Here is a 113822-nt window from a genome sequence, read left to right as displayed (position 1 = left end):
ATACCGACGCCGTATGCTGGCCCAGCGACGGACCTTGCCAGTTGACCTGCCCCGGCGTCTCCGACAGCTTGGGCACGATACCCGGCATCTTCACCTGCACGCCGCCGGGCAGCTCGGCCTGCAGCACCATGTCGCGCGCCAGGTAGTGCGGGTCGGCGACGATGTCGGCGGCGGAATAGATGCGTCCCGCCGGCACGCCGGCCTGCTCCAGCTGCGCCAGCGCTTCGGCGATCGCCAGCGACGAGGTCCAGCCCGCGATGGCCGCGTCCAGCAGGGCCACGCGCGCCACGCGGCCGTCGTTGTGGGCGAACCCGGGATCGTCGGCCAAGTCGGCGCGGCCGATGGCCTGCATCAGGCGGCGGAAAATCGGATTGCTGTTGCCGGCGATGACGATGTAGGCGCCGTCGCGGGTCGGGTAGGTGTTCGATGGCGCGATGCCCGGCAAGGCGCCGCCGCTGCGTTCGCGCACATGGCCCAGCAGGTCGTATTCCGGCACCAGGCTTTCCATCAGGTTGAACACGCTTTCCACCAGCGACACGTCCACCATCTGGCCGCCGCCCTGCCCGCTCTTGACGCGCAACAGCGACATCAGCGCGCCCATCACCGCATGCAGCGAGGCCAGCGAATCGCCAAGGCTGATGCCGGCGCGGGCCGGCGCGCCATCGGGCTCGCCGGTGGTGTAGCGGATGCCGCCCATCGCCTCGCCGATGGCGCCGAAGCCGGGACGCTCCTTGTACGGGCCGGTCTGGCCGTAGCCGGAGATGCGCACCATCGTCAGCTTGGGGTTCAGTTCGTGCAGCACGTCCCAGCCCAGTCCGAGCTTTTCCATCGCGCCCGGCTTCAGGTTCTCGATCAGCACGTCGGCATTGCAGGCCAGCTGGCGGATGATGTCCACGCCCTCGGCCGACTTCAGGTTGACGGCGATGGATTTCTTGTTGCGCGACTGCAGATACCACCACAGCGAGGTGCCTTCGTGCAGCTTGCGCCATTTGCGTATCGGGTCGCCGTCGCCCGGCGCCTCGATCTTGATCACTTCGGCGCCGAATTCGGCCATCAGCCGCGCGGCGAACGGCGCGGCGATCAGGGTGCCGATTTCAATGACGCGAATTCCGGTGAGCGGTCCGCTCATGGTTGTCTCCTGTCGTTTTAACTAATGAATGACAGGATAGGAAATGGCGGCGCCGGCGTCCAACCGCAAATCCGCAAGCAGCGTTCGCGAAACGCGAACGCTCGGCGTTACGCGGCGGCGCGCGCCTCGGCGCTGCGCAAATGCTGGAACAGCGCCTGCGTCGCCGGCGACAGCCCGGCCGGATCGCGCACCACGATCCTCAGTTCGCGCTCGGCCCATTGGTCGTCCAGCGCCACGGCGGCCAGCCCCAGCGGACGGCCGATGGCGTTGAACACGTCGCGCGGGATCAGGCCGACGCCCATGCCCACCTGGGCCATGCGGCAGACGGCATCGAAGCCCGGCACGTGGATGCGCACCTTCAGCAGCTTGCCCGCCGCGCGCGAGGCCAGGTGGCTGCGGGCGTTGATGGAACTGTCGGTATGCAGGCCGACATGGTCGTAGTCCAGCGACTCCTCGAACGCGACGCTGGCGCGCGCGGCCAGCGGATGATCGGCGCGCGCCACCAGCACCAGCTGGTCGCGGCGGTACAGCTCCGTATGCAGGTCGCGCGTGTCGACGTCGCCGGAACAGATGCCGATATCGGCCCAGCTGTCCTCCACGCCCTTGACCACGCTGCCGCTGGGACGCTCTTCCAGGTCGAGCTTGACCTGCTCGTGCTGTTGCAGGAAGCCGCGCAGATCCTCGGGCAGGAACTCGACGATGGCCGACAGGTTGGCCACCATGCGCACGTAGCCCCGCACGCCCTGCGCGTGCTCGGCCAGTTCCAGGCCGATCTTCTCGACGCTGAGCAGCATGCGGCGCGCGTGGGTCAGCAGCGTCTCGCCGGCCGGCGTCAGGTCCATGCCGCGCGCCTTGCGCACGAACAGCGCCACGCCGATGGCCTGCTCCAGCTCCAGCAGGCGTTTGCTGGCGGCCGATACGGCGATGGCCTCGCGCTCGGCGGCCTTGGTCAGCGTGCCTTCCTCGTGGATGGCCAGGAACAGCTGCAAGGTCGTCAGGTCCAGGCGCCGCAGCAGGTTATTCAGCGCCACCTTATTTCGCCTTCAGCGCGGCGATCAGACCGTCGGAAGCGTCCTCGATATAGTCGAGCACCAGGTCGAAGCCCTTGCCGCCGCCATAGTACGGATCGGGCACCACGTCGGATCCGCTGCGGCTGGCATGCGCCATGAACAGGCCGAGCTTGTGGCGATGCTGCGGCGGACAGGCCGCCTCCAGCAGGCGCAGATTGTCGTGGTCCATCGCCAGCACATGGTCGAATTGCTCGAAGTCGCTGGCGGCCACCTTGCGCGAGCGCTGCGCCGACAAGTCGTAGCCGCGTTTGGCGGCGAACTCCATCGAACGCGTGTCCGGCGGCTCGCCCACGTGATAGCCGTGCGTGCCGGCCGAATCGATGACGAAGTGCCCGGCCAGGCCGGCCGCCTCCACCCGGTGGCGAAACACGCCTTCCGCCGTCGGCGAACGGCAGATGTTCCCCATGCATACGAAGAGAACCGAAATTGGCTTGCCCATGAAAACACTCTGTCAATCTGGCGAAGCAGCTACTGTACGCCAGATGGAAGCACATTGCTATAATTGAAAAATGACCAACACTGACACAAACCTGTCCTGCGGCTGCCGTCTGCTCAGCGTCGACGACGCTGTCCAGGGCGCCGTGATTCCCCTGGCCCTGCTGTATCCAGCCATCGGCACGGAGAGCGAGGAGCGCTTCGGCCCGTACCCATTGGAGGTGGCGAAGGACGCGCCGCCGGCTGCGGGGAGCTGGCCGCTGGTCGTTATCTCGCACGGCAATTCGGGCACGCCGTGGGCGTACCGCCAGATGGCCAAGCACCTTGTGCAGGCAGGCTACGTGGTCGCGCTGCCGGCCCATACCGGCAATACGCGGCTGGACAATACGCTGGCCGGCACCGCCGCCAATTTGGAAAACCGGCCGCGCCACATCTCGCTGAGCATCGATGCTGCGCTGGGAGACGCCGTGCTCGGCGCGCATATCGCCGACGCACGCGTGGCGGTGATCGGCCATTCCATCGGCGCCTACACTGCGCTGGCCGTTGCCGGTGCTCAGCCCTGGACCGGCCCGCACGAAAGCAAGGGCGCGCCGCCCAGTCCCGTCAAGGTCCGCGCGGACAGCCGCGTGCGCGCGCTGGTGCTGCTCAATCCAGCGACGCCCTGGTACGTGGCCGGATCATTCAGCGAGGTGCGGGTTCCCATCCTGATCCGCACCGGAGAGCAGGACAAACTCACGCCGCTCGAGCATGCATACAGGGTCATAGACGGCGTCCCGGACGCGTCGCTGGTGGAGCACAAGGATATCCCCGGCGCCAACCACTTCGCCTTCATGAGCAAGTTCCCGCCCGAGATGACACGGCCGAACTTCCAGCCTTCGCAGGACCTGCCCGGCTTCGACCGCGAGGCGATCCAGCCCGAACTGTTCGCCGACATCACCGCTTTTCTGACGCGGACACTGTGCGCCGTTTAGTCCTGCTTGTCGTTATACTAAGTTGTAGCTTTTAAAAAAAGGAATCACCATGTCCCAAGAACTGGTATTGGATGGCCGCCTCGAGTCGGCAAAAAGCACCGCGTGGTGGCTGTACGTCATCCACGCGGTGAGCTTCGTGTTTTCGCTGGGTGCGTTTTCCTTCATTCCGCTGGTGCTCAACTACGTGCAGCGGCCGGGCACCGAGGGCACTTTCGTCCACAGCCACCACACCTGGATGATCCGCTCCTTCTGGTGGTACGTCGTGTGGATCGTGGTCGGCGCGGCGCTGTTCGTGACCATCATCGGCATTCCGCTGGCTTGGGTGGTGTGGGTAGGCGCCTGGCTGTGGAAGGCCTACCGCCTGATCAGCGGCATCGTTCGGCTGAACCGCAACGAGGCTGCCGCCGTCTAGTCCCTTAGTCCTTCAGCAGGCGCAGCGCCTGCCGCAGGCCGTCCACGATCACCTCGTACGCCTGCTGGCGGCTGGCCTCGTCCGGCGCGCGCAGGACGTAGGATGGATGGTATACCGCGATCACCCAGCGCCCTTCGTGCTGGAACGGCGCGTCCATCACGGACTTCATCGTCGCGCTGCCGTCTTGCAGCACCGACTTCAGCGCGGTGCCGCCCAGCGCGACGATCACCTCCGGCCTTACGCGCTCCAGCTCCTCTTCCAGCCACAGATGGCAGGCGCTGATTTCCTTTTGCGCCGGCGTCTTGTGCAGGCGCCGCTTACCGCGCAGCTCCCACTTGAAATGCTTGACGGCGTTGGTCAGGTAGATGCTGCCGCGGTCCAGGCCCGCTTCGTCCATCGCCTTGTCCAGCAGCGCGCCGGCGGGTCCGACAAACGGCAGGCCCTGCAGATCTTCCTGGTCGCCCGGCTGTTCGCCCACCAGCATGATGCGCGCCTTTTTCGGCCCGACGCCGGGCACGGCCTGCGTGGCGTTCTGCCACAGGTCGCAGCGGCGGCACTGGTCCAGCGAACTGGGACGCTCGCGCTGCGGCTGGGCGCGTTCGGCGCTGATCGGTATCGTGGTGGCGCCGGCACGGCGCCCTACCGTTTCGGTCTGGCCGGTGCGGCGCTCGCCGTTGGCGGCGGCGCTGATCATCTGCGGCACGATGGCGCCTTCCGGCAAGTTCTTCCAGAAGCGCGACGGGATATGGCTGCGCAGCAGGTCCGCATTCAGCCGCGCCGGATTGAAGATGTTGCGGTAGTAGGTCAGCCACATCGATTCGCCGGCATCGTCGATGTCCGCCGGGCCGCGCATCACAGCCGGGCCGGCGTGCAGCTTGGCTCCGTCCCACATCATCGTTGCCGACGGCGTGGCGATCATCCAGGTGATGCCGCCCATGCGGCGCGCGAAATGACCTGCCACCTGCGGCAACACTTCATGCGTCGGCTCGAACCACGCCACAAAGCGCGGCGCGCCGTCAGCCTCGGAGCGTTCGCGAAAACGGACATAGGCGTGCATATCATGCTCCTCGCGGTGAACAGCCTTGACCATGGCGTGCAAACGGGCGCCGTCCGGATCTGCCGGCGAGATGACATCATGCTCGCCCAACTGCCAGCGCCAGACCACCTTGTACAGAAAGGCCCAGCGGTCGCACGCGCTGAAACAGGCTGCGCTGTCCAGCAAGTCCATCAGCTCACGCGACACGCGCAGCGACGTCGACGTCGCCGTTGGCGGCGCGGCGGGCAGGTCATCGGCAGCGGACGAGAACAAATCGCCGCCGCCAAGCCCGGACGTCCATTCTACGGATTCAGGCGCGACACGGCGCGCAATTAGTTCCCGAACCGCCGCCCGCCACTCGTCGAAGGACTGCACGACCATGCGCATCATGCCGTCTGCAGCTCCGGCCACAGGTTCATCTGCTGCGGCGTGTCGGCCATGGCGCGCCGCAGATGTTCGGACGGACTGGCGTCGCTGGCCGGAAAATAGTCGGCCGTGATGATGAACGGCGAGATCTTCTTCATGCTGCAACGCAGCCGCGACAGATCGGCATAGCGCACCTTCCGCAGCCGGCGCAGGTCGACGATGCGCTGCGCGTTGCGCAAGCCGATGCCGGGCACGCGCGCGATCATGTGCAGCTCGGCGCAGTTCAGGTCCAGCGGAAAATGCTCGCGATGCGCCAGCGCCCAAGCCAGCTTGGGGTCGATATCCAGCGCCAGGTTGCCGCCGCTGGCCGGCAGCAACTCATTGGCCTGGAAGCCGTAGCTGCGCAGCAGGAAGTCGGCCTGGTACAGCCGGTGCTCGCGCAGCATCGGCGGCGGCGCCAGCGGCACGCTCTTCGGGCTTTGCGGAATCGGGCTGAACGCCGAGTAGTACACGCGTTTGAGCTTGTAGCTGCCGTACAGCGTTTCGGCGGTCGACAGGATCTGCTGGTCGTCGCTGGCGTCGGCGCCGACGATCATCTGCGTGCTTTGTCCGGCCGGCGCGAAGCGCGGCGACTTCGGCTCCTCCGCCTTTTCGTCCAGCTTGCGGCGGATCGAACCCATCGCCAGCTTGATGGTGTGGACGCTTTTTTCCGGCGCCAGCCTCTGCACGCTGTCCTGCGTCGGCAGCTCGATGTTCACGCTGAGGCGGTCGGCATAGCGGCCGGCGGCGGCGATCAGCGCCGGATCGGCGTCCGGTATCGTCTTCAGATGGATATAGCCGCGGAACTGGTGCACCTCGCGCAACTCGCGCGCCACCTGCACCAGCTGCTCCATCGTGTAGTCGGCCGAGCGGATGATGCCGGAACTGAGGAACAGCCCGTCGATGTAATTGCGGAGATAGAAATCGGTGGTCAGCTTGACCACCTCCGCGACCGTGAAACGCGCGCGCGGCACGTTGGACGTGCGGCGGTTGACGCAGTACTGGCAATCGTACAGGCAGTAATTGGTCAGCAGGACCTTCAGCAGCGAGACGCAGCGCCCGTCCGGCGTGTAGCTGTGGCAGATACCCATGCCGGTGGTGGCGCCGAAGCCATCCTTGCCGATGGAGTTGCGCTTCGGCGCCGCGCTGCTGGCGCAGGAGGCGTCGTACTTTGCCGCATCGGCGAGAATTTCCAGCTTGTCCGTCAATTCCATCATCGCCCCGATATACTGTGTTTATATACAGTATATCAGAACGATTTAAGGAAGTACCGCTTTCAGTGCATCGACCAGTTTCGCGCACTCCTCGTCGGTGCCGATGGAGATGCGCAGGAACTGATCGATGCGCGCCTGCTTGAAGTGCCGCACCAGGATGGCCCGCTCGCGCAGGCTTGCCGCCAGCTGGGCACCGTCGTGCCGCGGGTGGCGGGCGAAGATGAAGTTGGCGTGCGACGGCAGCACTTCGAAGCCCAGCACCTGCATCTGCGCCGTCAGCCATGCGCGCGTGGCGATGATCGCTTGCGAGGTCTGCTCCATGTGGGCCACGTCGTCCAGCGCGGCCACCGCGCCGGCTTGCGCGACCTGCCCCAGCGGATAGCAATTGAAGCTGTTCTTCACGCGCTCCAGGCCGGCGATCAGGTCAGGATGGCCGACGGCGAAGCCGACCCGCAGGCCGGCCAGCGAACGCGATTTGGACAGCGTCTGGATCACCAGCAGATTGTCGTAACGGCCGAGCAGCGCGATCGCGCTTTGCGCGCCGAAGTCGACATACGCCTCGTCGATCACCACCACCTGATCCGGATGCGCGGCCAGCAGCGCCTCGATCCGCTCCAGCGGCAGCGCGATGCCGGTCGGCGCGTTGGGGTTGGCGATGATGATGGCGCCGCAAGGCTGCTGGTAGTCCGCCACGTCGATCTCGAAGCGTTCGTTCAGCGGCACCTGCACCGCATCGATGCCATACAGGCTGCAGTAGGTCGGATAAAAACTGTAGCTGATGTCCGGGCAAAGCAGCGGCAACTCGTGCTTGAGCAGCGCGTGGAAGGTGTGCGCCAGCACTTCGTCCGAGCTGTTGCCGACGAAGACCTGCCCGCTCGTCAGCCCGAAGCGGCGGGCGACGGCATCCTTGACCGCCGCGTTGCCGGGATCGGAGTACTTGCGCAGCTGGTCGCCGACGGCGGCCTGCATCGCGGCGACCGCCTTGGGCGACGGGCCGTACGGGTTCTCGTTGGTGTTCAGCTTGACCAGGCCGGGCATCTGCACCTGCTCGCCCGGCGTGTACGGCGTCAGGCCGTGGACGACGTTGCTCCAGAAGCGGCTCATTGCATTTCTCCCAGCGCGCGCTCGATATCGGCGATCAGGTCGTTGACGTCTTCCAGGCCGACGTTGAAGCGCACCAGGACACCCTTGTCCTGCCAGTCCTTGCGCATGTTCTGGATACGGTATGGCATGACCAGGCTGTTGGCGCCGCCCCAGCTGTAGCCGATCTTGAAGAACTTGAGCGAGTCGACAAAGCGGTCGGTCTGCGCCTCGGTGAAGCGTTCGTCGAACAGCACGGAGAACAGGCCGCCGGCGCCGCTGAAGTCGCGCTTCCAGATTTCGTGGCCGGGACAATCAGTGAAGGCTGGGTGCAGCACCTTGGTGATTTCCGGCCGCGCCTGCAGCCACGCCGCCAGCTTGCGCGCCGCCGCGTCGTGCGCGTCGAAGCGCATGCGCATCGTCGGCAGGCCGCGCGAGACGAGATAGGCATCGTCCGCGCCCACGCCCATGCCGAGGCGCATATGCGACAGGCTGATGCGGTCGTGCAGCGCCTGGTCGCGCGTGATGACGGCGCCCATCAGCACATCCGAGCCGCCGGACTGGTACTTGGTCAGCGCCTGCATGATGATGTCGACGCCAAGGTCGAAGCCGCGCAGCGCCAGGCCGGCCGACCAGGTATTGTCCAGCGCGACGACCACGCCGCGCTCGTGCGCCGCCTTGCAGATGGCCGGCAGGTCCGGCACTTCCATCGACACCGAACCGGGCGCCTCGGTCCAGATCAGTTTGGTGTTCGGCTGGATCAGCGCGGCGATGCCCTCGCCGATCAGCGGATCGTAGTAGCGCGCGGTGATGCCGTAGTCGGCCGTCAGCCAGCGGCCCAGCTCGCGGTTGGGGTTGTAGACGTTATCGGGCAGCAGCACGTCGTCCCCGGTTTTCAGCATCGCGAAATCGATCATCGCGATGGCGGCCAGGCCGCTTGGCGCCAGCAGGCAGTATTTGCCATCCTCGATCTCGGCCAGGCGCGCTTCCAGCGTGAAGGTGGTCGGCGTGCCGTGCAGGCCGTAGGTATAGGCGTTTTTCTCTTTCCAGTCGCCCGAGCGCATGGCGGCGACGTTCTTGAACAGCACCGTCGAGGCGTGGTGGATCGCGCTGGGGAATGCGGCAAAGCCTTCCGGCGCCTGGTAGTCGGTGTGAACGAGTGCGGTCTGCGGGGATTTTTTGATGGTCATGGTAATTTCAGGCGAAAAAAAAGGCGGACATGCCGTCCGCCTTCATTTTACAGTGCATCGCCCTACAGCGCCTCGCCCCACAGGTCGTGGGCGTCGGACGTGGTGATTTTCACGTCGACGAACTGGCCGACCGCCAGCTTCTTGTGCGGCTCGTATGGCGGCTTGACATACACCACGCCGTCGATTTCCGGCGCGTCCGCGCTGGAGCGGCCGACACCGCCGCTGCGGTTGACTTCATCGATCAGCACGCGCACGGTCTTGCCGACCTTGGCTTTCAGGCGTGCCTTGGAGATCTCTTCCTGCAGCAGCATCACGCGGCCGCGGCGCTCTTCGCGCACTTCTTCCGGCACCGGATTGGCCAGCTCGTTGGCGGTGGCGCCTTCGACCGGCGAATAGGCGAAGCAGCCCAGGCGGTCGATCTGCGCTTCCTTCAGGAAGTCCAGCAGGTATTCGAATTCGGCCTCGGTCTCGCCCGGGAAGCCGGCGATGAAGGTCGAACGGATGGTCAGGTCCGGATTCATGGCGCGCCAGGCCAGGATGCGGTCCAGGTTTTTCTCGCCGCTGGCGGGACGCTTCATGCGCTTCAGCACATCGGGATGCGCGTGCTGCATCGGGATGTCCAGGTAAGGCAGGATGTGCTCGCCCATCATCGGAATGACCTGGTCGACGTGCGGGTATGGATACACGTAGTGCATGCGCACCCAGGCGCCGTAGGACTTGGCCAGCTCGCCCAGCGCTTCCATCAGTTGCGTCATGTGGGTCTTGATCGGACGGCCGTTCCAGAAACCGGTGCGGAACTTGACGTCGACGCCGTAGGCCGAGGTGTCCTGCGAGATCACCAGCAGTTCCTTGACGCCGGACTTGAACAGGTTTTCCGCTTCCAGCATCAGGTCCGCGATCGGGCGCGAGACCAGGTCGCCGCGCATCGACGGGATGATGCAGAACGAGCAGCGGTGGTTGCAGCCTTCGGAGATCTTCAGGTAGGCATAGTGCTTGGGCGTGAGCTTGACGCCCTGCGCCGGTATCAGGTCGAGGAAAGGCTCGTGCGGTTTCGGCAGGTGCAGGTGGACCGAGTCCATCACCTCGGCCAGCGCGTGCGGGCCGGTCACGGCCAGCACCTTCGGGTGCACCTTCATGATGATGTCGTCGCCGGCGGCGTCTTTTTTCGCGCCCAGGCAGCCGGTGACGATCACGCGGCCGTTTTCGGCCAGCGCTTCGCCGATGGCGTCCAGCGATTCCTGCACGGCGGCGTCGATGAAGCCGCAGGTGTTGACGATGACCAGGTCGGCGCCGTCGTAGGACTTGGCGGTCTCGTAACCTTCAGCGCGCAGCTGGGTCAGGATCTGTTCGGAGTCGACCAGCGCTTTGGGGCAGCCGAGCGAGACGAAGCCCACTTTGGGTGCTGGCGCACCGGCGGCTGGCTTGGGGAGACGAGTGAGTGGTTGCGATTGCATGATAGGTTGCTTTAGGTTGCTAAATGCGCCATGAAAATTGCGGGCAATCGAGCATTATACCCCATTGGCCATAGGGAGATCATGATAGGATAGCGTTTGACCCGGCGGCCCGCCTCGAGAGGCCGCATCATTCAATTCAGGAGAGTTTGTGGCAACGCTGAAAGACGTCGCAGTGCTCGCCGGTGTAGGCATGTCGACAGCATCGCGCGCCATTTCCGGCGCCGGTCCGGTATCCCCCGAGTCGATGAAAAAAGTCCAGGCGGCGATAGAACAGCTCAACTTCCGTCCCTCCTCCATCGGCCGCTCGCTGTCCGCGCAGTCGCTGGGGATGATCGGGATTTTTGCGCCCTCGTTCTTCGGCGCCTACTACGGCACCATCCTCAAGCAGACCGACATCGAGCTGCGCGCCATGCGCCGGCACGTGGTCGTGGCCACCGGCTGCGGCGACGGCACGCCGCGCGACGAGGCCATCGAGGCGGTCAAGTTCCTGATCGGCCGCGATTGCGACGGCATCGTCGTTCTGGGCCACGATCTATACGACGAGGACCTGATCTCGCTGCAGAAGATGCATCCGAAAATGGCCTTCCTCAACCGCCGCAGCCCGGAGCTGCCGGAAGCGTCGTTCTGCCCGGACCACTACCACGGCGGCGAACTGGCGGCGCAAACCTTGCTGGAAGCGGGCCACCGCGAGCTGGCGGTGATCTCCGGCCCGTCCGGCACGTCGGACAACAAGCAGCGGCTGGACGGTTTTTTCGACGAGCTGGCGCGCAACGGCATCGCCCGCGACAGCGTGCCGCTGATCGCCTCGGACTTCTCGCGCGAAGGCGGCTTCGGCGCCACGCAGCAGCTGATCACTGAAGGCCGCAGGTTCACCGGCCTGTTTTGCGCGAACGACGAGATGGCGGTCGGCGCCCTGTCCTGCTTCCACCGCGCCGGCATCAGCGTGCCGAACGACGTCTCCATCGTCGGTTATGACGACGACTACTCGGCTGAGTTCTCGTCGCCGGGTCTGACGTCGGTGCACATCCCGATGCAGCAACTGACGCAGAACGCCGTGCGCTGGCTGCTCAACCTGTGCTACGGCACCCAGCACGAAATCGCCCGCGACTTCCCCGTCACGGTGAGCAAGCGCGGCTCGGTCGCCCGCCGTTAAAAAAGGGCCGGCATCGCTGCCGGCCCAAAGACCACTTACTCCCTGGTTCTATCAGAACTTCATCGACACGCGCCCGCCGAAGGTGCGCGGGTTGTTGTAGTACGCGGCCCATATCTGCTGCGTCGGCTGGCATGGCGCGCCGACCTGGGTGCAGACCTCGATCGCGTCGTACTTCACCGCCTTGTCGGTCGCGTTGTTGACGAACAGTTCCGCCGTGTAGGCCTTGTTCAGCGGCTCGTAGCGCACGCTCAGGTCCAGCGTGGTGTAGGCCTTCTGCTGCTTGACGCCCGGATGGCCCGGCACGTCGGTGTTGAACGCGCCCGAACCGACGAACGATTCCGACTCGTAGTGCGCCGAGGCGCGCGGCGTGATGCGGCCCTTGCCGGTGTCGAAGTCATGCTCGTACATCAGCGTGGCGGCGAAGGTCGGCGCGTGCTTCAACACGGCGCCGCCGACATTGACTGCGGGCGCGGTGGTGCCGCAGGACTGGTTGTTTGCGCGCGCCGCATCGACGTCGCAGGACAGGAAGTCGTCATACCGCGCCTTCAGCCAGGTGGCGTTGCCGCTGAAGCGGTCGATGCTGGTCGGACGATAGATCCACTCGGCCTCGACTCCCTTCACCGAGGCGCCGGCCGCGTTGAAGTTCTGCAGCGTGTTGTTCACCACTTGCGATTCCAGCTTGTCCTTGTACTTCATCCAGAACGCGTCCAGGTTCAGCGACAGCTGGCGGTTGAGCAGGTCCGACTTGAAGCCCACTTCATAGCTGGTCAGGCGCTCCGGCTTGGTGGTCGCGCCGCCGTCGCCGATGGCCGGCGAGTGGAATCCGGTGGTCACCGAGGCGAAGGTCAGGATGTCCTTGGCCGGCTTGTATTCCACGCGGCCCAGCCACGTCGACTGGCCGTATTGCAAGTCGGCCGTGTTGTCGCCATACGTATTACCGCAGGTCTGCTGGTTCACCACGCCGCCGGGGCCGATGTTGTGGGTGTTGATGGTGCCCACGCCCGGCGTGACCAGTTGCGCGATCTGGTTAGGCGTCAGCGTGACGGTACCGCGCGGCGCGTTGTCCGGCCAGTTCGGGCAGGCCCAGTTCTGGCCGCCCACGTCGAACTTGTGGTCCTTGGTGTAGCGCGCGCCGCCGGTGACCTTCCACAGCGGATCGATGTCATAGCTGGCCTGCGCGAACACGGCTTTCGAATGCAGCTCGCGGTCGCCCTGGATGAAGGACATCGCCGATGCATATTGGCCGACGGTCGGCTGCACGAAGATCACGCTGCCGCTGGCGATATCCTGGTCCAGCATGGCCTGCGAGATCTGGCTGCGGTCGATGTCGAAGCGGATCTTGTTCTTCTCGCGGAAGAAGAACAGGCCGCCCACCCATTGCAGCGGCGCTTCGGTATCCGAGCGCACCTGCAGTTCGTTGGAGACGCTGTCGAACTGGCTCCACTCGGTGCGGTTCTCTGCCTTGAAGCCTGGGTAGAAACCGGCGTCCGCATCGCTGCCGTTGGTGCGCTTCAAGCGGCTCCACGCGGCCAGGTACTGAGTCTCGATGCCTTCCACCGGACGCCATTGCACCTTGGTCTTGGCGGTGATGATGGACTGGTCCAGCGTACCCGGCGTGTCGATCAGCGCCGAGCGCAGGTCCTGGCCCGGCTTCGGCTCGGCGGCCAGGTAGATGTTGCCGGCGCCGGTGTCGCTGTAGTAGTCGGCGATGAAAGTGGCCTTCAGGTCGGGCGTGAACTTCCACAGCAGCGAGGCGCGCGCGCCCTGCTGGTCGCCTGCGCCGTACTTCTTCGTCCCCGGCTGCACGTTCGAGCCCTTGCGGAAGTCGACGTAGCCGTCGTGCTGGTCCTTGATGGCGGCGATGCGCAGCGCGATGTCGTCGCTCAGCGGGATGTTCATCATCGCCTGCGTCTGGATGTGATGGTAGTCGCCCAGCGTGACGCTGGCCGAACCGAAGGTCTTGGCGGTGCTCGGCGCGCCGGACACCAGGTTGACCGCGCCGGCGGTGGAGTTGCGGCCGTTCAGCGTGCCCTGCGGACCGCGCGCGACTTCGACGTGGTTCAGGTCATACATCAGCGCCGTCGCGCCCTGCGGACGCGGCACATAGATGCCGTCGACGTAGAACGCCACCGCCGGATCGCCCAGCTCCGTGTGATTGGCCGAGCCTACGCCGCGCATGTAGACGTGCACGCCGCCCGAGTCGCTGTGCGGTTCCACCACCAGGCTGGGCACCATGGCGGTCATGGTCGCCAGATCCTTGACCTGGTTGTTGGCCAGCGTGTCCTGCGTGTAGGCGGTGATCGCCAGCGGCGTGTCCTGCACCAGCGTGTCGCGGCGGGTGGCCGTGACGATGATCTTTTCCACGTCGCCGCCTGCTGCCTGCTGCGCGTATGCCGCACCGGCGGTCAGCGCAATTTGCGCAATGCTCAGGGCTAAAATCGTTTTCTTCATTTGTCTGTCCTCGCTTCGTCCATCGTTCAAGTTGGCGTGCATGCCCGCTCTGAGTGGCTTGCTATACACAAGTGGAACCGGTTCCACCGCAGGATGCACTGATCCAACGGGCAGCCATGCGGCGGCGCCCGGTTTTTACAGCACTGCTAGCTATGAATCAGAGCCGCTGTTCGCTGGCCCCGTCAAACAGGGAGATACGTTTGGTGCGCACCGAGAAGCTGATGTCCTTCTCGGTTTCGATAGTCTGCTGGTCCTGCACGATGCCAGCGACCTGGGTACCGTGGAAGTCCAGCCACAACACGCGATGCGCGCCCATCGCCTCGACCAGCGAGACCGATGCGCACAACACGCTGTCGACGCCGTCGCAATTGCCGACGTCGATGTCCTCGGGCCGCACGCCCAGCACGCATTCGTGCCTGCCGGACGGCTGCTGCTTGAACGGGTAGTCCGTCACGTCGACGGCCATGTGCTCGTTGCCGAACATGGTGCGGCCATCCTTCTGCTCCAGCCAGCCCTTGAACAGGTTCATGCCCGGCGAACCGAGGAAGGTGGCGACGAACAGGTTGGCCGGTTCGTTGTAGATATTGGCCGGCGTGTCGAACTGCTGCACCACCCCGCCCTTCATCACGGCCATGCGCTGCGCCAGCGTCATCGCCTCGACCTGGTCGTGGGTCACGTAGATCATGGTCGCGCCGAGCTGCTTGTGCAGCTGCTTCAACTCGCGCCGCAGTTCGGTGCGCAGCTTGGCGTCGAGGTTGGAAAGCGGTTCGTCGAACAGCATCACGTCCGCCTCGCGCACAATGGCGCGGCCGATCGCCACGCGCTGGCGCTGACCACCGGACAGGTTGGCCGGCTTGCGCTTCAACAGCGGGCCAAGTTGCAGCATGTCGGAAGCGCGCGAGACGCGGCGCGCGATCTCCGCTTTCGGCGTGCCGTTGATGCGCAGGCCGAAGGACATATTGGCTTCCACGTTCATGGTCGGGTACAGCGCGTACGACTGGAACACCAGCGCGATGCCGCGGTCCTTCGGATCGGCCCAGGTCATGTCCTTGCCGCCGATTTCGATCTGGCCGGAGGTGGTGTCGATCAGGCCAGCGATGGAATGCAGCAGTGTGGACTTGCCGCAGCCCGACGGCCCCAGCAACACCACGAACTCCCCTGCCTTCACATCAAGGTTCAAGGATTCGATGACCTTGTTGCCGCCCAACTGGATCTGCAGATTACGAATAGCTACGTTAGACATGGATTAACCCTTCACAGCGCCAGAGGCGATACCGCGCACGAACCAGCGGCCGGAGATGAAATAGAGAGCCAGCGGCACGACCGACGTCAGGATGGTCGCTGCCATGTTGACGTTGTACAGGCGCTCGCCGGTGGTGGTGTTGATGATGTTGTTCAGCTGGACCGTCATCGGCAGGTGCTCGGAGCCGGCAAACACCAGGCCAAGCAGGAAGTCGTTCCAGATGCCGGTGACCTGCATGATGACGGCGACCACGATGACCGGCGTCGACATCGGCAGCATCAGCTGCAGGAAGATGCGCCAAAAACCGCCGCCGTCGATGCGCGCGGCCTTGAACAACTCCATCGGCAGCGCCGCGTAGTAGTTGCGGAACAGGAGCGTCATCACCGGCATGCCGAAGATGGTGTGGATCAGCACTATGCCCGGCAAGGAACTGAACAGGTTGACGGCGGCCAGCACACGCACCAGCGGATAGACCATCACCTGCACCGGAATGAAGGCGCCCATCATCAGGATGGCGAACAACAGGCCGGCGCCGCGCGGACGCCAGAACGACAGCGCATAGCCGTTCACCGCGCCGATGGCGATCGACAGGATGGTGCTCGGCACGACGATGGCGACCGAGTTCCAGAAGCCGCCGCGGATGCCATTGCATTCCAGGCCCGTGCAAGCCGATTGCCAGGCCTGCAGCCACGGTTCCAGCGTCGCATGCACCGGCAGCGCGAACAGCGTGCCGAGGCGGATCTCTTCCATCGGCTTGACCGACGTCACCAGCATCACGTACAGCGGCAGCAGGAAGAACAGCGCGGCCACGATCAGGAAACCGTAGACGCCGATGCGGGCCGGCGTCCATGCCAGCTTGCGGCGCGGCTTGATGGCCGGCGGCGCTGGATTGATATTGCTGTCGTTCGCTGCGCGGGCTTGCGCAGCGCTTGCTGCCTTTTCCATTGCGGCCTTGTCGAGTTTGACGACTTGTCCCATCACGCCCCCTTCGCCACGCGGCGGTTGCGCACAAAGTACAGCGGCGCGACGATGGCCAGTACGGTGGACAGCAGCACGATCGATGCGGCGGAAGCCAGGCCGATATTGGCGCGGCCGAACAGGTAATCCATGATGAACTTGGCCGGCACTTCGCTGGCCGTGCCGGGCCCGCCCTGCGTCATCGCGACGACGGAGTCGAATACCTTGACCACCATCACGAACAGTAGCACGAACGCGGTCGACACCGACGCGCCCAGCATCGGCAGCACGATGCTGACGTAGACGCGCCAGCGCGGAATGCCGTCGATGCGGGCGGCCTTCCACAATTCCTCGTCGACGCCGCGCAGGCCGGACAGCATCAGCGCCATCACCAGGCCGGAAGCCTGCCACACGGTGGCGATGACGACGGTGTAGATCGCCATGTCCTGGTCGACGATCCAGTCGAACTTGGCGTCGGCGAAGCCCAGCTTGTGCAGCACTTCCTGGATGCCCAGTTCGGGATTGAGGATCCATTGCCAGATCAGGCCCGTCGCCACGAACGACATCGCGTACGGATACAGGAAGATGGTGCGCAGCGCGCCTTCGGCCATCACCTTCTGGTCGATGAACACGGCCAGCAGGAAGCCGATGACCAGGCAGGCGGTGATGAACAACACGCCGTAGACCACCACATTCTGCAGCGAGAGCAGCCAGCGCTCGTTGTTAAACAGGCGGATGTACTGCGAGGCGCCGACAAAATCGCTGGCCGGGAAGGTGCGCGAGCTGCTGACCGATACGCGGGCCGTCCACAGCATCGTGCCGAGGTAGGCCAGCAGCACCGTCAACGCCATCGGTATCATGGCGATGTAGGCCGCGAAGGAAACGCTTTGACGCTTCTTGGCCATGGCTTATTGATCCTTCAGCGCGCGGGCAAAGGCTTTTTGCGCGTCGTCCGGCGACTGGTTCTTGTTCCAGTAGCTGGTCAGCACGTCCTGCAGCGCGCCAGTAGTATCCGGCGTTGCCAGCATTTCGGTGTTCGGCAGCTGGCGCGACTTGTCCTTCATGATGGCCAGTCCCTGGCGCGCACAGATGTCGAGTTGCGATTCGTCGACGTCGCCGCGGATAGGAATGGAGCCCTTGCGGATATTGAAGGCCACCTGCGCGGCCGGCGAAGTGACCGTGGTCGCCAGCAGCTTCTGCGCCTTGATGGCGTTGGCGTCCGTGGTTTTCGGGAAGACGAAAGCGTCGCCGGCGACGATGTACGGCGCCTTGGGGCCGAAGCCGGGGAAGCAGCCGTACTCCTTGCCCGCGGTCTGCTTGGCGGCGGCGAATTCGCCCTTGGCCCAGTCGCCCATGATCTGCACGCCGGCCTTGCCGCTGACGACCATCGCCGTCGCGTCGTTCCAGTTGCGCCCCGGAGAGCCGGCATCGACGAAGGCCTTCAGCTTTTTGAAGTCGACCAGCACCTGCTTGAAGGCCGGCGACATCACGGCTTTCTGGTCGCGGTCGCGGTAGACCTTCAGATACAGGTCGGCGCCGCCGACCATGGCGAAGATGGCGTCGAAGGTGATCTTCTCCTGCCACACCTGGCCGCCAAAGGCCAGCGGCACCACGCCGGCTGCCTTCAGCTTGGCCAGTTGCGTCAGGAACTCGTCCCAGGTCTGCGGTTCGCTGGCGATGCCCGCCTTTTTATAGGCCGCCTTCGAGTAGAAGAACCACGCCGGCATATGGATGTCCACCGGAGCTGCGTAGAAGTGGCCGTTGATCTTGATCGACTGGATGATGGCCGGCGGCAGGATCTGGTCCCACTTGCCGGCTGCGGCCACGTCGTCGATGTTATTGAGCAGGCCCTGTTCGACGAAGTCGCGGAACTGCTTGGAGGTGTTGAACTGCGCGGCCGTCGGCGCGTTGCCGCCGACGATGCGGTTGATGGTGGTGGCGCGCGACTGGTCGGCGCCGGCGATGGCGTTGTCGATCCACTGGCCGCCGGCCTTGTTGTATGCATCCGCAAACTGCTTGACCGCCTGCGATTCGCCGCCCGACGTCCACCAATGGATAACGGTCGCTTTCAACGGTGTTTGGGCTTGCGCTGCGCTGCATGCCGCCAGGGTGAGCGCGACCGCGCTCCCCATTTTTGAGGCCTTGAACATTCTGTCTCCCTGTGGGCGTCGAGCGCCCATTTTATTCGGATAACTTTGCTGGATGTTTAACTTTTTGCGGATCTCTCGGCCAAAAATTGGGTTACCAGTTTTGCGCTGCGTTTCAGCGTGCGCTTTTGCGTTGCATAGTCGACATGGATAATACCGAAACGGCGCTCATAACCGAAGGCCCATTCGAAATTGTCCATCAACGACCAGATAAAGTAGCCCCGTATGTCCACACCGGCCTTGACTGCTTGATCCACCGCCGCAAGGTGGCGGTTCAGGAACGAGATGCGCTGGCGGTCGTCGACTTCGCCGTCCACCACTTCGTCGTCGGTGGCCATGCCGTTTTCGGTGATGTAGATCGGCGGCAGATTCGGATAGTCGCGGTGGAAGCCGACCAGCAGGTGGCGCAGGCCGTCCGGGTACACTTCCCAGCCCATTTGCGTGCGCTCCACGCCTTCCAGGTCCACTTCGATGTAGCCGTTCTTGCCGTCGCTGACGACGTTGGTGCGGAAGTAGTAATTAATGCCCAGGAAGTCCAGCGGCGTGCCGATGATGTCCATGTCGCCGTCGAGGGCCATCGGTTCGGCGCCCGGCCACAGTTCCCACAGCGCCGACGGATAGGACTTCTTCAGCAGCGGATCGAGGATCCAGTTATTGTGCTGCAGTTCGAACAGCCAGGCGGCGCGCTGGCCGGCGGCGCTGCTGTCGGTGCTGGTGCCGCGCCCCACGTTGGCGACGATGCCCACTTGCGCCGCCGGATCGTTGGTGCGCAGATGCTTGACGGCCAGGCCGTGGCCCAGCAGCAGGTGGTGCATGGCCTGTGTGGCGAAGACCACATCCTGCTTGCCCGGCGCGTGATGGCCGGTGCCGTAGCCGTGCATGGCCGAGCACCATGGCTCGTTCAGCGTGGCCCAGGCGTCGACCAGGCCGGCCAGCTCACGGCTGATCATGTCGGCGTATTCGGCGAAGCGGTAGGCGGTGTCGCGGTTGACCCAACCGCCCTTGTCTTCCAGGTGCTGCGGCAGGTCCCAGTGGTACAGCGTGACGTAGGTCTTCAAGCCCTTGGCGCGCAGCGCTGTCAGCAGCTTGCGGTAGAACGCGATACCCTTCTGGTTCGGCTGGCCGTCCTGCGTCATCACGCGCGGCCAGGAAATCGACAGGCGGTAGGCGCCGACGTTCAGGGCCGCCAGCAGCTCGACGTCGTCTTGCCAGCGATGATAGTGGTCGCAGGCGACGGCGCCGGTGTCGCCGGCCAGTGTCTTGCCCGGCGTGGCCGAGAAAGTGTCCCAGATCGATGGTATGCGGCCATCTTCGGCGACCGCGCCTTCGATCTGATAAGCCGCGGTGGCGGCGCCCAGCAGGAAATCCTTACTCCACAACACCGAGTCGGCCGGCGGGGAAAACGTCTCTTCCAGTGAAACTGATGCATCGACAACCACGGAAACTCCTTCGTTCAGACCGCATTTTGAAATTGTGTGGAAGCGCTTCCACAACTGTTGTCGATAGTACTACTGAAGAAATTCTGGTGTCAACGTAAATTGCGGATTTTTGTAATTTAGCTACAAACAAATCCGGGGTCAGATCTAAAAATTGGACACGGGCTCTGCCGTAATGACCATTACGGCAGAGCCCGTGTCCAATTTTTAGATCTGACCCCGGGTTTAAAGCGTAGGGAAATTACTTTTTGTCGGTCGGTGCTGGTGGCACGCCGGGAACGAACGGGAAGGTACCGAAGATGTTCTTGCTCTGGCTTTGCATCTGTTCCTGCATCTGCACGAACAGGCTCTTGCTCTGGTCGATGTAGTTATTCATCATGCCCTGCATCATCGGGCCCTGGACGTTCATGAACTGGGTCCACATTTCCGGGCTGAATGGCTTGCCTTCGATGCCGCCCACCGCGCTGCCGGTGAACTTGCGCTGGATGTCGGTGAACGCCTGCACGTTCTTTTCCAGGTAGGAGCCCATCATGCCCTGCATGGCGTGGCCGTAGAAACGGATGATCTGCGCCAGCACGTCGCTGGAGAACATCGGCGCCCCGCTCGCCTCTTCCTCCAGGATGATCTGGAGCAGGATGCTGCGGCTCAGGTCTTCATTGGTCTTGGCGTCGACCACGGTGAATTCTTCGTTGTCCAGCACCAGCTGCTTGACGTCCGTCAGCGTGATGTAGGAACTGGTCTGCGTGTCGTACAGACGGCGGTTCGGGTATTTTTTAATCAGGCGGTCAGCATTTTTTTTCGCACTACTCATCACAAGTCCGTTTATTGCGCCGCAGCGCGTACTCTAACAATTCGAAAAAAAAGCGAACTTCGGTCCGCTTTCCCACTTGCCTACTACTTCCATTATAGAGGGGAAAATGAATATCTTGCACCATCTGTTATAACTTTTAGGTTTTATTGCAACGCAACCAATTTTACAGACGAACAATCACAACATTTTCCCCGGTGCATCTAGTCTGCACGTACCTTCACATAACGGCCCGGTGCCGGCTCGATCGCCTTGTAGGTGGCGTTGCCTGGCTTGGCCTTGGCCTTGACATCCTTGCCGCCGTGATCGGCCAGGAATTTGGCCCATTCGGGCCACCAGCTGCCCTTGTTTTCAGTCGCGCCAGCGATCCATGCTTCGGCGTCCTGCGGCTTGGAGGCGGCGCGGCCCAGCGGCTTGTCGTTGGTCCAGTAGCTGCGCTTGTTCTTGACCGGCGAGTTGATCACGCCGGCGATGTGACCGGAGGCGCCGAGGATGTAACGGTTGGCCTTGGGCTTGCCTGGATTAAGAATATTCATGGAGCCGAAGGCCGACATCCACGGCACGATATGGTCTTCGCGCGAGCCGTAGATGAAGGCCGGCGCGTCGATCTTGCTCAGGTCGACCTTCTGGCCGGAGACGGTCAGCTGGCCGGTCTTCAGCTTGTTTTCCAGATAGGTGTTGCGCAGATACCAGCAGAACATCGGGCCCGGCAGGTTGGTGCTGTCGGAATTCCAGTACAGCAGGTCGAACGGCGGCGGCTCATTGCCCTTCAGGTAGTTCGACTGCACGTAGTTCCACACCAGGTCGTTCGGACGCAGGCTGGAGAAGGTGCTGGCCAGGTCGCGGCCCGGCATCAGGCCGCCATCCTTCAGCTGTTGCTCGCGCATAGCCACCTGCGCCTCGTCGACAAACACGTCCAGCACGCCGGTATCGCTGAAATCGAGGAAGGTGGTCAGCAAGGTCAGGCTGGAAGCCGGATTCTCGCCGCGCGCCGCCAGCACCGCCAGCGCGGTCGACACGATGGTGCCGCCGACGCAGAAGCCGAACAGGTTCATCTTGTCCTGGCCGGTGATGTCGCGCACCACGCCCACCGCCTCGATCACGCCCTTCTCGACGTAATCGTCCCAGGTGGTGCCGGCCAGCGACTTGTCCGGATTGCTCCACGAAATCATGAACACGGTATTACCCTGCTCCACCGCGTAACGCACCAGCGAGTTTTCCGGCTGCAGGTCGAGGATGTAGAATTTGTTGATGCAAGGCGGCACCATCAGCAGCGGGCGCTGGTGCACCATCTCCGTCGCCGGCTTGTACTGGATCAGCTGGAACAGCGGATTCTCGTAGACCACCGTGCCCTCGGTCGTGGCCAGGTTGCGGCCGACCTCGAACGCCGATTCGTCCGACAGCGAGATGTGGCCCTTGTTCATGTCGGCCAGCATATTGGCCATGCCCTTGGTCAGGCTCTCGCCCTTGGTTTCGATCAGCTTTTGCTGCGCTTCCGGATTGGTGGCGAGGAAGTTGGCCGGCGACATGGCATCGACGATTTGCTGCACGGCAAAGCGGATTTTCTGCTTTTGCTGCGGCGTGGTTTCCACCGTGTCGACCATGGCCGTCAGGAATTTGGCGTTCAGCAGGTATGATGCGGCATTGAAAGACGACATCGGATTGCCCTGCCAGGCCGACGAGGTGAAGCGGCGGTCGCCCACTTCCGGCGTTTTACCGGCGAGAAAGTCTTGCCACAAACCGCCGAAATCCTGCAGGTACTGGTTCTTCAACTGCTCCATGGCCTCCGGTTTCACGGCGGCGCCTACGTCCTGCATCATGGCGGCCAGCGGGTTGGCCTCCGTGGTCGGCGCCATGTTGAACCAGGATTGCCACTGTCCGGGGTCGCTCATCTGCGACATCCAGGCGTTGGCAATGGCTTGAGGATCGGGCAAATTCATGTTTGTTTCCCTAAAAATAGTTAAATATCTTTACGTGGACTTCTCTATGCTGGGTTTTTTATGCTGATCGTTGCTGTAGCGTGGATTTACGTGGTCGGGCTGATGGCCCTGACGGAAACCAGTGTCGTTGCGGGAATTGTAACGTTTTTGTTCTACTGCGTGCTTCCGCTTGGCACATTGATTTATATTTCCGGCACCAAAGCCCGCCGCCGCAAAAGGGAACTGGCCGCGCACGCGGCACGCCAGGCGGCAAAACCGGCCGAAGGCGAAGACTAAGCCCGCGGCGGTGCGAGTCATTTGATCCAGATCAACGCAGCTTGACGGCCCGTGACGCCGTCCCGGCGGTAGGAATAGAAACGGCCGGAGTTGGAGACGGTGCAGAATTCGCCGCCGTACACTTTCGCCACGCCGGCCCGGTGCAGCAGGTGGCGCGCCAGCGCGTACATGTCGGCCAGGTACTTGCCCGGCTTGCCTTCGATGGGCGAAAACGCCGCCTCCACGTGGCGCACGCTCGATTCGTCGAACGCGCCGCCAAGGAAGGCCTGCCTGACGTCCGGCCCCACCTCGAACTGATAGGCGCCGATTGCCGGCCCCATCCAGGCCATCAGCTCGCCGGCGCCGGCCGCGCGCATCGATTCCACGGTATTTTCCAGCACGCCGGACGCCAGGCCGCGCCAGCCCGCATGGGCGGCCGCCACGGTCTTGCCTTCTGCATCGCAGAACAGCACCGGCAGGCAATCGGCCGTCATGACGACACACACCTTGCCCGACGTGGTGGACAGGCTGGCGTCGGCCTCCGGCACCTCCTGCATCCGCACCTTGGCCACATCGACCACCGTCGTGCCATGCACCTGCGACAGCCAGACCGGATCGCCCGGCAGCAAGGCGCGCAGGATCTCGCGATTGTGGGCCACGTTGTGCGGCTGATCGCCGACGTGGGTGCCCAAGTTCAGGCCGCCACCGCCCATGCCGTCGCCGTACGGCGCCGGGCTGACGCCGCCGCGCCGCGTGGTGGACAGCGCCCCCACATGGTCCGGCAAGCCCGGCCAGTGCGGGATCAGCCATTGCTGCTGGATCGTAGTCATCAAATCTGTTCCGGCTCCTCTATGCCCGCCCTCACCAGCAGCGCGGCGAAGTCTTCGGCCAGCGGCACTTGCCACTCGCGCTGCTCGCCGGTGGCGGGATGCACCAGACCCAGGCGGCGCGCCTGCAGCGCCTGGCGCGGGAAATAATCGGCCAGGTGCTGCTTGCCGTACGTCGTGTCGCCCACCAGCGGGAAGCCGATCGACATCATGTGCACGCGGATCTGGTGGGTGCGGCCCGTCTCCAGGCGGCACTGCACCAGCGTCACGGGACGGCCCTCGCCCAGCTTGCCGCCGCCCAGCACCTGGTAGTGCGTGATGGCAGGCTTCGAGCCCATGCCGGTCGAGACCGCCATTTTGATGCGGTCCTTCGGATGGCGCCCCATCGACGAATCGATCGTACCGCTGATGCGCGGCATGCCCCACACGACCGCGTAGTATTCGCGCTTGACGGTGCGCGCGGCCAACTGGCGCACCAGGTCGGTCTGGGCCGGCAGCGTCTTGCCGACCACCATCAGGCCGCTGGTGTCCTTGTCCAGCCGGTGCACGATGCCGGCGCGCGGCACACCCGACAGCTGCGGGCAATGGTGCAGCAGGCCGTTGAGCATGGTGCCGGACCAGTTGCCGGCGCCCGGATGGACCACCATCCCGGCAGGTTTGTTGATGATGATCAGGTGCTCATCTTCATAAACGATGTTGAGTTCCATCGCTTCCGGCTTAAAAGCCTCGTCTTCCGGCGCCGGTTGGGGCAGAATGACGATCTTCTCGTCGCCGTAGACGGTTTCCTTGGTGCTTTTGGCCGGTTTGCCGTCGACCGTGACGAAGCCGTCGGTGATCCACATTTGCAGCCGGCCGCGCGAAAATTGCGGGACCAGGCCGGAAATGACTTTATCGAGGCGCTGGCCGCAGAATTCCGGGGTCAGTTCCAGTTCGATCGGAGCCAGGCCGTCTTCATCGTCGCCGAAATCGCCGTCTTGCTCAACCAGCAGGACAGCATCGGATTCGTGTTCGGAGGAAGATTCAGCCAAATTCGGCTTTGGAGTTAATATCACAGCATTCCTATCGGCTATAATCAGCCTTTGTAAAACTTTGGTTAAACAGCTTCTTGCAAAACATATGCAAAAAAAATTGAAAGTAGTCGCAGCAACGTTGGTTCTGCTCAGTTTGTCCGCTTGCGGTTTGTTCTCGGAGAAAATCGACGAGACTAAAGGTTGGAGCGCTACGAAATTATACTCGGAGGCGACCGAGGAATTGAACGGTCAGCACTACGAGCGCGCAATTCAGTTGTTCGAGAAGCTGGAATCGAGCTATCCGTTTGGTACCTACGCCCAGCAGGCGCAGATGGAAATCGCCTATGCCTACTACAAATCCCAGGACCAGGCCCAGGCGCTGGCGGCCGTGGAGCGCTTCATCAAGCTGCACCCGAACCATGCCAACGTGGACTATATGTACTACCTGCGCGGCCTGATCAACTTCAACGACCAGATCGGCTTCCTGAACTTCATCTACGAGCAGGACGCGACGGAACGCGACCCGAAAGCCACGCGCGAAGCCTACGCGGCCTTCAAGCAACTGGTGGACAAGTTCCCGAACAGCAAGTATACCCCGGATTCGCTGGACCGCATGCGTTATCTGCTCAACGCGATGGCGTCGTACGAAGTGCACGTGGCGCGCTACTACTACCGTCGCGGCGCCTACCTGGCCGCGGCCAACCGCGCCATGGGCATCATGAACGACTACCGCGACTCGCCGGCGATCGAGGAAGCGCTGTTCATCATGATACGCAGCTACGACAAGCTGGGCATGACCGAACTGCGCGACGACACGATGCGCGTGTTCAAGCTGAACTACCCGAGCAGCAAGTTCCTCGACGAAGGCAAGAAAGCCGAACGTCACTGGTGGAAACTCTGGAATTGATGTGAAAACCGGGACCCAGGTCCCGGTTTTTTATTATTTACACAGTTTTACGCAGTAGTTTATTCCGCTACTTTTCGGCGGAAAATCCAGGTGCTGTCGTCCGAATCCTTCTTGACATAGGCATAGCCGTCGACGTTGAACTTCTTCAGCTTTTGCGGATCGGTGATGCCCTTGACCGCCGCGAAGCGCGCCATCAGGCCGCGCGCCCGCTTGGCGTAGAAGGAAATGATCTTGTACTTGCCGTTTTTCCAGTCCTCGAACTGCGGCGTGATCACCGGCACGTCCAGCAGCTTGGGCTTGACCGACTTGAAATACTCCTCGGACGCCAGGTTGACCAGCGTTTCCGCGCCCTGCTCCGCCGCCGTCTGGTTCAGCGCGCGGGTGATGGTCTCGCCCCAGAACGCGTACAGGTCCTTGCCGCGCGGGTTGCTCAGCCGGGTGCCCATTTCCAGCCGGTGCGGATGGATCAGGTCCAGCGGACGCAGCATGCCATACAGGCCGGACAGGATGCGGATGCGCGATTGCGCGTAAGCCAGCTGAGCCGGCTTGAGCGAGCGGGCGTCGAGGCCGCCGTAGACGTCGCCGTTGAAGGCCATCACGGCCTGGCGGCCTTCGGCGGTATCGTGGGTCCACGACGCGTAGCGGGCAACGTTGAGCGCCGACAGGTTGTCGGACAGGTCCATCAGTTCGCCGATCTGCGCCGGCGAAAACTCGCGCAGGCGGGTGATCAGCTGGGCGGAATGGTCGAGAAAGTCGGGTTCGGTGTGCAGCTTGGTAGTCGGAGGCGTCTCCAGGTCGAGACTTTTTGCAGGCGAAAGCACTATCAGCATAAGATTCCAGATAAACATATTTACAGAACTGCCCACATGATACCTGTTCCACCAAAAGTCATCGTCATCGACACCAATGTCTGCCTCGACCTGTTCGTCTTCAAGGACCCGCGCTGGGCCGGCCTGCTGGCGGCGCTGGAAAGCGGTGCGGTCGAGGCCGTCACCCGCTCGGACTGCCGCGACGAATACAACATCGTGCTGCACTACAAGCACCTGCCGCTGGACGACGATACCCGTCCGCTGGCGGCCGCCCGCTTCGACCAGCTGATCAAGGTGGTCGCGCCGGCCGAGTCCGGCGTACGGCTGCCGGTCTGCACCGACAAGGACGACCAGAAGTTCCTCGAAGTGGCGCGCGACGCCCAGGCCGCCATCCTCATCACCAAGGACAAGGCGCTGCTGAAACTGGCGCGGCGGCTGGCCAAGGCCGGCATGTTCAAGGTCATGGTGCCGGAAGCGTGGAGCCTCGAAGCTTAAGGTTTTTTTCGCAACACCAAACCCGGCGCGCTGAGCTAGAATAGGCTATCTGTCCACTACACAGCCGCCATGAACAGCCGCAACAATCTGCCGATTACACCCATCTTGACCAGCCGCCTGCCGGCTGTCGGGACCACTGTCTTCACCCGCATGTCCACCTTGGCCGCGCAAGCGAACGCCGTCAACCTGGGCCAGGGCTTCCCTGATTTTTCCTGCGAGCGCAGCCTGCTGCAAGCCGTCAACGACGCCATGCAGGCCGACTTCAACCAGTATCCGATGATGACCGGCGCGCCGGTGCTGCGCAACGCCATCGTCGCCAAGGTTGCCGCCATCTACGGCCACCAGTACGACGCCAACACCGACATCACCGTCACCGCCGGCGCCACGCAGGCGCTGACCACCGCCATCCTGTGCTGCGTGCACCCGGGCGACGAGGTGGTCGTCATCGAGCCGGTCTACGACAGCTACGTGCCGGCGATCACGCTGGCCGGCGGCGTGCCGGTGCCGGTCGAGATGGAGGTAAGCGAGCGCGGCTATGCCGTGCCGTGGACCAAGGTCGCCGCCGCCGTCAACGGCAAGACGCGGCTGATCATCATCAACACCCCGCACAATCCGACCGGCAGCGTGCTGCGCGAGGCCGACATGCAGGCGCTGGCCGACATCGTGCGCGGCACCGGCGTGCTGATCCTGTCGGACGAAGTGTACGAGCACATGGTCTACGACGGCCAGCGGCACGAATCGGTGTGCCGCCATCCCGAACTGGCGGCGCGCGCGTTTGTCGTCTCGAGCTTCGGCAAGACCTACCACGTCACCGGCTGGAAGATCGGCTACGTGGCGGCGCCGGCCGGCATGACGGCCGAGTTCCGCAAGGTGCACCAGTACAACGTCTTCAGCGTCAACACGCCCATGCAGCACGGCGTCGCCAGCTACATGGCCGATCCCAGGCCCTACCTGGAACTGCCGGCGTTTTACCAGCGCAAGCGCGACCTGTTCCGCGACGGCCTGGCCAACACGCGCTTCGAATTGCTGCCGGCCGACGGCACCTATTTCCAGTGCGTGCGCTACGACAAAATTTCATCGCAAACGGAAGCGGAGTTTGCAGAGTGGCTGACCACTGAAATCAAGGTGGCGGCCATCCCGGTATCGGCGTTTTACCAGCAAGGCAAGGAGTCCGGCATCGTGCGCTTCTGCTTTGCGAAGAAAGACGAGACCCTGGCGCTCGCATTGGAGCGGCTGGGCAAAGTTTAATTGTGGGGATAGTAATGATGGCCGATACCAACCAGGTCGATGCACCGCCATCGGTGCTGCACTTGCTCAACCAGTCGAACCGAAGGCTTGAGCGCTTGCTGCAAAACCTGCGCAATGAACACAACGCCGAGAGCGAACTGCGCGACATCGCCCGCGACGTGATCCAGGCGGTGGAGATCAATCCGGACATCGCGCTGGCCTGCATCTTCCTGTGCCAGATCGCCGGCAGCTACGCGGTGCGCCACTGCATCGAAACGGCGGTGGTGGTGGTGGTGCTGTCGCGCAGTCTGAACAAGAACCCGGCCGACACGCTGACCGTGACGGCGGCGGCGCTGACGATGAACGTCGGCATGCTGCGCCACAACGAAACCTTCCAGAACAAAAACACGCCCCTGAGCAGCGAGGAAATGGCGATCGTGCGCCGCCATCCGGAGGAAAGCGCGGACATGCTCAAGTGCGCGGGCATCGAGGATGCCGAGTGGATATCCTGCGTACTGCTGCACCATGAAAACGACGAAGGCAGCGGCTATCCGGCCGGCATCGCCAGTCCGGAAGTGACGCTGAACGCCAAGCTGCTGAGTCTGGCGGACCGTTACTGCGCGCAGGTATCGGCGCGCAACTACCGGCGCTCGATACTGCCGAACCTGGCGCTGCGCAACCTGATCGACGACAAGGCCGCGCCGGCCGATCCGACGTTGATCGAGCATTTCCAGCGCGAGCTGGGCGATTTCCCGCCGGGCAGTCTGGTGCGCTTGCAGAATGGCGAGATCGGCGTGGTCAGCCGGCGCGCGGGCGACTGCCTGCAAGTGCACTGCCTGCGCACGCCGTCGGGCGCCGCGCTGTCGCCGGCCGAGCTGCGCCGCACCGGCGACGAATCCTGCGCCATCGCCGAAGCGCTGAGCGAAGACCAGGCCTCGATCCGCTTCAGCATGAAGCAAATCTGGGGCCTCCAGGCCAGCCTCTAAAACCCGGTAGATCCGGGGTCAGATCCGACATTTGGACACGAGCTCTGCCGTAGCTTCCGTTACGGCAGAGCTCGTGTCCAAATGTCGGATCTGACCCCGGATCTATCTTGAAAGTTGTTCCAGCTTGCGGTCGATGAAGGCTTGCAGTTCGGGCGTCAGGCCGGCGGTGGCGCGGGCACGCTTGAAGGCTTCGCGCGCTTCAGGCAGATGCTGGTCGGCCTGCAGCGAGATGCCCAGCCCCATCCACCACACGCCGTTTTGCGGCGACAGCTTCAGCGCTTCCCGATAGTGATCCGCCGCCTCGGTATGGCGCTGTTCGCGTTGCAGCACACCCGCCAGGAAGGCCTGGTATTCGGCGCTGCCGCCGGCGTATGGCAGGGTCTTCATCAGCGTGTCCAGCGCCGGGCCGCCTTTTTCCAGTTGCAGTCGTGCCAGCACCATCGCCAGTCCAGGCTGGCGCGGATCGATGCCCAGTGCCAGCCTCAGCTGACGTACGGCGTCGTCGCTGCGCCGGTTTTCCAGCAACAGGCTGATGTAGGTCTGGCGGGCGGCCTCGTTGCGCGGGTCGATGTCCAGCGCGCGCTCGAGGTCGGCCAGCGCGGCGTTGACGCGCCCTTCCTGCAGCGCCACCAGCGCGCGGCGGTAGGTGTTTTCCGCCATCTGCTGTGGGCTGATGTCGTGCGTGATGGTGCCTTCGTTGGCCGGCGCCGCGGCGGATTTGGCGGCGGCCTGGCGTGCGGCCTTGCGTTCCTTGACCATGGCCGGCATCGCCTGCTCGGCCGCCACTTCGGCTTCGGCCGCCGCATTGCGCTTGGCCGGCGCGGCGGGTGCCGGCGCATCGCCGGCAAGCTCGGTTCGCGGCGCAACGGCTGCAGGGGTCGAGTCGGCCGCCGCCGGTCTGACGGCGTCGGGCTGCATGGTGGATGGCGCGGCAGGCTGCGGTTGCGGCTGCACCGGCGTCCGCTCGATGCGCGCACCGGGCGGCACTGAATTATCGACCACCTTGGGCACCGGCCCCACCGGTATGCGATGGCTGACCCAGTACTGCCAGCCAAACCAGCCGCCGACCGCCAGCACCACCAGCGCCGCTCCACCGCCGGCCAGCATCAGCGGCTTGCGGTCGCGCTCGGCCAGCGGCACGGCCTTCAATTCCTGCTGCTGCAATGCGCTGTCCGCACCGCCGCCGCGCGCGTCCAGGTCCTGCAGCATTTTATTGATCAGGCTCATTTGGTCAGCGCCCAGGTCAGGCCGCAGGCGGCAATCAGCAAGCTCAGGCCCCCGGCCAGCCAAGGCCAGCGCACACGTCTGCCGGCTGCACCTATGGTGTCATTGGCCGCCAGGCTCACATGTCGGCTGGACACTTGCTGCTTGCCTTCGCCGAAGCACAGCATCAACGCCTTGTTCGCCATGATGTTGACCAACCGCGGTATGCCGCCGCTGGCCTTGTACAAGCGCGCGATCGCGCCGCGGCTGAACAAACGGCTACCGGTGTAGCCGGCCACGCGCAGGCGGTGCGCCAGGTAATAGTCCATGTCGTCGCGCGACAGCGGACCAAGGTGGTAATGGAAGGTGATGCGCTGCGCCAGCTGGCGGATCGAATTGGCTTGCAGGTGCTGGTTCAGTTCCGGCTGGCCGAACAGGATGATCTGCAGCAGCTTGCGTTTTTCGGTTTCCAGATTGGTCAGCAGACGCAACGCTTCCAGGCTTTCCACCGGAATCGCCTGCGCCTCGTCCAGGCACAGCAGCACCTGCTTGCCGTCGCGCGCCAGCTCCATCAGCCGGTGCGTGATCGACTTCAGCAACTGGTGCTGGTCGACATCGCGCTCCAGCGGCACTTCCAGCTCGTCGGCCAGAGCCAGCATCAGCGTGCGCGGCTCGAGGTAGGGATTGGGGATGTAGGCCGTGACGAAATCCGGTCCCACCGTGGCGATGAATTTGCGGCACAGCAGCGTCTTGCCGGTGCCGACCTCGCCGGTGATCTTGATGAAGCCCTCGCCGCTCTTGGCCGCCACCAGCAGGGTATTCAACGCCTCCTGCGAATGCGGGCTGGTGAAGAAGAAGCTTGTGTCGGGCGTGATGCTGAACGGCGCCTCGCGCAAGCCGAAGTGTTTGCTGTACATATCAGTTGCGCTCCTTGGCACGGCGCGGGTCCAGGTCCTTGATGCGGCGGCTGCTGTCGAGCAAGTCCTGGTTCCAGTCCGAGGAAGTTTCAACGATGGTCGGCTTGATCAGCACCACCAGCTCGCGCTTCTGGACCACGTCGCCGGTGCTGCGGAACAGCGCGCCGATCACGGGGATATCGCTGGCGCCCGGCACGCCGGAACGGTCGGACGTCGTGGCCTGGCGCATCAGGCCGCCGATCGCCACCACCTGACCATCCTGGCCGCGCACCATGCTGTCCATTTCCGACGTCGACGACGCCGCCAGCGGCAGGCTGAAGTTGCCCAGCGAGCCGAGATTCAGTCCCTTGTTGACGGTCGACACCTGGCTCACCGACGGATGCACGTGCAGGATGATATTGCCCTGGTCGTCGATCTGCGGCGTCACGTCCAGCACCACGCCGGAGAAGAACGGCTGCAGGGTCACGGTCGGCGTGGTGACGCCGCCGCCGTTGCCGCTGGTGGTCGTGGTGGTGCTGACGCCGGTGACATAGAATTCATCGGTGCCGATCTTGAGCAGCGCCTTCTGGTTGTTCAAGGTCGCGATGCGCGGGCTCGACAGCACATGCACCGTGCCCTGCCCTTCGAGGAAGGAAATCAGCGCGGCGAAATTGCTGGTCTGGAAGGCCAGGCCGAACAGGGAACCAACCGCGTCGGCCGAGGCGCCCAGCGACGAACCGGTGGTGCCGTTGACGCCGGCCTTGCCGACGCTGCTCAAGGCGCCGTGGCCCAGCGGCGTCAGCGTGGTGTCCGGCTGCAGCATGCCGGCCGAGAAGCGGTTGTTGCCGCCGGCGGCGAACTTGCCGAACGCCGCCCAGTTGACGCCGCTCTGGTAATTGCTGTTCAGCTCCACTTCCAGGATCTTCGCTTCCAGGATCACCTGGCGGTCCACCGACAGCTGGGTCGCCTTCAGGTACATGTCCACGTTGCGCAGCTCGTCCGGCATGGCGCGGATCAGGATCACGCCAGACTGCGGGCTGATGGTCACGCTGCGGCCATCCTTGCCGGTCTCGATGATCGCGTCCAGCGCCGTCTTCAGCTCCAGCCAGAAATCGCTGGCCGATGTGGTGGAGACATTGGCGGCATCGCGCTGCGACTGGTTGCCGCCCTGGCCGGGCGTGCCGCCATTGTTGCCGGAATTGTCGCCACCGCCGCTATTGTTGCCGCTGTTATTCCCGCCTCCACCACTGCTCTGGTTACCGCTATTGCTGGTGCCGGCATTGGCCACCGAGGTCGACGACACCCGCAGGCTGGACACGCCCTTGCGGATCGCCGTCAGGTAATTGACCTTAAACATCTTGGTCTGCATGGTCAGCGGGCGGATGTAGATGCGCGTGCCCTCCACCTTGTAGTCGTAACCGTACAGCTCGCGCACGGCGTCCAGCGCCTCGAACAAGGTCACATCCTTCAGGTTGGCGGTGATGTTCCCCGATACCTCAGGATTGATCAGCATGTTGTAGCGCGTGCCGGCAACGATGGAATTGAAGAACTGCTGCACCGGCACGTTGTTGAACGACACATTGAACCGCTCCTCCAGCACCGCGCGCGCCTTCGGCAATTGCTCGGCCAATTGCGACACCGGCGGCAGCAAGGCGCTGGAGACGGCGTCGCTCTGGGCGGCCGGAGCCGGCTTGGCGGCTGTCTGCTTCGCCATCTCGGCGTTGATCTTGTCGTAGGTATCGCGCGTGGGCGGCGTGGCGCAGCCGTTCAGCAACAGCAGCGTCAGGGAGGCGATAGTCAATATTTTATGCATAGGATTCTTAACGTTTGTGAGCGGCGTTTTTAGCGTCCGCTTCGACTTCAGGGAACAAGGTCAGCACCTGCTGCTCCCGTCCGTTTTTCAGTACCACCTGGTTCTTGCCGACCTTGATCAGGGTGGCGCCGTTGAATTTTTCGCCCAGCGGCACGGTCTGGCCATCGATCACCGCCACCTGGCGCCCGCGCGTGCCGGTCAGCACCGATTGCAGCTGGGGCCCCTTGACGATGGCCGGCGCGGCATCAGGCCCGGTGGCCTGAAGGCGCAGCAACTCCGGCGGCGGCTGCGTCGGATCGGCCATGGTTTGCGCCAGCGCGGCACCCGACATCGCGGCGCAAGCGCACAGCATCAGCAAGCGCCGGCTCATAGCTTCATCCATTTTGAATCCAGGCTCAGCGTGTAAAGGGTCAGCGTCAGGCGCGAGTTCGGGTACTGCTGGGCATCCAGGCTGGCCTTGCCCCAGAACAGCTGGACCGGCAGGCGTTCCAGCTCGTCCATGTAGTTGACCATGTCCAGGTAACTGCCCTGCAAAACGATCTCGACACCATGGCGGTACAGCAGCTCTTGCGGCTTGGCCGGTGGCGCAGCCGGCGCGCCGGCGGCTGCCGGAGGCACAGTCGCGGCGGCAACCATCGCAGCGGCGGCAGCCGCGGACGTCGGGGCGGCGGCAACGGCAGGCTTGGCGGTGGTCGGCGCTTGCGCGGCTTGGGCCGCTTCCGTCAGGCCGGTTGCCGGCAAGGTCTTCATCGACATCAGCCGCAACTTGCCGTTGCCGCGCAACAGCTGCTCAAGCAGAGGCGCGATCTTTTCCGGCGCCACCAGGCCTTTTTGCATGGACAGCAAACCGGAACGGGTGTGTTCGATTTCCTGCCTCAGCGACTTCAGGCGCTCGCGCGCCGGCGTGTCCGGATCTGCCGCATACGCCTGCGCCTTGACTGTGATCTCGGTGTCGATGCCCGCGATCTGGTTCTGCTGCTGCTTGATCTGCGCCTGCAATATCCGCTGCTTGACCAGCAAGGGCTCGAAGGTCATGGTATAGACCACGAACAGGATGGACGCCACGACCGCCAGAAACACCATGGCACGCTCGCGCAACGTCATCGCATCGAGCTTCGTGCTGAGTTTGAGCCACTGCTGGAGTAATCGCTGCTTCATTTGGCCGTCTCCGCCGCAGTCGACTGCAGGTTGAATTCAACGTAGGGCGACGGCGCGGCCACTTGCGCCACAGCGGAAGCCGCCGCCCCGGCTGCCGGCGCCGGAGTCGCTTGCGTCTCCGGACGCGAGATATCCAGGCTGGCAAAAGTCTTGCCATGCATGACGCGTTCGGCCGTCATGCGGGCGATGTAGTTCGGGATCAGCGTCGGCTGCAAGGCTCTGCCCCGCACGCCGATATCGTTGCCGGCGCCGACGATGTGCACGCCGGTCAACCACAGGCCGCTGACGTTCTGGCGCGACAAGGCACGGAAGTATTCAGCATAGCCTGCCGTATTGCCCAGCGAGCCGCCTTGCAGCACCGACTCGACGTCATGCAGCGATTTCAGTTCCGCTTCCGCTTGCGCCACTTCGGCGTCCAACGCCGCGCTCTTCTGGCGCGGTGCGAATTGCACGGTGGCGCGGCCCAGCCGTTGCTCGCGGTCCGCCACTAAGATTTTGCCGGCGGCGGCGCTGCGCTCCAGTTCAGCTACGCGTTGGCCTGCAAACCAGGTCAGCAGCAGCACGCCAGCCACGATCACGCCCAGCGCTTCGGCCATCGGCAACGCCGTGAAAATCTTCTTCTGCTTGAGGAAGATCGGATTGAACAGGTTGATCTGCTGGCTCACAGCACCACCTCCTCGTGCCGCAAAGCCGCGCCCAGCGTCATGAAGAAACGCCGCTGCTGCTCGACGTCCTGCAGCGCCGGCACCTTGCTCAGATCAAACACATCCTCCAGGCCCATGGCCTCGACCGGCATGTACAGGTTGGCCGCCAGGTATTCGTGCAGGCCCGGCGCGCCGATCGGCGCCAGCAGCAGCTTGATCACGTTCACGTAATGGAACTGGCGGTCGAAGTGGTCCAGCGAGCGCTGCAATTCCAGCGTGATCTTGTCGAAGCAATGTTGCTGTTTGTCGGTGTCCGGTTCCAGCAACTGCTCGATGGTGACATCGATACGACGCGACAGATACAGTTCGCCTTTGAAGGTAATCGTCAGCAGGCCGCCCTCGCCATCGAAAGACAGCATGGCCAGTCCGCGTCCTTCGACTTCCAGCAGCGCCGAGATATTCCGCTGCGCCATTTCCGGAATGTCGATGACGGTCAATGCCAGGTTGGCCTCGGCGAACAAGGTTTGGCGCGACTGGATCAGCGCGTTGCGCGCGGCGATCGCAAACATCGAATGGCCGCGCGAAGCATTGCTGGTGTCGACCGGTATATCGAGCACGTCGATGGTGGCGTCGTCGACGTGGAAGTCGAGCATATCCTTCAAGCGCCAGCGCACCGCCGTTTTCAATTCTTCCTGCGGCACATTGGGCGCATCGACCGTCAGCATCTGGTATTCGCCACCGTTGAGCACGGTGCCGCAGCGGTAGCTTGAGACTTTCAATTCCTTGTTCAGGCGCTCCAACGCCTCCGGCGAAAAGCTGGTGTCGGATGGATAGAACGCCGTCAACTCGACCACCGCCTTGGCGTCGCGCACGCGCTGCACGCGGCCCGCACAGACGCCGTCCCTTAGAAAAGTGACCGTGAGCCATCCATCCGTTTTTTTAGCTCTTTTAAAGAAACTCATGCCGGCGATCTAATTGGTTATCAGCACGCGAAGTTTGCGTGCTAGATGATTGATTATATTCAAGTTGCCCCCGTTTTCCTGCCCAGAATTGCAACAATGCTGCAAAAATACACACATTTCCACATAGCTTGCTGTTTTATAGCTGCGCGGTGATCACGCGCTGCACATAATCGGCCCCCGGCGTCGGATTCGGACAAGCGCCGCCGCTCGGCTGATTGCACGCAGTTGCCGTGATGCGGAAGTGTCCTGCGGTTGGATCAGTTGCCGCCCCTCCAGCCCATGGGGCAGCGGGTGCCGTACAAGTCACGGTCACGGTAAAGGCGGATAAGCTCGTGCCGCTGGGCATGCCGAAGTTGTAGCTGGCCCCGCTTGCGCATCCCAGATTGGCCGACGGCGTGCCAGCTCCGCTCTGCAACGCTTGGTACAACGCCCATTCAATACCGGCCTTGGCTGACTGGTAAGCACGGGCGCCCTGCACATCTTGCACCGAACTAGCTTGTTGCGATGTCGTCAGCGATACCACAGCCACCGCCAGTCCAGCCAACACCACCAGCAGGAAGATTGCCGTCACCAAAGCCACGCCGGCGGATTTGCGCAGGGTCGGATAGATCATGGCGTATTGTCCACGTGTACTTGATCTGCCAGCGTCAGCGTTTCAAGATTGTTTGCGGCGCCGCCTTGGTTGGAACGCGCCAATGCGATGGTCAAACCGACCAGGCCGCTTCGCTGGTTGGCGGGCTGGGACACGCTGAAGTCGCAAGCCAGCACATTGTTGGCCAACATGGCAGATTGCAAACCAGAATAGAGTGGATTGCCGACCAAGGTGGCGGGATCGGTCTGCGCCGGAAGGAAGCTGTAATTCCAGTAACGCGTCAACGTTCCCTGTCCGCTCGCATTGCTCTGGCAACGAAACGTAACTGGCTGGCGCGCCAACTGGAATCGATGACCGGGAGAAGCGTTCGGCACGCGGCCAGCTGCGGCGGGCACTGCAAACGGGTTGATAGCCGGCGTAGACGGACTGATATTTTTTATCGTGACCGTAGTACCGCCCGTAGTCGCGTCTATCGCCGTCGTATCGACTAGCGCCATGTTGGTGCCTGCGTAAGCGTCGGCGTCCTGGAAGCCGGGCCCAAGGTTATAGACCACGACGTAATCGCCCGACCTGATAGCATACGGTGCGGCCGGCACGGGCCCGGAGATGCTGAATGTCAGCGCAGATGTGCTGGTAAAACTAAGCGGAGCGGCGGTGAGCGAACCGCCGCTAACATTATCCTCCACCGCAACATACTGGCCACCCGCATATGTCGGAATGAATTCCAGCAGCGAGACGCCGCCCGACACCGTGACGCGTATGCTGTTTGGCAGCGCCGAATGGAGTTCGCGCGACATGCGGCGCAATGCCAGGTCGGCGGTGTCGCTCATGTCGGCCCGGCCGGCGGCGTCGGCATAGTTTTTCACCGGCTGACGGATGAACAACACCATGATGCCGGACAGGATGCCGGTAATAACCATCACAACGATGGCCTCCACCAGCGTGAAGCCGCGCTGGCGAGGGTGGGAGCGTTGGGCGACGGTCTTCATGGCAAGTAATTCGGGGCGTAGCGCGTACGGTAACCGTCCAACTCGATGAAGTCGTTCGGGCCGGTTCCATAGGTGGTCCTGATGGTGATACGGAGCGCCCTCATCGCATCGTTGGAGCTAGCGTCGGAGCTGATGACACGTCCTGCCGGCCCCAACGCGGGCACGTAGTTCAGCGTCATCGTCGTAGTGATACCGCTCATCGAGCTGTTGCCGAGCGTGGTGGCCGACGCATCCTGGCCCAGTGGGCGACCGTTGATATCAGTATCCACGCCCCCAATCGCAAAGCTACGCTGAGCCGTGTTGATGGCGGAGACATAATCATTGACGTTGTCGAAAGGGCGAAGCACGTCGTCAGCCTCCGGCCCGATGATTTCCGGCTGGCTGCAATGCGCGGCATCGGCGACGGTACTGGCGTTGTCGTCGGACGGATCGCAAAAAGTGAAACGAGCCAGTTGAACTTCTTCCATATACGATTCCGCGATCAACATTGCCTGCTTGCGGCGTGCCGGGTCGGTGCTGGACGTGCTGCCAATATTAAGCACCCGCATGATGCCCGCCGCAGCCACGCCAGTGATGACGATGAACAGCACCAGCTCGATGATGGTCAAGCCGTGCTGGCGGCCGAGATCTCTAGTGGACATAACCCGTTTCCGCTTCGACCGTGACGCTGAACGAACTGGTCCCGCTGGTGAAGGTCATCGGCATGATGGTAAAGGAGGAGGTACCGCCAACGGGGTCACCGTTATTATGCGGCCTGCCCATTGCGTCAAAGAAGAAGTAGCCACCGGCAGCCAGTTCATTGCGCGCTGGCGCCGCCGTCACCGTAACATTCGCCGACTTGCCAATGCACATCCAGCTGGAAGCGTAAGAACCGCCGCTGAGGCAGTAGCCCTTGGTGTAACTACTGCCGTTGTTTGAGCCACCGGGATCCAACGCCAGGTTAGCGCTGGAACAGCCGGAGTCAAAACAGACCGCAAAACCGCTAACATCGGAACGAACAAACACTTCGCGGTTCTGGGCGATGGCCAGTTTCTGCGCATAACGGATCATGAGTTTGGCTTGATCGGCATAGGCCTTGGCTTCGAAGAGCTTGTCATCAAAGAAGCGCGATGCACCAATAGCGCCGAGTATGCCGACCAGCAGGATTACCGTGATCAATTCAATCATGGTGAAGCCACCGGATGCCACAAGGCGGGCGGCGCTAACAAAGCGCGGCCTGTGCGAGAGCGGCTTCACAGCTAAACTATGCCGGAACCTGTAGCGATACTTACTTGCAGTTGGTTGCCGTGCCGTTCACCGTGATGACCGGCGGCGTAATGACGCCTGCGGCACTAGTGGCTTCCTTATATGAAATCCAGCACGTCAAGCCGGTGGCATTCGATGACGCACTTATGGGCTGAATCAGTATGGTATTAGCAGCAAATACAGGCAAGGAGGTCGTTGCGGCCGCATTCGGACCAACCGTGACCAGATAATCCGCCCCTGTCAGGCCAGCTGCGGTTGCAGTATTGGCATCCGCAGCGGGATAGCCATTAACCAAGGCAACCGCTTGGCCTTCCAATGTAGTGGTATTGGTGGCGCCGCTGGTGATTAACAGGAATTGACCATGCGCCATTGCGGTAACCGACTTCAGCGAACCACCTGCAGCCTGCAGTGAGGCCGCACGGGCATCACCACCCAAATTGGCGAACTTTGGCAAGGCGGTAGCCGCCAAGATGCCAAGAATTACGATCACAACGATCAATTCGATCAGGGTGAAACCCGCCTGGGCCTGTTTGCGAATTGTGTACATTGCTTGCTTGTTCATTACTCTATTCTCCAAATCGTCCAAAAGGTAAGTCTGCGCGAGTTGCGCTAATCATTGACTTGCTCAAAGGCCACACCGAGGGTATCTGGTGTGCCTGACGGCTTGGCGGGGCTATAGGGCAAGCGAAGCAATTTTACCTTGAATTTCAAACGTTTCAGTTGAGCATCTCCAAAAGAATTTCTGATATTTAACAAATAGACCAGAGTCTTGTTGCTCCGGTCGAAATACCAATTCCCTTTGGCGACATCGCCATCCGCCGGGGAAAAATATTCGCCGGCATAATTGATGGGCTTATCAATTAACAAATTTAACGGATTTTGTTCGGCCAAAATCGTTAAATCCACACTGCGCCCGGGCAATCTTCCTTGCACCACCTTAATTTCTAAGGCCGTGCGTACATTGGCCACCGTCAGTTGAACCGACGCCTGCTCCGCTTCGTCTTGGTAATACCATATCCGCTGGAGCAAAATTGTCATCAAAATACCAATGACCGCGACTGCGACGCCGAACTCAAGCAAGCTGGCGCCCCGTTGTTTCGTAGTCACAAATGTAGGCAAAAAGACCACAATTTTCCCCATTTGGGCGATTTAATGGTGCAAGGCTGCCTTGCCCAGGTCCCAGATCGGCAGGAAGATACCCAGCGCCAGCACCAGAACCATGATGCCGAGGAAGGTGATCAGGATAGGTTCGATCTGCGCCGACAAGGTCTTCAGCTCGTAGTCCACCTCGCGCTCGTACATCAGCGCGATCTCGTCCATCAGGTCGTCGATCGAGCCGCTCTCCTCGCCCACCGCGATCATCTGCAGCACCACCGGCGTGAACACGCCGGCGGCGGCGGCCGTGCGCAGGATGCTGTCGCCCCGCTCCACCCCGTCACGCATCTGCTCGACGCGGGCGCACAGGTAGGAATTGTCCACCGTCTGCGACACCACCGTCAGCGCCTGCACAATGGGCACGCCGCTGCGGCTGGACAGCGCGAAGCTGCGCGCGAAGCGCGCCATCGTGGCTTTCAGCACGATCTTGCCGGCGACCGGGATGCTCAGCTTGAACTTGTCCCACTTATATAAGCCCGCAGCGGTGCCGACCCAGGCGCGGAAGCCCCAGAAGGCGCCGGCCGCCGCCACCGCCATCACCGGCCAGTAGCGCACCGTAAAGTTGGAGGTGCCGATCAGGATGCGCGTCATCAGCGGCAGCTCGGCGTGAAAACTGGCAAACACGCCGACAAACGCCGGGATCACGAACATGTTCACCACCACCATCGCCGCCACCATGGCGAACACGACGAAAGTCGGATAGCGGGTCGCCGACTTGACGCGCTGGCGCATGTCGCGGTCGAACTCCAGGTGGTCGAACAGGCGCAGGAACACTTCCTCCAGCTGGCCGGTCATCTCCCCCACCCGCACCATCGACAGGTAAAACGGCGAAAACACGGCCGGATGGCGGCGCATCGCGGCCGACAGCTCGCGGCCCGAATCGAGCGATTCGCGCAAATCCTTGATGACCTTGCCGAACGACTTGCTGACCGCCGATTCCTGCAGGCCGGCCAGGCCGCGCATGATGGGCACGCCGGACTTGAGCAGTGTGTACAACTGCCGGCTGAACAGCTGCACGTCCATCGACGTGACTTTTTTCTCGAACAGCTTGACCCACCATGCCTCGTCGTTACCGGTCACGGCCTTCTTGGTCACCAGGATCTCAATCGGCGTCACGCCGGTATTGAACAGCTGGTCGGCGACGGCGCCGCTGTCGGCCGCCTCCAGCACGCCCTGCATCAGCTCGCCGCGCGCGTTGCGGCCCTTGTAGGCGAAAAACGGCACGTCAATCCTCGATCTGGTTGCTGATGCGCATCGCTTCCGACACCGTCGTGCGGCCCTGGATCACCAGTTGCACCGCATGCCGGCGCAGCGTTTCGCCGGCCATTTCGGCCGCAGCCACCTTCAGGAAGTGGGCCGGATCGGGATCGTTGGCGGCGTCGACCACGGCGCGCGTCATTTCCAGCAGTTCATAGACACCGGTCCGGCCGCGATAGCCCATGCCGTTGCAATGCGAACAACCCTTGCCGTGGAAATAGCGCGCCTTGTCGACCTTGTCGTTGAGCTCCATGCTCAGCCATTCGCGCTCGGTCGGCGTCAGCTCGTACGGCGTGGTGCAGCTTTCGCAGATCACCCGCACCAGGCGCTGCGCCAGCACCGCCTGCAGCGAACTGCCCACCATGTAGCGCGGCACGCCCATGTCCATCAGCCGCAGCGGCGTGCTGCGGGCATCGTTGGTGTGCAAGGTCGACAGCACCAGGTGACCGGTCATCGCGGCGCGCAGGCCGATTTGCGCGGTTTCCTGGTCGCGCATCTCGCCGACCAGCACGATGTCCGGGTCTTGCCGCAGCGCGGAACGCAGCACGCGCGCGAAGTTCAGTTCGATCTTGTCGTTGACCTGCACCTGGTTGATGCCGGGCAGCCGGTATTCAACCGGGTCCTCGACGGTGATCAGTTTCTTTTCCACCGAATTGAGCTCCGCCAGCGCGCAATACAAGGTGGTGGTCTTGCCGCTGCCGGTCGGCCCGGTGACCAGCACCAGCCCGTTCGGCCGCTGGACGATGGCGCGGAACTTGTCCAGGATGCCGCGCGGCATGCCGATCGCGTCCAGCCGCAGCTGGGTGGAACCCTGGCTCAGCAGACGCATGACCACCGACTCGCCAAACTGGGTCGGCATGGTGGAAATACGCACGTCGATGCGCTGGTTCTTGACCCGCACGGCGAACCGGCCGTCCTGCGGCAGCCGTTTTTCCGAGATGTCGAGGTCGGACATCAGCTTCAGCCGCAGCGCCAGCGTCGGGGCGATCTTGATGTCGGCCTCGGTCTGCAGGTGCAGCACGCCGTCGATGCGGAAGCGGATCTGCAGCCGGCCTTCCTGCGGCTCGATGTGGATGTCCGAGGCGCGCACCTGGGTGGCGTCGTCGAACACCGATTGCAGCAGCTTGACGATGGGCGCTTCTTCCAGGTTCGGATTGCCGGCCGCCAGCGCGCCGAAATCGACCGAGACGTCGCCGATATCCTGTTCCAGCTCGCGCGCCAGGTCGGAAATATCGTCGGTGCGGCGGTAAATCCGGTCGATGACGCCCAGCACCTCGGTCTCGTTGACCACGGCCAGCTCGATCGGCTGTTTGACGATGCGGGTGATCTCGTCATAGGCGAACAGGTCGGTCGGGTCGGACATGCCGACCAGCAGCGAGCCGCGCCGGTCTTCCAGCACCAGCGCGCGGAAGCGCCGGGCCTGGGTTTCCGGCAGCAGCCGCACCACCTCGGGATTGACGTTGAAGAACTTCAGGTTCAGGTAAGGAATATTGAGCTGGCGCGCCAGCGCGCCGGCGATCTGTTCCTCGGTAACATAGCCGTTTTCGATGAACACCCGGCCCAGCTTGCGCCCGCTGCGCTTTTGCTCGGCCAGCGCCAAGCCCAGCTGTTCCTCCGACAGCAGCTTTTGCTGCACCAGGATTTCCCCCAGACGGACCTTCTCCGGCCTTGCCATACCCGCTCCCTGTTTCTGTGCCACACGTCAATTGTTCGCCATTCTAGTGGAGTTTGCCACGCTTGCGAGTGGCATCGCGCCCAGGTGTCGCTTTCTGCGCACGAATGCGCTACAGTGTCATTCGTTTCCCAGCCTCAAGCTCTCACCTTCCATGACCGCACCCGCCCTGCGCTTCCAGCAAGTCGTCAAACGCTACGGCCAGGCCAGCGTCTTGCAAGGCGTGGACCTGGAATTGCAGGCCGGCGAGTGCTTCGGCCTGGTCGGCGTCAACGGCGCCGGCAAGACCAGCCTGATCAAATGCCTGCTGGATTTTTGCGCACTCGACGGCGGCGCCATCGAAATCTTCGGCCAGCCGCACCAGCGCCCCGCCAGCCGCCAGCCGCTGGGTTTCCTGCCCGAGCGCTTCATGCCGCCCTATTACCTGACCGGCGCCGACTTCATCCGCTACCTGCTGACCCTGCAAGGCATCACCTATGACCAGGACGCAGTGGCCGTGATGCTGGCCGCGCTGGACCTCGATGCGGACGCGCTCAAACGCACCGTGCGCAGCTATTCCAAGGGCATGACGCAAAAGCTCGGCCTGGCCGCCTGCCTGCTGGCGCGCAAGCGGCTGTACGTGCTGGACGAGCCGATGAGCGGCCTCGACCCGAAGGCGCGGGCGCTGCTGAAACAACAACTGCAGGCGCTGCACAGCGCCGGCAGCACGCTGTTCCTGACCTCCCATGCGCTGGCCGACGTCGACGAACTGTGCGACCGCATGGCCATCCTGCACGACGGCCGCATCCGCTTTGCCGGCACGCCGGCCGAGTGCCGCGACCACTACCGCGCCGATACGCTGGAACAAGCGTTCCTGGCGTGCATCGCGTGAGCGGCAGCATGTACCAGTCGCATTTCGGCCTGCGCGAATCGCCGTTCGGCATCACGCCGAACCCGGCGTTCTTCTATTCGGGCAATACCCGCGGCGAGATCCTGCAGGCCTTGCTCTATGCGGTGAGCCACGGCGAAGGCATCGTCAAGGTGACCGGCGAGGTCGGCGCCGGCAAAACCATGCTGTGCCGCATGCTGGAAAGCCGGATGCCGGCCCATATCGACGTCATCTACCTGGTCAATCCCAACCTCGACCCGCACGAAGTGCAGCACGCCATCGCCGCCGAGCTGGGGCTGGGCACCCATGGCCTGCGCACCGATGAAGTCCAGCGCGCGCTGCAGGCGGACTTGATCGCCCGCCACAGCCGGGGCCGGCAAGTGGTGCTGCTGGTCGAGGAAGCGCAGGCGATGCCGCTCGAGTCGCTGGAAGCGATCCGCCTGCTGACCAACCTGGAAACGGCGCGCAGCAAGCTGCTGCAAATTGTATTGTTCGGCCAGCCCGAGCTGGACCAGCACCTGGAGCTGGCCAAGATGCGCCAGCTGAAAGAGCGCATCACCCACAGTTTCGAGGTCCCGGCGATGGCGCCGGCGCTGGTGGGCGAGTTCCTGGCGCACCGGCTGCGCGCGGCCGGCCACGACGGCCCGGCGCTGTTCAGCCCGGCGGCGGCGCGGTTGATCGGCGACAGTTCGGAGGGCATTGTGCGCCGTATTAATATCCTGGCCGACAAGGCGCTGCTGGCCGCCTTCGCCGCCGACGCCGCCACCGTCAGCGCCCGTCATGCCCGGCAGGCGATCCGCGAATCGCCGTTCCGCCGGCGCCGCCCGCTGCTGCGTCCTGTTGCTGTCGGTGTGCTGCTGGCCCTGTTAATTGTTGCAATGTGGCGGGGTATCCTTGCCGTCTCGCCAAATTTGTAAGATCATGTTACATACAATTGCAAAAACACAACATCCGGCATCCCCTGTATCTTCTGCACCCCGCTGGGCTGGAAAGAAATAATGAAAAGACTCGCCGCTCCTATTCTTCCTGTGGTCTGCAGCGTGTTGCTGAGCGCTTGCGCAACCCACACCCTGCCCAATTCACCCAGCCATATCAGCGAAGTACCGCGGCCGGCCGGCGCCATCCCCGAGCCGGTCCGGCAGAGCGCCGCCTTGCCGGCACCCAAACCGAGCGCCAAGGTGGAAACCTACAGCGTGACAGTGCACAAGGTGCCGGTGGAGTCGCTGCTGTTTGCGCTGGCGCGCGACGCCGGGCTCAACGTCGACATCCATCCCGGCATCGAGGGCACGGTGACGCTCAACGCGCTGGACCAGACGCTGCCGCAACTGCTGAACCGCATCCAGCGCCAGGTCGACATGCGCTACGAGATCAACGGCAGCACGCTGACGGTGTTGCCGGACACGCCGGAATGGCGCAATTACAAGGTCGACTACGTCAACATCGCGCGCAGCACCAGCAGCAGCGTCAACATCGCCACGCAGATCTCCACCACCGGCGGGGGCAACAACAACAGCAGCGCCGCCAACCCGGTCGCCGGCGCCGGCACGACGGCGCCGCCCGGCGCCATCCAAGCGCCAAGCAACAATGGGGCCAATGGCAACGGCAGCAACAACTCCACCACCGTCGTCAACAACCGTTCGGACAATAATTTCTGGTACAGCCTGGAGAAGAATATCCGCGACATGCTGCGCGCCTCCAACCTGAGCGACAACCCGGTCGATCCGCTGGCCGCGATGCAGGCCAGCGCTGCCGCGCCTGCGGTGCAGCCCAACGTCCTCGGCACACCGCAGCAGGCACCGGCCGGCTTCGACGCCAACACGGCCGGCCAGTCCCGCGCCAACGCCAAGGGCAGCTCGGTCATCGTCAACGCCGAGGGCGGCCTGATCGCCGTGCGCGCCACCGGCCGCCAGCATGAAAAAATCCGCGAATTCCTCGACATCGTGCTGGGCGCGGCCAAGCGCCAGGTGCTGATCGAGGCCACCGTCATCGAAGTGCGCCTGGGCGATCAATACCAGCAGGGCATCAACTGGTCGTCGCTCAGCGGCGGGGGCCTCAAGCTGACCCAGGGCCAGATCAACGCGCCGGCGCTGGTGTCGCCGAACGCCAGCGTCAATCCCGGCGTGTTCCTGCTCAACTACGCGAACCCGACCAGCCGCCTCGGCAATATCGCCAGCACCATCCAGCTGCTGGAATCGTTCGGCAAGGTCAAAGTGCTGTCCAGCCCCAAGATCAGCGTACTCAACAACCAGACCGCGCTGCTCAAGGTGGTCGACAACAACGTCTTCTTCTCGATCAAGGTGACGCCGGCAGTGCTGGGCCAGAACGGCACGCCGATCTCGCAGGCGACCTATGAGTCGCACCTGGAAACCGTGCCGGTCGGCTTCGTCATGAGCGTCACGCCGCAGATTTCCGACAGCGACGAAGTCACGCTCAATGTGCGGCCGACCATCACCCGCATCGTCGGCTATGTGCAGGATCCGAATCCCGCGCTGGCGGCCGGCAACGTGGTCAGCAAGGTGCCGGTGATCCAGGCGCGCGAGCTGGAATCGCTGATGAAAGTATCCAGCGGCCAGATCGCCGTCATGGGCGGCCTGATGCAGGACTCCGTCGACAACGCCAGGGACGGCCTGCCCGGCCTGGGCAGCCTGCCGATGGTGGGCAACCTGTTTTCATCGCGTAACGAGAACAGCACCAAGACCGAACTGGTGATCTTCATGCGACCGGTAGTGGTCAAGGACGCCAGCATCAACGGCGACTACAAGGAATACCGCTACATGCTGCCGGGCCAACCGGACACCGAAGCCTATCCGGTTCCCGTCCCGACCGCAGCGCCGACCGCCAAGGTGAATGGATCATGAGTCTACTAATGCAGGCGCTCAAGAAAGCCGAACGCGCCAAACAAAACGCCGGCGACGATAGCGAACTCGACAAGCCATCGGCGGCCTTCGACGAACTGCTGGCGCTGACGCCGGAACCGGCGCCGCCCGGCCAGCCGGCGCCCGCCAAGCGCGAGCTGAGCCTGGACCTCGAACCCAAGGCCGAATTCAGCCTTGAGCCGCTGGCGCCCATGCCCGCGCCGCAGGCCAGCCTGACGCCGCGCCCTGCCCCGAACCCATCGCCCGCGCCCAGCGACCACAAACAAGCCGGCCTGACGCTGGACCTGACGCCCGACCCGTCGGCGCCGCACGCCATGCAAGCGCCGGCGCCTGCACCATCCCATGCGCCGCCACCCGCGGCGGCCAGGGCGGACAACCCGCAAGCGCAACCGAAGGCAGCCAAGGCCGAGCAGTCCGACAAAGGCAATCGCGGCAACAAGAGCGCCAGTGCGGACAAGCCGCGCGGCGCCGCCCGCGCGCGCGCCGCCGCAGCGGCCGCCTCGACCGACGAGCCGACCGGCATGGACCCGGAACGCCTGCGCCTGATCGGCTGGATCGCCTTGCTGGCCCTGATTGTCATCGGCTTCGGCTATTACTACTGGCAAGCGGTCGCCGCGCCGGGCGCCGGTGCGCGCCTGCCGCCGGTGCCGATGCCGCCGCCGGGCGCCACCGGCGCGACCAACACACAACAGCCCGGCACGCCAGTGGCGCCCGACGCCGGCGCCGGCGGCGCGGAAGCGTCCGGCGCCATGCTGCCGGCCGGCCCGCAGCGCGGCAACCGCGACGACCTGGAACGCCGCCTGGCCCATGCCGAACAGGAGCTGGCCTCGACCCAGCAAGTCCTGCAGGCGCAATCCATAGCGCCGCGCGTGGAAAAACTGCCGCCGATCGCCGCGCCGGACAACAGCGACATCCGCGTGGCACGCAATGTGGTTCCATCCAAGGTCTCGCCAGCGCTGGAGCAAGCCTACAAGTCCTTCAATAACGGCGACCTGGGCACTGCCCAGCAACAGTACGAGGCGGCGCTGCGCCAGGATCCGAACAGCCGCGACGCCCTGCTCGGCCTGGCCACCCTGTCTTCGCGCCAGAACCAGGGCGCACAGGCGGCGGCCTACTACCAGCGCCTGCTGGAGCTCGACCCGGCCGACGGCGCCGCCGTGGCCGGCCTGGTCGGCCTGCGCCAGGGCGACGCCAGCGTCAGCGAGAACCGCCTCAAGGCCATGCTGAGCGCCAATCCGGAGTCGGCGCCGCTGCTGTTCGCGCTGGGTAACCTGTATGCGCAGCAAGGCCGCTGGCCGGACGCCCAGCAGCAGTATTTCCGCGCCTACAGCGCGGCGCCGGACAATCCGGACTATGCCTACAACCTGGCGATCGGCCTCGACCGCCTGAACCAGGGCAAGCTGGCGCTGACCTATTACCAGCGCGCGCTGGCGTTGGCGCAGGACCGGGCCGCCGCGTTCGACCGCAGCGCGCTGCGCATCCGCATCCACGAACTGGGCGCCGCCGCGCGCTGACCCGAGAGCACACTTTAAGAGATCCATGGCAGAACAAGCAAAACTCCCGCTCGGCAAGCTGCTGATCCAGAAAGGCGTGATCAGCGAGGATCAGCTGCGCATCGCACTGATCGAGCAGAAACGCAGCAGCGAGCCGCTGGGAAAACTGCTGATCACGCTCGGCTTCGTGACCGAGGCGACGGTGCGCATGGCGCTGTCGGAGAACCTGAACCAGCAAAGCGCCGACCTGACCAGCCTGGTAGTGGACGCGATCGCGCTCAAGCTGATCCCCAAGGACGTGGCCAAGCGCTACCGCGTGTTCCCCATCGTCTACGAACGCGCCGCCGACAACCTGATCCTGGCCATGTCGGACACCAGCAACATCGTCGCGCTGGACCAGATCAGCGCGATGCTGGTCAAGGGCATCACCATCAGCCCGCTGCTGGTCAACGAGTCCGACATCCAGCGCGCCATCGACCAGTACTACGGCTTCGAACTGTCGATCGACGGCATCCTGCACGAGATCGAGACCGGCGAAGTCAATTACGCCAGCCTCGGCACCACCTCGGAGGAATACAGCCAGCCGATGGTGCGCTTGATCGACGCCATCCTGGCCGACGCGGTGCAGAACGGCGCGTCCGACCTGCACTTCGAGCCCGAGCAATCGTTCCTGCGCATCCGCTACCGCATCGACGGCATCCTGCGCCAGATCCGCAGCCTGCACAAATCCTACTGGCCGGCGATGGCGGTCAGGCTGAAGGTCATGAGCAATATGAACATCGCCGAGACCCGCGCGCCGCAGGACGGCCGCATCTCGATCAAGTTTTCCGGCCGCCAGATCGACTTCCGCGCCTCGGCCCAGCCGACCACGCACGGCGAGAACTTCGTGCTGCGCGTGCTGGACCGGCAGAAAGGCATCGTGCCGCTCGACGGCCTGGGCCTGGACGAAAAAGAGCTCAGCCTGCTGAAGCTGATGATCGCCCGCCCCGACGGCGTGATCCTGGTGACCGGCCCGACCGGCTCCGGCAAGACCACCACCCTGTATTCGATCCTCAACCACATCAACACCGAAAGCGTCAACATCATGACGCTGGAAGACCCGGTCGAATACCCGATGAACATGATCCGCCAGACCTCGGTCAACGAATCGGCCAAGATGGGCTTTGCCGAAGGCATCCGCTCGATGATGCGGCAGGACCCGGACATCATCCTGGTCGGCGAGATCCGCGACAAGGAAACCGCCGAGATGGCCTTCGCCGCCGCGATGACCGGCCACCAGGTGTATTCGACCTTGCACACCAACTCGGCGATCGGCTCGATCCCGCGCCTGCTCGACATCGGCGTCGTGCCCGACATCATGGCCGGCAACATCATCGGCATCATCGCCCAGCGCCTGGTGCGCAAGCTGTGCCTGAAGTGCCGCGAGGCGCACGTGGCCGACGAGGTCGAACGCCGCCTGCTGGGCCTGGACGCGGAGGCGCCGCCGCAGACGCTGTACCGCGCGGTCGGCTGCGACCATTGCGCGCACCAGGGCTACAAGGGTCGCATCGCCATCATCGAGCTGCTGAAGATGACGCCGGCGCTGGACGAGCTGGTGGCGCGGCGCGCTTCGTCGCGCGAGCTCAAGACGGCCGCGGCCGCCGGCGGCTTCCACAGCCTGATCGACGACGGCGTGCGCCGCGTGATGCAGGGCATCACCACGCTGGAGGAAGTCGGCCGCGTGGTGGACCTCACGGAGCGGCTGGCCTGATGACCCAATACTACTACCGCGCCATGGATGCGGCCGGCCAGATCCAGCCCGGCAACATGGACGCCGCCAACGAGCCGGACCTGGAGCTGCGGCTGCACCGCATGGGCCTGGACCTGATCGATTGCCGCGTCTCGCGCGCCAAGGTGGTGGCGCTCAAGCGCCTGATCACCAGGCGCGACCTGATCAACTTCTGCTTCCACATGGAGCAGCTGACCGGCGCCGGCGTGCCCATCCTCGAAGGCTTGAACGACCTGCGCGAGAGCATCGACCACCCGCGCTTCCGCGAAATGATCACCGGCCTGATCGAGAACATCGAGGGCGGCCAGCAATTGTCGGCCGCGCTGGCCGCCTATCCGGAAGTGTTCGACCTGACCTTCACCAGCCTGATCACCGCCGGCGAGCAGAGCGGCAAGCTGGCCGAGGTGTTCAAGAACCTGTCGGAAAGCCTGAAGTGGCAGGACGAGCTGGCGTCGCAGACCAAGAAGATCATCATGTATCCGGCCGCCGTCGGCGCGTTTGTGACTGCGGTGACCTTCTTCCTGATGATCTACCTGGTGCCGCAGCTGACCTCCTTCGTCAAGAACATGGGCAACACCCTGCCCATCCACACCAAGGCGCTGATCTTCGTCTCCAACATCTTCATCAACTACTGGTACGTGCTGGTCGCCATCCCGCTGGCCGCCTGGTTCGGCGGCCGCGCCTGGCTGGCGCGCAGCGAGCAGGCGCGCTACCAGGCCGACGGCTTCAAGCTGCGCATCTGGATGATAGGCCCGGTGCTGCACAAGATCATCCTGGCCCGCTTCGCCACCTTCTTCGCCATGATGTACGCGTCCGGCATCACCATCCTCGAATGCATCCACCTGTCCGAGGGCATCGTCGGCAACCGCGTCATCGCGGCCGGCCTGCGCCGCGCGGCGCAGCTGATCTCCGAGGGCCAGGGCATCACGGCCGCGTTCCAGACCACCGGCATCTTCCCGCCGCTGGTGATCCGCATGCTCAAGGTGGGCGAGACCACCGGCGCGCTGGACGGCGCGCTGCACAACGTCAGCTATTTCTACAACCGTGAAGTCAAGGAAATGATCGAGAAGGTGCAATCGATGATAGAACCGGCGATGACGGTGATCCTGGGCGTGATGGTGGGCTGGATCATGCTGTCGGTGATGGGCCCGATTTACGACACGATCAGCAAGATCAGAACCTGAGGCCGACGTGTTAATCAGCAAACACCTATTCTACGTCAGCAGCGACCAGCTGTGCGCCTACCTGTGGCAAGGCGGCCGGCTGTCCGGCGGCAGCGTGTTCGGCAACGACCGCGCCGGCGTCGACGCCTTCCTCGACTATGTCGACAGCCACGGCGAGATGCCGGCCTATATCCTGGCCGACCTGATCGAAGAGGACTTCCACCGCGCGCAGGTGCCGCACGTGGGCGGCGGCGCCGGCCGCAAGCTGCTGCAGCGCCGCCTGCTGCAGCACTACCGCGAAACGCCGTTCCGCCACGTGCAGGTGCAGGGCCGCGAGGCTGCCGGCCGGCGCGACGACATCGTGCTGATGTCGGCGCTGACCAATCCGGCGGCGGTGCAGCCGTGGGTGGAGGCGCTGGAACAGCTGAAGATGCCGCTGGCCGGCCTGTATTCGGCCACGCTGCTGAGCGCCGAGCTGGTGCGCAAGCTGGCGCTGCGCGACGAGCACCTGCTGCTGGTCACCCAGCAATCGGCCGGTTGGCGCCAGAGTTATTTCCACAACGGCCTGCTGAAGTTCTCGCGGCTGACGCCGGCCATCGACCGCGACGGAAAACCAGTCGACATCGGCGCCGAAACTGCCAAGACCCAGCAATTCCTGACCAGCGTGCGCCTGATGGGCCGCGGCAACGTGCTGCACGCGGTGGTGGTGGCGCCGGGCTCGAGCAGCGCCGCGCTGGCCGCCCAGTGCGAGGACGGCAAGGAAACGGCGTTCCGCTTCATCGCGCTGCGCAGCGCCGACGCCAAGGCGGGCCTGAAGACCGAGGACGGCGCCGTGGCCGAGCTGGCAGCGCGGCTGGCCGAGCCGATGTTGCTGAGCCTGCTGGCGCGGGAAGCGCCCGCCAGCCACTACACGCTGGGCGCGCCGCAGCGCTATTTCCATCTGTGGCGCACGCGGCTGACGCTGTACGTCGCCAGCGCCGGCCTGGCCGCCTGCAGCGTGGTCTGGCTGGGCATCAACCTGTGGCAAACCCGGCAGGCCAGCGCCGCCAGCGACAGTCTGGCGGCCGAGGCCGGCCTGTACGACCAACGCTACCGCGCCGTGATGGCCGCCATGCCGCCGCGCGTGACCTCCACCGCCAACATGCGGGCGGCGGTCAACGTCGAACGCATGCTGGCCACGCAGGCGCCGACGCCGCTGCCGCTGATGGCCATCGTCAGCGAGGCGCTGGAGCAGTCGCCCAACATCTATCTGCTGCGGCTGGAATGGAAGGTCAGCGTGCCCGACAGCCTGGCGCCGCCGTCCGGCCAGGACGATACCTCGGCCAAGCCGATTTCCTCGCTGCTGGCCGGCATCCCCGGCAAGCCGCCGCAGGCGCTGCTGCTGGAAGCGGAAATCCAGGCCGACGAGGACGACTACCGCAACGCCGTCGACAGCATGAACCGCTTCGCCCAGCAACTGGCGCGCAATCCGCGGCTGACGGTGGCGATCGACAAGCCGCCGCTGGACACCCGCTCGTCCGTCAAGCTGAGCGGCAAGGCCGGCCCGGCGGCGGTCGACACGCGCGCCAAATTTTCCCTGAACCTGGTGTGGAAGCCATGAGCCCAGCCCGCATTCCCGGCACCGTGCCCGGCAAGAAAAAAAACAGCGCGGCGGTCGCGCTGCCGTTCTGGATCAGCGAATTCGCGCTGATCCGGACCGCCGTGCTGACCGCCATCGCCTGCGTCACCATCTGCCTGACCGCGATCCTGGTCAGCGAGTGGAAATTCAGCGAGGCGCAGGAGAACATGGAGCAAAAGCAGCGTAACCGCGACATCGTCTACTCGCGCTATGCCCACGTCGACAACGAGAAACGCGACATCCGCAATTTCCAGCCGCGCTACATCGAGTTGCTCAACCGCGGCCTGATCGGCGCCGAGAGGCGGCTCGAATGGGTGGACGCGATCCGCCAGGCGCAGGAGCAGCGCAAGCTGCCGCCGCTGAGCTACGAGATCGAGCCGCAGCAGGGGGTGCGACTGGAATCGGCGCTGGACTTGGGCGACTATCAGCTGCACGGCAGCCGCATGCGGCTGCACATGGATTTGCTGCACGAAATGGACCTGTTCAATTTCTTCGACGACCTCAGCCAGCGCAACTTCTTCGCCGTGCAGGATTGCTCGCTCAAGCGGCTGGGCCGCGCCGCCGGCTCGCTCGACGGGCCGACGCTAGGCGCCGACTGCACGCTGAATTGGATCACGCTGGACACGGCGCCGAAGGCCGAGGCGCCGGCCGCCAGGAAGGGCAAGTCATGATGCGCGCCCTGGCCTTGCTGCTGGCGCTGGCGGCGGCTGCGCCGTTGCACGCCGAGCCCGTGATGGGCCGCCTGTTCTCGACCCCGGCCGAGCGTGCCGCGCTGGAAGCCCGCCGCAGCGCCACCGCCGGCGGCGTCGTGCCGGCGCCGGAGTCTTCGGCAGCGGCCCCGACCGGGGTGCCGGCCGATCCCAACGCCGCGCCGGCCGCGCCGCCGCCGGCAGAAACACTGGTGCTCAACGGCGTGCTGCGCAGCAGCAGCGGCCGCAGCACCATCTGGCTCAACGACCAGCCGCAGCGCGCCGGACAGGCCACCTACGCCAGGCCCGCGCGCAACGGCAAGGGCATGACGGTCACGCTGCCGTCCGGCCAGCGGATACTGCTCAAGCCCGGCCAGCGCTACGATCTGAACGAGGGCAAGGTCAAGGATGTCAATGAACCGTAACACCGGATCCCGCCGCCAGTCCGGCTTCACGCTGGTTGAAATCGCCATCGTGCTGTTGATCGTCGGCCTGATGATAGGCGGCGTCATCGCCCCGCTGGGCGCACAGCTGGACCAGAAAAAAATCAGCGACACCCGCCGCGCAATGGAGGACGCCAGGGAAGCCCTGTTCGGTTTCGCGCTGCGCAACGGCTACCTGCCCTGCCCGGCCATCTCCGCCACCAACGGGCTGGAGGACCGTGTCGGCAGCGCCTGCACCAAGCGCTACGGCTACCTGCCGTGGAGCACGCTGGGCGTGGCGCGGCTCGACGGCTGGAACCGCCTGATCGGCTACAGCGTCACGCCCGGCTTCAGCGACAGCGTGATCCTGTTCACCTTGAAGACCCCGCGCGACATCACCGTCGCGACCCGCGACAGCAGCGGCCAGCTGGTGCCGGCCACCGCGCCCAACGACATCCCGGCGGCCCTGATTTCGTTCGGCCGCAACGGCTACGGCGCCACCAGCGACCAGAACACCCGCATCCAGGACGCCGGCACCGGCAACAGCGACGAGAAAATCAATCTGCAAAACGGCGGCACCGCCCTGGTCAGCCGCGACGCCAGCGACGACCCGAACGCCGCCGGCGGCCCGTTCGACGACATCGTGACCTGGATTTCGCCCAACATCCTGTACAACCGCATGGTGGCGGCGCAACGCCTGCCGTGACCGCGAGCGCCTCCATGCTGCCGGCCATCCGCACCATCGCCCGCTACACCCTGCTGGAAGCGCTGCGCAACCGCCTGCTGTGGCTGCTGCTGGCGGTGGCGCTGGGCGCGGTCGGCATCAGCGGCTTTCTCAACGAACTGGCGCTGACCGAAAGCCGGCAGCTGCAGGCGGCGCTGCTGGGCGCGGTGCTGCGGCTGGCGGCGGTGTTCCTGATCGCCACCTTCGTCGTCACCAGCATGGTGCGGGAAGCGGCCGACAAGGGACTGGAACTGCTGATGGCGCTGCCGCTGCCGCGCGCCGCCTACCTGCTGGGCAAGCTGGCCGGCTTTGCCGCGCTGGCGCTGCTGCCGGCGCTGCTGTTCGGCGCGCTGGCGCTGTTTTTCGCGCCGCCGGCGCAGGCGGCGCTGTGGGCCGTGTCGCTGCTGTGCGAATGCTGGATCGTCGCCGCCTTCAGCCTGCTGTGCATGCTGACCTTGAACCAGGTGCTGCCGGCGCTGGCCGCCTCGCTGGCCTTCTACCTGCTGGCGCGCGTGATCGGCACCCTGCAGCTGCTGGGCCATGCCGGCCATGCCGCCGCCGGTGCCAGCCAGCGCGCGCTCAACGGCGGCATCGACGCGCTGGCGCTGTTGCTGCCGCATCTGGACCAATTCACCCGCAGCGACTGGCTGGTCTACCACGACGGCAGCGGCGCCGAGCTGCTGGCCATCGCCGCGCAGACGGCGATCTATGTGGCGCTGCTGGCGCTGGCCGCGCTGTTCGATTTGTACCGTAAAAATATTTGAACCATGCGCAGCGCTCCCGCCCTCAAGCCCCTCGCCGCCGTGCCGCGCGCCGTGCCGCTGCTGCTGGCGCTGGCGCTGCTGGCGCAGCTGCTGTGGCAAGCGGGCCGGCCGCCGCCGCAGGCGCGCGCGCGCGACCTGCCGCCCGCGCCGCCGCAGGCCGCGCTGCAACTGGCCAGCCTCGGCGATCCGGTGGCGTTGTCGCGCGCCGGCATGCTGTACGTGCAAGGCTTCGATGAGCAGGCCGGCCTCAGCATCGCCTGGCGCGAGCTGGACTACAAGCGGCTGCTGCCCTGGCTGCAGCGCATGCTGGACCTCGATCCGCGCAGCCAATATCCGCTGCTGGCGGCCAGCGAAGTCTACGGCTCGGTCAGCGATCCGGCGCGGGCGCGGCTGATGCTGGACTTCGTCTACGCCCGCTTTGCCGAAGACCCGAACCGGCGCTGGCCGTGGCTGGCGCACGCGGCGCTGGTGGCGCGTCACCGGCTGCACGACCTGCCGCTGGCGCGCCGCTATGCGCAGGCGATCCGGCTGCATGCCACCGGACCGGGCGTGCCGCCGTGGGCGCGCGAACTGGAAGCGTTCATCGCCGAAGACATGAACGAACTCGACAGTGCCCGCGCATTGATCGGCGGCCTGCTGCGCGACGGCCTGATCACCGATCCGCACGAGCTGCAATTCCTGTCGGAACGGCTGGACCAGCTGAACGCCGCAGTGCCCAAGCACTGACCGTTATTGTAAGATACCGTAACCATAAGAAAGGAACGCCCCCATGTCCGTCACTCCCGTCCGCCAACGCGGCTTCACCCTGGTTGAGATCGCCATCGTCCTCGTCATCATCGGCCTGCTGCTGGGCGGCGTGCTGAAGGGCCAGGGCCTGATCGACAGCGCCCGCGTCAAGAACATCATCCAGCAATCGACGTCGCTGACGGCGGCCGTCAACGCCTACCAGGACAAGTTCCGCGCGCTGCCCGGCGACGACGTGCAGGGCACCACGCACGCGCCCGGCGCCACCGGCAACGGCAACGGCGACGGCCAGATCGCCGAATACCTGCTGGCGCCGCAGCACCTGGCGCTGTCCGGCTTCATCACCGGCTCGTTCAACGGCACTTCCGACTTCATGACCAGCGCCCAGGGCGGCGCTGTCTACATCTACAACGACGTGGTCGGCGGCCGCGGCGGCAACGGCGTGCGTCTCGACAACCTGCCGGACTCGTTCGCCGAACAGGTCGACAGCAAGCTCGACGACGGCAAGTACAACACCGGCTCGGTGCGCGCCACCGCGGCCTACACCAACAACGGCACCGTGATCCAGCGCACCGCCCTGTTCTTCTGACGCCAACCGCCGAAATTGCTTGACAAGCATGCCAGGTGAGCTCAAAGTGATATCACTTTGATGTCACTTACCTGAGGAGCAATCGAACATGAATGGTGCACACACTCGCCGCGAAATGGCGTTCTCATCGACGAATGGCTACCTGGCCGCCTGTGCCGGGGTTGGCTTGCTGCTGGTCGCGGCGCTTCTGGTTAAAACCGGGGTGGGGAATGCCGACGGTTATTCCTTTTTATTGGGCGGGGTGTTGATGGTGCTGGCCGGAATATTCTGCCTGACCGGCCTGTTCATGCTGCAGCCGAATGAAAGCGCGATCCTCACCCTGTTCGGCAAATACATCGGCACCGACCGCAGCGAAGGCCTGCGCTGGGCGTTCCCCCTCTACGTCAAGCGCCGGCTGTCGCTGCGCGCGCGAAATTTCAATGCGCCCACGCTCAAGGTCAACGACAAGCGCGGCAACCCGGTGGAGATCAGCGCGGCCGTCGTCTGGCGCGTGCGCGACACCGCCCAGGCCGTCTTTGAAGTGGACGATTTCGAGCGCTATGTCTCGATCCAGGCCGAAGCCGCGCTGCGTCATCTCGCCTCGCAATACGCGTACGACGAGGCCGAGGACCTGCCCGAGGGTGAAACCACGCTGCGCGGCGGCATGGATGTGGTCGCCGACGCCCTCAAGTGCGAGCTGCAGGCGCGATTCGAGGCGGCCGGCGTCGAGGTGCTGGACGCCAAGCTCACCCACCTGGCCTATGCCCCCGAGATTGCCCAGGTCATGCTGCGGCGCCAGCAGGCCGAGGCGATCATCAGCGCCCGCGCCAAGATCGTGCACGGCGCCGTGAGCATGGTGGAGAATGCGCTGAACGGGCTGTCGGAGCGCGGCATCGTCGAGCTGGACGACGAGCGCAAGGCGGCCATGGTCAGCAATTTGCTGGTGGTGCTGTGTTCGGACAAGGAAACCCAGCCCATCATCAACACGGGCACCCTCTATAACTAGCGGCCGAACAGCATGGCGAGTCCCGGTAAAAAAGCCTATCCCTTGCGGATAGACCCCGCGCTGTGGGAAGACCTGCAGCGCCTGGCCGCGCGTGACTTGCGCAGCGTGAATGCGGAAATAGAATTCCTGCTGAGAGAGGGGCTTGCCCGGCGCGGCGTGAAGACTAAAGAGGACAAGGAAAAAACCGCCGGCGAGGACGGCGAGTAGCGCAGCGCAATACCATACAACTCGTCACAATACGTGACAGCGGAGACATGCGCCGGATACTTGACCGGCGCAAGCTGGACGGTGTTTTCCACCAACGGCACCGTCTCCGCCTTCATGACCACCCTGCTCACCTCCCGCCTGCAACTGGTTCCGCTTGCGGACCAGCACCTCGAAGGCTTGCACGCCGTCAACGGCGATCCCGCCGTCATGGCCTACATCGGCGACGGCGCGCCGCTGTCGCTGCCGCAAAGCCAGCTGATGATCGCCACCGTGCAGCAGCGCTGGGCCGAACACGGCATGTCGTGGTGGGCGCTGCTGCGCCGCGACGACGGCGCCATGGTCGGCGCCGCCGCGCTGCAGCCGCTCGAGGCGCGCATCGGGGGCGTGCCGGAAATCGGCTGGCGGCTGCGGCGCAGTTGCTGGGGCCTCGGCTACGCCACGGAAGCGGCGCAGGCCGCCGTCGAGCACGCGCGCCTGGGCGGCGAACGACGGCTGATGGCGGTCGCCTACCCGCGCAACCTGGCCTCGATCGCGGTCATGCGCCGCCTCGGCATGCTCTATCGCGGTATCGAAACCCACTACAACACCCCCTGTGCCACCTTTGAACTCGATCTGCAAAAATAAAAGCACGCGCGTACTTTTATTCGACTAGAATAGCGCATACTCACAAACGCGGGAGACAGCATGTTCGAGGAATTCATCGGTACCAAGGCGGTGTCGGCGCGCCACCAGTTCGACGTGGCGGCGCTGGACGCGTATCTGCGCCAGCATGTGGAAGGCTATCCGGCCGGCGAATTGACGGTCGAGCAGTTCAAGGGCGGCCAGTCGAATCCGACCTTCAAGCTCAGCATCGGCGGCCAGCACTACGTCTTGCGCACCAAGCCGGCGCCGGCCGCCAAGCTGCTGCCGTCGGCGCACGCCATCGAGCGCGAGTACCGCGTGATGGACGCGCTGAGCAAGAACGGCTTCCCCGCCGCGCGCCAGTACGCGCTGTGCACCGACGAGGGTATCATCGGCCGCGCCTTCTACGTGATGGAATTCGTCGAGGGCCGGGTGCTGTGGGACCAGGCCCTGCCCGGCATGACGCCGGCCGAGCGCGCCGCCATCTACGATGAACTGAACCGCGTGATCGCCCAGCTGCACACGGTCGACTACGCGGCCATCGGCCTGGCCGACTACGGCAAGCCGGGCAACTACTTCGCGCGCCAGATCGAGCGCTGGAGCAAGCAGTACCTGGCCTCGCAGACCGAGACCATCGCCGCCATGGACCAGCTGATCGCCTGGCTGCCCGACAACATCCCGCCGGGCGAGGACATCTCCATCGTCCACGGCGACTTCCGCCTCGACAACATGCTGTTCCATCCGACCGAGCCGCGCATCCTGGCCGTGCTGGACTGGGAGCTGTCGACCCTGGGCCACCCGTTCGCCGACTTCTCCTACCACTGCATGAGCTGGCATATCGAGCCGGGCCAGTTCCGCGGCATCGCCGGGCTGGACCTGCAGGCGCTGGGCATCCCCACGCAGCAGCAATACATCGCCCGCTACGCCGAGCGCACCGGCAAGACCATCCGCCTGGAAGACTTCAATTTCTACCTGGCGTTCAATATGTTCCGCCTGGCAAGTATCATGCAAGGCATCATGAAGCGCTACGTCGACGGCACCGCCGCCAGCGCCCAGGCGCTGGAATCGGGCAGGATGGCGCGGCCGATGGCCGAGCTGGGCTGGTCCTACGCCTGCGGCAAGCCGATCTGAGACCTGTGGCGGCGGCGCGCCGTCATGGACAAATCGCTTTCTGAAACCGCCGGCCTCGGCTACTATCGTGCTGCCAGTCCCATGCACCGATATCGTCCGGGGTCTTACGCGTGCCAGTAACCATCCGCCACCGCCTGCCATCCATCCGCTCGCAGATCGCCCTGCTGGTGCTGGCCTGCGCGCTGCCGACGGTGATCGGCTTCGGCGCCGTGGTGCGCCAGTTCTACCTGCGCGAGCGCGACAACCTGATGGAAGACACGCAGAAGTCGGCGCGCATGGTGGCCGCCGCCATCGACCGCGACCTGCTGCAGAGCGAAAGCGCGGCGCGCGCGCTGGCCACCGCGCCCGCGCTGCGCGGGGCCGACCTGGCCACGGTCCGGGTGCAAGCCGGCGCCCTGCTGGGGCCGCAGTTTCCCGCCTCCCAGTTCATCCTCAGCGACGCCGCCGGCCAGGCCGTGATGCAGGTCGGCGCAACGCTGCCCGACAGCCTCAATGCCGCCGCCAACGAACGCCGCCTGGCGCCGCTGTTCGCCAGCGCGCGCCAGCAGCTGTCGGTGGTCTACGTCGAGGGCAGCGCGCTGCTGGCGGTCGACGTGCCGGTGTTGATCGACAGCCGCGTGGCGTACGCGCTGACCGCCGTGCTCAAGGCGGACCGGCTGCCGCGCATCCTGCGCGACGAGCAGCTCACCGCCCAGCAGACGATGACCCTGTACGACGCCGACGGCGTCATCGTGGCCCAGGCCGGCGGTCCGCGCCTGCTGCTGGGCCAGGCGGCCGATCCCAAGCTGCGGACACGGCTGCGCCAGTCCGACGAGGCGCTGCTGGAGGATCAGGCGCCGGACGGCACGCCCATCTATCTCGGCTTCAGCCGCTCGCCGGTCAGCCGCGCCACGGTCGCCATCGCCACGCCGCAAGACCAGGCGCTGCAGGAGTTGCTCAGCGCCGTCACGATGATCTCGCTGACCATGGCGGGCGTGCTGCTGGCCGGTTTTTCGCTGGCGTGGTGGGTCGGCGGCCGCATCGCCGGCTCGGTGCGCGACCTGGTGGCGCCCGCGCAGGCGCTGGCCAGCGGCACACCGTTCAGCCTGCCGGCGCTGACCTTCCGCGAGGCCGAGGCGGTCGGCGCCGCCTTCCGCGCGCTTGAGGACGACCTGCGCCGCCATCACGAGGAACTGGAGCAGCTGGTGGCCGAGCGCACCGTGCAGCTGGAAAAAAACCGCGCCCAGCTTGAAACGCTGTACGCCACCGCGCCCGTCGGCCTGAGCTACGTCGACAGCGAGCTGCGCGTGATCCGCATCAACGACTACCTGGCAGCGCTGAACCGCCAGCCGGTGGTGGCCCACCTGGGGCGCCACGTGGCCGACATGATAGACGACGCCGACGTGCGACGCAGCGTGCTGGCCGACTACCGCACCGTGCTCGACACCGGCCGCCCGCTGACCGGCCAGCCCCGTTCCGGCTATCCGGCGGCGTCGCCGGATCAGCTGTGCCACTGGGTGGTCAGCTACTATCCGCAGTTCGGCACCGACGGCCGTATCATCGCCATCACCGGCCTGCTGCTGGACGTGACCGAGCAGAAACGCGTGGAGGCGGAGTTGCGGCAGTCGCGTCAGCTGTTGAGCTCGGTGGTGGAAAATATTCCGGCGATGGTCTTCGTCAAGCGCGCCGCCGACCTCCACTACGAGATGTTCAATCGCTTCGGCGCGCAACTGCTGGGCATGGAGGACGGCTCGCGCATGCTCGGCATGCAGGACGCCGATTTCGTGCCGGCCGAGCAGGCCGCCATGTTTGCCGAGGCGGACCGGCGGGTGCTGGCCTCGGCGCCCGGCGCGGTCACCGCGATCCCCGAGGAGCCGGTCACCAACGCCCGCGGCGAAACGCGCTACCTGACCACGCTCAAGGTGGCGCTGCGCGACGAGCACGGCGCCGCCACCCACGTGCTGGGCCTGGCGACCGACATCACCGAGCGCAAGCAGGCCAAGGAGGCGCTGCGGGCGACGGTGGCGCAACTGGCGCAAAGCGAGCATTTCGTCCGCACCGTGACCGACAACCTGCCCGGCATGGTGGCCTACTGGGACGCCGGCCTGCGCTGCCGCTTCGCCAACCGCTATTTCCGCGAATGGTACCAGCGCGGCGCCGACGCCATGGCGGACGCGCTGATGCCCGACGTGCTGGGCCCGGACCAGTACGCCGACGTCGCGCCCTATGTGCAGGCCGCGCTGCGCGGCGAACCGCAGGGCTTTGCCGGCCAGCTGCGCTGGCCGTCCGGCGACGTCAGCCACACCTGGGTCAACTACATCCCCGATGTCGATGCGGCGTCGCAGGTGCAGGGCTTCTTCGTGCTGGTGTCCGACGTGACCGAACTGAAGGAAACCGAGCTGCACCTGCAGGAGCTCAACGAGGAGCTGGTGCTGGCGCGCGACCGCGCCGAGGCGGCCAGCCGCGCCAAGAGCGCGTTCCTGGCCAATATGAGCCATGAAATCCGTACCCCGATGAACGCCATCATCGGCCTCACCCGGCTGCTGGAGGAAGCGCCGCTGGCACCGCGCGAACGTGCCAATCTCGACAAGATCCAGCTGGCCACGCAATCGCTGCTGGGACTGGTCAACGACGTGCTGGACTTCGCCCGCGTCGAGACCGGCCAGCTGACGCTGGAGCATGCGGAGTTCCGGCTCGACCACATCCTCGCCAGCATCAGCGTGCTGGTCGGCGGCAGTGCGTGGGACAAGGGCATCGAACTGGTCTACGACATCGATCCGCAGCTGCCGACAACGCTGGCGGGCGACCCGATGCGGCTGCAGCAGGTACTGCTCAACCTGATCGGCAACGCCATCAAGTTCACCGAACAGGGCGAGGTGGTGCTGCAGGTGCGCCAGGCGCCGCAGACGGCGCGTCCGGGCGACCGCGCCGCGCTGATCGAGTTCAGCGTGCGCGACACCGGCATCGGCATCGCCCCCGAGGCGCTGGCGCATATCTTCGACGCCTTCTCGCAAGCCGACAGCAGCAGCAGCCGGCGTTTCGGCGGGGCCGGCCTCGGCCTGGCGATCTGCAGCCAGCTGGCCGACATGATGGGCGGCGCCATCAGCGTGCGCAGCGAGCCCGGCCTGGGCTCCGAGTTCGTGTTCACCTGCCCGCTCGAATGCGCGGCACCGGCCGCCGCGCCGGAGGCCGGGCGCGCGCTGTCGGTGCTGATCGTCGACGACCGCGCCAGCGTGCGCCAGGCGCTGCACAGCGCCTGCCGCCATTGGGGTTGGCGGACCGCCGGCGCCGCCGGCGCCGAACCGGCGCTGGCCTTGCTGCACGACAGCGTGCGCCAGCAGCGTCCCTACGACCTGCTGCTGCTGGACCAGGACATGCCGGGCATGGACGGCGCGGCGCTGCTGCAGCACATCCACGCGACCCAGGCGCTGCCGCTGCCGCCGGTGCTGCTGATGGTGGCCGAGCACGCGGCCGCCGCGCAGGCGCGCGAAGCCGGCCGCCTGGGCCTGGCGGGCGTGCTGGCCAAGCCGGCCAGCCCGGCGTCGTTGCTGGAACAGGTGCAGGCGGTGCTGGCCGGCAAGGGCATCGCCGGCGCCGGCCCGGACGAGCCGTCGCCGCTGCATGGGCGACTCGACGGCGTGCGCGTGCTGCTGGTGGAAGACAATGAAATCAACCAGGAGGTGGCGCAGTTCATCCTGCTGCACGCGGGGGCCGTGGTCGAGACGGTGGCCAACGGCCAGTTGGCGGTCGATGCGCTGCTGGACGCGCCGGAGCGCTGCGACGTGGTGCTGATGGACGTGCAGATGCCGGTGCTGAACGGCTACGACGCCACCGTGGCGATCCGCGCCGGCGGCCCGCTGCTGGCGCGGCTGCCGATCGTCGCGATGACCGCCAACGTGATGGAGGACGACCGCCGCCTCGCCGACGAGGCCGGCATGGACGCCCATGTCGCCAAGCCGATCGACGTCGAGGAACTGCTCGGCGTGCTGACCCGGCTGGTGCCGTCCGCGCCCCTTGCCGCGCAGGGCGCCGCGCCCGCCGTCGCCCTTCCGGCTGCGGCGCAGGCGGGAACCGCCACGGCCCCGACCGCGCCGGCGGAAGCCCTGCCCGGCATCGACCGCGCCGCCGCGCTGGCACGCCTCGGCGGCAACTACGACGCCCTGGTCGCGCTGCTCAAGCGCTTCGAGCAATCGCAGGGCGGCACCGTCGGCGAGGTGCGCGCGCTGCTGGCGGCCGGCCGGCTGCCGCAGGCGGCGCAGGCGCTGCACCGGCTGCGCGGCGTGGCCGCCAACCTGGGCGCGGGCACCGTCGCCGGACTGGCGGCCGAGGCGGAAACGGCGTTGCGACAAGCCGGCGCCGCTCCGGACGGTGGCACGCCGCCGGCGCTGAACGAGGCCCTGGACCGGGCCCTGACGCAACTGGCGCAGGCCCTGGACGTGGTCGCCGGCGGCGCCCGCCAGCTGTCGGCGCCGCCCCCGACGCCGGATGTTCTTCCAAGCAACAGTGTAGACTCCGACTTGCCGCAAAAGCTGGCGGAGTTACAAAGTTTGCTTCAGAATAACAACCTGAAGGCCCTGGAGCACTTCCAGCAACTGCGCCCGGCGCTGGCGGCGGCCGAACAAGCCGCAGCCTTGGCCGAAGCGGTGGAGACGTTGAATTTCCGCGCCGCGCATCAAATTGTGGTAGACCTGTTGCAGCGAAAGGAAAGCGCATGAGTTGGACCGACCTCGCCAGAAATGGGCGGATACTCGTGGTCGATGACGCCATGGAGAACATCCAGATCCTGCACCACGCGCTGCGCGACGAGCACGAAGTGCTGTTCGCCCTGGACGGCGAGAAGGCGCTCGACATCGCCCAGGAACAACGGCCCGACCTGATCCTGCTGGACGCCGTCATGCCCGGTATGGACGGCTACGCGGTCTGCGCGGCGATGCGCGCCTCGCCGCGCCTGCAGGACATCCCCATCATTTTCGTCACCGCGCTGAGCCAGCCGGAGGATGAAACACGCGCGCTGGAGGCCGGCGCCGTCGATTTCATCAGCAAGCCGTTCAACGTGGCGGTGGTGCGCGCGCGCGTGCGCAGCCAGCTGACCATCAAGCGCCAGGCCGACGCCATGCGCGAACTGAGCATGACCGACGGCCTGACCGGCGTGGCCAACCGCCGCAGCTTCAACGACACCATGGAGGCCGAATGGCGCCGCTGCGCGCGCGCCGGCCTGCCGCTGTCGGTGATCATGATCGACATCGACCATTTCAAGCTGTACAACGACCATTACGGCCACCAGGCCGGCGACATTTGCCTGCAGCAGGTCAGCGCGGCGATGGCGCGCTGCGCCTCGCGGCCGCAGGACAAGCTGGCGCGCTACGGCGGCGAGGAATTCATCCTGCTGCTGCCGCAGGAAGGGCTGGAAGGGGCCGAGGTGGTGGCGCGGCGCATCCTCGACGAGGTGCGCAAGCTGGCGATACCGCACCTGGCGTCGCCGACGGCGCCGCAGGTGACCGTCAGCATGGGGTTGGCCACCGTGCTGCCGCCGATGGACAGCACCGATTCGGGCGGCCTGGTACGCTCGGCCGACAACAATCTGTACCGTGCCAAGCAGAGCGGCCGCAACCGCTACTGCCTGAGCCTCTCCGGCGACAGCGGCGCCGACGGCGCCGCCTAATCCGTCAAGCGCGGCGCGCGGCCGTCACGAGTGCTGCTGGAAGCCGCGCTGGGCGGTGAAGCGCTCCAGGTGATGGTCGACATCGCCCAGGGTCATTTCTATCATCGTCAGGCGCTTGAAGTGGTGCGCGGCAGGCAGTTCGTCGGTCACGCCCATGCCGCCGTGCAGCTGCACCGCCTGCTGGCCGATGAACTTGGCCGCCTGGCCGATGCGCACCTTGGCCGCCGACACCACGCGCCGGCGCTCCTCGGCGTCGCCGCAGGACATGCGCGCGGCCGCCAGCATCGCCATCGAGCGTGCCTGTTCCAGGTGGATGTACATGTCGGCCATGCGGTGCTGCAGCGCCTGGAAGCCGCCGATCGGCGTGCCGAACTGCTTGCGCGTCTTCAGGTAGTCCAGCGTGGCGGCAAACAACGCGTCCATCGCGCCGACCGCCTCCGCGCACAACAGGCTGGCGCCGTAGTCGGCCGCCTCGTCGAGGATGTCCCAGCCGCCGCCCAGCTTGCCCAGCAGCGCCGACGCCGGCACCGCCACGTGGCTGAACTGCACGGTGGCCGCGCGCTGGCCATCGATGGTGCGGTAGTCGCGCACGATCACGCCCGGCGTGTCGGCCGGCACCAGGAACAGGCTGATGCCGTTGGTGTCGCGCTGGGCGCCGGCGCTGCGGGCCGATACGATCAGCGCGCCGGCCTGGCCGCCATGGATCACCACGGTCTTGGTGCCGTCGATGCGGTAGCCTTCGCCGTTGATGCTGGCGATGGTCTTGACGTCGCTCAGCTCGTGGCGCGAATGCTTCTCGCCCAGCGCCACCGCCAGTTTCAGCTCGCCGCTGGCGACCTCCTCCAGAACATGGTGCTGGTTGCCGGCCAGCTTGAGGAATTGCGTGCCCCACACGGTGGCGAAGTACGGCTCGACCACCAGGCCGCGTCCCAGTTCCTGCATCACCACCCACAGGTCGACCGCGCTGCCGTTGAAGCCGCCCTGCTCCTCCGGCACCGGCAAGGCCGTCATGCCCAGCTCGACCAGCGTGCTCCAGGCCACGTCCGAGACGCCGCTCTGCGAATGGATGATGCGGTGGCGCACGTCGAAGCCGTAGTCCTTGGCTATCCAGCGGCGCAAGGCATCGGCGAACTGCTGCTGCTCTTCTTTTAAATTAAAATCCATTGCGCCCTCTCACAGTCCCAGGATCATCTGGGTGATGATGTTTTTCTGAATCTCGTTCGAACCGCCATAGATCGACGTCTTGCGGAAATTGAAGTAGTAGCCGGCCAGCGGCGCGGCGGCATCGTCGCCGGTGACGGCGTGGTCGGCCTTGCCTTCGAGGTAGTCGGTGTCGAACGGCAGCGCGTCCGGGCCCAGCGCCTCGACCATCAGTTCGGTCAGCATCTGCTGGATCTCCGAGCCGCGCACCTTCAGCAGCGACGCTTCCGGACCGGGCGCGTGCGATTCCTTGGTGATCACGCGCAGCACCGTGGTTTCCAGCGCCATCAGCTCGATCTCCAGGTTGGCCACCTTGGCCGCGAACACCGGGTCCTGCAGCAGCGGCTTGCCGTGCTTGTAGTGTTCGGAGGCGATCTTCTTCAGGAACAACAGTTCGCGCTTGGAACGGCCCACCGCCGCGATGCCGGTGCGCTCGTGGCCCAGCAGGTACTTGGCGTAGGTCCAGCCCTTGTTTTCCTGGCCGATCAGGTTCTGCACCGGCACCTTGACGTTGTCGAAGAAGACTTCGTTCACCTCGTGGTCTTCGTCGAGCATGATGATGGGACGCACGGTGATGCCGGGGGTTTTCATGTCGATCAGCAGGAAGGAAATGCCCTCCTGCTTGCGCACAGTGCTGTCGGTGCGCACCAGGCAGAAGATCATGTCGGCGTGCTGGCCCAGCGTGGTCCAGGTCTTCTGGCCGTTGACGATGTAGTGGTCGCCGTCGCGCTCGGCGGTGGTTTTCAGCGACGCCAGGTCGGAGCCGGAGCCGGGCTCGGAATAGCCCTGGCACCACCAGTCCTCGCAGCTGAGGATACGCGGCAGGTAGTGGGCTTTCTGCGCCTCGTTACCGAAGGCCATGATCACCGGCGCCACCATGTTGACGCCGAACGGCAGGATGGGCGGTGTGCCGGCGCGGGCGCATTCCTCTTCCCAGATGTGGCGCTGCGTCGCGCTCCAGCCCGGGCCGCCGTGTTCGACCGGCCAGGCCGGCGCGGCCCAGCCCTGCCGGGCGACGATCTGGTGCCAACGCACATAATCCTGGCGGCTCAGCCGCAGGTGATTGCGGACTTTCTTCTGCAGGTCGCTCGGCAGGTTGGCGTCGAGGAAGGCGCGTACCGTGTCGCGAAACGCCAGATCCGCAGCCGTGTAATTCAAATCCATGCTGTCTCCGTCTTCTTATGATCCGCCAAAAAAGCACGATCGTTCAAATAATTGTACCGCATATCCCGTTCAGGATAGCTGCATTTTTATAGGGCGACGGAATGGGAGATTTTGTGAAAGGCCGCCGCCTTGCACGGCGGCCCGGTACTGCCGGATACTGCTGGGAGGCTTACTTCATCGTGTAGCTTTGCTGCGCGGTGTCGACTGCGTAGTTATGCGCCGTGTCCCAGTAGGTGAAGCTGTAATTCACCACGTCGCCGATCTTCAGGCCGCTGGCGGTGTAGCTGTTGACGCCGGCGTTCTGCGTCATCCGCACGTTCAGCTGTCCGGCGCCGTTGACGGTGTAGTGCACGTCGGCCCAGCTGGTCGAGTTCAGCGAGAACTTCAGCATCGTCGCGCTGGTTTGCTGGACGGCTGGGGCCGGCGTTGGCGTTGGCGTTGGCGTCGGGGTCGGCGTTGGAGTCGGGGTCGGAGTGGGTGTAGGCGTAGGTGTCGGCGTCGGCGTCGGAGTTGGGGTCGGTGTCGGCGTAGGCGTCGGCACGCCGGTATCCCAGATGATGTCGTCGATCGCCATCTGGAATGCCGAGCTTGGCAACGCGGCGCCGTCGCTGGCGATCTGGAACAGGTCCAGCATCGATTGCAGCGCGATCTTGCTGCCGGCCAGGTCGGCCACCGGGATGGTCGCCGTGCCCCAGTCGCCGTTACGCACCAGCCCGTAGGTGGTGGCGTTGGCCGGGAACTTGACCGAGTTCTGGTTGGTGTAGGTGTCCTGCACGCCGATGGTGAAGGCGACATTGGCCGGGATCTTGATCTTCAGCTTCATCGTGCCGTTGCGGAAATTGCTCATGTCGCGTGCGGCGAGCGACTCGACGCTGCCGCCGAACCACTGGCCCGGCGTGTTGTAGCTCCACGACATCGAGTTGCTGCCCTCGTAAGGCGGCAGCGTGCCGGCCGATACCGAGGCGTTATTCCACACAAACACGTCCGACGTGACGCCGGCCTGCAGCTTGTTGTTGACCACCGTGTTGTCGGTGAACACGCCGAACTTGCCGACCTCGGCCGGCGTCTGGTTGCCCAGCTTGACCGAGCCCTTGCCGTCCAGCTGGTACACGCGCACATAGTCGACGTACATGGTGCCCGGCAACGGCGCCGTCACCTGCGCCGGCGTCGCGGCGTCGGTGAAGTTGCCGCCCACGGCCAGGTTGAACAGCAGGTAGAACGGCGACTGCAGCGCGGTCGAGTTGACCGGCAGCGGGCTGTTGTACATATCGTATTCGACGCCGTTGTCGATCACCGTGAAGCGCATCTGCGACTCGGTCCAGTAGAAGCGGTAGATGACGAAGCGGTTGGCCAGCGACTGGCCCGGCGTGTACCAGTTCTTGGTCTGCCACGCGGTGGAGGCGGCGCAGCTCTCGTTGCCCGGCACACAGGCGGCCTGCTGCCAGGTGATCACGTTGGAGCCGGTGAAGTTGTCGATGCCCGGCGTCGGCGAGCCGGCGGCGGCGCGGCTACTGGCCTTGTGGCCCATTTCCATGATGTCGATCTCGCCGTTGCGCGGCCAGGTCTGCGGGCTGGTACCCAGCATCCAGGCGGCCGGCCACAGGCCGACGCCCAGCTGCGGCGTGGCGATGCGCATCTCGACCATGCCGTACTGCACCTGCACCTTGCCGCGGGAGTCGACCTTCCCCGAGGTGAAGACGTTGCTGCCCACCGTCTGGTTCTGCGCCTTGATCGCCAGCGCCCGCGTGCCGCCCTCGAACGGCACGTTGACGATGGACAGGTTGTTCGGGCTGTAGTATTCCAGTTCCTGGTTGCCGTAGCCGCACAGGTTGATCTGGCAGCCGTTGCCGTCGTACGTGGTCCACACGCTGGTGTTGAGCGTAGTGCCATTGAACTCGTCGGACCACAACAGCGCGCCGATGACCGGACTGGTGACGCTGGCCGAAACTTGCGCGCCATACGCCATCAGGATGCCGGCGGCGACGGCGGACAGAACGATTTTTGGTTTTTTCACAGTGACTCCCTCGTATTCACACTTCCTCGTTTTCGGACCGGACGGACGTCCGGCCCGCACCTTCACCGGCATCGTCGTGATGCCGGCTTAACCGCTTGCGGCGAGGAGAATGAAGCTGGGCTCAGCGTAAATTTTGGGCGCAAGAGTACCCCGCGCTACGAGGCGTTTCGCCTGTACCTACAGTCTCCGTGCCGGCCAGGTCGTCGCCCGGGCTCAGTCGTTTGTTAGAATTGGAAACGATTCCAATCCCATTCACAAAATATATTCCGATAAATATTTTTTGTCAACGCCGGCGCGCAACAGTGTGCATGTCCGGTAAACTGCGGATTCCGCCATTCAGGGACTTTCATGGACAATCAGCTTGAACAACGCATCCTCGCCTGCGAGCAGGAAAACGCCCGCCTGCGCAAGAAGATCAACCGCCAGAACGGCTTGTGGGTGCTGGGCTTGCTGCTGGCATTGGGCGGCGGCGCGATCGCCGGCAACAGCATCAGGAACGCTGTGTTCGACAGCGTCAAGGACAGGGAAGTGGTGGTGGTCGATGGCAAAGGCGTGATACGCGCCCGCCTCGGCGGCGACTTGCCGGATGCCGTCATGGCCGGCGGGCGCGTGTCCAAGCGCGGCTCGAAGGCGGCCGGCGTGATGCTCTACGACGAGGAAGGCATCGAGCGCGGCGGCTACGTGACGCAGGACGAGGGCAGCAACGTCATGCTGACGCTGGATTCCAAATACCGCCAGGCCGCGCTGTTCGTCGCCGGCCCCGATCAGAGCCAGGCCAGCGCGATGAAACTGTGGACGGCGGGCAGCTCGATCGAACTGCGCTCGGACAGCAACGGCTCGCGCCTGAGCGTCGCCGACAAGGCGGGCGTCACGCACCAGCAACCGGTCATCGCCCCGCTCTCCCCCGCCACCTGCACCCAGCAAAAAGAATACGAGCGCAAGTATCCGGGAGAACGCGTCTGCCAGTCGCGCTACACCGAAGCCGCCTGCAACGCTTGTCTGCAGAGCGAATGATACCGAGCCTGACTGCGCAAACTACTTCGCCAAAGACTAGTCCACCGTAATCGCCAGATCGCGCCCCTTGGTGGCGGCGTTGCCGGCATAGTCTTCGGCGATGATGCGCAAGGTATAGTTGCCGGGACCTAAGGCGCCGACGTTCCAGGTGCCAGGCGTCAGCGCGCCGTGCATCAGCTTGTTGTTGATGGCGTAGGCGAAGCGCGTCTCGGCGGCGCCGTGCACGGTGATGCCGCTCGATGCCGCGTACGCGACCTTCACCGCGTCGCGATTGCGCGGCAAGCGGTCGTACAGCTGCGTGATGACCGGTTGTTCCATGCCGGGGATCAGCTCGCCGTCCGCGTTCAGCAGCTGGTAGCCCAGCTTGAACAAGCCCAGCCGCCGGCGCGCCTGGTCGCCGTTCATCTGGTCGAAGGCGTCCACGACGATCTGCACCTGGCCCAGACTGCGCTTGACCAGCAGGCGGCCGCCGACCTTTTCCTTCAGCGCCACGCCGCTGCCGTCCACCAGCGCGATGCTTTGGATTTGCGGCGCGATGGTGTCCTCGAGATCGATGAACGGCAAGCTCAGCGGATTGACCGCGCCGCCGTTCGGCATGTAGTCCAGGTGCACGTGCGCCATGCGGTTGACCGTGCCCAGCGTCTCGCCGACGACGAAGCGCGTGCCGCGCTTGACGCGCACCGATTCGGGCGCGCCCTTCTCATTCTTCAGGATCTGGAAGCGCGGGTCGAGCAGCTTGTCCTTCGCGTCGCGGCCGACGCGCATGTGGATGTAGCGCAGGCCGTCGAGCGCCAGGCCTTCGGACAATTCGCCATAGCTCCAGGACGCATGCGGGTCGCTGATCTTGCCGGCGGTGATGGCCAGCACCGGCGTGCCGATCGCGGCCTGCACGTCCATGCCGGAGTGGAAATGGTCGCGGCTTTCGCCGTCGAAATTGCCGCGCACCTCGCCCATCAGGCCGACCACCTCGTGCGCCTTGTCCTGCGGCTTGACCGGCCACAGCATCGTGGCGCCGTGCGCCGGCAGCCCGGCCGGCGGCTCGTCCGGCGCGGCGGCCTGCCCCGCCAGCGCCTGCGCCACGTGATGCAGGCGGAACGTGGCGCCGTCGGTGACGAACAGCGAGCCATCCCGGGCCAGCGCCATGCCGCGCGGCGCGTACAGGCGCACGGCGCCGTCGGCGCCCACTTCCGGCCGGGCCGGATGGTCGGCGTCGGCCAGGGCGACGACTTCGCCGGCCGGCGTGATCTGCGCGATGCGGCCGTGCGAATTGCTGGCCAGGTAGAGATAGCCGTCCGCCGTCAGCGCCAGCGCGACCGGCGAGCGCAGCAGCGAGTTGCGGTCGTCCTCCTTCGCCGCGGCCACGGTGCTGACGTTGCCGGCCTTGTCCAGCTTGCGGATCGCGTCATTGCCGGTGTCGGCGATGTAGAGGTCGCCCGCGGCGCTGATCGCCAGCCCGCCCGGCGTGTCGAACAGCGCCTGCGCCGCCGCACCGTCCCTGAGTCCGGCGCGGCCGCCGCCGGCGAGCGTGGTGACGTCGCCTTGGGGCGTGATGCGGCGGATGCGGTCGTTGTAGCTGTCGGCCACGTAGACCACGCCGTTCGCGTCCACCGCCACCCCCAGCGGTCCGTTGAATTGCGCGTTGGGTCCGCGGCCGTCCTTGTTGCCGGCGATGCCGTCGCCGGCCAGGGTCGACACCACGCCGTCGGGCGTCACCTTGCGGATGGCGTTGTTGCCGGTGTCGGCCACGTACAGGTTGCCGGCGGCGTCGATCGCCAGGCCGGACGGGGTGTGGAAGGCGGCCGCCTTGCCGCTGCCTTCCGCGTAGCCCTCGACCGCGCCGGCCAGCGTGGTGCTGACGCCGTCCAGGCCGATCTTGCGGATGCTGTTGCCGTCGCCGCCGTCGGCCACGTACAGGTTGCCGGCCTGGTCGAGCGCCACGCCGAAGGGATCGGAGAAGCGCGTGCGGCGGCCGTTGCTGCCGTTGTTCACGCCCGGCATGCCGTCGCCAGCAACGGTGGTGACCCGCGCGCTCCAGTGCGGCTGTGTACCCTGGGCCGCCGACGGCCGCGCCACGGTGCCGATACCGCCTGCGCCGCCGGCCTGATGCGTCAGCAAATAGGCCGCCCCGCCGCCGCCCAGCGCGCCGCCAAGCGCCAGTGCCAGCGCCGCTAATTTGAATTGAGTTGGGGACACGGTGTCAGTCGCTCGCACGTTGCAATGTTGAGACTGGCATTATTGCATGTACGCATTTAATTTTGAGCAAAAAAAGCCCGCTACGGGAGCGGGCTAAATCTATTTCCTTGGAGGAGAATAGAGGAGACAGGTGAATGATGCTGCATCGCGGTATATAGATCCAATTTATATTAGCAATAGCAGACATAATATTGGTGAATAACACAAAAAAAGCCCCGCGACCGGCGCGGGGCTTGGGGTCTAACTGAGAGACTTATTTGTTGATGTCGGCAGCGTAAGGCAGCACGCGCGATGCCATGCGGGTGTCGGTTTTCAGCAACCCCACTTCGTCGGCCAGGATGTGCACCGCTTCGTTGAGCAGCACGTCCTTGGCGGCCTTGGCGGCTTTTTCCGCGTCCAGTTCCGCCGTCAGCGAGCGCTCGTCGCCCTGCAGGCCGTCGTCGGTGCGCAGCGCGCCCTTGACCGAGGCCACCTTCGGCGATGGCGCCGCCTTGCCGCTGGCCGGCTTGGCCGAGATGGCCTTGTTCAGCGCGTCCTTCGGATCGGGGATCAGCACCGGATCGTCGGCGCCCAGCGTGGTCGACAGCAAACGCGCCTCGCGCAGCTTGGCGCGGGCTTCCTGGGTCTCGTGCTCCTTGCGGCGCACCGTTTCGTTGAGCGAGATCAGGTTGTCCTTGCGCTGTTTCTTGACCAGGGCGATGTCTTCCGACAGGTACTGGAAGTCCTTGTCCTTGGCCACGCGCGCTTCATGCCGCTTGTCGAGCAGCGGCACGATGTCCTTCAGGTCGCCGGTCGGGATGTACGGCGCCGGCTTGATCGAGGTCCACGGCAAGGCGTTGTCGTAGCTCGACTCGCCGAAGGTGTCCGAATCGGCCATGGTCGGCAGCTTGATGTCGGGCGTGACGCCGCGCAGCTGCGTGGTGCCGCCGTTGATGCGGAAGAATTGCGCGATCGTCATCTTCAGCTCGCCGTAATGCACCTTGTCGTTCTGCGCGAAACGGTCCAGGCCGAAGATGGTCTGCACCGTGCCCTTGCCGAAGCTCGGCTCGCCGATGATGACGCCGCGGCCGTAATCCTGGATCGCCGCCGCGAAGATCTCGGAGGCCGAGGCCGAACCGCGGTTGATCAGCACGCCCAGCGGGCCGTCCCAGGCCATGCCCGGGTTGACGTCGCTTTCCACTTCGACCTTGTTGTCGCTGTTGCGCTGCTGCACCACCGGGCCCTTGTCGATGAACAGGCCGGTCAGCTCGACCGCCTCGCTCAGCGAGCCGCCGCCGTTGTTGCGCAGGTCGATCAGCACGTTGTCGACTTTTTCCTTCTTCAGCTCGCCCAGCAGGCGGGCCACGTCGCGGGTCGCGCTCTTGAAGTCCTTGTCGCCCTTGCGGCGGGCCTCGAAGTCCTGGTAGAAGGTCGGCAGCGAGATCACGCCGATGCGGCGCTTGGCCGTGCCGTCCTTCACTTCCAGGATGGATTTCTTGGCCGACTGCTCTTCCATGCTGATTTTCTTGCGCACCAGCGAGACCGTGGTGTGCTTGCCGTCGACGCCGGCGTCGACCGGCTGGATGTCCAGCCGCACGGTCGAGTCTTTCGGGCCGCGGATCAGCGCGACGACGTCGTCGATGCGCCAGCCCAGCACTTCGGTCATCGGCGAGTTGTCGTCCTTGGCCACGCCGAGGATCTTGTCGCCGACCTTGATCTTGCCCGACAGCGCGGCCGGGCTGCCCGGCACCACTTCGCGCACGACGGTGTAGTCTTCGCGGGTCTGCAGCACGCAGCCTATGCCTTCGAGCGACAGGCGCATGGCGATGTCGAAGTTTTCCGACGCGCGCGGGCCCAGGTAGTTGGTGTGCGGCTCGATCGACATGGCGTAGGCGTTCATGAAGATCTGGAACACGTCCTCATTGGTCAGCTTGCGCGAGCGCGACACGTAGCTGTCGTAGCGCTTGTCGAGCGTTTCGCGGATGCCCTTGTCGTCCTTGCCGGCCAGCTTCAGGCGCAGCCAGTCGTTCTTGACGCGCTTGCGCCACAGTTCCTTCATTTCCGCTTCGCTCTTGACCCAGTCGGCCTTTTCGCGGTCGTACTGGTAGCTTTCGTCGAGGCTGAAATCGGGCTTGGTCTTCAGCAGCTCGCGCGCATAGGCGATGCGCTCGTTGAAGCGCTGCTGGTACTGGTTGTAGATGGAAAACGGTACGCTGAGGTTCTCGCCGGTGATGGCGTCGTCCAGGCGGGTGCGCACGATGGCGTACTGGTCGATGTCGGCCTGGGTAAAGAACAGTTTTTCGGCGTCCAGCGACTTGAAGTAGCGGTCGAAGATCTTCTCCGACATGGCATCGTCCAGCGGCGTGGATTTGTAATGCAGTTTGGTCAGCACCCGTGAGGCCCACAGGGCGGCCTGAGTTTGGCCCGGCTGGGGCTTGAGGACGGTGTCCGCAGCCGCTTTTTCCGGCACGGCTGCGCCGGCCTGCACTGACAGGGCCGCAAGGACGGCCACCAACAGCATTTGCTTCTTCATCGGCTTACTCCGAAACGTGATATTCAATTGATCGGTGAGTCGCAGCGCCGGGCGCTGCGATTCCATTCTACAGGATAGCAGCCGCAGAACGGCACTGGTAATCACAGTGGTAAAACGCAGTGTCGCCGCCCTGGCTTAAGGCTGACTGAAATGGGCGCCGCCACATTTATGTTGCTTTGCAGCAAAAATATGGTACTATTCCGGCCTTGATATTTTGACGGCCCCGCCACCCTGTATTCCGGCAGAGCCCCACGCCTCCCTTGCGCGAGGCGTTTCGTAGCTTTGTAGCGTGAAGCAGTCGCTCCCCGGCCCCCGGAGCGTGCTCGATGCAGAGCAAGCCCAATCAGCAGTACCTTCTCTAAAAAAAAACATGCAAACCTTTACCCTGAATCCGCGCCGCTGGGGCGTTGGCAGCAAGATAACCATTTTCACGCTGAGCCTGCTCTGCGTCATCCTGGCGATATTGCTCACGCTGATCAACGCCAGCACCTCTTCCATGCTGAAGGAGCGCGCCAAGGCCAACGTCGCCAGCACGCTCGGCGGCATCAGCAATACCGTCGAGGTGTTCAACGCGGCGATGACCAACGAGGCGTCGAGCTTCGCCCGCCTGTTCGCGGCCGGCTTCGCCAACGGCAAGTTCACGCTGGAGCCGGACACCACGGTGGACATCGGCGGCAAACCCACGCCCACGCTCAAGCACGACGGCAAGACGCTGAACCTGGACTTCAGCATCCCGGACAAATTCACCGGCGACACCGGCGTGGTCGCCACCATCTTTGCCGCCAGCGGCGACGAGTTCGTGCGCGTCAGCACGTCGCTGAAGAAGGAAAACGGCGAGCGCGCCGTCGGCACCCAGCTCGACCACGCGCACCCGAGCTACAGCCTGCTGCGCGCCGGCGGCAGCTACATCGGCCTGGCCACGCTGTTCGGCAAGCAATACATCACCCAGTACGACCCGATCAAGGACAGCGGCGGCAAGGTCATCGGCGTGCTGTTCATCGGCCTCGACATCTCGAAGAACATGGCCATGCTGAAGGAAAAAATCAAGGCCATCCGGATCGGCGAGACCGGCTATATCTACGTCGTCAACGCCGCGCCCGGCAAGGCGCAGGGGACCGAGCTGGTGCACCCGACCAAGGAAGGCGTCAACGTCATCGACACCCGCAGCAGCGACGGCCGCCCGTTCATCAAGGAGATGCTCGAGGCCGGGGAAGGCAGCATGCGCTACGACTGGGCCGACAAGGACGGCGACGCGCCGCGCGAAAAGATGGTCGAGTTCCACACCTTCAAGCCGTGGAACTGGCTGATCGTCGGCGGCACCTACACCGAGGAAATCACCCACGAGGCCGGCCAGCTGCGCAACCGCTACGCCATGCTGGGCGTGGCCGCGCTGCTGCTGTTTGCCGTGCTGCTGTTCCTGCTGGTGCGCGCCTACGTCACGCGGCCGCTGTGCCGCGCCGAGGCGGCCGCCACCCGCATCGCCCAGGGCGACCTGGACGTGCATCTGGAAATCGACCACAAGGATGAAATCGGCCTGGTGCTGCGCGCGCTCAACGGCATCGGCAACAACCTGTCCAACGTGGTGGGCCAGGTGCGCCTGGGCGCCGAGCAGATCGCCACCGCGTCCAACGAAATCGCCGCGGGCAACCTCGACCTGTCGTCGCGCACCGAACAGCAGGCGTCCAGCCTGGAAGAGACGGCGGCGTCGATGGAGCAGCTGAGCAGCGCCGTCCGGCAAAACGCCGACAACGCCGCGCAGGCCAACCAGATGGCGCTGGCCGCGTCGGGCATCGCCGCCAGGGGTGGCGAGGTGGTGGCGCAGGTGGTCGACACCATGGGCTCGATCAACCAGTCGTCGCGCAAGATCGTCGACATCATCTCGGTCATCGATGGCATCGCTTTCCAGACCAACATCCTGGCGCTGAACGCGGCGGTGGAAGCGGCCCGTGCCGGCGAGCAGGGCCGCGGCTTTGCGGTGGTGGCGTCGGAAGTGCGCAACCTGGCGCAGCGTTCGGCCACGGCGGCCAAGGAGATCAAGGTGCTGATCGACGATTCGGTCAGCAAGGTCGATGTAGGCAGCCGGCAGGTGGAACAGGCCGGCACGACGATGCGCGAAGTGGTCGACAGCGTGCGCCGGGTGACCGACATCATGGCCGAGATCAGCAGCGCCAGCGAAGAGCAGCGCGCCGGCATCGGCCAGGTGCACGAAGCGATCGCACAGATGGACCAGGTGACGCAGCAAAACGCCGCGCTGGTGGAAGAAGCCGCCGCAGCGGCCCACGCGCTGCAGGACCAGGCCGCCGACCTGGAACAAGTGGTACGCGTGTTCAAGCTCCGCTAATACTCGGTAAAAAACCCGGGTCGGTTCTGCTTTATAATTTGCGCATGGTTAAATTTCTCCGGCACCGGCGCAGCTGCAGCCTGATCGTTTGCATCGCGATCCTGCTGAACCTGCTTGCGCCGGCGATCGGCCACGCGATGGCGCAATTGTCGCGCGATCCGCTGGCGCTGGAGATTTGCAGCGTCAGCGCTGCGCCGTCGAAGCAGGCGCCTCCGGCCACGCACGCGATCAAGCATTGCGTGCTGTGCGCCATCCACACTGACGGCGCCGCGCCGCCGCCCGCCGCTCGCGGACTGGTCATGATGCTGGCCGGCCATGACCGCTATCCGCCGCTGCATTATCAGTCGCCTTCCCCGCTGCACATCTGGCCCTCCGCCGCGCCGCGCGGGCCGCCCGCCCTGTCCTGACACTCCCGAGACTTCGCACCCACTGGCCGCGCCATCCCGGCGCCGCCGGCGTGCGCCCATGGATTTCATCGACAGGATCATTTATGCATCGCCGTACCCTACTCGCCGCGCTGGCGGCATTGCCGCTGGCCGCCCATGCTGCCCGTGCCGCGCCGGCATACACCGGCATCGACATCACCGGCAGCAGCATCGGCCCGGACTTCCGCCTGTCCGACAGCAGCGGCAAGTCCGTCTCGCTGCGCGACTACCGCGGCAAATACGTGCTGCTGTTCTTCGGCTTCACGCAATGCCCGGACGTCTGCCCGACCGCGTTGTCGCGCGCGGTCGAGATCAAGCGCCTGCTGGGTGCCGATGGCGACCAGCTGCAAGTGCTGTTCATCACCGTCGATCCCGAACGCGACACCGCCGCGCTGCTGGCCGAATACATGCGCGCCTTCGATCCCCGCTTCGTCGGCCTGCGCGGCGACGCCCGGCAAACCGCCCAGGCCGCCAAAGACTTCAAGATCTTTTACCGCAAGGTGCCCAGCGGCAGTTCGTACACGATGGATCACACCGCCATCACCTACGCGATCGACGCCGCAGGCAAGATCCGTCTCGCCTTCAAGCACGAGCAAACCGCCCAGCAATGCGCGGCCGACCTGAAACTGCTGATGCGGCCCGCAAAATCCACCAGCTTCCTGAAAGGACTGTTCCAATGAAAAAAATCTTCACCCTGCTGCTCGCCGCAGCCCTGCCCGCCTTCGCCCAGGTGACCGTCAGCCAGCCGTGGGTGCGCGCCACCGTGCCGCAGCAACACGCCACCGGCGCCTTCATGACGCTGACCTCGCCCGGCGGCGGCCGCCTGGTCGGCGCCAGTTCGCCGCTGGCCGGCGCGGTCGAGGTGCACGAGATGAAAATGGTCGACGACATCATGCGCATGCGCCAGATCGACGGCTTGCCGCTGCCGGCCGGCCAGGCGGTCACGCTGATGCCGGGCGGCTATCACCTGATGCTGCTGGAATTGAAGCAGGTGATGCAGGACGGCGACAAGGTGCCGCTAACGCTGGAGCTGGAGGACGCCAACCACGTGCGCAGCAGCATCACCGTCGAGGCGCCGGTGCGGCCGCTGAACGCGGCGGCCGGACACCATTAAGTCCACGGCGCCCACTGTGCGATCGCCCACCACGCCAGGCCGGCGATCAGCAGGTAAGGCCACGAGCGCAGCGAAATTTTCCAGTCGACCGTGGACGGCCAGCACGCCAGGAACTGCGGCGCAACGGCAAACGCCAGGGCGACGTCGATCCACTGGAAATGCAGGCCGGCGCGGGTGCGCCACCAGGCCACCACAAACGGCAGCACCACGACCACGAACGGCGCCAGCGCGGACGGCGCCGCGTTGTACCAGCGCACCCGGGTCAGCCGCACCGAGCCCAGTTCCCAGCCCTGCCCGACGCGGCGCGGAATGACGGTGAAGGCGGCCGGCCGGGCGCCGGTCAGCAAGCCGGCGACGAAATGCGCCAATTCATGGCACACCGTGCCGGCCAGCGTGAACAGGAAAAAGAAGGGATGGCGGGCCGACAAGGCGCGGATCAGCAGCGCCAGCAACAGCGACGGCGCCAGGTACAGCAAGATGTCGCGATGGTGGCACAGCCACGCGGGCGCGAGCGTACTACATTCAAACAGGCTGCTCATGGCCGCATCGTCGCACGGCGGCCGCGCGCCGTCAATTTGACTCTGCCACCCCAGAACACAGTTGTACGATGTCATACATCTGAGCTATGATAGGCCATCATAACCAAGTAGTGCAAGGAGACCGCATGACCCCACAACCCGCCGCCAGCCGCGTCCGCTGGCTGATCCTGGCCATCCTGTTCGCCGTCACCACCATCAACTACGCGGACCGGGCCACCATCGCGATCGCCGGGCCGGAACTGAAAAAGCTGCTCGGCCTGTCGCCGGTGCAGATGGGCTTTGTGTTCTCGGCCTTTGCCTGGTCCTACGTGCTGGCGCAACTGCCGGGCGGCTGGCTGCTGGACCGCTTCGGCTCCAAGGTCACGTATTTCTTCAGCATCTTCCTGTGGTCCACCTTCACCATGCTGATGGGCACGGTGGGCTTCCTCACCGGCGCGGCCGCCGTCGCCACACTGTTCACGCTGCGCCTGCTGATCGGCGCGGCGGAGGCGCCCTCCTTCCCCGGCAACAGCCGCCTGGCTTCGGCCTGGTTCCCGACCGCCGAGCGCGGCACGGCGGCCGCCATCTTCAACTCGGCCCAATACTTCGCCACCGTGCTGTTCGCGCCGCTGATGGGCTGGCTGGTGCACAGCTTCGGCTGGCAAAGCGTGTTCTATGTGATGGGCGCACTGGGCATCGTCATGTCCTTCGTCTGGCGCAAGACCGTCTACGGGCCGAAGGATCATCCGCGGATCAATGCTGCCGAGCTGGCCTATATCGAGGCGGGCGGCGCGCTGGTGGACCTGGAAAGCAAGAACAAGGTCGCCGCCACCACCGAGCTCGACACCTGGTCCTGCATCCGCCAGCTGCTGGGCAACCGCATGCTGCTGGGCGTCTACATCGGCCAGTACTGCATCAACACGCTGACCTACTTCTTCCTGACCTGGTTCCCGGTCTACCTGGTGACCGAGCGCCACATGACCATCCTCAAAGCCGGCTTCGTCGCCGCGCTGCCGGCGGTGGCGGGCTTCCTCGGCGGCGTGCTGGGCGGGGTGATCTCGGACCGCATGATCAAGTCCGGCAAGTCGCTGTCGATGGCGCGCAAGACGCCCATCGTCGGCGGCATGCTGCTGGCGATGTCGATGATCGTCTGTAACTACGTCGACGCGGACTGGCTGGTGGTGCTGGTGATGTCGCTGGCCTTCTTCGGCAAGGGCGTCGGCGCGCTGGGCTGGGCCGTGGTGGCGGACACCTCGCCCAAGGAAGCGGGCGGCATGAGCGGCGCGCTGTTCAACACCTTCGGCAACACCGCCGGCATCACCACGCCCATCGTCATCGGCTACATCCTGCAGGAAACCGGCTCGTTCGCCGGCGCGCTGGTGTTCGTCGGCGCCAACGCCGCCGTCACCGTGCTGTGCTACATGCTGATGGTCGGCGAAATCAAGCGCTTCGAATTCAAGACGCCGGTGCTGCGCAAGATCGGCAACACCGGCGCGGCGGACGCTATTGCGCCGTCATCGACCACCAGTTGATGTTCCAGCCGCCCGCGCGCACGAAGATCGCCAGGTCCTGCTGGCCGGCCGTCAGGTAGACGGTGCCGGTGATGGTGGTCCAGTTCTGCCAGCCGCCGGTGTTGGGCACCGTCAGCGCCACCAGGTCGGTGGCGTTCTTGCTCAGCACTAGCTGGCCGCCGTTGTTCGGGCTGGCGACGCGGAACTGCAGGTTGTACCAGCCGGTCTTCGGCACGTTGATCGGATAGCTCATCCAGTCGTTGGTGTCGACGTTGCTGACGTTGAAGCCGCCGCCCGCATCGGTGGTGGTTTCCATGCGCACGCCGCTGTGGTTGTTGAACATTTCCGCCTCGATGCGCTGGCCCGCCTCGGCCTTCCAGTTCATCCAGTAGGCGATGCTTTCATTGCGCACCAATGGCTGGGTGCCGAAGCCGCGGAAATAGCTCTCGATGGCGGCGTTGGTGGCGCTGCCCACGTCCAGCCCGCCGAAGCCGCCGCCGTTGCTGCTGTTGGTGACCATGCCCCAGCCCCACGAACTGGTATCGCCGTTGGAACCGCCGTAGCTGACCGTCTTGTAGGCCCAGTTGGTCGCGGCCCAGCCGTACATATTGTAGATGTCGTAGGTCTTGCGCGTGATCTGGCCGCCGTAGCTGCCGGTCAGCGTCCACGGCTGGAATTCGCCGATCAGGAACGGCGTGGCCAGGCCGGTCAGCTTGTTGTTCCAGTCGCAGGTCTCGCCGGTGCCGCTGGTGTTGCAGTGCAGCCAGTTGGCGTGCATATTGGCCTGCGCGGTGGCGCCCTGCACTTCATTCCATCCCCACAGGCCTGGGTAGAAGTGCATCCAGAACGCCACGTTGGTCAGGCCGCGCGTGTTCGGGTTGCCGTAGGCGTCGATGCCTGAGTTGTGGCCCGGCAGCAGGATCACGTGCGAAGGATCCTTGGCCCGCACCACGTTGAACAGCTCATAGGCGAAGTTGGCCAAGGTGGTGGCGTCCGTGCCCCACGGCTCGTTCAGCAGGTCGTAGGCCGCCACCGAGGTGCGGTTCTTGTAGCGGCTGGCGATCATGTCCCACAGCCATTTGGTGCGGTCGCGGTAGGTGTTGTTGGTCCACATCTGCGCCGCGCCGACGCAGCCGTCGTGCTGTTCGCTGGCGGCGGCCTGGCCGCCGACCGCGCCGTGCAGGTCGAGGATCACGTACATGCCGCGCTTCTCGGCTTCGTTGATGGCGAAGTCCAGGTATTTCCACGCGTCGGGACGCAGCGTGTAGGGATTGGCGTCGTCTTCCACCAGGCTGTACAGGAATGGCACGCGCACCACGTTCATGCCCATGCCCTTCATCAGGTCGAAGTCGCGGCTGGTGATCCAGCTGTCGCGATAGGCCGACATCAGCCGCTCTTTTTCCGCCGCGCCGAAGCGCCCGCTGAGCGCAGTCTCGAGGTGGCACTGGTCGCCGATGCCGGCGCCGTTGTTGGACAGGTTGGAGTTCATCATCCACATCTCCAGCGCCAGCCAGTTGCCCAGGTTGACGCCGCGCAGGTTGACGCGGTTGCCGGCGGTGTCGACCCAGTACTTGCCGTTCTGGCGGATCGCCGGCAAGGTCACGCCGGTGGTCTCAGGCGTAAACTGCATCCAGTTCAGGTTGAAGCCGCCCGTGCGGGCCTGCACCGTGAGGTTTTGCACGCCGGCGGTCAGGAACACATGCGAGCTGACGGTGGTCCAGGTCTGCCAGCCGCCGGTGCTGGGCAGCGTTGTGGTTTCGCCGATCGCCTTGCCGTTCTGGGTCAGCACGACCTGGCCGCCGCCGCCGGCCGAAGCCACGCGATACTGCACGGTGTACCAGCCGGCGCTGCTGGGGTTGATGCTGTAGGTCATGGTGTCGTTGGCGTCGATCCAGCCGACGTCGCTGCCGCCGCCGGTGTCGGTGGTCGCCTCCAGCGCGACGCCGCTCATGCTGGTGTAGCTTTCCGCCTCTATCTTGCCCGGCAAGACGGTTTGCGCATAGCCGGCACCGGCTACCGCCAGTCCGGCCAGTGCCATCATGGATGTGATGCGTTGATGCAGTTTCGTCTTCATGTAGTCTCCGTTTTTTGTGATGAAGAACCGCTCTACAGTTTATGGAAGCGCTTCCACAATAGAATGGAAACGTTACCAAATCTGCATAAAAACTATAACATCAAACAAACACGGAACACCACAAATTACGAACCGGACAGGCGCGTCACCGCGGCAAGGCTGCTTTCCAGCGAAAAGCCGTGATGCCGCAGGGTCTCGACCAGCTCCTCCGGCGCGCCGCCGAGCTGGAGATTTTCCGCGACCCAGCCGTGCCAGTCAGGCGTGACCTCCATCGCCTCCGACGCGATGTCGATGCCGGCGATCAGCCTGGCCAGCAGCGCGTTGATGCGCCTGGTGTCGATCAGGTGCTGGACCACCGTATGGCCGGAATATGGGAACGGATACAGCGTGCAGTTGCCGCCGGCGGCCAGCCGGTGCGCGTGCATGGCGTCGAGGTTGACCGACTCGGTGGCGTTGACGCCGTCGGGCTTGGTGCCGAAAGCGATGTGCAGCTCGGGCCGCGCGCCCTCCTTCGCCCGGCGCAGTTCGGCCAGGTCGTAATAGCCGGACGGCGGCGGATCCTGCGCCAGGTCGCGCATCACCGCCAGCCAGCGCCGCTCGTGGTAGAGCTGCGCCTGCCGCACGTCGAGGAAGGACAAGGGGCCGAAGGCGATGATCTGCTGCGCGCCGAGCAGCTGGCCGTACATGATGGCGGCATACGCCCCCATCGACTGGCCGATGGTGATCACCTTGCTGGGCGCGATCGCCTGGACCAGCGCGCGCAGGCTGTCGGCCGTTTCATCGGGATGCGTGCCCAGACCGTCTATCTTGCGGTGATACCAGGCGTTGCCGGAATCGCGCACCAGGATCTTGTTGAGATGGCGCCCGCTGTTTTGCTCCAGCTTTTTCAGGCGTCCATAGAAATCGAATTCCGGCCGCGACTCCCACGACACGAAGCCGAACGCGATGACCAGCATCTCGCCCGGCACCACGCGGTCGAGCAGCACGTCTTCGGTGCTGGTCTTGACGTGCCGGTTATCCAGCGCGGGCACATCGGTGACGGACAACGGCATCGAACGCGCTCCCGGGTTGATGGTTAGTGGCTGTCGGTGTAGAAGCAGCGGCCGCAGGCCTGGCGGTAGCTCTCGTTGCCGCCAATGCTGATCTGCTCGCCCTCTTTCATGCGCTTGCCGTCCTGGTCGACGCGGATGTTCATCGTCGCCTTCTTGCCGCAACTGCAGATGTTCTTCAGTTCCTCGATATCGTCGGACAGCGCCAGCAGATAGGCCGAGCCGGGGAACGGCTCGCCGCGGAAGTCGGTGCGCAGGCCGTAGGTGATCACCGGGATGCCGCGCACCTGCGCCAGCTGGTGCAGCTGCTGCACCTGCGCCGTGCTGAGGAACTGCGCCTCGTCGATCAGCAGGCAGGCGATCTTTTCATCGATCTTGTCGAGGAAATTGGTGGCGGCGTCGAACACTTCGGTCTGGCGCTGCGGGCCCAGCCGCGACGTGACCTGGCCGACGCCATAGCGGTTGTCGATGGCGGCCGTGAACAGCCGCACTTTCTGGCCCTGCTCTTCATAGTTGTGCGCCACCTGCAGCATGGCGGTGGACTTGCCCGCGTTCATCGCGGAATATCGGAAATAGAGTTTTGCCACTGCAGCCTTCGGATGTTATGTGCCGTCTGAAGTGCGCGATTATAAACCGTGGCGCGGCAAAAGAGCGCCCCCGCTCCAGCCCGCCGATTGGATTCTCCTATGGGCGGCATAGATTCAATATACTTGCGATTAAATCGCATGCGAACTACAATACATTTACTAGTTAGCGATCCAATTGCCGACAACTCAGCCGCATACGACTCATCATTTAAGGAGCATCACCATGAAAACCATCGCCATCGCCCTGTCCATCGCCGCCCTGTTCGCCTCCACCGCCGCGTCGGCGCAGGAGCAGCTGCAATCCGCCGAAACTTATTCCGGCTACACCGGCTTCGTCTCGACCAAAACCCGGGCCGAGGTCCGGAATGAACTGCGCCTCGCCCAGCAGCGCGGCGAAGTCGTCTCCGGCGAGCAATATCCGGAACGTGTGTTCGACGCCGCCGCGCACAAGACCCGGGGCCAGGTGCGCGCCGAACTGGCCGCCTACCGCAGCGGCCACCCGGACCAGGATACTGAAGTCGTCCGCTGATTCGCCACAAAGTGAACCGGCTTGCCGATGCGCGCAACCGCATCGGCCGAAAAAGCGCATACTTGCTCAAAAAGCAGCGAGGAGATCCATATGCGCGCACCGGCACTGTTCACCCTGATCGGCAATACGCCACTGGTCGAGATTACCCGTCTCGACACCGGCCTTTGCCGGCTGTTCCTTAAACTGGAATCGCAAAACCCGGGCGGCTCGATCAAGGACCGCATCGGCATGGCCATGATCGAAGCGGCCGAGAACGACGGCCGTCTCAAGCCCGGCGGCATCATCATCGAGGCCACCGCCGGCAACACCGGCCTCGGCCTGGCGCTGGTCGGACGGCTCAAGGGCTACCGCGTGCTGCTGGTGGTGCCGGACAAGATGTCGTCCGAAAAAGTGCTGCACCTGAAGGCGCTCGGCGCCGAAGTGCGCACCACCCGCTCCGACGTCGGCAAGGGCCATCCCGAGTACTACCAGGACTACGCCGCGCGGCTGGCGGCCGAGCTGCCCGGCGCCTGGTTCGCCGACCAGTTCAACAATCCCGCCAACCCGCTGGCGCACGAAACCACCACCGGCCCGGAAATCTGGCGCCAGATGGACCACGACGTCGACGCCATCGTGGTCGGCGTCGGCTCGTCCGGCACGCTGACCGGCCTGACGCGCTACTTCCGCCGCACCGCGCCCGAGCTGGAGTTCATCCTGGCCGATCCCAAGGGCTCGATCCTGGCCGAATACGTCGCCACCGGCCACGTGGCCGAGACCAGCGGCTCGTGGGCGGTCGAAGGCATAGGCGAAGACTTCATCCCCGCCATCGCCGACATGAGCGGCGTGACCAAGGCCTACACCATCACCGACCAGCAAAGCTTCGACACCGCCCGCCTGCTGCTGCGCGAGGAAGGCCTGCCGGGCGGCTCGTCGACCGGCACCCTGCTGGCCGCCGCGCTGCAGTACTGCCGCGAACAGACCACGCCCAAGCGCGTGGTCAGCTTCGTCTGCGACACCGGCACGCGCTACCTGTCCAAGGTCTACAACGACGGCTGGATGCGCGACCAGGGCTTGCTGGCGCGCAAGCCGGAACACGACCTGCGCGACCTGATCGGCCGCCGCTACGACGCCGGCGAAGTCATCAGCGTCTCGCCGGAAGACACGCTGATGATCGCCTTCAACCGCATGCGCGCGGCCGACGTGGCGCAGCTGCCGGTGCTGTCGGGCGGGCGCCTGGTCGGCATCATCGACGAATCCGACCTGCTGCTGACGGTGGACACGCAGGCGCAGCGCTTCAACAGCCCGGTCGGCGCGACGATGACGCGGCGACTGGAAATCCTGCATCCGGCGGCCGACCTGCACGCGCTGCGCGCCACGCTGGACCGCGGCCTGACCGCCGTGGTGGCCGACGGCGACATCTTCTACGGCCTGATCACCCGCTTCGACCTGCTTAACCACCTGCGAAGGACTCTATCTTGAACGAACCGTTGAACAAGCAGCACAAAAAAGCCGCCCTCTCCACCCGCGTCATCCATGCCGGCCAGTCGCCCGATCCGTCGACCGGCGCCATCATGCCGCCGATCTACGCCACCTCCACCTTCGTGCAGGACAGCCCCGGCGTGCACAAGGGCCTGGACTACGGCCGCTCGCACAACCCGACCCGCTGGGCGCTGGAGCGCTGCGTGGCCGACCTGGAAAGCGGCGCCCAGGGCTTCGCCTTCGCCTCCGGACTGGCGGCCATTTCGACGGTGCTGGAACTGGCCGACGCCGGCTCGCACATCATCGCCGGCGACGACATGTACGGCGGCACCTACCGGCTGTTCGAGCGCGTGCGCCGCCGCAGCGCCGGCCACGACTTCACCTACGTCGACCTGACCAAGCCGGAAAACCTGCTGGCCGCGATCAAGCCCGAGACGAAGATGGTCTGGGTCGAAACGCCGACCAACCCGATGCTCAAGCTGGCCGACCTGCAGGCGATCGGCAAGATCTGCCGCGAGCGCGGCATCATCGCCGTGGCCGACAACACCTTCGCCAGCCCGCTGGTGCAGCGGCCGCTGGAACACGGTTTCGACATCGTCGTGCACTCGGCCACCAAGTACCTGAACGGCCACTCGGACATCATCGGCGGCATCGCCGTGGTCGGCGCGGAGCCGCACCAGAAGGCCTGGTGCGAGCAGCTGGCCTTCCTGCAAAACTCGGTGGGCGCCATCTCCGGCCCGTTCGACAGCTTCCTGGTGCTGCGCGGCGTCAAGACGCTGGCCATCCGCATGGAGCGCCACTGCCGCAGCGCGCTGGAACTGGCGCGCTGGCTGGAGCAGCAGCCCAAGGTGCGCAAGGTCTACTACCCGGGACTGGAGTCGCACCCGCAGCACGCGCTGGCCAGGCGGCAGATGGAAGGTTTCGGCGGCATCATCTCGATCGACCTGGACACCGACCTGCCGGGCGCCCGCCGCTTCCTCGAAAGCTGCTCGGTGTTCGCGCTGGCCGAAAGCCTGGGCGGCGTCGAAAGCCTGATCGAGCACCCGGCGCTGATGACGCACGCCAGCATCCCGGCGGCGCAGCGCGCCGCGCTGGGCATCGGCGACGGCCTGATACGGCTGTCGGTGGGAATCGAAGATATAGAGGATTTAAGGGCCGATATTCAGCGTTCGCTGGACGCGATTTAGCTGATACCATGCGGGAATTCAGTATTCTGTCCGAGACAACATGGAATTCCTCTTAATCATAGTCGGCGTGCTGGCCATCGGTTTTATCTACTCGATCGGCGTGGCCAGCGCCAAACCTATCGCCGGCAGCGATTTTTACAAGGTGTCCAAGGACGGCCGCGTGCTGGCCGGCGGCCAGAAGGTCAAGGTGCTGCGGCCCAAGGTGACGCCGGAAGGCCTGACGGTCAAGCTGCGCGTCGGCAGCCTCACCGGCGAATTCCTGGTACACCAGCTGGTGGCCGAGGCGCACCTGCCCAATCCGGCCGGCCTGAAAAACGTCCGCCACAAGGATGGCAACCTGCGCAACAACAAGGTCGAGAACCTGGCCTGGGTGCGCGAGCCGGCGCCGGCCGAAGCCGAGGCGGCGCCTGGCGGATAACGGGAACTGCCCCCGAAACGCTGCGTTAAGACGCCGCCTGAACGGCGACGCGGGAGCTAGCCAGCAGGTAAAAAACTTCGTTTCCATCGACCCGCTCCCGGGTCCATCCTTGCAAGGCATAGAAGCTGTCTGCCCTTGTTCCCGCCCCGGTGCTCAATCGGACAAACTCCTGGCCTTGCTCAAAGAGCCACTCGACGGCCATGTTCAGCAATTGCTTGGCAAGCCCCCGCCCTTCGTATTCCGGCGCCATGAACAGCGCCCAAATTGATGCGTTGGTCTGGTTTGCGTAGCAGAATCCCGCGACACTCCCGTCAACTTCCGCGACCCAGCCGCGCCCCAGCAACTCCAGGTAATCTTCGTACATTTGCACGGTGATTCGGCCCGGGTCGGAAAGAACATTCTCGCCAACAGCCAGCCGAATCGTCGACATCGCCGGAATGTCATGTGAATTTGCCCGGCGAAAATTGACTAATTTGCTTTGGGTCACGCTCAAACCTCTAATCTTTTTCCTTTTCTTTTTTACCCGTCACCTTATGCGCGCCGTCACGAAACGCATGCCCGACGTCCCGGGTAACCTTCCTTGCGCCATGTCCGACAGCGCGCGCGCCATCGCGAAAGCCGTGTCCAATCGCCGTGGTCGTCTTCTTGACCCCGTGGCCGACTTCCTTGGCAACCTTCTTGGTCTCGTCGACCGGGTGCACACCCTCGTCGGCAGCGGACGCCGATATGGCAAAGGACATCGCGATCGCAACTAAAACGGCCACGAACACGTTCTGATGCAAAGGCTTTGAAGTCATATTCATTGCTGATCTCCCGGGTGATATTTACGTTCCAAATTCTTTTCCACGTCCGCCTTGTAGAACAGAACATCCTTGAATTCGCCACGCGCGTACATCGCGGCTTGGTCGTAGAAGTGCGGCGAGGCCGGATCTCCGCTCTCGCCACCCGCCAGCACGCTGCGCGCCTTGATGCGCGGCCCGAACTCCACCGCCGCCACGAAGCTGTTGCCGCGCTCACCGTAAATGCGCTTGGTGGTCTGCTTCGACGTCATGCCGTAGGCGGCCAGCGAGCCCCAGTTGGCCGACGCGAACGGCACCGGCAAACTAGGCTTGCTGTCGTCGAACGGCTGCACGATGTCGCCGGTCAGGCGCTGGAAGCGGTTGATCTCGCCCCACGGCGTTTGCCATTTGCCGAAATCCGCGGTCAACTTGGCCGTCGCACGCTCCAGCGCCTGCAAACGCTGCTGGGGCGTGATCGCGGCCTGCAGGTAGTCTAACACCTGCACCTCTTTCGCCTTGGCCGCCGCCTGGTTGGCCGTATATAAATCCTGCACCCAATATACCGCCAGCGAAGTCGGCACCGATTCCAGCGAGTAGCGCATGTCCCAGCCGCGCAGCGCGGCGATCTGCGGCGCCAGGCTGGCCTTGAGCGGGTCGCCGGCCGGCAGTTCGTCGTAGGCGGCGAACAGCTGCGGCAGCAGCGGCTCGAAGGCCGGCAGCTGCGTGTCGTAGGCGCCGGCGATCAGGCTGGCCAGGGTGAAGTTCTTTTTGTTCTCCAGCACCCGCACCGCGTGGATGCCGCGCGCGTTCTCGCCGTACTTCGACATATAGGCCGGATAGTCCCTGGCCTTCGGGCTGTACGCGCCGGCCGCCGTGTACGGCCAGTTGTTGGTGTTCTGGATCCAGCCGTTCTTTGGATTGAACAGCGTGATGGTCTCCTTGACCGTGTGCAGGCCCTGCCACTCGGTGGCCAGATCGCTGCCGTCGACCGGGTGCGTCCAGTCGAACTTCGGATCGCGCTTCGGAATGAAGTTGCCGTGGAAGTAGGCGATATTGCCGTCGGCGTCCGCGTACACGGTGTTGTTGGACGAATTGGTGCGCAGCTCCATGGCCTTGTAGAAGGCCTGGTAGTTGCGCGCCTTGGTGCGGATGTAGGATTGCGTCAGCGCCTTCAGCGGCTCGTTCATCAGGCGCACGGCGATCCACTTGCCGTCGGCCGCGCGCACGATCGGGCCGTGGTGGCTGTAGTACACCTTGACCACCTTGCTGTCCATGCCGGCCGCGGTTTTATACGGCAGCGTGATGTCGACCGCCTTCAGCGGCCGCTGTTCGGCGCCGTACTGGTAGAAGAACTGGCCGTCCTTCTCGCTGATGGTTTCCAGGTATTCGTCGATGACGTCGCCGCCGCCCGAGGTGTGCATCCAGCCGATACGGTCGTTGAAGCCCTGGTAGACGAAGAACTGGCCCCAGGTCACGGCGCCGTAGGCGTTCAGGCCCTCGTCGCTGTGCACCTGCACTTCGGGACGGAAGTAGAACGAGGTGTGCGGATTAATCAGCAGCAGCGCGTGGCCGTCCCTGGTCAGTGACGGCGCGATGGCGAAGCCGTTGGAGCCGCCCGGCTCCTGGTCCAGATCGAAGCTGCCGCGCGCCGCCGACATCAGCACCGGCGGCGGCAACGGCAGCTTGGCGCCGTTGCCGTACAACGCTTCCAGCTGCTTCAGGTCGACCGACTCGATGTCGCCGCCGATGCTGCCCTCGCTGAAGCTGAGCGCCATCCACGGCTCGAAATGCGTGATCAGCGCCGGCTTCACGTCCGGATGCGTGGCCAGGTAGTAGTTCAAGCCGTCGGCAAACGCCACCATCAGCTTCTTCAGCCAGGCCGGCGATTGCCGGTACTGTTCCTGCAGGTCGGCCGGATTGATGAACAACTTCATGCGCAGGTCGCGATACAGCTCGGCCTCGCCTTCCACTTCGGCCAGCCGCCCCATGGCGTTGATGTAATTGAGTTCGACCCGCCCGAAGTCGTCCTCGGCCTGCGCGTACATCAGGCCGAACACGGCATCGGCGTCGGTCTTGCCGTAGACGTGAGGGATGCCCCATTTGTCGCGCAGGATGGTGGCGCGCTGCGCCGCCGCCTTCAGGCGCGCCAGCTCGGGCGCCGGAGCCTTGTCCACGGTGGGCGCTGCCGCCGCCACACTGGTTATCACACTACAGATCAGGGCTAACGGCAGACGCATGGACAGGCTCCGGTGGTTGAATTAGCTGGCGTCGACCAGCTCGGAAATACGCAGTTGCAGCGCGGTGATCTCGGCCCGCAGCGCCGCGTTCTTTTCCTTGAGCGAGGCGTTTTCCGCGCGCAGCTCCTCGACCTCGGTCAGCGGACGGCCGTATTCGCCGCCCTCCTTCGCTTCCTTCGGCTCCTTGGCCGGACGCGAGGCGGCGCGCAGTTCGCGCACTTCCTTGGCGGCCTTCTGCAATTCCTTCTTGCCACCGGCCACCGCCGCCACCTGATCGGCTTCCGGCAGCGAGGCCACCGTCGCGGCGGCGTTGATCGAGATCGTGCCCGAGCGCACCGCCTCCACCAGTTCCGGCGTGGCCGTCTTCTGGATCTTTTCGATCTGGCTGATAGTGGCGCTGCTCAGGCGGGCGGCGCGGGCGATGTCCTCGCGCGAGGTCAGCGGCATGGCGGCCGGCCTGGCCTTGGCGGCATCGCCCTCCGGCGGCGCGATCGCCGCATCCTCGGCGGCGGCCTGCGCGGCCAGCTCGACCGCGCGGGCGGCGACGATTTCCTTCTTGCGCAGCGCCAGCACGCCGCGCTGGAAGTCCGAAATGCTGCGGCGGCCCAGGTTGTTATCGATCATCCACAGCTTGACGTCGTCGAGGCTGCGGAAACTGGTGTTCTCGATGGCCTTGAACGGCACACCGTGCTGCTGGCAGATCTGGTAGCGGTTGTGGCCGTCCACCAGCACGTCTTCCCACAACACCAGCGCGTCGCGGCAGCCTTCGACCAGGATGCTGCGCTCCAGGGCCTGGTACTCGGCCTCGGTCAGCGGCTCGATATAGCTGCGCAGCACTTCGTTAATTTTGATTTGCATAGTTCATCCTTGAATTTCCCGGCGGGCCGGCGCCTGTGCGCCCGGCCGAATCGCCGTCCAGCATGCTACACCATCCGCGCACGCCGCCAAAGCCCCTCCGGACGAATACCAAGTTGATCGCTAAGGCAATCTTAAGATTCATTCATTAATATCCTTTTCGTCAAACGAGCTTTCTCCGCCAATTGACCCAAAGCCCCGTCAGGTTCCCGCCTGCACGGGGCTTTTCTTGTCTGGACGACATTAGATTATCCCCAATACAACATTAATTTCAAATTTACAATGATATTTTCCAAAAGACATGATAAAGTTGATGCATGGTAGTAAATTAACATTCAAAGGAGAAACAACATGGTCGCAAAAAATGCTCTCAAAATCGGCGCACTGGCAGTCGCTCTGGCCTTCTGCGGTGTCGCCAATGCGACCGTTTCGGATCTCACCGGCCAGTACCAGCTGACCACCTCTTACACCGGCAGCAACGGCACCTACACCTTCAACTACGCGGTGACCAACCTGGGCCAGGGCTACGGCAACGGCAGCCAGACCGGATTCGACGGCCTGACGGTCTTCATCCCGACCGGCGCCACAGTGATCGGCCACAGCGAGCCTGCGCCATACCTGGCGGGACAGGGTTACTGGAGTTACGGCCAGTCCAACGGCCTGGAGCTGAGCCTGAATCCGAACGCGCCTGGCGCCAACCTGAGCCAGAACATGACCGCGCCGTCCGGCTACACCTCCGTCAACTGGTGGGGCCAGTACACCGGCTCCGTGTACCAGATCGGCAGCACCGCCGAATTCAGCATCACGCTGAGCGGGGTGTCGGTGGGCAGCAACGCGGTCGGCCTGTCGACCTACTTCGGCGGCGGCACGCCACCTAACGGACAGCAATTCGTCAACAACCAGTACGGCAACTACACCACCTTCACGACCAACGCGCTGTCAGCCGTGGCCGCGGTACCGGAACCAGAAACCTACGCGATGATGGTCGCCGGCCTCGGCCTGGTCGGCTTCATGTCGCGCCGTCGCCGCAAGGCCTGATACGGCCTGCCGCATAAAAAAACGCGCTCCGGCGCGTTTTTTTATGGGTAGTTGCTTTTACAAAAGCCTTGGCGCATCATGCACTTTCCTCAACAAGGGACACACCATGGTCAACTACATCATCAGCGTCGCGTTCAACGACACCGACGGCGACGCCATCGCCCGCCTGAACACGGAACTGTCAAAATATAACATCGCCGGCGGCATCAAGGCTGATGACGGCAAGGGCTACTATCTGCCGCCCGGCAATTACTGCTACAGCGGCGTCGAGCCGATCAACGAAGTGCGCGACGCCATCCACCGCCTGGCCGAAACCGTCAAGCCGGGCGCCATGGTGCTGGTGACCGAGGTAACCACGGTGTCGTGGAGCGGCCTGAAGCTGGTTGAAGCCCAATAAGCCTGTGACGCCTCAGCCAAGATAAGCCGCCTCGCGCGGCTTATTTGCCTTCTTATTTGCCTTTATAGATACCGGCTTCCAGAATGACATCGCCGTGCTTAACGAAGTAAGTCGATTTCTTTTCGATGTCGCCGTTGGCCGGATTGTTGTAGCGGTAATCCACCCAGCCCTTGCCTTTGGCCTGGGCCTGATCAATGATTTCCTTGCGGAACAGCTTTCCATCCGCATCAGGCAGCACCACCATGTTCTTGCCGACCAGCTTGGGGTTGGTGGGATGGGCCAGCTGGGTGCCATCCAGCGCCCGCACGGTCAGGTAGGTGGTGTCGTTGATGAACTCGGGATTCTTGCTGTTGACTTCCTTGATCAGCGCATCCTTTCCATTCTTCTGCAGGTAGGCGGCGCCCTTGTCCACCATGGCAATGGCGGCGGCGGAGTTGTCGGCGGCAAGCGCCGGTACGGCGGACAGTGCGGTGGTGGCGAGCAGCACCGACAGGATCGTATTTTTCATGGTGTCTCCGAAGTGTAAGCGCCGCTGCATTGGCGGCACGCCCACTATATCAGTTCGTTGCCTGCGGGCGATGACAACCCGGCTACGTGATTTCCGCAATAGCCGGGCAGCTTGCGCCGGCCGCGGCGACAATTTCATACCCCGTCTTGGTTCTTTTCGCAATTGCGCACCTCTGCAGTGCTCCGCACAATGTTTGCACACTCCGTGCTTCCTCCCAGGCCAGCACGGGACAACAATATGGAGACGGCTGCAATGGAAAACTGTTCCGGACGCCTTTGCGCGTCGATGCCCGCTGCACCACCTGATGCGCGCCGTACCATGACGCCCCTCCGCCTCGCCCCAGCCTTTATTACCTGAGCCGACAACCGTTTGCCTCCGGTGGCGCCATCGCCGCCGGAGCCCAGGATTCCGCCCTTACGGACGGAATGAACGCGCACATCCGTTCACTTCGCGACGGCATGCGCAGACACAGCTGTACCCACCAACAATAACGAGGAGATCATTCATGATGAAACAACTTTCCGGCCCGATCACGGAACGAGCGGGAGGGGCGCGGCTGCGCCGCGCCCTCGCCGTGTCCACGCTGGCGCTGGCCTGGGCCTCCGCCCTGCCGGCACAAGCGGCCAGCTATACCTGGGGCAATGTGAAGGTCGTGGCCGGCGGCTACGTCGACGGCATCGTCGCCCATCCGGCCCAGCAGGGCCTGTTCTACGCCCGCACCGACATCGGCGGCGCCTACCGCTACAACAACGCCACCAGCACCTGGGTGCCGCTCAACGACTGGACCACCCCGTCCAACTGGCACGAGATGGGCATCGAGTCCATCGCCGTCGATCCCCGCAATGCGAACATGCTCTACATGGTGGCCGGCATGTACACCCAGAACTGGGACGGCAACGCCGCCGTGCTGGTGTCGTCCAACCAGGGCGCCAGCTTCAACTCGTATCCGCTCAGCTTCCGCACCGGCGGCAACGACGACGGCCGCAACGCCGGCGAAAAACTGCAGGTCGATCCCAACCTCGGCTCCGTGCTGATGTACGGCACCTTCAACGATGCCGCCCAGGGCGCCACCAACGGCATCTGGAAAAGCACCAACAGCGGCCAGACCTGGACCCGGTTGAGCGGCTTCACGGCGCTGAGCAACGACGGCAGCGGTTCCGGCGTGGCCTTCGTCACCTACTACCAGCCGTCGGCCGGCAACGGCAGCGCGACGCCGACCGTGTTCGCCGGCGTCTCCACCGCCGGCGCCGCCTCGGCCGGCACCACGCTGTACAAGAGCACCGACGGCGGCAGCCACTGGTCGGCCGTCACGGGCGGCCCCAGCGGCCAATATCCGAACCACGGCCAGGTCGGCCCCGACGGCAATCTCTACATCACCTACGGCAACGCCATCGGGCCCAACGGCATGACCACCGGGCAGGTGTGGAAGTACAGCGTCGGCGGCAATACCTGGCAAAACATCACGCCGGCCAACCCGAACAATTACTCCTTCGGCTACGGCGGCCTGGCGATCGATCCGAAGAAATCGGGCGCGCTGGTGGTCATGACCATGGACCGTTGGTGGCCTGGCGACACCATGTTCCGCAGCACCAACGGCGGCTCCAGCTGGACCGACGTGGGCCCCGCGTCCACCCGCGATCCGAGCCTGTCGCCATGGGTGAAGTTCGGCGCCGCCACGGCCGGCTTCGGCAACTGGGGACAGGTCGCAATCGATCCGTTCAACTCGGCGCACGCGATGTACGGCACCGGCCAGACCGTGTGGACCACCAGTAACCTGACGGCGGCCGACAGCGGCCAGGCCACCAACTGGACCATCGGCGCCAACGGCATCGAGGAAACCGCGACGCTGGCGCTGATCTCGCCCACCTCCGGCGTGCCGCTGATCAGCGGCCTGGGCGACATCTGCGGCTTCGTGCACACCAGCCTGACGGCGTCGCCGGCGGCCGGCATGGTGAGCAATCCGATCTGCGGCAACGGCACCGGACTGGACTACGCCAAGTCGCTGACCTCCAAGATCGTCCGGGTCGGCACCGGCGGCTCCGGTGTGTACGGCGCCGTCTCCACCAACGGCGGCACCAGCTGGACCCCGTTCGCCAACCAGGCCGGTTCCAGCCAGGGCGACGGCACGGTGGCCATCTCGGCCGACGGCGGCACCATCGTCTGGGGCCCTAAGGACGTGGCCCCGGCCTACTCGACCAACAACGGCGCCAGCTGGACCTCGACCGGGCTGCCTGTCAGCACCTCGTGGCAAATCCTGTCGGACGGCCTGAACGGCAACCTGTTCTATGCCTACAATGCGGCCACCGGCATCTTCTACGCCAGCGCCAACAAGGGCGTGAACTGGTACACGGCCGCCTCCGGCCTGGCGACCGGCGGCAAGGCGACGACCGTGGCCGGTAACCAGGGCGACGTCTGGCTGGCCACTTCCTCCGGCCTGTTCCGCAGCACCAGTTCGGGCTCGAGCTGGAGCCAGGTGTATTCGGGCGTGGTGACGGCGGCCAATTCGGTCGGCTTCGGCAAGGCTGCCAGCGGCGCGTCCTACCCGGCCATCTACCTGGCCGGGACGGTCAGCGGCGTGTCGGGCTTGTTCCGCTCCACCGACACCGGCAGCACCTGGGTGCGCATCAACGACAACGCCCACCAGTGGGGTGGCTACAGCATCGTGGTTGGAGATCCCAAGACCTTCGGCACCGTGTACGTGGCGCCTAACAGCGGCCGGGGCATCATCTACGGCACCTCGCCGAACTAAGGAGCGTTAAAGAAAAAACCGCCGCGGCAAATCTGTCGCGGCATTTTTTTTCGTTTGCCGTCGCGGCCGCGGAAAGCTATGGCACAAATCCACGAAACTGTTCATCGTAGCGATGGCGGGCGAACTCTTCCTTGAGAAAATCGATAAACGCCCTCGACTTGGCCGGCATCAGACTACGCGTGCTATAGAACAGCGATATCTTTCCTGCGTCGGCCCACCAGTCTGGCAGCAATCGCACCAGCGTGCCCGCCGACAGGCCCGGGAGCGCATCCGGCATCACCAGCAAGGCAACCCCCAACCCCAGCTCGGCCGCCTCCCTGACCCCGATCGCATCGTTGACGATGAGCGACTCGCGCAGCTCGACGACGGTTTCCTCGCCGGCGGCGTTGCGCATGGCCCAGTGGCGGACGCGGCCCTGGTTACTGCCCCGAACCACGATGCCGTCCAGCGCCGCAAGCTCGGCTGGCGTGCGGGGCGGCGCGCGGCCGGCCAGGTAAGCAGGCCCAGCCACCGCCACCAGGTGGGCCGGAGCCAGCGGCACCGCCACCAGTCCGTCGCCGCGTCCCACGCCGCCGCCGACAGTGACGTCGAACCCCTCAGCGACGATGTCCACCTGGCGATTCTCCAGGTGCCATTCCACGCGCAAGTTGGGATAACGCTCACGCAACGCCGGTAGCATGGGCATCAGATACGTCAGCCCCAGCCCGGTGGGCGTGCTGATCTTGAGCAGGCCGGAAGGGCCCTTGCTGACCGCGCCCACCTGCGCCAGCGCGGCCTGCAGCACATCCAGGCTGCCGCCCATGCTCTCCAGCAGCTGCTCCCCGGCCTCGGTCAGGCTGAGCTTGCGCGTGGTGCGCTGGAACAGCCGCACACCGAGGTTGCGTTCCAGCATGGCGACATTCCGGCTGATCGCGGTCGGTGTCAAACCGAGGCGCCGCGCGGCAGCGGAAAAACTGCCCGCCTCCGCGCTGCGGATGAACGATTCCAGGTTAGATAGCGTTTCCATCGTTTTATTTTACAGTAATCGTAGAAAGTCTTACCAACGATTACATACTAATCAATGCTCAATCCCTCAGGCACACTGGCTCCATCAACGAATCACCAAGGAGCTCATCATGAAATACGCCATCATCGGTTCAGGTGCCATCGGCACCGCCATCGCCCGCCAGTTCGCCCGTCAGCAGCTCGAAGTCCAGGTCGCCAATACCCGCGGCCCTGCCAGCCTGCAAGCGCTGGTCGATGAACTTGGTTCAGCTGTCGTTCCAACCGATTTGAAAACGGCGCTGGGCGCGGACATGGTGTTCCTCGCCATTCCCTTCGACGCCGTCGCTGCGGCATTGAAAGATGCGCCGGCCTGGAACAACCGCATCATCGTCGACACCACCAACGCCATCGACTTCAGCGATTTCTCCCCGGCCGACCTGGGCGGCCGCCCTTCTTCCGACATCGTTGCCGACGCGGCGTCCGGCGCGAGGCTGGTCAAGGCCTTCAATACGATGTTCGCCAACGTGGTAGCCCGCAAGCCTGACGACGCCCGCGGGCGCCGCGTGCTGTTCTTGTCGGGGAACGACAAGGCCGCCAACGCCTCGCTGTCCGAACTGATCGAGCGCTTCGGTTACGCGCCGATCGACCTCGGCCCAATCGCGGCGGGCGGCCTGCTGCAGCAGTTCGGCGGTCCGCTGACCACGCACAGCATGATCTTGCAACGCCAGGGCGGCGCCTCGCTGCCTGAGATGGACGTCATCGACGCCTGATCCGCCTCCCTGCCGGCCGCCAGGAGAGGTCGGGCCGCGCTCTATGCGGCGATCTGGTTCCATGAGGCGGCCAATGACTACGCCTGCCCCGCCTTGGCGATCGCGACACAGCGCCGTGCCAGGATCGCTGTCGGATCAAGCAGCGCTACGGCGTGATCGCCCAACTGAAATGCCGAGTTTTCCTGCAAGAGCAAAGGCAATTCGGTGCAGCCCAATATCACCACGCTGGCACCGGCATCGAGCAGGTGCTCCAACGCCTGGATCAGATCCTGCCGGCACTGGCCCTCCAGATAGCCGGCTTTCACGCCGTATTTGCCGTAGATTGCGCGCATGACCAATGCCTGATGCGCATCGTCGGGCACCAGCAATTCAAACGGCGCGCCGGCGGCGGCCTCGTGATAAACGCGGCTGCCGACCGTTCCGTCGGTAGCCAACAGGCCGACGATCCGCTCGCCGGCATGGTGCCGGTTGATATGGCTTACGGCCTCTTGCAGCATATTGATGATCGGCACCTCGACCTGCCCGCGTATGCGTTCGATATACGCGTGAGCGGTGTTGCACGGAATGGCGATCAGGTCGGCCTGATTGGCTTCGAGGCGCTTGCAGGCCGCATAGATTGCCAAGGTCGGGTCCTCCCCGTCGCCGATCAGGTTGGCCGTGCGGTCGGGAATTTGCGGATTGTGCTCGACAATTAATTTGACGTGATCCTGATCCCGCCGCGCCGCCGTGTTCGAAATAATCTTTTCCATGAAATCAACCGTCGCCGCGGGGCCGACTCCACCGACGATACCGAGCTTGAAGGAGCGCGGCGGCCTTGGCTGGCGCATCTCCAAGGCGTAATCGACGTATGCCTGATTGCTGTCCATCACCGGCATGCCGGCCGCCCGCAACAAATTGGAGACCATCGCAATCTCCGTGGCGCCCGGCACGATCAGCTCGGCCCCTTGCGCCATCAAGTCGCGGCACGCTTCCAGCAGCAAGGCGATCGAACGCGGCGATCGATCGTCGTTTTTCAGTCCCGCCGCCCCGTACACGGCCTCCATCACGCAACGCCGCTGGATTGCCGGCTTTGGATAGACCAGGCGGTAGCCCTCCGGCTGCAGATGGTGCTCGAACAGACGCTGGCCTAGCACGTAATCGGACGTCAGCACGCCGATGGTTGCGGCGCGCGGGACGTCTTTTCGAAGTGCGGCCGATACGGCGTCCATCAAGCCGACTATGGGCAGACTCAATTCGGTCTGCAACTGATGCAGGAACGTGTGACTGATAAAGCACGGCAGCATCACGCTGTCGGCGCCCAGTTGCTGGTAGTGCTGCACCATGTCATAAATGTAGAGCATGCGCCGGTTGAGCTCCGTGCTGCCGTCGACCGGGAAGCGGCTGTTCTCATACAGGACGCGATAGGCGTCATGGCGGCTGTGGCGCGCGATACTTCGCACCATTTTCCCGTGCACGTCGGCACCGGCCAGCGTACCGAGGCCGCCGATGATGCCTATGCACTGGACGTCGCTGCCGGACGATGGAGTGTGAGATGTGAGTGACATGGGCCTGTGGTATCTGGGAGACATTTCCGTACGATATCTCGCCCCCGACATCCAGTTATGCAATTTAGAACTGACCCTATGCGACGCAAGCATAGGAGAATGTCGGACAGAACCCACGTAGCCGCAACACAAACGGATTTGCACAGCATGGATATTAAATGGTTGGAGGATTTTCTGAGCCTGGCGCAGACACGCAACTTCTCGCGTTCTGCCCAGGAACGCAACGTGACGCAGTCGGCGCTCAGCCGGCGCATCCGTTCGCTGGAAGCCTGGGTAGGCGCGGATCTGGTCGATCGCAGCACCTATCCGCTGATCCTGACGCCCGCAGGCAAACTGTTCAGCAATTCCGCGGTCGAGGCCATGCGCCTGCTGAACGACACCCGCGCCCTGCTGCGCGTCGAGAACAAGGATGAAAACATGCTCAGCATCTCTGCCGGGCACACGCTTTCGCTGAACTTCCTGCCCAAGTGGCTGCAAACTGTCGAGGCGCGCTTCGGCCAGTTGCGCACCCGCGTTTTGCCCACAAACGTGCACGACTCCGTGCTGTCGCTGGTCGAAGGCAACTGCGACCTTTTACTCTGCTACCACCACTCCGACCTGCCCATAGAACTCGACCCCGCGCGCTTCGAATATATCAATCTCGGCGGCGAGCTGGTGCTGCCTGTTTCCGCACCCAAGCGCAGTGGGTTTGCCGCATTTTCACTACCGGGAAGCCGGGTGGCGCCCACCTCGCAACTGGGCTATACCGCCGGTTCGTTTTTCGCCCGCGTCGTCGAACGCATCGTCGCCCGGGTCGACCAGCCCTGCTTCCTGGTGAACAGCTACGAGTCCGACCTGGCGGAGCTGCTCAAGACCATGGCGCTCTCCGGCCTTGGCCTGGCATGGCTGCCCGAGAGCTGCATCCGACGCGAATTAACCGAAGGGAAACTGGTGGCGGCAGGCGGCGAACAATGGAACATGACATTGGAGATACGCCTGTTCCGCGCCATCGACAACCGCAAGCCGGCGCTGCTGCGCCTGTGGGAAAATCTTCAGCAGCACTGAATCGGTGCGCTGCCTCCCCAAAAAATTGCATTCCAGCAAAGCATCAATGTATGTCGAATTAGCATAGTTTGGCAGCGCCCTCTCCCTAGAATGACTTCCATCAACCGCAGTGCAGCGCGGCGACATGTGCAAGTACAGCTCAACGGGAGAGACCAACTATGTCTGCGGCAACGAGAACGGAACACGATCTACTGGGCGAACGCGCTTTGCCCCACCACGCGTATTACGGCATCCACACGCTGCGCGCGCTGGAAAACTTTCCGATCACCGGCACGCCCATTTCGCATTGGCCGGATCTGATCGTCTCGCTGGCGATGGTGAAACAGGCTGCGGCAGTCACCAATTTCAAGCTCGGCCTCCTGGGTGAAGAACACCTGGACGCCATCGTCGCGGCCTGCCAGCAAGTCATCGACGGACAATTCCACCAGCACTTCGTGGTCGACATGATACAAGGCGGGGCCGGAACCTCGACCAATATGAACGCCAACGAGGTGATCGCCAACCTGGCCCTGGAACTGCTGGGGCAACCGCGCGGCGCCTATCACATCCTGCACCCGAACCAGCACGTCAATCTGAGCCAGAGCACCAACGACGTCTATCCGACCGCGCTGAGGCTGGCGACCTATCGCGCCATGGACGGCCTGATCGCGGCGATGGATGTGCTGAAGCGGGCATGCCGCGCTAAATCCCATGAGTTCGAAAACATCATCAAGATGGGACGGACCCAATTGCAGGATGCCGTGCCGATGACCCTGGGCCAGGAATTCGGCACCTATGCCGTGATGCTCGGCGAGGACCAGGACCGGCTGCGCGAGGCCGCGATGCTGATGTGGGAAATCAATCTCGGCGCCACCGCTATCGGCACCGGCATCAACGCACACCCTGATTACGCGCAGCTGGCCTGCGCGGAACTGTGCCGCATCAGCGGCGTGACGTTGTCCAGTTCGCCCGACCTGATCGAGGCGACGCAGGACGTGGGCGCCTTCGTCCAGCTCTCCGGCGTGCTCAAGCGGGTGGCGCTCAAGCTGTCGAAAATCTGCAACGACTTGCGGCTGCTGTCGAGCGGGCCGCGCGCCGGTTTCGGAGAGATCAACCTGCCCCCCATGCAAGCCGGTTCCAGTATCATGCCGGGCAAGATCAACCCGGTGATACCCGAAGTGGTCAACCAGATCGCGTTTGAGGTGCTGGGTAACGACATCACCGTCAGCTTCGCCGCGGAAGCCGGCCAGCTCCAGCTCAACGCGTTCGAACCCATCATCGGCTACAGCCTGTTCAAGAGCATCAGCCACCTGACCGTGGGGTGCGAGGTGTTGGCCACCCGCTGCATCAACGGCATCACCGCCAACCAACAGCACCTGCAAGACACGGTGGAGCGCTCCATCGGCCTGGTGACCGCGTTGAATCCCTACATAGGCTACGAGGCCGCCACCGCCATCGCCCAGCTCGCGCTGAGCAGCGGCAGAGGGGTGGCCGAACTGGTCGTCGAACAAGGCCTGATGACCGCCGGAGAGCTGAGACAACTGCTGCAACCGGATCAGTTGACCAGGCCACGTCCTCAGCCGCTGGCCACGCTGACCTAGCACCAAGCCAGCCTTTCCTTTTCACAGAACTTACAGGCGACCTCGCAGCCGCCAGGGGGAGACACGCGCCTGCAATTTGTAAAACGCAGCACCAGCAGTTCGAGCACCGCATTGCCATAACTATTCAATTTTTCAACACTGGGAGAACAAAATGAAACAACTGGCCACCTGCATCGCCTTGGGCGCATGCCTGTGCGGCGCCGCCTCGGCGCAATCTAACGTCGCCATCTACGGCATCGCTGACGCCGGCCTGGTGCGCGACACCGGCGGCGCGGCCGGCAGTGTCAGCCGTGTCAGCAGCGGCGTCGGTTCGGGCTCGCGGCTGGGCTTCAAGGGGAAGGAAGACCTGGGCGACGGCCTGAGCGCCTTCTTCCAGCTGGAGAACGGCTACAACATCGATACCGGCAGCGCGGGCCAGGGCGGCCTGCTGTTCGGCCGCCAGGCCTTCGTCGGCCTGGCAGGCAAGTTTGGCGCGATCTCGCTGGGACGCCAATACTCGCCGCTGTACACGACGCTGCGCGATGTCGTCGATCCGTTCGAGATCGGCCTGGCGGGCAACGTCACCAACATCATCCCCGGCAACACGCGGGTCGACAACATGGTCGAATACAAGACGCCGCGCTACGCCGGCTTCGCCGCCGACCTGGCCTATGGCGCAGGCGAAACCGCCGGCAACAGCGCCAAAAACCGCACGCTGGGCGCCGCGCTGAGCTATGCCGACGGGCCGTTCAATGTCACGCTGACCAACCACATCAAGGAAAACGCCGACGCCAGCGATAGCGCGCGCTACAGCCTGCTGGTGGCGAAATACAAGGTCAGCCGCTTCAGCGTCGACCTCGCCCACGGCGTCACGCGCGGCGCGGCAGGTGCCCGCAGCAGGGACGACGTGCTGGGCGGCACCTGGACCGAGGGCGTGCACACGCTGCTGGCCTCCTACATCCGCCACGACGACCAAACCTCGGTCAACAAGGATGCGCGCCAGTGGGCGGCAGCCTACCTGTACGCGCTGTCCAAGCGCACCGACCTGTATCTGAGCTACGGGCACATCAGCAACCACAACGGCGCCAGCTATACCGTCGGCAACGGCACCGATACCGGCACCGGCAACACCGGCACCGACATCGGCATCCGCCATCGCTTTTAATCTTTCCAGACAGAGGACCTCATGAAACTCACCAAACTGATCGTCATACTGGCCGCCGCCATGCTGGGCCAGGCACAGGCGCAAGACAGCGCCACGCTGAAGAAAATCAAGGATAGCGGCGCCATCACGCTGGGCGTGCGCGAATCGTCCATCCCCTTCTCCTACCTCGACGGCAAGCAGGAATACCAGGGCTATTCGCTCGAGCTGTGCACCCGGATCGTCGCCTCGATCCAGAAGCAGCTGGGCATGAGCAAGCTGAAGATCAACCTGAATCCGGTCACCGCCGCGACCCGGGTGCCGCTGATGGCGAACGGCACGATCGACCTCGAGTGCGGCTCGACCACCAACAACGTCGAACGCCAGAAGCAGGTCGCATTCAGCCCCACCACCTTCCTGACCTCGACCCGCCTGGTGGCCAAGAAGTCGGCCAACATCAACAGCTTGCGCGACCTGCGCGGCAAGACGCTGGTGTCGACCTCCGGCACCGCCAACCTGAAGGAACTCAGCGAAATCAACAACATCAAGAACCTGGGCATCAATATTGTGACGGCCAAGGACCACGCGGAAGCGTTCCTGATGGTGGAAACCGGCCGCGCGGCGGCGTTCGGCATGGACGACATCTTGTTGGCCTCGCTGGCGGCCAGCTCGAAAAATCCCGACGACTACGTCATCTCGCATGAATCGCTGTTTGCCGAGCCCTACGCGTTGATGATGCGCCGGGATGACCCGGGCTTCAAGAAGGCGGTCGATGGCGCGCTGACCGAGATCTACGCTTCCGGCGAAATCAACCGTATCTACGCCAAGTGGTTCCAGTCGCCGATTCCACCTAAAGGCATCAACCTGAACTGGCCGATGAGCGAGGCGCTCAAGCGCAACTTCGCCCATCCAAGCGATTCCGGCGAACCCGGCGCCTACCGCTGATCACCAGGGAGCATGAGGAGACTATGAATTACAACTGGAACTGGCGCATCTTCGGGGAGCACTCCCCCGACGGCATGGGCACCTACTTTGACAGCTTCATGCACGGCCTGGCGTGGACGCTGGCGACAGCCTTGCTGGCCTGGCTCATCGCCTTGCTGATTGGCGGTCTGATCGGCAGCCTGCGTACCATGCCGAACCGAAGGGTGAACTGGCTGTGCAATGCCTACATCGAGCTGTTTCGAAACGTTCCGCTGCTGGTGCAAATGTTCCTGTGGTACTTCGTTTTGCCCGAGTTGCTCCCCGCATCCATGGGCGACTGGTTGAAGCAGTTGCCCAACGCGTCGTTTGTCACCGCCGTGCTATGCCTGGGCAGCTATACCTCGTCGCGGGTCGCGGTGCAGGTGTCGGTCGGCATCCATGCGCTGCCGCGCGGGCAGCGCATGGCCGGCACCGCGCTGGGCTTGACCTTGCTGCAGACCTACCGCTACGTGATCCTGCCGATGGCGCTGCGCATCATCATTCCTCCTTTGACCAACGAGTTCGTCAACGTGGTCAAGAACAGCGCGCTGGCCTTGAGCATAGGATTGATGGAACTGACGGCCCAGGCCCGATCGATGCAGGAATTTTCGTTCCAGGTATTCGAGGCGTTCACCATGGCGACGGTGATGTACCTGGCGATTAACCTCGGCATCGTCAGCCTGATGGGGCTGATCGAACGGCGCACCGCCGTGCCGGGCATGTCCCTGCCGGGACGGAGGGCGAAACAATGACGGGCTTTGATTTCGGCGTGATCGCCGACTCGCTGGACTATCTGTTCCGCACCGGCATGGCCTTCACCTTGCAGCTGACCGGGCTGGCCATGGTGGGCGGCATCGTGATCGGCACCCTGCTGGCGTTGATGCGCCTGTCCGGGCTGCGCCTGATCGCCGGCGCGGCCGGCCTGTACGTCAACACGATACGCTCGATCCCGCTGGTGCTGGTGATTTTCTGGGTGTACTTCCTGGTCCCCTACCTGGGCGCGTGGCTCTCCGGCTCGTCCGAGCCGGTGAAGGTGGGGCCGTTCGCCTCGTCGCTGGTGACTTTCGTGCTGTTTGAATCCGCCTATTACTGCGAGATCATGCGCGCAGGCATACAGTCCATCCCCCGCGGGCAGTTGGCGGCGGCGCAAGCGCTGGGCATGAGCTACAGGCAGATGATGGGCAACGTCGTGTTGCCTCAGGCATTCCGCAACATGATTCCCCTGCTGCTGACACAGACCATCGTGCTGTTCCAGGACGTGTCGCTGGTGTATGTGTTGTCGCTGACCGATTTTGTCGGGGCCGCATCCAAGGTCGCGCACCGCGACGGCCGCCTGGTGGAAATGTATTTGTTTGTCGCGCTGGTGTACTTCGTGTTGTGTTTCAGCCTGTCCACCTTGGTGAAGAAACTGAATCGCAAGCTGACGATTCTCCGCTAACCGCAATTGAAAGCAATCCCATGATTAAAATAGACAAGATAAGTAAATGGTATGGTCCGTTCCAGGTGTTGAACCAATGTTCCACCATGGTCAACAAGGGCGATGTGATGGTGGTGTGCGGTCCTTCGGGTTCCGGAAAATCCACGCTGATCAAGACCGTGAACGGCCTGGAACCCGTTCAGCGCGGCAGCATCTGGGTCGACGACATTCCGGCCCACGATCCCAAGACCAACCTGGCGCAGTTGCGTGCGCGCATAGGAATGGTGTTTCAGAATTTCGAACTATTCCCCCATCTGTCGATCCGCGACAACCTGACGCTGGCCCAGGTCAAAGTGCTGGGCCGTCCGCGCGACGAAGCCACCAGCAAAGGCCTGGCCTATCTGGACCGGGTGGGCCTGCTCGGGCAACAGGACAAGTTTCCGGGACAGCTATCCGGTGGGCAGCAACAACGGGTGGCGATTGCCCGCGCGCTGGCGATGGATCCGATCGCGATGCTGTTTGACGAGCCGACCTCGGCGCTGGATCCGGAAATGATTAACGAAGTGCTGGACGTGATGGTCGAGCTCGCGCGCGAAGGCATGACGATGATGGTGGTGACGCACGAAATGGGATTCGCCAGGCGCGTCGCCAACCGGGTGGTGTTCATGGACCAGGGCTGCATCGTCGAAGACTGCGGGAAACAGGAGTTCTTCGATGCGCCCCGGTCAGAGCGCGCGCGCGATTTCCTGCGCAAGATCATCCATTGACAGCGTCCCGTCAGAACGCGCCGACGTAGTTTTCCGCCAATGCCGTCGCCATCGCGCGCGAGCTGACCACGCATTCCAGTTCCGCGCGCTGCACCTCGCGCTTGAACGGGGTGGCGTCGGCAAAGGTGTGCAGCAGGCTGGTCATCCACCACGAGAAGTATTCGGCGCGCCAGATGCGCTTCAGGGCCGCCGCCGTGTAGCCCTGCAGCCGCTCTTCGCTGCCTTGGCGGTAGAACTGCTCCAGCCCCTGCGCCAGCAGTTGCACGTCCGACACCGCCAGGTTCATGCCCTTGGCTCCGGTGGGCGGCACTATGTGCGCCGCGTCGCCGGCCAGGAACAGGCGGCCCGACTGCATCGGCGTCGAGACGAAGCTGCGCATGCCGATGATGTTTTTCTGGAAGATGCGGCCTTCGTTGACCCGCCAGCCGTCGTTGTTCTCCAGGCGCGCGTGCAGCTCGGCCCAGATGCGGTCGTCCGACCAGTTGTCGACGTGGTCGGCGGGATCGCACTGGAAGTACAGCCGCTGCACCGTCGGCGTACGCGTGCTGACCAGCGCAAAGCCGCGCTCATGCCGCGCATAGATCAGTTCATCGGACGATGGCGCCGATTCCACCAGGATGCCGAACCAGCCGAAGCCGTAGGTGCGCTGGTAGTCCTGCCGCCCCTGCCCCGGCATCGCCGGCCGCGTCACGCCGTGGTAGCCGTCGCAGCCGATGACGAAGTCGGCCTCGATGCGCGCCGCCTCGCCGCGATGGGTAAAGCTGACCGACGGCGTGGTGGTGTCGACCCCATGCAGTTCCACGGCGCTGACCTCGAACAGCAGTTCTCCCTGCGCCGCCAGCCGCGCCGCCACCAGGTCCTTGATCACCTCATGCTGCGGATAGACGGTGATGGATTTTCCGGTCAGCTCGGTCAGGTCGATGCGGTGACGCCGGCCGCCGAAGGCCAGTTCTATGCCATGGTGCAGCGCCCCCTCGGCCTGCATGCGGGCGCCGACGCCGGCGTTGTTGAGGATGTCCATGGTGCCTTGTTCCAGCACGCCGGCGCGGATGGTCGCTTCGATGTCGGCCTGGCTGCGCGACTCCAGCACGATCGATTCGATGCCGTTCAGATGCAGCAGATGGGATAGCAGCAGGCCCGCTGGGCCGGCGCCGATGATGGCTACCTGGGTACGCATGATGTCTCCGATATGGTGTAAGTGTGCAGCCATCGTAGCGCCGGGGGGCGTTAAAAAAAATGGATGAAACAGCATAAAACTTGTACTATTTCGACACCTCTTCACTTTCCCGGACCTTCCCGCCCATGGCCCGCAACGCAAAACCGGCACTGCCCGATGTTCCGCAATTCGGCCTGTATGGCGAGCAGGCACGGGGAGAAAATGCCGAATTCGTGCACATCGAGCTGATCGAAACCCGCAGCCGGGTGCACCACTGGCATATAGACAAGCACACGCACAGCGGCTTGTTTCAGGTACTTTTCCTCTACGGCGGCGAGGTCAGCGCCAGCGTCGACGGCGCCGTCTGGGAATGCAGCGCGCCGACCGTCATCACCATCCATCCCTCGGTGGTGCACGGCTTCGACTTCTCGGCCGAGGCGCACGGCTATGTGCTGACGGTGGACCAGAACGTGGTGTTTGCGGCGGCGGAAAACCATGGCGACCTGTATTCCTCGCTGTTTGTGGAGCCGCTGGCGATCGACCTGGCCGGCCAGCCGGAACTGCGCGCGCGCCTGGAATCGCTGCTGCAAAACCTGCTGACGGAAGCGGCCTGGCCGCAGTACGGCCACACCTTGATGCTGGACTGGCTAGCGCGCAGCGCCCTGCTGCTGCTGGTGCGCCTGCATGCGGAGCGCCGCCTTGCCGACCAGTCGGGGCGCAGCGATTTTGAACTGTTCAGCCGCTTCCGCACCGAGGTGGAACGTCGCTACAAGGAGCAATGGCAAGTCGGCCAATATGCCGAGGCGCTGCGGGCGACGCCGACCCGGCTCAATCGCCTGTGCCTCAAGCTGTCCGGCAAATCGGCGTTCGACATCACCCAGGACCGGCTGATGCTGGAAGCCTGCCGCAAGCTGACCTACCTGCCCGCCAGCATCGCCAGCATCGCCTACGAACTGGGATTCCAGGATCCGGCCTACTTCAGCCGCCTGTTCAAGAAACGCATGGGGCTGACGCCCAAGCAGTTCCGCAGCGGCTGACGCTCGAGTTACAACAAGGCGTTCAGCTCGACCTGGATCTTGATCAGCGCCGGCAGGCAGCGCTCCAGCATCTGCTCCAGCGGCATGCGCCCGGCGTGCACGCTGATGTTCATCGCCGCCACCACCTCGCCGCGGAAGTTCTTCAGCGGCACGGCGATGGTGCGCAAGCCCAGCTCCAGCTCCTGGTCCACCAGCGCATAGCCCTGCGCGCGGGTGCGCGCGATCTCCAGCGCCAGGCGTTCCTTGTTGACGATGGTGTGCTCGGTGATCCGCTCCGGCTGCGCGCGCTCCAGGAAGGCATCGATCTGCGGCTGCGGCAGGTGCGCCAGCAGCACGCGGCCATTGGCCGTGCAGTAGGCCGGCACCCGGGTGCCCGGCTGCAGCGTGACCGACACCAGCTGCCCGGCACTGACGGCGGCCACGCACACCAGCTGGTCGTGATCGAGCACGCCGGCAGATGCCGCCTCGCCCAGCGCATAGGCCAGCCGGTACAGCAGGGGCTGCACGATGCGCGGCAGGCGCGCCGAATGCAGGTACGACTGGCCCAGCCGCAGCACCATGGGCGTCAGCGCGAACTGCTTGTTCTCGTGCCGCATATAGCCCAGGTGGGTCAGCGTGATCAGGTAGCGGCGCGCGGCCGCCCGTGTCAGGCCGGTGCGCTCGGCCACCTCGGCGATGGTCAGGCGGCTGCGCTCCTGGTCGAAGGCGGCGATCACCTGCAAGCCTTTTTCCAGGCCGGCCACCATATCGCGCTGAGCGGGAATGTCTTGTTCTGTGTCCATGGCGAAGAAATCCGGGAATTTGTGCGAGTATCGCACATTTTGTGCGCATAGCGGATATCATCCGCCGCCGGCATATTGTGGCGCGACGCCCCATTTCATACCATGGCTTCCACGCATACCACAGCAACCATCAGGAGGCCCCCTTGAAATTCGATGCCATCCCGTCCGGCGTCTACCCGGAACTGATCTACCCGCCCTACAAGTCGACGCTGAAGCGCGGCCCCACCCAGCCGCTGCTGCGCATCCGCGCCGACCAGCCGGTGCAGGACAACCTGGTGCCGTCGCCGTGCATCCTGCTGCCCAACGACATGGACCTGACGGCGCACGGCAACGGCGCGCCGCTGGGCGAGAAGATCGTCGTCACCGGCCGCGTGGTCGACGAGGACGGCAAGCCGGTGCGCAATTCGTTGCTGGAAGTCTGGCAATGCAACTCGGCCGGGCGCTACTGGCACAAGAAGGACCAGCACGATGCGCCGCTCGACCCGAATTTCTACGGCATCGGCAAGATGATGACCGACGACGACGGCCGCTACCGCTTCGTCACCATCAAGCCCGGTCCCTACCCGTGGGGCAATCACGACAAGGCCTGGCGGCCGGCGCACATCCACTTTTCGCTGTTCGGCAACGTGTACGCGCAGCGCCTGGTCACGCAGATGTACTTCCCCAGCGATCCGCTGTTCGACTACGATCCGATTTTCCAGAGCATCCCGGACCTGGCCGCGCGCCAGCGCCTGGTTTCGCGCTACAGCCTGGAACACACCGACAGCGACAAGATGCTGGGCTATGAATTCGATATCGTGCTGCGCGGCCGCGACGCCACGCCCATGGGTCTTTAAAGGAGCAAGCCGCATGAGCCACATCACCACTTCGCAAACCATCGGACCGTTCTCGCATGAAGCCTGGCAGTGGGCGGCTGACGCCAGCGCCGCCGGCAAGCTGGAAACCACGGCCGCCACCATCGTCATCGAGGGCACCATCTACGACGGCGACGGCACGCCGATCAACGACGCCCAGATCGAAGCCTGGCAACCGGCGGCCGCCGGCGCAGAGGCGGCGCAGGCGCTGCCCGGCTTCCGCCGCGTGCCCAGCGGCGAACGGGGTGAATTCAGTCTGCGGCTGTCGCAATGCGCGGCGCCGTCCGGCGGCGTGCCGGCCACCTTCGTCACGGTGTTCGCACGCGGCCTGGTCAAGCACCAATTCACCGCCGTGTTCCTGGAGGACGACAGCGGTCTGGCCCAATCGGCGATACTGCAACAGGTGCCCGCCGGGCGCCGTCCCACCCTGATCGCCCGCAAGACCGCGCCCGGGGTCTATCATTGGGACATCTGGATGCAGTCCGATAAGGAAACCGCATTCTTCGACTATGTCTGACCTCGCAGCGGAGTTCTCTTGAGCGTATCGATTTTCGACAATTTCCTCACCACGCCTGACATGATCGCCGTCTTCGACGACGCGGCGATCGTGCAGGCCATGCTGCGCTTCGAACAGGCGCTGGCCCAGGCCCAGGCCGAGCAAGGCATGCTGCCGCCGGAAACGGCGCGCGCCATCGCCGGCGTCTGCAACGCGCAGCTGTACGATATTCCCGCCATCGTCAGCGCCGGCCGCCGCGCCGGCAGCCTGGCGATACCGCTGGTGCGCGAGCTGACGCGTACCGTGGCGCTGTACGATGCTGAGGCGGCCGCCCGCGTCCACTGGGGCAGCACCAGCCAGGACGTGATCGACACCGCCATGGTGCTGGCCACGCGCGACGCGCTGCAACTGCTGGACGACGGCCTGCACGACCTGACCGGCCATCTGCTGCAACTGGCGGAGCGGCATGCGGAGACGCCGGTGCTGGCGCGCACGCTGATGCAGCCGGCGCAGGTGAGCAGCTTCGGCTTCAAGGCGGCAGGCTGGCTGGCGCCGCTGGTGCGTGCCCGCGCGCGCCTGCGCGAGTGCGCCGCCCGCGCGCTGCAGCTGCAGCTGGGCGGCGCGGTCGGCACGCTGGCCGTGATGGGAGAACAAGGCGCGGCCGTGGCGGCGCTGGTGGCCGCCGATCTGGGCCTGAAGGTGGCGGACGCCGCCTGGCACACGCAGCGCGACGAGTGGGTGCGCCTGGGCCTGGAGGTGGCGGTGCTGACCGGCAGCCTGGGCAAGATCGCCACCGACATCAGCCTGATGGCGCAAGGCGAGATCGCCGAACTGGCGGAACCGTCCGGCCAGGGCCGCGGCGGATCTTCCGCCATGCCGCACAAGCGCAACCCGGTGTCGGCCATGATCACGCTGGCCGCCGCCACCCGCACGCCGCAGCACGCGGCCGCGCTGCTGGCCAGCATGGGGCAGCAGCATGAGCGCGGCCTGGGCAACTGGCAGGCCGAACTGGCTGAATGGCCAGGCCTGTTCCTCAGCGCGCACGGCGCGCTGCAAGCGCTGAACGACGCCTTCGCGGGCCTGCAGGTCGACTCCGCGCGCATGCTGCGCAACATCGACGCCCTGCAGGGACTGGTGTTTGCCGAGGCGGCATCGGCCTGGCTGGCGGCGGTCATCGGGCGGCCGGCGGCCCACAGCCTGCTGGAAAAAATGAGCGCCGAAGCGCTGGCCGGCGGACGCCATCTGGCCGACGTGCTGGCCGAGGCGATACGGGCCGACGACAAGCTGCGCGGCCAGGTCGACCTGGCCGCGCTGGCATCGCTGTTCGACCCGGCCGCCGCCGCCGAGCCGGCACTACGCCTGGCGCGGCAGCAGCTGCAAGGCCTGCGCCGGGACATCGCCGCATTGAACGACCACCCTTTCCATCACAGGAAGACAGCATGAGCTTTGATCCCATCGACCACGACTTCGAACGCGGGCTGAATAACCGCCGCGCCATCCTCGGCGACGCCTGGGTGGAAAAATCGCTGGCAAATTCCAACAGCTTCAACGCCGAGTTCCAGAACCTGATCACGCGCTTTGCCTGGAACGAGATCTGGGGCCGTCCGGGCCTGGAGCAGAAGACCCGGCGCGCCATGGTCCTGGCCACCACCATCGCGCTGGGACGCTGGGAGGAATTCGAACTGCACGTGCGCGCCGCGCTGCTGGGCGATGCGTCGAACCGCCTGTCGCCGGACGAACTGAAGGAAGTGCTGATACAGTCGGCGATCTACGCCGGCGTCCCGGCGGCCAACACCGCCTTCGCCCATGCGATGGCGATCTTGCGTGAGGTCGGGCCGCAGATCGGCTATGCGCTGGAACCGGCGGCGCCGGCCGCCGCCAGCCATCCCGGCGTCGGCCGCGAAGGCCGTAGCGCCGGCCAGCCCGCCCTGCACTACACGGTGCGCGAACCGCGCAACGGCAAGGCGCCGCGCCACACCGTGGTGCTGAGCCACGCCCTCGGCTGCGACCTGACGATGTGGGACAGCCTGGCCAACCAGCTGGCCGCCGACTGCCGCGTGATCGCCTACGACCATCGCGGCCACGGAAGCTCGGCGGCGCCGCAAGGCATGTACAGCATGGCCGACCTGGCCGACGACGCGGTAGCACTGCTGCGCGAGCTCGATACCGGCCCGGTGGTATGGGTGGGGCTGTCGATGGGCGGCATGGCCGGCCAGGAGCTGGCATTGCGTCATCCGTCGCTGGTGCGCGCCCTGGTACTGGGCAACACCACCTCCCGCTATCCGGAGGCCGCGCGCGAAGCCTGGCAGCAGCGCATCGTCACCGTGCGCGAGCAAGGCATCGAGGCGATCGCCGACGCGGTGATGGGCCGCTACTTCCACGATGGTTTCCGCGCCGAGCATGCGGCCACAGTGGCACGTTTCCGCCGCCGCCTGCTCGCCACCGACACCACGGGCTATATGGGCTGCTGCAACGCGGTCGGCGCGATCGACACCACGGAA

Annotated in this window: 105 protein-coding genes (2 of these 105 running past the window's edge); 53 read left to right on the top strand and 52 right to left on the bottom strand. The window is 64.7% G+C overall.

The window, feature by feature from the left end; translation table 11 throughout:
* From ACSQ3S_RS15090 to ACSQ3S_RS15080, 3 genes are all read right to left on the bottom strand, one after another.
* Positions 1-1129, bottom strand: partial view of a CaiB/BaiF CoA transferase family protein gene (locus ACSQ3S_RS15090; RefSeq protein ID WP_436142870.1) — the 5' portion only. 65 nt of this gene lie to the left of the window's left edge; only the first 1129 of its 1194 coding nucleotides appear in the window; its start codon is at positions 1127-1129; the stop codon falls past the left edge of the window.
* Positions 1130-1236: 107 nt separating this feature from the next.
* Positions 1237-2160, bottom strand: coding sequence for a LysR family transcriptional regulator (locus tag ACSQ3S_RS15085; RefSeq protein ID WP_353397998.1), 924 nt, complete (start codon positions 2158-2160; stop codon positions 1237-1239).
* A gap of 1 nt (position 2161) precedes the next feature.
* Positions 2162-2638, bottom strand: a complete 477-nt coding sequence (locus ACSQ3S_RS15080) for a low molecular weight protein-tyrosine-phosphatase (RefSeq protein ID WP_436142869.1) — start codon at positions 2636-2638, stop codon at positions 2162-2164.
* Positions 2639-2708: 70 nt separating this feature from the next.
* On the opposite strand from ACSQ3S_RS15080, the gene ACSQ3S_RS15075 reads away from it, so the two are divergent.
* Together ACSQ3S_RS15075 and ACSQ3S_RS15070 are read left to right on the top strand one after the other, a co-directional pair.
* Entirely contained in the window at positions 2709-3605 is an 897-nt protein-coding gene (locus ACSQ3S_RS15075; RefSeq protein WP_436142868.1) for an alpha/beta hydrolase family protein, read from the top strand.
* A 49-nt stretch (positions 3606-3654) separates the two neighbouring features.
* Positions 3655-4017, top strand: a complete 363-nt coding sequence (locus ACSQ3S_RS15070; protein WP_176650389.1) for a DUF4870 family protein — start codon at positions 3655-3657, stop codon at positions 4015-4017.
* Between the two features lie 4 nt (positions 4018-4021).
* On the opposite strand, the gene ACSQ3S_RS15065 is transcribed toward ACSQ3S_RS15070, so the two are convergent.
* The 5 genes from ACSQ3S_RS15065 to rimO all read right to left on the bottom strand — a co-directional run bounded on the left by ACSQ3S_RS15065 (position 4022) and on the right by rimO (position 10396).
* Positions 4022-5443 carry a UdgX family uracil-DNA binding protein gene (locus ACSQ3S_RS15065; protein ID WP_436142867.1) on the bottom strand — a complete coding sequence of 474 codons (1422 nt, stop codon included), beginning with the start codon at positions 5441-5443 and terminating at the stop codon, positions 4022-4024.
* Positions 5440-6672 (bottom strand): putative DNA modification/repair radical SAM protein, encoded by a 1233-nt coding sequence (locus tag ACSQ3S_RS15060; protein WP_436145025.1) that lies wholly within the window; start codon positions 6670-6672, stop codon positions 5440-5442. The genes ACSQ3S_RS15065 and ACSQ3S_RS15060 overlap by 4 nt, the downstream gene beginning before the upstream one ends.
* Before the next feature lie 45 nt (positions 6673-6717).
* On the bottom strand, positions 6718-7776 hold the full coding sequence (gene hisC, locus ACSQ3S_RS15055) for a histidinol-phosphate transaminase (RefSeq protein ID WP_436142866.1): 1059 nt from the start codon (positions 7774-7776) through the stop codon (positions 6718-6720).
* On the bottom strand, positions 7773-8942 hold the full coding sequence (locus ACSQ3S_RS15050) for a cystathionine beta-lyase (RefSeq protein WP_176650387.1): 1170 nt from the start codon (positions 8940-8942) through the stop codon (positions 7773-7775). Before ACSQ3S_RS15050 ends, hisC begins: the two co-directional genes overlap by 4 nt.
* A 62-nt stretch (positions 8943-9004) precedes the next feature.
* Complete coding sequence (rimO, locus tag ACSQ3S_RS15045; RefSeq protein ID WP_176650386.1) at positions 9005-10396, bottom strand: 30S ribosomal protein S12 methylthiotransferase RimO; 1392 nt, start codon at positions 10394-10396, stop codon at positions 9005-9007.
* Positions 10397-10544: 148 nt separating this feature from the next.
* Here rimO and ACSQ3S_RS15040 point away from each other — a divergent pair, with 148 nt between their 5' ends.
* Positions 10545-11549, top strand: a complete 1005-nt coding sequence (locus tag ACSQ3S_RS15040; RefSeq protein WP_176650385.1) for a LacI family DNA-binding transcriptional regulator — start codon at positions 10545-10547, stop codon at positions 11547-11549.
* 51 nt (positions 11550-11600) lie between these two features.
* On the opposite strand, the gene ACSQ3S_RS15035 is transcribed toward ACSQ3S_RS15040, so the two are convergent.
* The 8 genes from ACSQ3S_RS15035 to phaC form a co-directional block, all read right to left on the bottom strand.
* The gene (locus tag ACSQ3S_RS15035) at positions 11601-14000 is read right to left on the bottom strand and encodes a TonB-dependent receptor domain-containing protein (protein WP_176650384.1); all 2400 of its coding nucleotides are present in this window, start codon (positions 13998-14000) and stop codon (positions 11601-11603) included.
* 157 nt (positions 14001-14157) lie between these two features.
* Positions 14158-15243 carry an ABC transporter ATP-binding protein gene (locus ACSQ3S_RS15030; protein ID WP_176650383.1) on the bottom strand — a complete coding sequence of 362 codons (1086 nt, stop codon included), beginning with the start codon at positions 15241-15243 and terminating at the stop codon, positions 14158-14160.
* 3 nt (positions 15244-15246) lie between these two features.
* Entirely contained in the window at positions 15247-16221 is a 975-nt protein-coding gene (locus ACSQ3S_RS15025; RefSeq protein WP_353397977.1) for a carbohydrate ABC transporter permease, read from the bottom strand.
* Complete coding sequence (locus ACSQ3S_RS15020; RefSeq protein WP_436142865.1) at positions 16221-17105, bottom strand: carbohydrate ABC transporter permease; 885 nt, start codon at positions 17103-17105, stop codon at positions 16221-16223. The genes ACSQ3S_RS15025 and ACSQ3S_RS15020 overlap by 1 nt, the downstream gene beginning before the upstream one ends.
* A gap of 3 nt (positions 17106-17108) precedes the next feature.
* Positions 17109-18332 (bottom strand): ABC transporter substrate-binding protein, encoded by a 1224-nt coding sequence (locus tag ACSQ3S_RS15015; RefSeq protein WP_436145024.1) that lies wholly within the window; start codon positions 18330-18332, stop codon positions 17109-17111.
* Between the two features lie 74 nt (positions 18333-18406).
* Entirely contained in the window at positions 18407-19729 is a 1323-nt protein-coding gene (locus tag ACSQ3S_RS15010; RefSeq protein ID WP_413446602.1) for a GH1 family beta-glucosidase, read from the bottom strand.
* A 295-nt stretch (positions 19730-20024) separates the two neighbouring features.
* Entirely contained in the window at positions 20025-20594 is a 570-nt protein-coding gene (gene phaR / locus ACSQ3S_RS15005) for a polyhydroxyalkanoate synthesis repressor PhaR (RefSeq protein WP_436142864.1), read from the bottom strand.
* A gap of 200 nt (positions 20595-20794) precedes the next feature.
* Entirely contained in the window at positions 20795-22531 is a 1737-nt protein-coding gene (gene phaC, locus ACSQ3S_RS15000) for a class I poly(R)-hydroxyalkanoic acid synthase (RefSeq protein ID WP_436142863.1), read from the bottom strand.
* Positions 22532-22591: 60 nt separating this feature from the next.
* Between phaC and ACSQ3S_RS14995 the strand changes: the two genes are divergently transcribed.
* Positions 22592-22807: a hypothetical protein gene (locus ACSQ3S_RS14995; RefSeq protein ID WP_176650378.1), complete on the top strand. Its 216-nt coding sequence runs from the start codon at positions 22592-22594 to the stop codon at positions 22805-22807.
* A 17-nt stretch (positions 22808-22824) separates the two neighbouring features.
* Here the strand turns inward: ACSQ3S_RS14995 and pgeF are convergent, their stop codons facing one another.
* Positions 22825-23616 carry a peptidoglycan editing factor PgeF gene (gene pgeF / locus ACSQ3S_RS14990; RefSeq protein WP_436142862.1) on the bottom strand — a complete coding sequence of 264 codons (792 nt, stop codon included), beginning with the start codon at positions 23614-23616 and terminating at the stop codon, positions 22825-22827.
* The gene (locus ACSQ3S_RS14985; protein WP_436142861.1) at positions 23616-24641 is read right to left on the bottom strand and encodes an RluA family pseudouridine synthase; all 1026 of its coding nucleotides are present in this window, start codon (positions 24639-24641) and stop codon (positions 23616-23618) included. The genes pgeF and ACSQ3S_RS14985 overlap by 1 nt, the downstream gene beginning before the upstream one ends.
* Positions 24642-24729: 88 nt before the next feature.
* Between ACSQ3S_RS14985 and ACSQ3S_RS14980 the strand changes: the two genes are divergently transcribed.
* On the top strand, positions 24730-25530 hold the full coding sequence (locus ACSQ3S_RS14980) for an outer membrane protein assembly factor BamD (RefSeq protein WP_176650375.1): 801 nt from the start codon (positions 24730-24732) through the stop codon (positions 25528-25530).
* Between the two features lie 59 nt (positions 25531-25589).
* Here the strand turns inward: ACSQ3S_RS14980 and yaaA are convergent, their stop codons facing one another.
* Positions 25590-26360, bottom strand: a complete 771-nt coding sequence (gene yaaA, locus ACSQ3S_RS14975; RefSeq protein ID WP_436142860.1) for a peroxide stress protein YaaA — start codon at positions 26358-26360, stop codon at positions 25590-25592.
* A 36-nt stretch (positions 26361-26396) separates the two neighbouring features.
* Here yaaA and ACSQ3S_RS14970 point away from each other — a divergent pair, with 36 nt between their 5' ends.
* The 3 genes from ACSQ3S_RS14970 to ACSQ3S_RS14960 all read left to right on the top strand — a co-directional run bounded on the left by ACSQ3S_RS14970 (position 26397) and on the right by ACSQ3S_RS14960 (position 29047).
* On the top strand, positions 26397-26834 hold the full coding sequence (locus tag ACSQ3S_RS14970) for a putative toxin-antitoxin system toxin component, PIN family (protein WP_176650373.1): 438 nt from the start codon (positions 26397-26399) through the stop codon (positions 26832-26834).
* A 69-nt stretch (positions 26835-26903) separates the two neighbouring features.
* Positions 26904-28082 carry a pyridoxal phosphate-dependent aminotransferase gene (locus tag ACSQ3S_RS14965; protein WP_436142859.1) on the top strand — a complete coding sequence of 393 codons (1179 nt, stop codon included), beginning with the start codon at positions 26904-26906 and terminating at the stop codon, positions 28080-28082.
* 14 nt (positions 28083-28096) lie between these two features.
* Positions 28097-29047, top strand: a complete 951-nt coding sequence (locus tag ACSQ3S_RS14960) for an HD-GYP domain-containing protein (protein ID WP_436142858.1) — start codon at positions 28097-28099, stop codon at positions 29045-29047.
* 102 nt (positions 29048-29149) lie between these two features.
* Here ACSQ3S_RS14960 and ACSQ3S_RS14955 read toward each other — a convergent pair whose 3' ends face one another.
* The 15 genes from ACSQ3S_RS14955 to ACSQ3S_RS14885 form a co-directional block, all read right to left on the bottom strand.
* The gene (locus tag ACSQ3S_RS14955) at positions 29150-30274 is read right to left on the bottom strand and encodes a tetratricopeptide repeat protein (protein ID WP_436142857.1); all 1125 of its coding nucleotides are present in this window, start codon (positions 30272-30274) and stop codon (positions 29150-29152) included.
* Positions 30271-31167 (bottom strand): ExeA family protein, encoded by an 897-nt coding sequence (locus ACSQ3S_RS14950; RefSeq protein WP_353397944.1) that lies wholly within the window; start codon positions 31165-31167, stop codon positions 30271-30273. Before ACSQ3S_RS14950 ends, ACSQ3S_RS14955 begins: the two co-directional genes overlap by 4 nt.
* A gap of 1 nt (position 31168) precedes the next feature.
* A complete protein-coding gene (gene mshL / locus ACSQ3S_RS14945) occupies positions 31169-32947 on the bottom strand; it encodes a pilus (MSHA type) biogenesis protein MshL (protein ID WP_436142856.1) in 1779 nt (592 codons plus the stop codon).
* Positions 32948-32966: 19 nt separating this feature from the next.
* Entirely contained in the window at positions 32967-33341 is a 375-nt protein-coding gene (locus ACSQ3S_RS14940) for a hypothetical protein (RefSeq protein ID WP_436142855.1), read from the bottom strand.
* On the bottom strand, positions 33326-34117 hold the full coding sequence (locus tag ACSQ3S_RS14935; protein WP_436142854.1) for a type II secretion system protein GspM: 792 nt from the start codon (positions 34115-34117) through the stop codon (positions 33326-33328). The genes ACSQ3S_RS14940 and ACSQ3S_RS14935 overlap by 16 nt, the downstream gene beginning before the upstream one ends.
* Positions 34114-34782, bottom strand: coding sequence for a hypothetical protein (locus ACSQ3S_RS14930; protein WP_436142853.1), 669 nt, complete (start codon positions 34780-34782; stop codon positions 34114-34116). The genes ACSQ3S_RS14935 and ACSQ3S_RS14930 overlap by 4 nt, the downstream gene beginning before the upstream one ends.
* Positions 34779-35723, bottom strand: coding sequence for an agglutinin biogenesis protein MshI (locus ACSQ3S_RS14925; protein ID WP_353397931.1), 945 nt, complete (start codon positions 35721-35723; stop codon positions 34779-34781). Before ACSQ3S_RS14925 ends, ACSQ3S_RS14930 begins: the two co-directional genes overlap by 4 nt.
* Before the next feature lie 136 nt (positions 35724-35859).
* Positions 35860-36336, bottom strand: a complete 477-nt coding sequence (locus ACSQ3S_RS14920) for a pilus assembly PilX family protein (protein WP_436142852.1) — start codon at positions 36334-36336, stop codon at positions 35860-35862.
* The gene (locus ACSQ3S_RS14915; RefSeq protein WP_436142851.1) at positions 36333-37304 is read right to left on the bottom strand and encodes a type II secretion system protein; all 972 of its coding nucleotides are present in this window, start codon (positions 37302-37304) and stop codon (positions 36333-36335) included. The genes ACSQ3S_RS14920 and ACSQ3S_RS14915 overlap by 4 nt, the downstream gene beginning before the upstream one ends.
* Complete coding sequence (locus tag ACSQ3S_RS14910) at positions 37301-37945, bottom strand: type IV pilus modification PilV family protein (protein WP_436142850.1); 645 nt, start codon at positions 37943-37945, stop codon at positions 37301-37303. The genes ACSQ3S_RS14915 and ACSQ3S_RS14910 overlap by 4 nt, the downstream gene beginning before the upstream one ends.
* On the bottom strand, positions 37935-38492 hold the full coding sequence (locus tag ACSQ3S_RS14905) for a pilus assembly FimT family protein (RefSeq protein ID WP_436145023.1): 558 nt from the start codon (positions 38490-38492) through the stop codon (positions 37935-37937). The genes ACSQ3S_RS14910 and ACSQ3S_RS14905 overlap by 11 nt, the downstream gene beginning before the upstream one ends.
* A gap of 79 nt (positions 38493-38571) precedes the next feature.
* Complete coding sequence (locus ACSQ3S_RS14900) at positions 38572-39111, bottom strand: type II secretion system protein (protein WP_436142849.1); 540 nt, start codon at positions 39109-39111, stop codon at positions 38572-38574.
* Between the two features lie 47 nt (positions 39112-39158).
* Positions 39159-39656: a type II secretion system protein gene (locus tag ACSQ3S_RS14895; RefSeq protein ID WP_436142848.1), complete on the bottom strand. Its 498-nt coding sequence runs from the start codon at positions 39654-39656 to the stop codon at positions 39159-39161.
* A gap of 42 nt (positions 39657-39698) precedes the next feature.
* On the bottom strand, positions 39699-40928 hold the full coding sequence (locus ACSQ3S_RS14890) for a type II secretion system F family protein (RefSeq protein WP_436142847.1): 1230 nt from the start codon (positions 40926-40928) through the stop codon (positions 39699-39701).
* A gap of 1 nt (position 40929) precedes the next feature.
* Complete coding sequence (locus ACSQ3S_RS14885; RefSeq protein ID WP_176650359.1) at positions 40930-42636, bottom strand: GspE/PulE family protein; 1707 nt, start codon at positions 42634-42636, stop codon at positions 40930-40932.
* Between the two features lie 151 nt (positions 42637-42787).
* Between ACSQ3S_RS14885 and ACSQ3S_RS14880 the strand changes: the two genes are divergently transcribed.
* The 19 genes from ACSQ3S_RS14880 to ACSQ3S_RS14790 all read left to right on the top strand — a co-directional run bounded on the left by ACSQ3S_RS14880 (position 42788) and on the right by ACSQ3S_RS14790 (position 64936).
* Positions 42788-43504: an ABC transporter ATP-binding protein gene (locus tag ACSQ3S_RS14880; RefSeq protein WP_436142846.1), complete on the top strand. Its 717-nt coding sequence runs from the start codon at positions 42788-42790 to the stop codon at positions 43502-43504.
* An 8-nt stretch (positions 43505-43512) separates the two neighbouring features.
* Positions 43513-44418 (top strand): ExeA family protein, encoded by a 906-nt coding sequence (locus ACSQ3S_RS14875; RefSeq protein WP_436142845.1) that lies wholly within the window; start codon positions 43513-43515, stop codon positions 44416-44418.
* A gap of 81 nt (positions 44419-44499) precedes the next feature.
* The gene (mshL, locus tag ACSQ3S_RS14870) at positions 44500-46359 is read left to right on the top strand and encodes a pilus (MSHA type) biogenesis protein MshL (RefSeq protein ID WP_436142844.1); all 1860 of its coding nucleotides are present in this window, start codon (positions 44500-44502) and stop codon (positions 46357-46359) included.
* Positions 46356-47891 carry a tetratricopeptide repeat protein gene (locus ACSQ3S_RS14865; protein WP_436142843.1) on the top strand — a complete coding sequence of 512 codons (1536 nt, stop codon included), beginning with the start codon at positions 46356-46358 and terminating at the stop codon, positions 47889-47891. The genes mshL (ACSQ3S_RS14870) and ACSQ3S_RS14865 overlap by 4 nt, the downstream gene beginning before the upstream one ends.
* A 25-nt stretch (positions 47892-47916) precedes the next feature.
* Positions 47917-49620 (top strand): GspE/PulE family protein, encoded by a 1704-nt coding sequence (locus ACSQ3S_RS14860; RefSeq protein ID WP_436142842.1) that lies wholly within the window; start codon positions 47917-47919, stop codon positions 49618-49620.
* Complete coding sequence (locus ACSQ3S_RS14855; RefSeq protein WP_436142841.1) at positions 49620-50822, top strand: type II secretion system F family protein; 1203 nt, start codon at positions 49620-49622, stop codon at positions 50820-50822. The genes ACSQ3S_RS14860 and ACSQ3S_RS14855 overlap by 1 nt, the downstream gene beginning before the upstream one ends.
* A 7-nt stretch (positions 50823-50829) precedes the next feature.
* Positions 50830-52401 (top strand): hypothetical protein, encoded by a 1572-nt coding sequence (locus ACSQ3S_RS14850; RefSeq protein ID WP_436142840.1) that lies wholly within the window; start codon positions 50830-50832, stop codon positions 52399-52401.
* A complete protein-coding gene (locus ACSQ3S_RS14845) occupies positions 52398-53090 on the top strand; it encodes a hypothetical protein (RefSeq protein ID WP_436142839.1) in 693 nt (230 codons plus the stop codon). Before ACSQ3S_RS14850 ends, ACSQ3S_RS14845 begins: the two co-directional genes overlap by 4 nt.
* Entirely contained in the window at positions 53087-53533 is a 447-nt protein-coding gene (locus ACSQ3S_RS14840) for a hypothetical protein (protein WP_436142838.1), read from the top strand. Before ACSQ3S_RS14845 ends, ACSQ3S_RS14840 begins: the two co-directional genes overlap by 4 nt.
* Positions 53523-54236 carry a type II secretion system protein gene (locus tag ACSQ3S_RS14835; protein ID WP_436142837.1) on the top strand — a complete coding sequence of 238 codons (714 nt, stop codon included), beginning with the start codon at positions 53523-53525 and terminating at the stop codon, positions 54234-54236. The genes ACSQ3S_RS14840 and ACSQ3S_RS14835 overlap by 11 nt, the downstream gene beginning before the upstream one ends.
* Complete coding sequence (locus tag ACSQ3S_RS14830) at positions 54233-55018, top strand: ABC transporter permease (RefSeq protein ID WP_436142836.1); 786 nt, start codon at positions 54233-54235, stop codon at positions 55016-55018. The genes ACSQ3S_RS14835 and ACSQ3S_RS14830 overlap by 4 nt, the downstream gene beginning before the upstream one ends.
* A 3-nt stretch (positions 55019-55021) precedes the next feature.
* Positions 55022-55744: a hypothetical protein gene (locus ACSQ3S_RS14825; RefSeq protein WP_436142835.1), complete on the top strand. Its 723-nt coding sequence runs from the start codon at positions 55022-55024 to the stop codon at positions 55742-55744.
* Between the two features lie 43 nt (positions 55745-55787).
* A complete protein-coding gene (locus ACSQ3S_RS14820) occupies positions 55788-56351 on the top strand; it encodes a prepilin-type N-terminal cleavage/methylation domain-containing protein (protein ID WP_436142834.1) in 564 nt (187 codons plus the stop codon).
* Positions 56352-56439: 88 nt separating this feature from the next.
* A complete protein-coding gene (locus tag ACSQ3S_RS14815; protein ID WP_176650348.1) occupies positions 56440-57336 on the top strand; it encodes an SPFH domain-containing protein in 897 nt (298 codons plus the stop codon).
* 12 nt (positions 57337-57348) lie between these two features.
* A complete protein-coding gene (locus tag ACSQ3S_RS14810; protein ID WP_436142833.1) occupies positions 57349-57543 on the top strand; it encodes a hypothetical protein in 195 nt (64 codons plus the stop codon).
* Between the two features lie 60 nt (positions 57544-57603).
* Positions 57604-58167, top strand: a complete 564-nt coding sequence (locus tag ACSQ3S_RS14805) for a GNAT family N-acetyltransferase (protein WP_436142832.1) — start codon at positions 57604-57606, stop codon at positions 58165-58167.
* Between the two features lie 60 nt (positions 58168-58227).
* A complete protein-coding gene (locus ACSQ3S_RS14800) occupies positions 58228-59295 on the top strand; it encodes a phosphotransferase (RefSeq protein WP_436142831.1) in 1068 nt (355 codons plus the stop codon).
* A 110-nt stretch (positions 59296-59405) separates the two neighbouring features.
* Positions 59406-63989 (top strand): PAS domain-containing protein, encoded by a 4584-nt coding sequence (locus ACSQ3S_RS14795; RefSeq protein ID WP_436142830.1) that lies wholly within the window; start codon positions 59406-59408, stop codon positions 63987-63989.
* Entirely contained in the window at positions 63986-64936 is a 951-nt protein-coding gene (locus tag ACSQ3S_RS14790; RefSeq protein ID WP_436142829.1) for a diguanylate cyclase domain-containing protein, read from the top strand. Before ACSQ3S_RS14795 ends, ACSQ3S_RS14790 begins: the two co-directional genes overlap by 4 nt.
* 24 nt (positions 64937-64960) lie before the next feature.
* Here ACSQ3S_RS14790 and ACSQ3S_RS14785 read toward each other — a convergent pair whose 3' ends face one another.
* The 3 genes from ACSQ3S_RS14785 to ACSQ3S_RS14775 form a co-directional block, all read right to left on the bottom strand.
* Complete coding sequence (locus tag ACSQ3S_RS14785; RefSeq protein WP_436142828.1) at positions 64961-66100, bottom strand: acyl-CoA dehydrogenase family protein; 1140 nt, start codon at positions 66098-66100, stop codon at positions 64961-64963.
* Between the two features lie 9 nt (positions 66101-66109).
* Positions 66110-67300 carry an acyl-CoA dehydrogenase family protein gene (locus ACSQ3S_RS14780; RefSeq protein WP_436142827.1) on the bottom strand — a complete coding sequence of 397 codons (1191 nt, stop codon included), beginning with the start codon at positions 67298-67300 and terminating at the stop codon, positions 66110-66112.
* 169 nt (positions 67301-67469) lie between these two features.
* Positions 67470-69314 (bottom strand): glycoside hydrolase family 16 protein, encoded by a 1845-nt coding sequence (locus ACSQ3S_RS14775; RefSeq protein ID WP_436142826.1) that lies wholly within the window; start codon positions 69312-69314, stop codon positions 67470-67472.
* 348 nt (positions 69315-69662) lie between these two features.
* Between ACSQ3S_RS14775 and ACSQ3S_RS14770 the strand changes: the two genes are divergently transcribed.
* A complete protein-coding gene (locus ACSQ3S_RS14770) occupies positions 69663-70328 on the top strand; it encodes a hypothetical protein (RefSeq protein WP_436142825.1) in 666 nt (221 codons plus the stop codon).
* 36 nt (positions 70329-70364) lie between these two features.
* Here the strand turns inward: ACSQ3S_RS14770 and ACSQ3S_RS14765 are convergent, their stop codons facing one another.
* Positions 70365-72521: a gluconolaconase gene (locus ACSQ3S_RS14765; protein ID WP_436142824.1), complete on the bottom strand. Its 2157-nt coding sequence runs from the start codon at positions 72519-72521 to the stop codon at positions 70365-70367.
* 253 nt (positions 72522-72774) lie between these two features.
* The gene (locus ACSQ3S_RS14760) at positions 72775-75033 is read right to left on the bottom strand and encodes a carboxy terminal-processing peptidase (protein WP_436142823.1); all 2259 of its coding nucleotides are present in this window, start codon (positions 75031-75033) and stop codon (positions 72775-72777) included.
* 370 nt (positions 75034-75403) lie between these two features.
* Here ACSQ3S_RS14760 and ACSQ3S_RS14755 point away from each other — a divergent pair, with 370 nt between their 5' ends.
* From ACSQ3S_RS14755 to ACSQ3S_RS14740, 4 genes are all read left to right on the top strand, one after another.
* Entirely contained in the window at positions 75404-77374 is a 1971-nt protein-coding gene (locus tag ACSQ3S_RS14755) for a methyl-accepting chemotaxis protein (protein WP_436142822.1), read from the top strand.
* A gap of 44 nt (positions 77375-77418) precedes the next feature.
* Complete coding sequence (locus ACSQ3S_RS14750; protein ID WP_436142821.1) at positions 77419-77781, top strand: DUF2946 family protein; 363 nt, start codon at positions 77419-77421, stop codon at positions 77779-77781.
* A gap of 83 nt (positions 77782-77864) precedes the next feature.
* Positions 77865-78479 carry an SCO family protein gene (locus ACSQ3S_RS14745; protein ID WP_436142820.1) on the top strand — a complete coding sequence of 205 codons (615 nt, stop codon included), beginning with the start codon at positions 77865-77867 and terminating at the stop codon, positions 78477-78479.
* Positions 78476-78913: a copper chaperone PCu(A)C gene (locus tag ACSQ3S_RS14740; RefSeq protein WP_436142819.1), complete on the top strand. Its 438-nt coding sequence runs from the start codon at positions 78476-78478 to the stop codon at positions 78911-78913. The genes ACSQ3S_RS14745 and ACSQ3S_RS14740 overlap by 4 nt, the downstream gene beginning before the upstream one ends.
* Here ACSQ3S_RS14740 and ACSQ3S_RS14735 read toward each other — a convergent pair.
* Positions 78910-79452, bottom strand: coding sequence for a hypothetical protein (locus ACSQ3S_RS14735; RefSeq protein WP_176650334.1), 543 nt, complete (start codon positions 79450-79452; stop codon positions 78910-78912). The two genes, ACSQ3S_RS14740 and ACSQ3S_RS14735, sit on opposite strands and share 4 nt — an antisense overlap.
* Positions 79453-79577: 125 nt before the next feature.
* On the opposite strand from ACSQ3S_RS14735, the gene ACSQ3S_RS14730 reads away from it, so the two are divergent.
* Positions 79578-80963 (top strand): MFS transporter, encoded by a 1386-nt coding sequence (locus ACSQ3S_RS14730; protein ID WP_436142818.1) that lies wholly within the window; start codon positions 79578-79580, stop codon positions 80961-80963.
* Here the strand turns inward: ACSQ3S_RS14730 and ACSQ3S_RS14725 are convergent.
* From ACSQ3S_RS14725 to ACSQ3S_RS14715, 3 genes are all read right to left on the bottom strand, one after another.
* Complete coding sequence (locus ACSQ3S_RS14725) at positions 80935-83016, bottom strand: carbohydrate-binding protein (RefSeq protein ID WP_436142817.1); 2082 nt, start codon at positions 83014-83016, stop codon at positions 80935-80937. The genes ACSQ3S_RS14730 and ACSQ3S_RS14725 overlap by 29 nt on opposite strands.
* Before the next feature lie 125 nt (positions 83017-83141).
* Complete coding sequence (locus tag ACSQ3S_RS14720) at positions 83142-84068, bottom strand: hypothetical protein (protein ID WP_436142816.1); 927 nt, start codon at positions 84066-84068, stop codon at positions 83142-83144.
* Between the two features lie 23 nt (positions 84069-84091).
* On the bottom strand, positions 84092-84652 hold the full coding sequence (locus ACSQ3S_RS14715) for a thymidine kinase (RefSeq protein ID WP_176650329.1): 561 nt from the start codon (positions 84650-84652) through the stop codon (positions 84092-84094).
* A gap of 223 nt (positions 84653-84875) precedes the next feature.
* Here ACSQ3S_RS14715 and ACSQ3S_RS14710 point away from each other — a divergent pair, with 223 nt between their 5' ends.
* The 4 genes from ACSQ3S_RS14710 to ACSQ3S_RS14695 all read left to right on the top strand — a co-directional run bounded on the left by ACSQ3S_RS14710 (position 84876) and on the right by ACSQ3S_RS14695 (position 88244).
* Positions 84876-85181: a DUF4148 domain-containing protein gene (locus tag ACSQ3S_RS14710; RefSeq protein WP_436142815.1), complete on the top strand. Its 306-nt coding sequence runs from the start codon at positions 84876-84878 to the stop codon at positions 85179-85181.
* 90 nt (positions 85182-85271) lie between these two features.
* Positions 85272-86639 (top strand): pyridoxal-phosphate dependent enzyme, encoded by a 1368-nt coding sequence (locus tag ACSQ3S_RS14705; RefSeq protein ID WP_436142814.1) that lies wholly within the window; start codon positions 85272-85274, stop codon positions 86637-86639.
* Positions 86633-87826: a trans-sulfuration enzyme family protein gene (locus ACSQ3S_RS14700; protein WP_436145022.1), complete on the top strand. Its 1194-nt coding sequence runs from the start codon at positions 86633-86635 to the stop codon at positions 87824-87826. The genes ACSQ3S_RS14705 and ACSQ3S_RS14700 overlap by 7 nt, the downstream gene beginning before the upstream one ends.
* Positions 87827-87866: 40 nt before the next feature.
* Entirely contained in the window at positions 87867-88244 is a 378-nt protein-coding gene (locus tag ACSQ3S_RS14695) for an HNH endonuclease (RefSeq protein ID WP_436142813.1), read from the top strand.
* A 25-nt stretch (positions 88245-88269) separates the two neighbouring features.
* Here the strand turns inward: ACSQ3S_RS14695 and ACSQ3S_RS14690 are convergent, their stop codons facing one another.
* The 4 genes from ACSQ3S_RS14690 to ACSQ3S_RS14675 are packed head-to-tail and all read right to left on the bottom strand — an operon-like array spanning position 88270 to position 92118.
* A complete protein-coding gene (locus tag ACSQ3S_RS14690; RefSeq protein WP_436145021.1) occupies positions 88270-88731 on the bottom strand; it encodes a GNAT family N-acetyltransferase in 462 nt (153 codons plus the stop codon).
* Between the two features lie 10 nt (positions 88732-88741).
* Entirely contained in the window at positions 88742-89047 is a 306-nt protein-coding gene (locus ACSQ3S_RS14685) for a hypothetical protein (RefSeq protein WP_436142812.1), read from the bottom strand.
* The gene (locus tag ACSQ3S_RS14680) at positions 89044-91260 is read right to left on the bottom strand and encodes a penicillin acylase family protein (protein ID WP_436142811.1); all 2217 of its coding nucleotides are present in this window, start codon (positions 91258-91260) and stop codon (positions 89044-89046) included. Before ACSQ3S_RS14680 ends, ACSQ3S_RS14685 begins: the two co-directional genes overlap by 4 nt.
* A 21-nt stretch (positions 91261-91281) precedes the next feature.
* On the bottom strand, positions 91282-92118 hold the full coding sequence (locus ACSQ3S_RS14675; RefSeq protein WP_176650315.1) for a hypothetical protein: 837 nt from the start codon (positions 92116-92118) through the stop codon (positions 91282-91284).
* A 348-nt stretch (positions 92119-92466) separates the two neighbouring features.
* On the opposite strand from ACSQ3S_RS14675, the gene ACSQ3S_RS14670 reads away from it, so the two are divergent.
* Both ACSQ3S_RS14670 and ACSQ3S_RS14665 read left to right on the top strand, forming a co-directional pair.
* Complete coding sequence (locus ACSQ3S_RS14670) at positions 92467-93153, top strand: PEPxxWA-CTERM sorting domain-containing protein (RefSeq protein ID WP_436142810.1); 687 nt, start codon at positions 92467-92469, stop codon at positions 93151-93153.
* 106 nt (positions 93154-93259) lie between these two features.
* Positions 93260-93550, top strand: coding sequence for a hypothetical protein (locus ACSQ3S_RS14665; RefSeq protein ID WP_436142809.1), 291 nt, complete (start codon positions 93260-93262; stop codon positions 93548-93550).
* A gap of 52 nt (positions 93551-93602) precedes the next feature.
* On the opposite strand, the gene ACSQ3S_RS14660 is transcribed toward ACSQ3S_RS14665, so the two are convergent.
* Entirely contained in the window at positions 93603-94058 is a 456-nt protein-coding gene (locus tag ACSQ3S_RS14660; protein WP_218087694.1) for a cache domain-containing protein, read from the bottom strand.
* Positions 94059-94563: 505 nt separating this feature from the next.
* Here ACSQ3S_RS14660 and ACSQ3S_RS14655 point away from each other — a divergent pair.
* Entirely contained in the window at positions 94564-96807 is a 2244-nt protein-coding gene (locus ACSQ3S_RS14655; protein ID WP_436142808.1) for a WD40/YVTN/BNR-like repeat-containing protein, read from the top strand.
* 76 nt (positions 96808-96883) lie between these two features.
* Here the strand turns inward: ACSQ3S_RS14655 and ACSQ3S_RS14650 are convergent, their stop codons facing one another.
* A complete protein-coding gene (locus tag ACSQ3S_RS14650) occupies positions 96884-97813 on the bottom strand; it encodes a LysR substrate-binding domain-containing protein (RefSeq protein WP_436142807.1) in 930 nt (309 codons plus the stop codon).
* 109 nt (positions 97814-97922) lie between these two features.
* Between ACSQ3S_RS14650 and ACSQ3S_RS14645 the strand changes: the two genes are divergently transcribed.
* Complete coding sequence (locus ACSQ3S_RS14645) at positions 97923-98561, top strand: NADPH-dependent F420 reductase (protein ID WP_436142806.1); 639 nt, start codon at positions 97923-97925, stop codon at positions 98559-98561.
* 77 nt (positions 98562-98638) lie between these two features.
* Here ACSQ3S_RS14645 and ACSQ3S_RS14640 read toward each other — a convergent pair whose 3' ends face one another.
* Positions 98639-100105 (bottom strand): aspartate/glutamate racemase family protein, encoded by a 1467-nt coding sequence (locus ACSQ3S_RS14640; RefSeq protein WP_436142805.1) that lies wholly within the window; start codon positions 100103-100105, stop codon positions 98639-98641.
* Between the two features lie 147 nt (positions 100106-100252).
* Between ACSQ3S_RS14640 and ACSQ3S_RS14635 the strand changes: the two genes are divergently transcribed.
* The 7 genes from ACSQ3S_RS14635 to ACSQ3S_RS14605 all read left to right on the top strand — a co-directional run bounded on the left by ACSQ3S_RS14635 (position 100253) and on the right by ACSQ3S_RS14605 (position 106996).
* Complete coding sequence (locus ACSQ3S_RS14635) at positions 100253-101149, top strand: LysR substrate-binding domain-containing protein (RefSeq protein WP_436142804.1); 897 nt, start codon at positions 100253-100255, stop codon at positions 101147-101149.
* A gap of 158 nt (positions 101150-101307) precedes the next feature.
* Positions 101308-102729: an aspartate ammonia-lyase gene (locus ACSQ3S_RS14630; protein WP_436142803.1), complete on the top strand. Its 1422-nt coding sequence runs from the start codon at positions 101308-101310 to the stop codon at positions 102727-102729.
* A 151-nt stretch (positions 102730-102880) separates the two neighbouring features.
* The gene (locus ACSQ3S_RS14625; RefSeq protein WP_436142802.1) at positions 102881-103873 is read left to right on the top strand and encodes a porin; all 993 of its coding nucleotides are present in this window, start codon (positions 102881-102883) and stop codon (positions 103871-103873) included.
* Positions 103874-103894: 21 nt separating this feature from the next.
* A complete protein-coding gene (locus ACSQ3S_RS14620) occupies positions 103895-104794 on the top strand; it encodes an amino acid ABC transporter substrate-binding protein (protein WP_353397821.1) in 900 nt (299 codons plus the stop codon).
* 23 nt (positions 104795-104817) lie between these two features.
* Positions 104818-105564 (top strand): amino acid ABC transporter permease, encoded by a 747-nt coding sequence (locus ACSQ3S_RS14615; protein WP_436142801.1) that lies wholly within the window; start codon positions 104818-104820, stop codon positions 105562-105564.
* Positions 105561-106250 (top strand): amino acid ABC transporter permease, encoded by a 690-nt coding sequence (locus tag ACSQ3S_RS14610; protein WP_436142800.1) that lies wholly within the window; start codon positions 105561-105563, stop codon positions 106248-106250. The genes ACSQ3S_RS14615 and ACSQ3S_RS14610 overlap by 4 nt, the downstream gene beginning before the upstream one ends.
* Before the next feature lie 20 nt (positions 106251-106270).
* Complete coding sequence (locus ACSQ3S_RS14605; RefSeq protein WP_176650305.1) at positions 106271-106996, top strand: amino acid ABC transporter ATP-binding protein; 726 nt, start codon at positions 106271-106273, stop codon at positions 106994-106996.
* 10 nt (positions 106997-107006) lie between these two features.
* Here ACSQ3S_RS14605 and ACSQ3S_RS14600 read toward each other — a convergent pair whose 3' ends face one another.
* Entirely contained in the window at positions 107007-108173 is a 1167-nt protein-coding gene (locus ACSQ3S_RS14600; RefSeq protein ID WP_436142799.1) for a 4-hydroxybenzoate 3-monooxygenase, read from the bottom strand.
* Between the two features lie 125 nt (positions 108174-108298).
* Between ACSQ3S_RS14600 and ACSQ3S_RS14595 the strand changes: the two genes are divergently transcribed.
* Positions 108299-109189, top strand: coding sequence for a helix-turn-helix domain-containing protein (locus ACSQ3S_RS14595; protein ID WP_436142798.1), 891 nt, complete (start codon positions 108299-108301; stop codon positions 109187-109189).
* Between the two features lie 8 nt (positions 109190-109197).
* Here ACSQ3S_RS14595 and ACSQ3S_RS14590 read toward each other — a convergent pair whose 3' ends face one another.
* The gene (locus ACSQ3S_RS14590; protein ID WP_436142797.1) at positions 109198-109971 is read right to left on the bottom strand and encodes an IclR family transcriptional regulator domain-containing protein; all 774 of its coding nucleotides are present in this window, start codon (positions 109969-109971) and stop codon (positions 109198-109200) included.
* Positions 109972-110114: 143 nt separating this feature from the next.
* Here ACSQ3S_RS14590 and pcaH point away from each other — a divergent pair, with 143 nt between their 5' ends.
* The 4 genes in view from pcaH to pcaCD are tightly spaced (at most 18 nt apart) and all read left to right on the top strand, a layout consistent with a single transcriptional unit that may run on beyond the window.
* Positions 110115-110807, top strand: coding sequence for a protocatechuate 3,4-dioxygenase subunit beta (gene pcaH, locus ACSQ3S_RS14585; RefSeq protein ID WP_436142796.1), 693 nt, complete (start codon positions 110115-110117; stop codon positions 110805-110807).
* Between the two features lie 13 nt (positions 110808-110820).
* Positions 110821-111342, top strand: a complete 522-nt coding sequence (locus ACSQ3S_RS14580) for a protocatechuate 3,4-dioxygenase (protein WP_413446495.1) — start codon at positions 110821-110823, stop codon at positions 111340-111342.
* A gap of 18 nt (positions 111343-111360) precedes the next feature.
* Complete coding sequence (gene pcaB / locus ACSQ3S_RS14575; protein ID WP_436142795.1) at positions 111361-112764, top strand: 3-carboxy-cis,cis-muconate cycloisomerase; 1404 nt, start codon at positions 111361-111363, stop codon at positions 112762-112764.
* Positions 112761-113822, top strand: the 5' portion of a protein-coding gene (gene pcaCD / locus ACSQ3S_RS14570; protein ID WP_176650298.1) for a bifunctional 4-carboxymuconolactone decarboxylase/3-oxoadipate enol-lactonase PcaCD. 201 nt of this gene lie beyond the right edge of the window; the window shows 1062 of its 1263 coding nt (coding positions 1-1062); its start codon is at positions 112761-112763; the stop codon falls past the right edge of the window. The genes pcaB and pcaCD overlap by 4 nt, the downstream gene beginning before the upstream one ends.

The sequence above is a fragment of the Duganella sp. LjRoot269 genome (assembly GCF_964254095.1).
In the GTDB taxonomy this organism is placed as follows: Bacteria; Pseudomonadota; Gammaproteobacteria; order Burkholderiales; family Burkholderiaceae_D; genus Rugamonas; species Rugamonas hordei.
The sequence above is the reverse complement of the archived record's forward strand: the minus strand, read 5'-3'. Positions and strand labels throughout refer to the sequence as shown.

What these genes read in the sequence shown, in the direction of transcription:
- ACSQ3S_RS15080 (WP_436142869.1), bottom strand. Translation starts at nt 2,638, where the DNA reads ATGGGCAAGCCAATTTCGGTTCTCTTCGTATGCATGGGGAACATCTGC.
- ACSQ3S_RS15075 (WP_436142868.1), top strand. Translation starts at nt 2,709, where the DNA reads ATGACCAACACTGACACAAACCTGTCCTGCGGCTGCCGTCTGCTCAGC.
- ACSQ3S_RS15070 (WP_176650389.1), top strand. Translation starts at nt 3,655, where the DNA reads ATGTCCCAAGAACTGGTATTGGATGGCCGCCTCGAGTCGGCAAAAAGC.
- ACSQ3S_RS15065 (WP_436142867.1), bottom strand. Translation starts at nt 5,443, where the DNA reads ATGATGCGCATGGTCGTGCAGTCCTTCGACGAGTGGCGGGCGGCGGTT.
- ACSQ3S_RS15060 (WP_436145025.1), bottom strand. Translation starts at nt 6,672, where the DNA reads ATGGAATTGACGGACAAGCTGGAAATTCTCGCCGATGCGGCAAAGTAC.
- hisC (WP_436142866.1), bottom strand. Translation starts at nt 7,776, where the DNA reads ATGAGCCGCTTCTGGAGCAACGTCGTCCACGGCCTGACGCCGTACACG.
- ACSQ3S_RS15050 (WP_176650387.1), bottom strand. Translation starts at nt 8,942, where the DNA reads ATGACCATCAAAAAATCCCCGCAGACCGCACTCGTTCACACCGACTAC.
- rimO (WP_176650386.1), bottom strand. Translation starts at nt 10,396, where the DNA reads ATGCAATCGCAACCACTCACTCGTCTCCCCAAGCCAGCCGCCGGTGCG.
- ACSQ3S_RS15035 (WP_176650384.1), bottom strand. Translation starts at nt 14,000, where the DNA reads ATGAAGAAAACGATTTTAGCCCTGAGCATTGCGCAAATTGCGCTGACC.
- ACSQ3S_RS15030 (WP_176650383.1), bottom strand. Translation starts at nt 15,243, where the DNA reads ATGTCTAACGTAGCTATTCGTAATCTGCAGATCCAGTTGGGCGGCAAC.
- ACSQ3S_RS15025 (WP_353397977.1), bottom strand. Translation starts at nt 16,221, where the DNA reads ATGGGACAAGTCGTCAAACTCGACAAGGCCGCAATGGAAAAGGCAGCA.
- ACSQ3S_RS15020 (WP_436142865.1), bottom strand. Translation starts at nt 17,105, where the DNA reads ATGGCCAAGAAGCGTCAAAGCGTTTCCTTCGCGGCCTACATCGCCATG.
- ACSQ3S_RS15015 (WP_436145024.1), bottom strand. Translation starts at nt 18,332, where the DNA reads ATGGGGAGCGCGGTCGCGCTCACCCTGGCGGCATGCAGCGCAGCGCAA.
- phaR (WP_436142864.1), bottom strand. Translation starts at nt 20,594, where the DNA reads ATGAGTAGTGCGAAAAAAAATGCTGACCGCCTGATTAAAAAATACCCG.
- phaC (WP_436142863.1), bottom strand. Translation starts at nt 22,531, where the DNA reads ATGAATTTGCCCGATCCTCAAGCCATTGCCAACGCCTGGATGTCGCAG.
- ACSQ3S_RS14995 (WP_176650378.1), top strand. Translation starts at nt 22,592, where the DNA reads ATGCTGATCGTTGCTGTAGCGTGGATTTACGTGGTCGGGCTGATGGCC.
- pgeF (WP_436142862.1), bottom strand. Translation starts at nt 23,616, where the DNA reads ATGACTACGATCCAGCAGCAATGGCTGATCCCGCACTGGCCGGGCTTG.
- ACSQ3S_RS14980 (WP_176650375.1), top strand. Translation starts at nt 24,730, where the DNA reads ATGCAAAAAAAATTGAAAGTAGTCGCAGCAACGTTGGTTCTGCTCAGT.
- yaaA (WP_436142860.1), bottom strand. Translation starts at nt 26,360, where the DNA reads ATGCTGATAGTGCTTTCGCCTGCAAAAAGTCTCGACCTGGAGACGCCT.
- ACSQ3S_RS14970 (WP_176650373.1), top strand. Translation starts at nt 26,397, where the DNA reads ATGATACCTGTTCCACCAAAAGTCATCGTCATCGACACCAATGTCTGC.
- ACSQ3S_RS14965 (WP_436142859.1), top strand. Translation starts at nt 26,904, where the DNA reads ATGAACAGCCGCAACAATCTGCCGATTACACCCATCTTGACCAGCCGC.
- ACSQ3S_RS14960 (WP_436142858.1), top strand. Translation starts at nt 28,097, where the DNA reads ATGATGGCCGATACCAACCAGGTCGATGCACCGCCATCGGTGCTGCAC.
- ACSQ3S_RS14955 (WP_436142857.1), bottom strand. Translation starts at nt 30,274, where the DNA reads ATGAGCCTGATCAATAAAATGCTGCAGGACCTGGACGCGCGCGGCGGC.
- ACSQ3S_RS14950 (WP_353397944.1), bottom strand. Translation starts at nt 31,167, where the DNA reads ATGTACAGCAAACACTTCGGCTTGCGCGAGGCGCCGTTCAGCATCACG.
- ACSQ3S_RS14940 (WP_436142855.1), bottom strand. Translation starts at nt 33,341, where the DNA reads ATGGATGAAGCTATGAGCCGGCGCTTGCTGATGCTGTGCGCTTGCGCC.
- ACSQ3S_RS14935 (WP_436142854.1), bottom strand. Translation starts at nt 34,117, where the DNA reads ATGAAGCAGCGATTACTCCAGCAGTGGCTCAAACTCAGCACGAAGCTC.
- ACSQ3S_RS14925 (WP_353397931.1), bottom strand. Translation starts at nt 35,723, where the DNA reads ATGAGTTTCTTTAAAAGAGCTAAAAAAACGGATGGATGGCTCACGGTC.
- ACSQ3S_RS14920 (WP_436142852.1), bottom strand. Translation starts at nt 36,336, where the DNA reads ATGATCTATCCGACCCTGCGCAAATCCGCCGGCGTGGCTTTGGTGACG.
- ACSQ3S_RS14915 (WP_436142851.1), bottom strand. Translation starts at nt 37,304, where the DNA reads ATGAAGACCGTCGCCCAACGCTCCCACCCTCGCCAGCGCGGCTTCACG.
- ACSQ3S_RS14910 (WP_436142850.1), bottom strand. Translation starts at nt 37,945, where the DNA reads ATGTCCACTAGAGATCTCGGCCGCCAGCACGGCTTGACCATCATCGAG.
- ACSQ3S_RS14900 (WP_436142849.1), bottom strand. Translation starts at nt 39,111, where the DNA reads ATGAACAAGCAAGCAATGTACACAATTCGCAAACAGGCCCAGGCGGGT.
- ACSQ3S_RS14885 (WP_176650359.1), bottom strand. Translation starts at nt 42,636, where the DNA reads ATGGCAAGGCCGGAGAAGGTCCGTCTGGGGGAAATCCTGGTGCAGCAA.
- ACSQ3S_RS14880 (WP_436142846.1), top strand. Translation starts at nt 42,788, where the DNA reads ATGACCGCACCCGCCCTGCGCTTCCAGCAAGTCGTCAAACGCTACGGC.
- ACSQ3S_RS14875 (WP_436142845.1), top strand. Translation starts at nt 43,513, where the DNA reads ATGTACCAGTCGCATTTCGGCCTGCGCGAATCGCCGTTCGGCATCACG.
- mshL (WP_436142844.1), top strand. Translation starts at nt 44,500, where the DNA reads ATGAAAAGACTCGCCGCTCCTATTCTTCCTGTGGTCTGCAGCGTGTTG.
- ACSQ3S_RS14865 (WP_436142843.1), top strand. Translation starts at nt 46,356, where the DNA reads ATGAGTCTACTAATGCAGGCGCTCAAGAAAGCCGAACGCGCCAAACAA.
- ACSQ3S_RS14860 (WP_436142842.1), top strand. Translation starts at nt 47,917, where the DNA reads ATGGCAGAACAAGCAAAACTCCCGCTCGGCAAGCTGCTGATCCAGAAA.
- ACSQ3S_RS14855 (WP_436142841.1), top strand. Translation starts at nt 49,620, where the DNA reads ATGACCCAATACTACTACCGCGCCATGGATGCGGCCGGCCAGATCCAG.
- ACSQ3S_RS14845 (WP_436142839.1), top strand. Translation starts at nt 52,398, where the DNA reads ATGAGCCCAGCCCGCATTCCCGGCACCGTGCCCGGCAAGAAAAAAAAC.
- ACSQ3S_RS14840 (WP_436142838.1), top strand. Translation starts at nt 53,087, where the DNA reads ATGATGCGCGCCCTGGCCTTGCTGCTGGCGCTGGCGGCGGCTGCGCCG.
- ACSQ3S_RS14835 (WP_436142837.1), top strand. Translation starts at nt 53,523, where the DNA reads ATGAACCGTAACACCGGATCCCGCCGCCAGTCCGGCTTCACGCTGGTT.
- ACSQ3S_RS14825 (WP_436142835.1), top strand. Translation starts at nt 55,022, where the DNA reads ATGCGCAGCGCTCCCGCCCTCAAGCCCCTCGCCGCCGTGCCGCGCGCC.
- ACSQ3S_RS14820 (WP_436142834.1), top strand. Translation starts at nt 55,788, where the DNA reads ATGTCCGTCACTCCCGTCCGCCAACGCGGCTTCACCCTGGTTGAGATC.
- ACSQ3S_RS14815 (WP_176650348.1), top strand. Translation starts at nt 56,440, where the DNA reads ATGAATGGTGCACACACTCGCCGCGAAATGGCGTTCTCATCGACGAAT.
- ACSQ3S_RS14810 (WP_436142833.1), top strand. Translation starts at nt 57,349, where the DNA reads ATGGCGAGTCCCGGTAAAAAAGCCTATCCCTTGCGGATAGACCCCGCG.
- ACSQ3S_RS14800 (WP_436142831.1), top strand. Translation starts at nt 58,228, where the DNA reads ATGTTCGAGGAATTCATCGGTACCAAGGCGGTGTCGGCGCGCCACCAG.
- ACSQ3S_RS14790 (WP_436142829.1), top strand. Translation starts at nt 63,986, where the DNA reads ATGAGTTGGACCGACCTCGCCAGAAATGGGCGGATACTCGTGGTCGAT.
- ACSQ3S_RS14785 (WP_436142828.1), bottom strand. Translation starts at nt 66,100, where the DNA reads ATGGATTTTAATTTAAAAGAAGAGCAGCAGCAGTTCGCCGATGCCTTG.
- ACSQ3S_RS14780 (WP_436142827.1), bottom strand. Translation starts at nt 67,300, where the DNA reads ATGGATTTGAATTACACGGCTGCGGATCTGGCGTTTCGCGACACGGTA.
- ACSQ3S_RS14770 (WP_436142825.1), top strand. Translation starts at nt 69,663, where the DNA reads ATGGACAATCAGCTTGAACAACGCATCCTCGCCTGCGAGCAGGAAAAC.
- ACSQ3S_RS14760 (WP_436142823.1), bottom strand. Translation starts at nt 75,033, where the DNA reads ATGAAGAAGCAAATGCTGTTGGTGGCCGTCCTTGCGGCCCTGTCAGTG.
- ACSQ3S_RS14755 (WP_436142822.1), top strand. Translation starts at nt 75,404, where the DNA reads ATGCAAACCTTTACCCTGAATCCGCGCCGCTGGGGCGTTGGCAGCAAG.
- ACSQ3S_RS14750 (WP_436142821.1), top strand. Translation starts at nt 77,419, where the DNA reads ATGGTTAAATTTCTCCGGCACCGGCGCAGCTGCAGCCTGATCGTTTGC.
- ACSQ3S_RS14745 (WP_436142820.1), top strand. Translation starts at nt 77,865, where the DNA reads ATGCATCGCCGTACCCTACTCGCCGCGCTGGCGGCATTGCCGCTGGCC.
- ACSQ3S_RS14740 (WP_436142819.1), top strand. Translation starts at nt 78,476, where the DNA reads ATGAAAAAAATCTTCACCCTGCTGCTCGCCGCAGCCCTGCCCGCCTTC.
- ACSQ3S_RS14735 (WP_176650334.1), bottom strand. Translation starts at nt 79,452, where the DNA reads ATGAGCAGCCTGTTTGAATGTAGTACGCTCGCGCCCGCGTGGCTGTGC.
- ACSQ3S_RS14730 (WP_436142818.1), top strand. Translation starts at nt 79,578, where the DNA reads ATGACCCCACAACCCGCCGCCAGCCGCGTCCGCTGGCTGATCCTGGCC.
- ACSQ3S_RS14725 (WP_436142817.1), bottom strand. Translation starts at nt 83,016, where the DNA reads ATGAAGACGAAACTGCATCAACGCATCACATCCATGATGGCACTGGCC.
- ACSQ3S_RS14720 (WP_436142816.1), bottom strand. Translation starts at nt 84,068, where the DNA reads ATGCCGTTGTCCGTCACCGATGTGCCCGCGCTGGATAACCGGCACGTC.
- ACSQ3S_RS14710 (WP_436142815.1), top strand. Translation starts at nt 84,876, where the DNA reads ATGAAAACCATCGCCATCGCCCTGTCCATCGCCGCCCTGTTCGCCTCC.
- ACSQ3S_RS14705 (WP_436142814.1), top strand. Translation starts at nt 85,272, where the DNA reads ATGCGCGCACCGGCACTGTTCACCCTGATCGGCAATACGCCACTGGTC.
- ACSQ3S_RS14695 (WP_436142813.1), top strand. Translation starts at nt 87,867, where the DNA reads ATGGAATTCCTCTTAATCATAGTCGGCGTGCTGGCCATCGGTTTTATC.
- ACSQ3S_RS14685 (WP_436142812.1), bottom strand. Translation starts at nt 89,047, where the DNA reads ATGAATATGACTTCAAAGCCTTTGCATCAGAACGTGTTCGTGGCCGTT.
- ACSQ3S_RS14680 (WP_436142811.1), bottom strand. Translation starts at nt 91,260, where the DNA reads ATGCGTCTGCCGTTAGCCCTGATCTGTAGTGTGATAACCAGTGTGGCG.
- ACSQ3S_RS14675 (WP_176650315.1), bottom strand. Translation starts at nt 92,118, where the DNA reads ATGCAAATCAAAATTAACGAAGTGCTGCGCAGCTATATCGAGCCGCTG.
- ACSQ3S_RS14670 (WP_436142810.1), top strand. Translation starts at nt 92,467, where the DNA reads ATGGTCGCAAAAAATGCTCTCAAAATCGGCGCACTGGCAGTCGCTCTG.
- ACSQ3S_RS14665 (WP_436142809.1), top strand. Translation starts at nt 93,260, where the DNA reads ATGGTCAACTACATCATCAGCGTCGCGTTCAACGACACCGACGGCGAC.
- ACSQ3S_RS14660 (WP_218087694.1), bottom strand. Translation starts at nt 94,058, where the DNA reads ATGAAAAATACGATCCTGTCGGTGCTGCTCGCCACCACCGCACTGTCC.
- ACSQ3S_RS14655 (WP_436142808.1), top strand. Translation starts at nt 94,564, where the DNA reads ATGATGAAACAACTTTCCGGCCCGATCACGGAACGAGCGGGAGGGGCG.
- ACSQ3S_RS14650 (WP_436142807.1), bottom strand. Translation starts at nt 97,813, where the DNA reads ATGGAAACGCTATCTAACCTGGAATCGTTCATCCGCAGCGCGGAGGCG.
- ACSQ3S_RS14645 (WP_436142806.1), top strand. Translation starts at nt 97,923, where the DNA reads ATGAAATACGCCATCATCGGTTCAGGTGCCATCGGCACCGCCATCGCC.
- ACSQ3S_RS14640 (WP_436142805.1), bottom strand. Translation starts at nt 100,105, where the DNA reads ATGTCACTCACATCTCACACTCCATCGTCCGGCAGCGACGTCCAGTGC.
- ACSQ3S_RS14635 (WP_436142804.1), top strand. Translation starts at nt 100,253, where the DNA reads ATGGATATTAAATGGTTGGAGGATTTTCTGAGCCTGGCGCAGACACGC.
- ACSQ3S_RS14630 (WP_436142803.1), top strand. Translation starts at nt 101,308, where the DNA reads ATGTCTGCGGCAACGAGAACGGAACACGATCTACTGGGCGAACGCGCT.
- ACSQ3S_RS14625 (WP_436142802.1), top strand. Translation starts at nt 102,881, where the DNA reads ATGAAACAACTGGCCACCTGCATCGCCTTGGGCGCATGCCTGTGCGGC.
- ACSQ3S_RS14620 (WP_353397821.1), top strand. Translation starts at nt 103,895, where the DNA reads ATGAAACTCACCAAACTGATCGTCATACTGGCCGCCGCCATGCTGGGC.
- ACSQ3S_RS14615 (WP_436142801.1), top strand. Translation starts at nt 104,818, where the DNA reads ATGAATTACAACTGGAACTGGCGCATCTTCGGGGAGCACTCCCCCGAC.
- ACSQ3S_RS14610 (WP_436142800.1), top strand. Translation starts at nt 105,561, where the DNA reads ATGACGGGCTTTGATTTCGGCGTGATCGCCGACTCGCTGGACTATCTG.
- ACSQ3S_RS14605 (WP_176650305.1), top strand. Translation starts at nt 106,271, where the DNA reads ATGATTAAAATAGACAAGATAAGTAAATGGTATGGTCCGTTCCAGGTG.
- ACSQ3S_RS14600 (WP_436142799.1), bottom strand. Translation starts at nt 108,173, where the DNA reads ATGCGTACCCAGGTAGCCATCATCGGCGCCGGCCCAGCGGGCCTGCTG.
- ACSQ3S_RS14595 (WP_436142798.1), top strand. Translation starts at nt 108,299, where the DNA reads ATGGCCCGCAACGCAAAACCGGCACTGCCCGATGTTCCGCAATTCGGC.
- ACSQ3S_RS14590 (WP_436142797.1), bottom strand. Translation starts at nt 109,971, where the DNA reads ATGGACACAGAACAAGACATTCCCGCTCAGCGCGATATGGTGGCCGGC.
- ACSQ3S_RS14580 (WP_413446495.1), top strand. Translation starts at nt 110,821, where the DNA reads ATGAGCCACATCACCACTTCGCAAACCATCGGACCGTTCTCGCATGAA.